Genomic DNA, 95,166 nt, shown 5'->3' with positions numbered 1-95,166 from the left:
TTAAGGAAAACGCCATGAAGACCACCACGACCCGCCAGCGCCTCGCCCTGGCCCTGACCGCCACTATCACCGCTGATGAGGGCTCCTTCGATGCAGTCGTCAAAGCAGGGACCAGCACCGCCTTCACCGCGCCCGCAAAACCCGGTTCTTACACCTACAACTACACCTACCACTCCAGCATGACCCTGAGGGTTAAATGAGCACGGACCCGCGCGCCCAGGGCGCGGGCATCCAGGGGGCACCAACTCACTGAACCGTCCGGGCCGAAGGGCTGTTCTGCAACCCGGCGCTGCAGCCAGGGGACCCGGGCCGCGCGGGCGCCGGGTCACCGGTGCACGGGAGTCAGAAGAGGATGAGCGAAGGAAGAGGAGCTTTGGAATGGCCGAATCGGACATCGACTACTACTTCGATCCGGTGTGTCCGTTCGCTTGGCTGACAAGCAAATGGGTCCGCAGCGTCGCCCTCCAGCGTGGCTACACCGTGAACTGGCGGTTCATCTCCCTACGGATGCTCAATGCCCATATCGACTACGAGCGCCATTTCCCGCCCGGGTACGAGGCCGGGCACACCTCCGGCTTGCGGCTGCTGCGGTTGGCCGCGCGGGCCCGAGCCGAGCACGGCCCGGCCGTGGTGGGGCCGCTGTACGAGGCCATTGGCGCCCAAGTGTTTGATGCGGAGGGCTCGGAGGACTTGGACCCGGCCGAACGGGGCAGCCGGGCTTTCGTGGAACCGCTGCTGGCCGAGGCCGGCCTGCCGGGGCACCTGGCCGAGGCGCTGGAAGACGACCGCTGGGACGCGCTACTGCGCGCGGAGACCGACCGGGCGCTCTCCCTTACCGGGAAGGACGTCGGCACGCCGATCGTCCATTTCCGGCCGCCCGAGGGCATGGCGTTCTTCGGGCCCGTGATCAGCCGCCTGCCCGCCGAGCCGGACGCGGTCAGCCTCTGGGACCACGTTGTCGGACTCGCATCGTTCCCGGGCTTTGCCGAGCTCAAGCGCAGCCTGCGGGAGCGGCCGCAGCTGCGCAGCTTCGGCGTGACGCACGGGGAAGCGGGCCAAGAGGAGGACTGGCACGGCGGAAGCCGACGGCACAAGCGCTGACAGGCCGGGGTTGAGGCCCGGTTTCGGTCCCCGCAGCGACCGCTCGCCGTCGACTTCCTCATCGACGGGCTGATCCTTGGGGCGCCGTTGCGAAGTACGGGGTCGTCGTCGCCGGCCCTCGGGCCGTAGGCCGCTGAACCCAGGTTCTGGCCTGGATTATCCGGCGGGCAAGCTTCGTCCGTCGGGACGCCCTAGCCCTTCGACTCTGGCGAAGGTGCTGCATGCTGGTCTGCATGGAGCAAACAGAGCAGCCCGAGGGGAGCGACCCACGCCCGCGAGACCCGCTGTCCGGTACCACGGTGGTCACGCTCGCCGTCAACCTCCCCGGCCCGCTCGCCGCGGCGAGGCTCGCTACGCTCGGCGCGGCAGTGGTCAAGGTCGAGCCGCCCCAGGGCGATCCGCTCAAGGCAGGTGCGCCAGCTTGGTACCGCGAGCTCGTCGCCGGGCAGGAGATCGTGACACTTGACCTCAAGGACCCTGCCGACCGCGCCCGTTTCGAGAAGCTCCTGGTCCGCGCCGACCTGCTGCTCACCGCGCACCGCCCCTCCGCGCTCGTCAGGCTCGGGATCCCAGAGGCCGTCCGCCTGCGCGGGCTCGCCCATGTCGAGATTGTCGGGCATGACGGCGACGGCGCCGAGCGCCCGGGCCACGATCTCACCTATCAGGCCGCCCACGGCACGCTCAGCCCGCCCGCGATGCCGCTCGTCCCCATCGCCGACCTGCTCGGCGCCGAGCGCGCCGTGGCCGCCGCGCTCCTCGCCCTGCGCGCGCGGGACCACGGCACCGAGGGCCGGCACGTACGCGTGGTCCTCGACGAGGCCGCGCACGACGCCGCAGCTGCCGCCCGCTTCGGCCTCACCTCCCGCGGGGGTCCCCTCGCCGGGGGCCTGCCCGGGTACGGCATCTACCCGACGGCCGACGGGTTCGTGGCCGTCGCCGCGCTCGAGCCCGTGTTCGCCGAGCGGCTGGCAGCCCATATCGGAAGGACGCAGGAGGAGCTCGAGCTGAGGTTCGCCTCGGAGCCCGCCGCCCACTGGGAGCGATTGGGGGAGGAGCTGGACCTCCCGATCGTCCGGGTTCGGCAGCCCGGCGGCGGGTAAGCATTCGGGCGGAAGGCGGCGCCGCGGCGTCATGCGTCCGGAAGGAGGAACCGGAAGTGAAGCTCAACAAGAAGGCTTACGAGAACGCGAAATCCCTCATTCGCGACGGCAAGGTGGTGCGGGACTCCCGCGACGACTGGAGCGAGCACGCGCCGTCCACCAAGGAGCTGAGCGCGTACCTCGACGAGCACGGCGAGGGCGAGTACTCGCGCTGGTTCCTCGGGGTGGACGACGACGAGTCGGGCACCAAGGGGCGGTACAAGTTCCCCTTCAGCGACTTGGAGAAGGTCCACCGCTGTGCGGTCATCTCGGGGGAGAGCCGCGCGTCCCAGTACGACCACGACGAGATCCGCGACGCGCTCGGGGACCTGCTCAAGCGGATCGACGAGGGGTAGGGAAACTCACAGGTTTCCGGGAGAGCCGGATTGTTGCAGAGTGTGTAAACTTGCAGAGTCTGCAAAGTAGTTTCGGCGAGCTAAGCGCACCCTAAACCCCCTCTGAGAGATTCGGACCCCTGATGTCTCAAGCAGCGTCCGGCCGGGCCGCGCGCAACGCGGCCCCCGCGCCGTCGGGCGAGGTGATGACCCAGCGTCAGATCATGCTGGTCATCTATGCCCTCATGTCGGGCATGTTCCTGTCCTCGCTAGACCAGACCGTGGTAGGCACCGCGATCCGGACCATCGGCGACGACCTCCACGGACTCGACCAGCAGGCGTGGGTCACCACCGCCTACCTCATCACGTCGACCATCGCCACGCCGATCTACGGCAAGCTCTCCGACATCTTCGGACGCCGCCCGCTGTACATCTTCGGCCTCGCGGTGTTCATCCTCGGCTCATTCCTGTCCTCGTTCTCGACGTCGATGATCATGCTCGCCGCGTTCCGCGCGTTCCAGGGCATCGGCGCAGGCGCGCTCATGTCGCTGCCGCTGGCGATCATGGGAGACATCCTCGCTCCACGCGAGCGTGCCAAGTACCAGGGCTTCTTCCTCGCGGTCTTCGGCGTCTCCTCGGTGGTGGGCCCGCTGATCGGCGGGATGTTCTCCGACGCCAACGAGATCCTGTGGGTGGCGGGCTGGCGCTGGGTGTTCCTCATCAACGTTCCGATCGGCATCCTCGCGCTCCTCATGGTGCTCGCGTTCCTGCACCTTCCGAGATTCCACAAGAACACCGCGCCGCGCATCGACTGGTGGGGCGCCACGGCCGTCATCGTGACCCTCGTCCCGCTCCTCCTCGTGGCCGAGCAGGGCCGCGAGTGGGGCTGGGGCTCCGCGCTGTCCATCACGTGCTTCGTGATCGGCGGCGTGGGACTCGTGGCGTTCATCCTCATTGAGCGGGCTATGGGGCCCAACGCGATCATCCCGCTGCGACTGTTCCACTCCCACACGTTCTCGATGGCCACAGTCATCGGATTCTTCGTGGGCTTCGCGATGTTCGGCGCGATGCTGACGCTTCCGCTCTACCTCCAGCTCGTCACGGGCCTGAGCCCCACCGAGTCCGGCTTCGCGACGTTGCCGATGATTGGCGGTCTCATGGTTGCCTCCATTGCCTCGGGGCAGATCGTCTCGCGCACCGGCAGATACCGCATCTTCCCGGTGCTCGGCACACTGTTCATGGCGGTCGGCTACTTCGTCCTCACGTCAATGACAGTCGACAAGCCGCTGTGGTTCCTCATGGGCGCCATGTTCCTGCTCGGGCTCGGCCTCGGCCAGCTCATGCAGTCCCTCGTGCTCGCGTCGCAGAACTCAGTTGAGCCCAAGGACATGGGCGTTGCCACGAGCTCCGCTACCTTCTTCCGCCAGATCGGCGGCACCATGGGCACCGCCGTCCTGCTCTCCGTGCTGTTCTCGACGATGCCCACCAACATCAGCACCGCGATGCAGAACAAGGACGATCTCACGACGGCGCTCGACGCCGCCCTCACGCCGTCGATCGCCTCGAACTCGTCGAATCAGGGCGTCATGAACCAGGTCTGGAACCCGATTGTCACCCCGGTCAAGGAGCAGGTGCAGTCGGGCCTCAACCAGGGCTCCGCGGCCGCCAAGCAGGCCGCGGACCAGACGGTGACCCAGCAGGTGACAGCCGCCGTCCAGAAGCAGGTCGCCGCCGGTGCGGTCCCGGCGTCGGCCGCCCAGGGCATCATCGATGCCCAGGTCGCGGCAGCGAAGCCCGCGGCCGAACAGACGGCCCTCCAGGCCGCGGCGCAGAAGGCGGGCGCCGGCGTCGTCAACGGTCGACTCGAAGTGGACTACGCCGACGACGCCCAGCGCAAGGCGATCGTGGACAAGCTCGCGCCGACCATGCTCGACAAGCTCAAGGACGGGCAGTCCAGTTCCAGTGGGTCGTCCACCACGTCGGATACCTCCTTCCTGAAGGGCGCCGACCAGCGGCTCTCGCGGCCGTTCCTCGTCGGGTTCAACAGCTCGGCGGTGACCATCTACTGGGTAGGCCTCGGAGTCACGATCCTCGCATTCATCCTCTCCTGGTTCTTCCGCGTGCCGCCGCTGCGGCAGCGCTCGGCGCTCCAGGAGCAGGCCGACGCGCAGGGGACGGCCGACGATCTGGAGTCCGACGCCGCGATGGCGGCCGCCGAGACCGGGGCGATGACCGGCCCGGACACGGGCGCGATCAAAGTCAACCGGGGGTGAGTGCCATGGAGGGCAGTCCTGTGTCCGACGACGCACCAGGGACCCTGCGCGAGCGCAAGAAGGAGCGGACGCGGCGTGCGATTCACAACGCCGCGTTCGCCCTCGCGGCCGATCGCGGGCTCGGCCAGGTGACGATCGCGGACATCTGCGCTGCTGCGGGCATCTCCGAGCGGACGTTCTTCAACTACTTCCCGTCCAAGGCCGCGGCTACGCTCGGGGTCCCCGAGCAGCCGCTGTCCCCTGAGCAGGAGCGGCGGTTCCTCGAGGGCGAGGGCACCCTCGTGGGCGACCTCTGCGAGCTCGTGTCCGGGATCGCTGAGGGTCCTGAAGGCGACATTCCGAGGATCAAGCGGCTCATGGGCTACGAACCGGATCTCCTGGCCGCGCTCCACCAGTGGTCTTCGGGGGCGCGCCGGGACGTGATCCGTCTTGCTGAGGAGCGGGCGACGCCGGAACGCGCGCGCCTCGCCGTGGGGCTCGTCTTCGCCGCACTCATGCTGCACGCAGACACCACGTTCTCGTCGGGCCCGGGCCGGGCGACGCCGGAGGAGCTTCGGGGGATCGTGGCGAGACTCTGCGCCGTCGCCCAGACGTAGGCGCGTTGTGTGCGGGGAAGCTGGGCTCCTCCTTGCCCGACCACCTCCGCCTGGCGACCGCGCGGGCCCGGCCCCGCGCCGTCGTGCGTCTGAGACTGGTCCTGTCAGGACCTCCCACGGGTCTGGGGGGCGCCGGTAGCGTGGGACGAACAGCTCTTCGAGCATTCACTCAACGGAAGGAAAACCATGGAGTACCGCACTCTCGGACGCAGCGGGGCAATCGTCTCGGCATTCGCCCTCGGAACCATGACGTTCGGCCACGAAGCCGACGAGGCAACGTCCCACGCCATCCTCGATGACTACGCCGCGGCCGGCGGCACGTTCATCGACACCGCAGACGTCTACACGCACGGCACGTCCGAGGAGATCGTGGGGCGGTGGCTCGCCGCGAATCCCGAGCGGGCGGAGCAGATGGTCATCGCGACCAAGGGCCGGTTCCCGATGGGGGACGGGCCCAACGACCACGGCACCTCGCGCCGCCACCTCCGCACGGCACTCGACGCGTCGCTGCGGAGGCTCGGGGTGGAGCACATCGACCTGTACCAGATGCATGCGTGGGATCCGCACACCCCCATCGAGGAGACGCTCCGCTTCCTCGACGACGCCGTGGCCGTCGGGAAGATCGGCTACTACGGCTTCTCCAACTTCCTCGGCTGGCAGCTCACCAAGGCCGTCTACGAGGCCAAGGCCCACGGCTGGGCCGCTCCCGTGACCCTCCAGCCGCAGTACAACCTGCTCGTGCGCGGGATCGAGTCGGAGGTCGTGCCCGCCGCGCTCGACGCCGGCATGGGCCTGCTGCCGTGGGGCCCCCTCGCCGGGGGCTGGCTGAGCGGCAAGTACCACCGCGACACGCAGCCGACCGGCGCGACGCGGCTCGGCGAGGATCCCCAACGCGGCATGGAGGCGTGGGGCCCGCGCAACGCCCGCGCCAAGACCTGGGACATCATCGATGCCGTGGGCTCGGTCGCGGAGACGCATGGCGTCTCGCACGCGCAGGTGGCCCTGCGCTGGGTCGCCGATCGGCCCGCCGTGACGTCCGTGATCCTTGGCGCCCGAACCCGCGAGCAGCTCGCGGACAACCTCAAGGCGGCCGACCTGGCCTTGGGCGAGGAGGAGATGGCCAAGCTCACGAAAGTCAGCGAGCCCGAGCTCGAGGCCTATCCCTATGGAACCAAGGCCATCGAGCAGCGCAGCCGCAAGATCGAGGGCGGCCGGTAGGGCCTTCGGCGGGCGAGATCTGGCCACTCGAGATTCCTTCATCGAGTGGCCAGATCTGGCCGCGGCGCTCCCCCTCCAAGCTCGAGCCGGCGCTTCACCGCCCAAGGTGTCACCACCGTCGCGCCGTGACACGCTCCGGACTAGGGCTGCTGTGGGACTGTGGCTTCGGGCTGGCGGGCGACCGGCCGTCGAACAACGGGGCCGGGGCGGCCGCACCGGGTCAGTTGCCTCGGCTAGGGTCTGTAGAGGGCGGTCCAGGGTGCCGCCGGGATTGGGGGATTCCGATGGAGGCGAAGGCTTCAGCTCGATATGCCGCGCTGATCCGGTGGGCCGAGGCAGCTAGTGAAGCTGGGCACGTAGTGCCGACCCATCAAGTGTTGGAAGTGCTGGCCGTGACGAGGTCTTTGGAGGCGCCCGAGGCGGAGCACCCCGCGGTGGGGCCGTGGGTGGAGACGATCCACTGGATCATGACCCAGGCCTCGATGGGGGTGGTCGACCCGTACTCGCAGCTTCCGCCTGAGCTGGCGGGGCCCGGGAGGACACCGTCGGCACCTGCACAGGACGAAGAGGATCGGCCAGGAACTCCCGGGGCGGAGCTGCCTGCCGAGGGGGCGATTGGTTCTGCCATTCTGGCGGATGACGGACTGCCCGACGAGGGCATCGTGCCCTCAGGCCCTGCCGAGGGCGGTGTGTCTGACGGCCAACCCGAGATGTTGGCTGGGTCCGGGGAGGATGATCCGGCCGGAAAGGTCACCCCAGCTAGGCCTCGGCTGAAGGTCCCCCGTTGGGAGGAAGCCGCGCGGGAGCAGACCCTGGCGGCTGTGCGGAAGTTCGGGGACCCCCTGCGCGCTCTGCTGGAACGCGACGCGAACGAAGGCGATACCCGCCTCCTGATCACCGATCTGCTGTGTGAAGGGTTGGGGTACGACAAGTACGCGGACCTGACTACTGAGTACATGGTCCGTCAGGATTTCGCTGACTACGGCGTGCGCATCGACCGCCAGCTCGTCGCATTCATCGAGGTCAAGCGTGTCAGTCAGAAGCTCAACGAGCGTCATCTGCGGCAGGTCCAGATGTATGCCGTGAACGAGGGCATCGAATGGATGGTCCTGACGAATGGGCAGATCTGGCAGGTTTACCACCTCACCGGCGGGCTGCCTGTCGTCGTGGATCTCGCCCTCGAAGTGGACCTGCTCGGACCTGAGCCGGCTGAGAGCAAGGCTTCCCGGCTGTTCTACCTGCATCACGAGTCCCTCAAGCGTCGGCAGATCGAGGAGGTCTGGCGACACAGTGCCGCCACGGCTCCTGAGCTCCTGCTCGATGTCATACTTTCGGACTCCGTGCTGGACCTCATCCGGCGAGAGGTGAAGAAGAGGACGGGCACGGCGACAAGTCCAGACGTTCTCCGAAAAGTCATCCGGAGCGACGTCGCCCAGCCAAAGCTGCTGGACAGGATCTCTCGATAGCCTAGGCATCTGGAGGCGGCCGGGTATCGACCCGACGGGCGCACGCGGAGATGCGGGCCACCCCAACTGTGCAACGCAGGTCGCGAGCCCGAGCTCGAGGCCTATCCCTATGGCACCAGGGCTATCGAGCAGCGCAGCCGCAAGATCGAGGGCGGCCGCTAGGGCCCTGCCCGATTGACCTCCCCTCTGCGGGGTAAGTGCCGAGGCGTCCAGCGGAAGCATGAGAACCAGCACTGAACGGAGAGGTACATGGCCAACGAGCAGCCGGAGGGCGTCCGCCCCGAGGACGTCCGGTCCGACGAAATGCAGTCCGACCAGGAGCGGCTGGACGGGTTCCAACGGGACACGGGCATCGGCTCCGACACGGGCGACACGAAGGCGGAGGACCTGGAGGAGAAGGCCTACGGCGACGACGAGGAGCCGCCCAACGTGCCGCTTCCCGGCTAGGCCCTGCGTCGAGGGCCGCTGTGGTGCCGCACGACGACGACCTGACCAGGCGTCGTCGTGCGTCCCATGCCGGCGCGGCAGGCTGCCGGGTGGGCAGGCGGCAGCGTCACTCGGCCACGACGCGGATGGTCTGGAAGGTCGGGTCGGCGGGGTCGGGCAGGTTCATGCCTGCTTTCACGCCGGTACGGAGGTATTCCAGGATTGCGGCGTTGATCCGCTCACCCGGCAGCAGGGCGGGGATGCCGGGCGGGTAGGGCGTGACCTGTTCCGCCGCAATCCGGCCGACAGCCTCGGCTATCGGGACGGAATCCACCGGCCCGAAGAACGCGTCGCGGGGCTGCAGGGCCATGTCGGGTTCGAAGTCACTCCCCTCGGGGAAGCTGATCGGCGGGGGAGTGGGGAAGTCCTTGGCGGCACGGGTGAGCTTCTCGAGAGCCTCGAGGAGCCTCCGGGCGGTCTCGTCGTCGTCGGCGGTGCTCAGGGTGGCCTCGACGCGCCGGTGGTCCACGAGGCCCATGTCGATCCGCTGCTCCGCTCGCAGCCAGTCCGAGGCCTGGTACCCGCTGATCCCCAGCCCCGAGACGTCGATGAGGACGTGCAGGGGGTCAAGGTCGTGCGACGCCTCGACGCCGAGAAGCTCCTCCCGGGGGACATGGAGGCCGGGGAGTGCCCCGATGTCGCCCCGCAGCCGGTCCGCCAGACTGAGAGCGGAGTCGAGTAGCGCGTGTCCCTCGGCGACCATCTGGCGCCGCCAGCCATCGATCCCGGCGTAGAGGACCACGCTCGAGCTCGTGCTCGCCAGGAGGTCTGCGCAGTGCTGGAGCCGCACCGGGTCCACGAGCGGGCCCTGCAGCTGGTACACCGATCCCTGCTCGAAGCCCAGCCCCATCTTGTGGATGCTCACCACACAGATGTCCGCCCCGGCATCCATGGCCCACGTCGGCAGGGCATCGTGGAACGGCAGGTGCGCTCCCCAGGCCTCGTCGACGATGAGCGGCTTGCCGCGTGAGTGGCAGATCTCCGCGATGGCCTCGAGATCCGCACACGTACCGTACGGGGTCGGGCTGACGACGAGGGCGGCCGCCGCGTCGGGATGCCGCTGCCACATCATCTCGACGCTCTCCGGCGACGGCGGATGCGCGATGTGGAGCTCGTTGTCGTAACGGACGGGGATCCAGCGCGGCTGGAGGCCGGAGAACAGGAGCCCCGCCGTGACGGACTTATGGGCGTCCCGGGAGATGAGGATCTCCCCGCGCCCGCGGGTCACCGCGAGAATCGCCGACTTCACGGAGAGCGAGCTGCCGCACGTGGAGAAGAACGCCTTGTCCGCGCCCACGGCATCGGCCATGAGATCCTCCGCACGGCTGAGGATGGCGCCCCGGGACAGTCGGTCGTCGAGCCCGGCCGTGGCGAGGAGATCCGAGCGGAAAGTGTCCAGCCCGAGGGCGTCGAGGGTCCGCTGGTCCACCCCGCGGCCCTGACGGTGCCCGGGTGGGGTGAAGCCGTAGCGGTCGAGCCGGTGGTACTCCTCGATGGCCTCGAGGATGGGGGCGCTGCTCTGGTCCAAGGTCTTCTCCTCCATCGGTCTCTGCTCCGTGTGGGTGGTGCATTGCCCGAGGGCTGGAATGCCGGTCCCCCGTTCGGAGGTGTCCCGAGGAGGCACTACCCTGACACCGCTCGGTTCAAAAGGAGGGCCCTGGAGGCACCCGGGGGGGGGCGGTGCTACTCGGAGAACACCTTGCCCGGGTTGAGGATCCCACGGGGGTCGAAGACCCTCTTGATCTCGCGCTGGAGGGCGTACTGCTGCGCGCCCAGCTCGTCGCCGAGCCAACGCCGCTTGAGGAGGCCGATCCCATGCTCGCCCGTGAGCGTCCCGCCGAGCTCGAGGGCGGTGGCGAAGATCTCGCCGGCGGCGTCCCAGATCTCCTGCGGCACGTCGCGGCCCGTGAAGACGAAGGTGGGGTGGAGGTTGCCGTCCCCGGCGTGACACGAGGTGGGGATCATGACCCCGTACTTCTCCTCGATGCGGCGCACAGCCGCGAAGGCGGCCCCCATCTTGTCGCGGGGGACCGCGATGTCCTCGACCAGCAGGGTGCCCATCGCCTCGAGCGCGGGGAATGCGCCGCGCCGCACCCCGACGAGGCGCTTGGATTCCTCCGGTTCGGTCGTGACCTCGGCCCGGGCGCCTGCCGCGCGGAGGATCTCCGCGACCTGTCCCGCCGTGGCACCCGCGCCGGGGCCGTCGCACTGGACGAGCAGGTACGCCGCGCCGTCGGCCGTGTGGCCTGTGAACCGGGCCACGCAATCGAGCGTGGGGCGGTCCATCAGCTCCATGATCGCGGGGACATGGCCCTGTCTGGTCACCTCGGCGACTGCGCCGAGTGCGGCCTCGAGCGTCCCGAAGTACGCGCCGATTGTTGTGATCTCCCCGGCGACGAGCGGCTGGAGCTTGAGCGTGCACTCGACGATGATCCCGAGGGTCCCCTCCGAGCCGATCATGAGGGCGCACAGGTCATAGCCCGTCACGCCCTTGACCGTGCGGTGGCCCACCTCCAGGAGCGTTCCGTCCGCGAGAACCACCTTGAGGGCGAGCACCGCCTCGCGTGTCACGCCGTACTTCGCACACAGCAGGCCCCCGGCGTTCATGGCGATGTTGCCGCCCACCGTGGAGATGTCCTTGCTCGCCGGGTCCGGTGCCCACCACAGCCCGTGTTCCGCGAGCACAGCGTTGAGCGCCCCGTTCAGGATGCCCGGTTGCACCACCGCGAGGCGGTTCTCGCCGGAGATCTCGAGGACTCGGTCCATGTCGCGGACGGATAGGACGATCTCGCCCGGCCCGCCGATAGCCCCGCCCGCCAGACCCGTCCCGGCGCCGCGGGTCACGATGGGTACTCCTGCCTCGGACGCGATCCGGCAGACCGCCTGCACGTCCTCGACGGCGCGCGGGTACACCGCGGCGAGCGGCGCCCCGGCCGAGCGGTGGCCCGAACGGTCCGTGGTGAAGGGACGAAGCAGCTCCGGGTCCGTCTCCACCTGACCGGGAAGGGCGGACTCGAGGGACTCGACGACGGTGGCGAGTTCGGCACGGGGCATGGAGGTCCTTCGGTCGGGTGTGGTGCGGGTGTGGCGACGATATCAAGCCCGGAGGCGTCCGTTCCTGCTCACACTGGGCTCGGGAACAGGCGGCAGCGCGGCGTGTCGTCCCCCCGACACGCCGCGCTGACCCCTCCCACCGAGCACGAAGGCACACGGCAGGGTCGTGTTGCCTGCGGCGGCCGCGGCCAGGGTGCGCCGGTTTCAGGGATTGGTGCGCCACTTGGCGCGGGTGTACTGCGGCGGCCAGTAGTCGATCTCCACGCCGAGCTCGTGGGCCGCGCGGAGGGCGAAGTGCGGGTCGCGGAGGAACTCGCGGGCCACCATGACGGCGTCCGCCGCGCCGTCGTCCACGATCTGGGCTGCCTCCTGCGGGGTGGTGATGAGGCCGACGGCGTTCACCGGCATCCCGGTCCCGTTGCGGACTGCGGTGGCGAACCCCACTTGGTACAGGGGCTCGACCGGGATGCTAGCCCGAGCCACGAGGCCGCCCGAGGACAGGTCGAACCAGTCCGCGCCGGCCTGAGCCGCCCAGCCCGCGACCGTGATCGTGTCGTCGATGTTCCAGCCGCCCTCGACCCAGTCGGTGGCGGAGAGGCGAACGAGGAGGGGCACGCCGTCGCCCGCCTCGTCCCGCACGGCCCGTACGATCTCGAGGAGCAGCCGCGCGCGGTTCTCCAGGCTGCCGCCGTACTCGTCCGTGCGCAGGTTGGAGAGCGGGGAGAGGAACTGGTGGACCAGGTACCCGTGCGCGCCGTGGATCTCCACGGCGTCGAAGCCGGCGTCGAGAGCGCGGCGGGCGGCTGCCGCGAAGTCCGCCACGACGCCCTCGATCTCCTCGGGGCCGAGCTCCCGGGGCACCGCGTAGCCGTCGAAGGCGACGGCGGACGGCGCCACGGCCTCCCAGCCTCCCTCCTCGACCGGCTGCGTCCCGTGGCCGCTCCACTCTCGGAACGTCGAGGCCTTCCTGCCGGCATGGGCGAGTTGCATCGCGGTCGGCGCACCCTGCGCATGGATGAACGCGGCTATCCCGCGCCACGCCTCCGCCTGGGCATCGTTCCAGATCCCCGTGTCCCAATTGGTGATGCGGCCCTCCGGGCTCACCGCCGTCGCCTCCGTCATGACGAGGCCCGCGCCGCCGCGGGCGAACGAGCCGAGGTGGGCCGAGTGCCACTCGGTGGGCACACCGTCCCACTTCTCGACGGAGTACTGGCACATGGGGGAGACCCACAGTCGGTTCCGGGCCTGGATTCCCCGGAGGTCTACGGGAGTGAAGAGCTTGTCAGCGCACATGCGCCCAACGTTTCCGCGGCAGGTCGCCGCAAGTCAACTACGGCGGGTCACGAAACGATTGGTTCCGCTGATCCGGGGCAATACCCCAGCAGGCGCCTGCAACAGGGGCGCGTGACGACTGTTGCCGCTACATCACATCAGCCATCAAAGGAGGGCGGACCAAGTGAGCCACCCAGAACACGGCCGGGACAATCACTACGAGGATCGCGAGCGGTACGACGGGGACACTGAGCGCTCCGCCGCGGACGCGGAACGTGACAGGGACCGAGGGCGGTTAGACGCGGACGCCACCCGCCGCGAGGGGGACACTGAGCGCTTCCCAACGGACGCCACGCGTCGCGAGGGGGACACTGAGCGCTCCGCCGCGCACGCCGTGCGTCACGACGGGGACCGCGAGCGCTACGACGGGGACCGCGAGCGCTACGACGGGGACCGCGAGCGGCGCGAGGGGGACCGCGAGCGCTACAGGGAGCGCGAGCAGTACCCCGCGGACGCTGAGCACGACAGGGACCGTGGGCGGTACGACGCGGCCTCCGAGCGTCATGTGGGTGACCGCGAGCGCTCCAGGGAGCGTGGACGGTACGACGCGGACGCCGAGGAGCGTTACGAGGACACCGAGCGCTACGCGGTGGACAGCAGGGCCACCGTGGCCGAGCAGAGGAGGCGCTTCGGGGGTGTGAAGCCCGGCTCCGCCTTCTTCGGATGGCTGACCGCTATGGGCATGTCTGTGCTCCTGACCGCATTGATCAGCGCCGCCGGCGCCGGCGTCGCGATCGGCACCCAGACCGACACCAGCAAGTTGGCCAATCAGGGGTCGACGGTCGGGATCGCTGGTGCCATCGCCGTGGCCGTGATCCTCTTCGTAGCCTACTACTGCGGTGGTTACGTTGCCGGACGGATGGCACGCTTCGACGGGGCCCGGCAGGGCGTCGCGGTGTGGCTGTGGGCGGTCATCATGGCGATCATCCTCGCGGTCGTCGTTGCGGTGGCCGGAAGCCAGTTCAATGTGCTCTCCAGCCTCAACAGCTTCCCGCGAATCCCGGTCGATGAAGGCACGCTGACCACTGGCGGGATCGTCGTCCTGATCGTTGCAGCGCTCATCGCGCTCGCCGGTGCCGTGCTCGGCGGCGTGGCCGGGATGCACTTCCACCGGAAGGTCGACCGCGCCGCCGAGTCGCCCGTCGCGTAGCTGTTCAGTCGCCCTTTGCGAAGCTGGCGGCGCTGAGGAACTCGAGGCCTACGAACTTCTCGTCGCCGACCACGTGGGCGTCGTGCCCGGGCGGGATCGTGTACGAGTCGCCCGCCGTGATGGTCGCGGTCTCGCCGGAGTTCAGGCGCACCTCGAGCGTGCCCGCCACGCAGTAGCCCACGTGGTTGTTCTGGCAGCTCTCGGTCCCGGCCACGGGCTTGATGCACTCGGACCAGCGCCAGCCTGGCTCGAACGTGAGGCGGCCGATGGTGTAGTCGCCGACCGTGACGAGGTCGATCTCGGACTTGTCCGGGCGGCGCTTCTCATCCGGGGTGTTGTGGGATTTCACGGCAAGGGTCGTGACGATGTTGAGTGACGCGTTGCTTGTCATGGCGTGCTCCTTTGAACTCGAAGCCGCCTCACCGAGCCCCAGCATCCCAGCGGGACGATTCATGGTGGTGGACGTTTCAAGGGTAGGCCTCGCGTCCAAGATTCACCACAGGGCGTGCAGGCTTCATCTGACCAGGGCCCGCACTGACGCGACGCGGCGTCAGACCTTCAGCGCGTCCGACGCCGCTCCCACGCCCGGTGCCCCATGGTGACCACTGCGATGAGCACCACGGTCGCCGCAAGGCCCAGCAGGAAGATGGCGCCGTAGCGGCCCGCGTCCGCGAGACCGGCGGTGAGGAAGGTCCCGACCGAGCTGCCCAAGAACAGCGCACATGCGAACAGCGAGACGGCTGTGGCCCGGGCTGTGGGTGCGACGTCCGTGGCCCAGCCCTGCACCGATGAGTGCAGGACCCCGTTCGAGGCGCCGACGAGCACCGCCGTGGCCGTGATTGCGGTGGGGTTCTGCGCAATGGACGACGCCGCGTACCCGACGAGCAGGACCACCCCTCCGATCCCCATGAGCTGAGTCCGCGAGAAACGCTGGACGAGGCGGCGCATGATGCGCGCGCCCACGATCACGCCGACTCCATACCCGGCGGCGAGGAGGCCCGCGAGGGCGATGGGCACGTCTTCATGCTGCAGGGCCGGGACAAAGTAGGTCAGGATGCCCATGAGCACCGCTCCCTCGAGCACCGCCACGCCGTAGACGACGAGTGCTGCGCCCGAGAACGCCGCGCGGAGCTCTACGTGCCCGCCGCGGTGCGTGCCGGCGTCGTGCGCTCTGCGCAGGAAGAGGAGCAGGGCGACGCTGCCCACCGCAGGGAGGCCAAACACCACGCGCCAGTCGGTGAACGCCGCGATCGCACCAGCGGCGAGGGTCGCCCCCGTGGTGCCGAGCGCCGAGTAGATCTGCAGGTCGGAGAGGCCGCGGGCGCGTTCGACCCCGGCCCGGGTGTCGCCGAGGATCGTCAGGAGGGTCGGATAGAGGCAGCCGGCCATGAGCCCGGCGGCCGAGCGTGCGATGAGCAGTGGCACATGGGTGCTGACCAGCGTGCTCGCGACGGCGGCCAGCAGTAGGCCGGCGAGGGCCGCGCGGAGCACAGTGACCCGGCCGAACCGGTCGCTGATGAACCCCCACAGTGGCTGGCCGAGCGCGTAGAAGAGGGCGTAGGAGGCCACCAGCCCCACGGCCTCGGCGAGCGAGAGGCCTGTCCTGCTGGCGAGCACCACGAGCATCGGGGGCGTGGCGAACCGGTCGAAGAAGGAGAGGAAGCCGATCGAGAACAGGACGGGGTCGGGGATCTCGCCCCGTCCTGTCCTCTGTTCGGAATCCTTGGTCACGGCCACGGCGTCCACCCTATCCGGCTCTGTGGACCACCCGCTCGCGCGTGGAGCCGCCCTCATTCTGGGGGATCATTGCTGCACGTACAGCCTTGGTACACGCCCGATTGGTACGATCCGGCCGTGAGCCTGACACTCTTGGCGCCCTTGTACATCCCGTCCCCCACCGTGAGCGGGTTCCCGATCGGGCCCCTAACGATCCGCTTCTACGCCCTCTGCATCCTCGCCGGCATCGCTGTGGCACTGTGGATTGCGGCGCGCCGGTGGACCGATCGGGGCGGGCTCCCGGGCCAGGCCACCGACATCAGCCTCTGGGCCATCCCGTTCGGGATCATCGGCGGGCGCATCTACCACGTCATCACAGACCCCGAGCTCTACTTCCTGCCCGGGAGGAACCCGTGGAACGCGTTCGCCATCTGGGACGGCGGGCTGGGAATCTGGGGAGCCGTTGCGCTGGGCGCGCTGGGTGCCTGGATCGGATGCCGCCGTGCCGGGGTCTCCTTCATCGCGTTCGCGGATGCGATCTCACCCGCAGTCCTCGCCGCGCAGGGCATCGGTCGGTGGGGCAACTGGTTCAACAACGAGCTCTACGGCGACCCGACCGACCTGCCGTGGGGTCTGGAGATCCACCAGATGGACCCGGCCGCCGCCCGCGCTGTCACCGACGCCTCGGGCAACCCCGCGGTGCTCGGATACTTCCAGCCAACCTTCCTGTACGAGTCGGTGTGGTGCCTCGTGACCGCCGGGGTGATCATCTGGCTTGACCGGCGGTTCAAGCTCGGCGCCGGGAGCGTCTTGGCCCTGTACGTCGCCGTGTACACGGCCGGGCGGTTCGCGTTCGAGCTCATGCGCTCCGACTACGCCAACCTCATCCTCGGGCTGCGGGTGAACACGTGGGTCTCGGGTCTCCTGTTCGTCGCTGGCCTGGTCGCGTTCCTGCTCACCTTCCGCAGGCCGCGTTCGACGGCGCGCCCCGCCTCGGCCGAGGTTCCAGCCGAGGGCTGAGCTCGCCTTTTCTTCGGGCTTGGATTACGCGTTTGCACGTGGCCGTGCGGCGAGATGAAGAGCCCGTCGCCCGGGTGGGCGTAAGCCGCTTGGAGCGTCCAGGGGCCAACGGCCCCTTCCCTGCGCGCGGAGCGCCACGGACACTGAACCCGTGAAGTCCCTGCGCCTGACCATCATCCTTGGGGCGGTCGCTGTGCTCGTGCTGACGGGGGCGTCGCTCGCCGCAGTGGCATTGGTCGGTGGCCCGCGTCCTCGTCCCGTGGTCACCGGGTGCTCGTCGCCCAGCTTCGCGGGCACGGTCGTGGACGTGACGCTCGCCGACATGGGCCGGGGCATGATGACGGGCGGGCGCATGCGCCTCGTGCCGGAGGTGCGGAGCGTGCCCCACGGCCGGGTCTCCTTCGTGGCGGCGAACCGCGGCTCGGTGCCTCACGAGCTCGTCGTCCTCCCGCTGGGCGAGGGCCAGCGCGTAGGTGCCCGAATCGTCGGAGCAGATGGGCGCATCGGGGAGGACGGAGCGGCTGGCGAGGCCTCCGCGTCGTGCGGGGAGGGCGCGGGCGACGGCGTGCTGCCGGGCGCCGAGTCGTGGGTGACCCTCACGCTGGCCCCAGGCCGGTACGAGCTCGTCTGCAACCTGCCCGGGCACTACGCTGCGGGCATGTATGCGGAGCTCACCGTCAGCTGAGAACGGTGGGACGACGGGACGGCGCCTGGACGCGAAGAGGTGCAGGGGAGCGAGCAAGGGGAATTCCCGGACAGGCCTCCTGAGGAAGGCCGCGTAACTCTGACCGGATCGGGTATTGAGTGCTCAGGAAGCGAGCACTGCCGTTCCAGAAGAAAGGGAGGATGCCATGCCGAAGACAGACAAGAGCGGAAAGGCGAGGAAGGACGAGCTCCCCTCGACCATCCAGCGCTCCGACAAGAAGGCCCAGCAGACCTTCGCGAAGGCCCACGACTCGGCGGAGAAGACCTACCACGATGAGGAGAGGGCCCATCGTGTCGCGTATTCGGCCCTGAAGCACTCGCACGAGAAAGTCGGCGACCACTGGGAGGCCAAGGACGAGAAGGGCCCGTCCGACGAGCAGGCCAAAGGCGGCAAGACGACCCGGCGCGAGACCCATGGGGGCGTCGATGCCAATGCCTCGAAGCAGCACCTCTACGACCTCGCCAAGAAGCTCGACGTCCCGGGCCGTTCGCATATGACGAAGGGCCAGCTGGTCGACGCCTTGGAGAAGGCCAACAACAGGAAGACGGCCCAGAGCCGCAAGAAATAGGGCCAGCGGCGGGATCCCCCTGCCGCTTCGCCTGAATTGCGGCGTACATTCGGTTCCGGAACCTCGCACTCGGAAGAACGCTCATGCTCGGTCTGGAACTCATCGTCGCGCTCGGCGCGGCGGTTGTCGTGGGGAGTCTTGCCGCGCCCAAGCTGCGGATCACCCCGCCGGTGGTGCTCTTGGCCCTCGGCGTCTTTCTGACCGCCATCCCCGTGTTCCGCGGGGTGGGGCTGCCGCCGGAGATGGTCCTGCTCCTGTTCCTGCCGGCGCTGCTCTACTGGGAGAGCCTCACGACGTCCTTGCGGGAGATCCGCAGGTTCATCCGGGGCATCCTGCTCTCGTCCACCCTCCTCGTGGTGGCCACGGCCGGGGCCGTCGCCGCTGTGGCGAACGCGTTCGGGCTGGACTGGGGGTCCGCGTGGATCCTCGGCGCGGCGGTCGCTCCGACGGACGCGACAGCGCTCGCGTCCTTGGGCAAGGCGCTGCCCCGGCGGCAGCTGACGGTGCTAAGGGCCGAGAGCCTTCTCAACGACGGCACCGCCCTCGTGGTCTACGGAGTGGCACTGGGCTTCGCCGCGAGCGGAGGCGAAATCAGCCTGCCGCTCGTGGCGGGCGAGTTCGTGTACTCGTTTGTCGGCGGTGCCGCGGTGGGCCTTGCGGTCGGATGGGCGATGGTCGGGGTCCGCCGCACGATCGAGAACGCGATGATCGGCAACGCGACGGCCCTCCTGACGCCTTTCGTTGCGTTCCTCGGTGCCGAGCTGATCGGCGCCTCGGCGGTTCTCGCCGTTGTCGCGTGCGGCCTCTACCTCTCCCGGACGGCGCCGTTGTCCGTCTCGGCCCACACGCGCCAGCAGACCATCGCCGTCTGGTCGCTCGCAAGCTTCATGCTCAATGGTGCTCTCTTCGTACTCGTGGGCCTCGAGCTCCCGGCCGCGATCGCCGGCCTGTGGACCACCGTGGGCCGCACCAACGGCCAGGCGCTGGGCCAGGTCGTGCTCATCGGCATCGCCGTCTACCTGGCGATCCTCGTCACGCGTCTTGTGGTGCTGATCGTCTCCGCCTACCTGATCCGCGCCGTCGACCGCCGCCCCTACCAGCGCGAGCTGCGCACTACGAACCGCGTGCGCGTGATGAACACGATGGCGGGCTTCCGCGGCGCCGTCTCACTCGCCGTCGCCCTCGCGATTCCCAGTACCGCCCAGTTTCCCGAGCGCGATGCGATCGTGTTCATCACCGCGTTCGTGGTGGTGGCCTCGCTGGTCCTGCAGGGCTTGGCACTGCCCAAGGTGATCCGGTGGGCGCGCATTCCCCACGACACGACGGTCGCCGAGGAGCTGGTGGTCGCCAAGCGCGCTTCCATTGAGGATGCGCTCGAGGCCCTGCCCTCCCTTGCCCGGGAGATCGACGCCGACGATGACGTCGTGGACCGCATCCGCGGCGAGTACGGAGAGCGCCTCGAGGCGCTCAACGTTGGATTCGACGAGCACGAGCACCCCGCGGTGGTGCGAACACGCCAGTACACGCGCCTCCGGCTGGCCATGATTGCCCGGAAGCGCGCAGCGGTGGTGCGGCTCCGAGACGAGAAGACCATCGACGACACCGTTCTGCGCACCATCCAGGGCGAGCTCGACGCAGAGGAAGTCCGGCTCAGCCATCAGCGGGAGACCGAGTAGCCTCGAGTGCACCCGGGGTGACGCAGGCGTTCCTGCCTGCCGCATCAAGCAAACGCCCTCCCAGATCCAGTCCACACCTCCCGGCGTCCGGTCCAGGTTCAGGTCGTCTGTCCGGCGGGCCTGCCCTCGCTCAGGGAATCGCCGGTGAGGAATCCGCTGCGCAGCGCGTCGACGCTCGACGGCGGGTGGCCGGCGGTATTCGCCACGACGGCCCAGGTGCTGGTCGCCTTCCTCGTTGTCGCGCTGCTCCTCCATCTCGCCGGCAACCTTCGCGTGGCACTGACCACGGCACGCCGCCAAGAATGACGGCGTGCCGGGTCCGAGGGGCTATCAGCGCGGCGAGGGGTTGCGACGGGCGCGGCGGGCGGCGGAGCGGAGCTGGAAGATCCGCACCGCCCCGGCGATGGCCACGAGCACTCCGCCCGCCACGGCGGCGATGAAGAGTGCTAGGCCGAGCGGCACCGGGCCGACCAGCCCCAGGAAGTGCACCTGCACCATGTCCTGGTTCTGGATGAAGAAGACCACGAGCAGGATGAAGACGACGAGCCCTGCAACGACCGCCGTCCACGTAGCCCCGGCCCGGGTCACGCGGCCTTGGCCCCCCGGTGCGGGCGCGGACGGCGGTCGCTCGGTCCGGCCCCCTGATGGGGCGCTCAGACGTGGAGCGTCCCGGGATCCCTCGGATCCCGCTTGGCGGCCTCTGGGTACGCTCGAATCGGGGTTCGGCGCACCCAGCCCCTCCGGCTCATTGGCGGAGCGCCGGCCCTCGACTTCCCGTCCGTCAGCGGGGCCCGTCGTCATCAAGGCCCCTATCCGTCTCGACGACCTCGTGCTCCACCGGGATTGGCTGGTTCACGCTTGCAGCCGAAGGACGCCTGCGGAGGCGTCCCGGGAGCCGACTTCTGTCGATAGCGTCGCCCCCTGCCCCTGCCTCTGCCTCGCTCTGGATCCGGGCTTCGCCCTGGGGGCGCTGAGCGTCTGCGAGCCCCTGAGGCGCTGACCGTCCATAGTGGCGGTAGAGCCTGTCCTCTTCGCCGGGCTCGAGGTGCTCGTCCGCGTCCACCCGGGGAGCATCCTTGACCTGATCCTTCGAATAGGGGACCACGAGGTTCTCCTCGGCGATCCTCGCGCCCTCGAGGGGCGCCAAGGACTCCTTGGTGCCGAATAGACCCGTCTTCACCGTGACCCACGTGGGGGTGTCGGTGTCGTCGTCGAGGTAGAAGCCGCCGATTCCGCCGATCTTCTCCCCGTCCTGCGAGACCACGTCGCCATTGCCCTGAACGAGGTCCTCAAGATCCGCGTTGGTGAGCATCGCGCTCCTCCTTGCCTAGTTTCACTGTGCCATGCCGGGCACTCAGGATGCGCAGTAGCTCAGGAGCGGTGCGAGCCGCCTTCGGGCTTCTCGGGCATGTGCTGACGAGCCGCCTCCTTGATCTGCTCGGTGGCCGGCGGCGCGGACTCAGCGTGCGCCTTGACCCGCGGGGCCTCCTCTTCCGCTCGGGAGAGGTAGCTCTCCCAGCGCTGGGACATCGGCTTGATGAGTCCGCCGCCCACCCCCACGATGACGACGCCGACGATCGCCGCGAGCACTGCGATGAGGATCGGGGTCGTGACGGTCACCGCGATGTCCACCTGGTTCAGGGCCGCGATGATGCCGATGCCGATGATGAAGATGCTCGCGATGTTGGCCAGCGTCCGGCCGTAGGAGAGTCCGCCGAGCGACCCCTGGATGAGGGTCTTGACGGCGGCCGCGATCGCTGCGCTCACGATGACGATGATGATCGCCACAATGATCTTCGGCAGGAATCCGATGATCGCTGCGAGCAACGTGCTGACGGGATTCGGGCCGAAGACCCCGAATGCGAATTGGAGCACGAAGAGGACGAGGGTGTAGTAGATGATCTTCGAGACGATCTCGCTCGCGTCGAGATTGGATCCAGCGAGGGCACGCTTCACACCCCCACGCTCGACCCACCGGTCGAAGCCGACCTTGGTCAGGAGACGTGAGAGGGCCTTTGCGATAACCCTGGCCACCAGCAGTCCCACGATGAGGATGACAAGGAACAACAGGAACTGCGGGATGAACCGCGCCACTTCGGCGAGCCCCGCGGTGAGTGAGTCCATGGTCAGGCCTTCCGTTCTGGTGTTTCACGTGGTGCTTCTGATGGTGCGCATTTTCCCACTTTTGGCATGGGACAAACATTCGCGCAGCACTGGAGCACGCTCCCCTGAGGAAATGGCCATTGAATCCCGGCAGAAGTACGACGGCGCGGGGTCGCCTCCCGTACGGAAGGCGACCCCGCGCCGTCGTGCGCGCCACCCGAAGGGCGGCTGCGTCGCATCAGACCTCGGCGGTGGTGCGGCCCTTCATGACGCCCGCGAAGAACGCGCCGAGCTCCTCGGTGGCTGCGAGCGGGACGATGTTCGCGACGTACTGGTCCGGGCGGACCACCACGACCACGCCATCGCGGTTGAGGCCACGCTCCTGAAAGATGTCCTCGTCCTTCAGGGTGCCGAAGACATTCTCGAGGTCGTTGAGCTGGAACGGGCCCACGTGCGGCTTGAACGCGGCCGGGACGTCGTTGAGGTCGAAGGTGCGGTGGTCCTGCTGGTAGACCACCTTGACGTCGAACCACGCGTTGCGGTCGAGGTTCTCGGGCGTTGTGACGACCGGGGAGGCCGGGTCGTTGGCGAGCCAGTCGGCGAACTTCTCGAGGGTGGAGTCCGCGGTGCCCGGGGCTGCCTGGTCGGCGAAGACGTAGATGCGCCAGCGGCCGTCCGCCTCGGCGAGGTGGCCGATGTGCAGCGGGTTCGTGTCCGAGATGCGCACCGCCTTGGCGGACTTGAAGCGCTTGCCCATCGGGAAGCCCGTGGCCAGGTCTTGGTGCTTGGCCTCGCCCACGATCATCGAGGGCTTGTACTCGGTCATGAAGCCCGCGGGGAACTCCGCGGTGCGCACGTAGAAGTCGGCGAGCTCCGAGGGGCTCTCGAACTCCTCCGGGTTCTTGGCCATCATCGAGGACCAAGTCCGGTCGAAGTCGATGAGGTTCTGCGCGATGACCTGCCGCTCGGCGGTGTAGGTGTACAGGAGGCTCTCGGGGCTGCGGCCCTCGAGGACGTGGCCGAGCTTCCAGCCGATGTTGAACCCGTCCTGCATCGAGACGTTCATGCCCTGGCCGGCCTTGGCGCTGTGGGTGTGGCAGGCGTCGCCCGTGATGAAGACGCGCGGCGTGCGGGTGCCTGCCTGCTCGGTGGGGACGTCGTCGAAGCGGTGGGTGACCCGGTGGCCCACCTCGTAGACGCTGTTCCACGCAACGCTCTTCACGTCCACCGAGTACGGGTGGAGGATCTTGTTCGCGCGCTCGATGATCTCCTCGAGGGGGGTCTCGCGGATCTTGCCGTTGTCGTCGTCCGGCACCACGCCGAGGTCCACGTACATGCGGAACAGGTAGCCGCCCTCGCGCGGGATGTGGAGGATGCTGCCGCCGTCGTGGGACTGGATGGCGCACTTGGTGCGGATGTCCGGGAAGTCCGTGTTGGCTAGGACGTCCATGACGCCCCACGCGTGGTTCGCGCGGTCGCCGGTCATGGTGGTGCCGATCTGGTCGCGGACCTTGCTGCGGGCACCGTCGGAGCCCACCACGTACTTGGCCTTGACGGTGCGCTCCTGGCCCTCGTGCTGGGAGGTGCCGGAGAGCTTGACGGTCACCGGGTACTCGCCCTCGCCGATCTCGAGGCTGACGAACCCCCAGCCGTAGTCCGGGACCATCCGGGTGGGGGAGTGCTTCATGAAGTCGGCGAAGTAGTCGAGCACGCGGGCCTGGTTGACGATCAGGTGGGGGAACTCGCTGATGCCCATCTCGTCATCGACCGCGCGGGCGGTGCGGATGATGTCCTGCGGGTTCTCGGGGTCCGGCTGCCAGAAGTTCATCTCGGTGATGTGGTACGCCTCGGCGATGATCTCCGGGGCGAAGCGGAATGCCTGGAAGGTCTCGACGCTGCGGGCCTGTATGCCGTCCGCCTGGCCGATCTCGAGGCGGCCGCCGCGGCGCTCGATGATGCGGGTGGTCACGTCCGGGAACTGGGAGAGCTGCGCGGCGGTGATCATGCCCGCGGGGCCGGTGCCGACAATCAGGACGTCGACCTGGTCCGGGAGCTCCTCGGGGCGGTTGAGGCCAACCCCCGCGGCTGGCTGGACCTTGGGGTTCGTGGAGACGTAGCCGTGATGGTGGAACTGCACGGGGGTTTCCTCACTTCTCTGTGGGGTGGCGACCACTCGCCATCGGATGATTGTTCGATATTAGAACACCGTGTTCTAATATCGCTCTCATCGATGGTAAGCGAGGAGTGGGGCAGCACACAAGAGAGCGTGGCGCGTACCGCTCTCGGGTTCGCGCCGCGCTCCTTCGCCTCAGTGCAGCCCGTGTCCGCCGCCCCGCCCCGTAGGCCGCGCCGTCCACCGGCTCGACCCAGATGGTCTGGCCGAGGGCGTGGACGGGCCAGTTCGTGTGCGCACCGGGTGCACGACGGCGGCGGAGAGCCAGCCCGAACTGCCGCGTCACGCCCTGTGCAGCACCCCCGCCTTTGCGTTGGGCGCGAGGGTGGTTTCCGTGACGGGGATGTCGCCGAGGGCGTTGTCGATCGCCGAGATGACATCGTCCGAGAGCTCTACCCCGGAGGCCGCCGCGTTGGAGTGCACCTGTTCGGGCCGGGACGCGCCCGTGATGGCGGAGGCGAGTTCACTCCGGCGGAGGACCCACGCGAGGGCCATGGTCGGCAGGTCCAGCCCAGCGCCCTCGGCAACCGGAATGAGACGCTGCACCGCCTGCAGGATCGGCTCGCGCATGAGCTGCTCCTTCGAGACGTTCATGGTGTCGCTCGCGAAGCGGCTGCCCTCAGGGATGGGCTCACCCGGCTTGTACTTGCCGGTCAGGACGCCCTGGGCGAGCGGGGACCAGACGATCTGCGAGATCCCGTTGGCCGCGCAGAGCGGGAACACCTCGCTCTCGGGCGAGCGCCAGATCATGGAGTACTGCGGCTGGGAGGAGACGAACAGATCCGGGCCGGCGACGTCGATCGCCGCCTGGATCTGCTCGGGCGTCCATTCACTGAAGCCCAGATAGCGGGCCTTGCCCTGCTCCACGACCTTGGCGAGCGCCTCGACCGTGTCCTCGATCGGCACCTTCACGTCGAAGCGGTGGGCCTGGTAGAGGTCCACGAAGTCGGTCTGGAGGCGGGCCAGCGAGGCGTCGATCTGCTTGGCGACCTGCTCGGGGGAGAGGCCCTGATCGGCTGGATCGTCGGACATCTGGCCGAACACCTTGGTGGCGAGCACGTACGAGCTGCGGGGATGCTTCGAGAGGATCTCGCCCCAGGCCGTCTCCGAGGCGCCCCGGCCGTAGACGTTCGCGGTGTCGAACAGGGTGATGCCGGCGTCGAATGCGGCCTCCGTGCAGGCGCGGGTCTGCTCCGCCTCGATGCCCCCGGAGAACGTGAGCCACGAGCCGAGGGAGATCTCCGAGACCTCGAGGTCGGAACTGCCGAGCTTGCGATAGCGCATGGTGATGCTCCTCTGCGGTCGGGCGGATGGGGCCGTTGATGGCTGCCCTCCATGCCTACGCCGATTCAGCCGCCGTGTGAAGTGGCCGTTGCTCGCTTACCTCAGCCCAGGCGACCCAGGCGGTGAGCACGAAGCCGACGGCATAGGCGGCCATCCCCGTCCACTGAGGACCCGGCACAGCTGCCAGAGCGGCGAAGAGGACCCCGAGAGCGATGGCGGCCGCGGGTACGAGCCGGGCACGCCAGGCTGCGAGGGCGACAAGGAGGAAGATCACCGGGCCGAGCATGAACAGGATCGGCAGGGGCCCCCCGGCGGCGTGGAACCCGTCGAGGGCGGCCGCGGCATCAGTTGCAGGGATCCCTGACCTCGTGAGGCCCAAGGCGACGAAGTGGTTGAGCGAGATAGCAGCCATGCCCACCCCGAACGGGACGGCGAGGATCCCGAGGACGTTGGCCAGCCAGGCGCCGCGGGCGCGGATCGCCCCGACCAATGTCAGGAGGCCGCCGATGCAGATCGCGGCACCCAACAGCTCCATCCAGGCCAGGGCGGACAGGGCCGCGGGGTGATCGGCGGCGAACGCGAGGGTCTGGGGCGAGGTGGCCGATTCCGCGAGCGGAACGACGAGGCTCCCGACGATCATCTCGAGAAAGAGCAGGGGCAGGCATGCGGCACCTGCTATCCGCCGGACCCTGAATGCCTGGCGCGGATGGGCTGCCACCCCGTCGGACGGGGCATGGAACCAGCTGATGGTGTGGGTTGAGGCTGACATGGGAGGGCTCCTTGGAGATCGAATCCGAGTGGACGCTGCAACAGTAGGAGTCCGAGGCAGGGCACCGCGTCGTCGGGCGTGAGGATCTCCGCCCCGCCCGGTGGCCCATCTCTCGAGATCCCTGTACATCCGAAGGAGGATGCGCACACCTTCCTTCGGGGGATCCGCGCCGGCGGCGCTGCTCCTATTCTTGGGACCATGGGCGCTCTAGCGCGTGGTCCAGGACAGCTCGGCTGGTTGCTCGCGGCTGTGGTTCTCGCCGTTGGGCTTGGACAGGCCTTCGCGGAGGACTCGGGTCCGCAGCTGTGGGGAACCGCCGCGGTGGCCGTCGCCTTCGCCGTCTCGATGCTGCTCTTCCGTGGGGCGCTGTGGGTGTCGGTGGGCTTGGTGGTAGGGACGGTCCTCGTGTCCGCTGCTGTGGGGCTCCGGCATGGCAACTTCCTGGCCGAGGTCATTGCGTGCCTTGTCGTGGTCTACGCCGTGGGGTTCACGCTGGAGTGGCGGCGGGCCGCCGTGGGCCTCGGCGGCGTCGTCCTCCCCCTGGCCGTAGTGAGCGCGCCTGACCTGCGGCAGTACGCCTGGCTTGTGATCGTCGTCGGCGGGACGTGGGGCATGTCCCGCGTCCTCAGGAGCCGCCGTCAGCTCATCCTCGACCTGCGCGCGGCAACAGTCGAGCTCGAGCGCAACCGTGAAGAGCTCGCGGATCGGGCCGTGACCCAGGAGCGCCTTCGGATCGCCCGGGACATCCACGACGTCGTCGCGCATTCCGTGACCGTCATGCTGGTCCAGGCCACCGCAGCCGAGCGGACTATGCATCGCGGGGGGCCGGATGCCGTCGAGGCTGTCCACGCTGTGCAGGAGACCGCACGGGATGCGCTCGCCGAGCTCCGGCGGATGCTCGGCGTGCTGAGGTCCGATCAGGGCAGCGGCGACCCCGCGCCGTCGGACGCCCTCGAACCCCAGCCGGGGCTCGCCGAGCTGGAGCGACTCGTCACGCATTTCCGCGACGCTGGGCTCGAGATCGAGTACGCGATGTCGCCGCCGCACGATGACCCGCCCCCGAGCGTCCAGCTCACCGCGTACCGCGTGGTGCAGGAGGCCCTGACTAACGTTCTCAAGCACTCCGCAGCGTCCCACGCGCTCGTCCAGGTCCACGAGGACGACGGCGCGCTGGTCGCCGAGGTGCGCGACGTCGGGCCCGCCCGGGGCCCCGGCGGGCCTACTGGAGGCCACGGCATCGCCGGCATGCGGGAGCGCGTCGCCGGGCACGGCGGCAGCATCTCGGCGGGCACGACGGCGGGCGGCGGGTTCTGCGTCACGGCCCGGCTTCCGCTCGGGGCCGGATCATGACCGGTGGGAAGATCAGGATCGTCGTCGTCGACGACCAGGCGCTCGTCCGGCGTGGATTCGCCCTGATCCTCGGCGAGGAGCCGGACATCGTCGTCGTGGGCGAGGCCGGGGACGGCAAGGAGGCGCTGTCCGTGTGCCGCGAGCAGGACCCAGACGTGGTGCTCATGGACGTGCGCATGCCCGTTCTGGATGGGGTGGAGGCCACACGCCGCCTCGTGGCCGGGTCCCGTGCGAGGGTGCTCATGCTCACCACGTTCGACCTCGACGCCTACGTGTACCAGGCCATCCGGGCCGGAGCGAGCGGCTTCATGCTCAAGGACGTGCGCCCCGACGACCTCGCGCACGCGGTGCGCACCGTCGCCGTGGGCGACACCATGCTCGCGCCCGCCATCACCCGCAGGCTCGTCGAGGAATTCGTGAGCCGGCCCGCCCCCGGCACAGTGCCCGACGCAACCTCTGCCCTGACAGAACGCGAGCGCGAGGTCCTGATGCAGATAGCCCGCGGACGCTCCAACGCCGAGATTGCGAAGGATCTTGTCCTCTCGGAGACAACGGTCAAGACGCACGTGACGCGCATCCTCACCAAGCTCGGAGTGAGGGATCGGGTTCAGGCCGTGGTCCTCGCGTACGAGTGCGGGCTCGTGAGGCCGGGGGCGCTGTAGGCCAGACCCGGGGGTCGGCTGGGAGCGGGCCCGGGTGCTGAGAGCCGAAAGACTCTACAGGTGCCTCCCAGCGCCTCCGTAGGGTGGACTCACCGACCGGTTGGAGAACGAGGGCGATTCTCGGAAGCGGCCTGGCCCATCACGCAGGGAGCGGGAGATGCATTCACGCCAGAGGTTGTCGCACGGGGCCGCTGCGTTGACGGTGGCGTTCGTCCTGGTGCTGAGCGGGTGCGCACAAGGCGGTTCGGCGGCGTCGTCCTCCTCGTCGTCCGGGTCGTCCTCGTCCTCGTCCTCATCGTCCTCCTCATCGTCCGGATCCGCCTCCAGCACCGGCAATCCCGCCTGCGACCTCATCACGCCGGCGATCGCGGCGAAGGTGGACCCGGGCCAGACGCCGATGGCGAACTCCCCGGCGAGGCCGGGCGGGAGCAGGGCCTACCTCTGCGGCTACTACAGCAGGTCCGCCAAGGGCAATGGCCTCTCCGTGGCCCTGACCTCCCCCGCGTCTGCCACGGAGATCGCCGAGGCGAAGAAGACCCCCGACTGCTCGCCCGCGGCCGGGATCGGCGACTTCGCGTGCTTCCAGTGGAGCGGGTGGTTCCACCGTGAGGCCAACGCGTCGGCCAACACAATCCTCACGGCGGTCCGCGGCAACGAATCCCTCGACTTCCGCTACCTCGCCATGCCGCCCGTCGCTGCGGGAACCCCGGTTCCGGACGGCAACGCCTCGGCCCGTGCTTTGGCCCAGGCTCTCGTCGACGCGGGCTGGGGCAACGGAACCGCGCTCAGCGTCCCGTCCGCGCCAGCGGCTGGTCCCCAGGCCAGCACGAACAACCCCGTGTGCGCCTTCGTCAGCGCCGGAGCCATCAAGCAGGCCTTTGCCGCGACAACCGAAGCGCAGGTCCTCCCGGGTGATGGCAGCTGCAGGTACACCTTCGGGAACCTCGCAACGCCGGGGCCCGACTCGCTCACCTTCTCGATCGAGTCCCATCCCGGCGGAGCGTCCTTGGTCTCCGGGCAGCTGCCGCCGGACGGCCAGAAGATCGAGGGAGTTGGGGATCAGGCGGTCCTCATCGTCCGTTCGGAGCCGAACATCGGTAAGTCCCTCCGCCCAGCGGGCGACGTGCCGATCACCGTCATGTCGCTGATGGTGGCCCGCGGGCAGAACATGGCCATCTTCGTGGCGCAGCTCCTGATCTCCCCCACGGGTCCGACCATTGACCAGACGAGGGAGCAGTTCATCACCCTCGTGAGGGGAATCGACTTCTGACCCTCCGCGCCGCGGCTAGGATCGGTGATGGCCCTCACAAGGGGCCCGTCCACCGAATCAGGCAAGGAGACCCCCGTGGCCGAAGGCGTCCGCGACATCGAAGCGTCCATCCGCACCGACTTCCACGGTGCGATGACGTACGGCAGGTACCTCGACCTGGACCGGCTCCTGCACGCCCAGCACCCCGTGAGCCAGCCAGAGCATCACGACGAGATGCTGTTCATCATCCAGCACCAGACCTCCGAGCTGTGGCTCAAGCTCGCGCTCCACGAGCTGCGGGAGGCCCGCGCCCGCTTTGCCCGCGATGATCTGGGCATGGCGCTGAAGTGCCTCGCCCGGGTCAAGGCGATCCAGAAGCAGCTCACCGACCAGTGGACGGTCCTCGCGACCCTGACCCCGCGTGAGTATGCACAGTTCCGCGGCTCCTTGGGCAGTGCGTCGGGCTTCCAGTCCTACCAGTACCGCGCCGTCGAGTTCATCCTCGGGAACAAGCACCGAAGCATGCTCAAGGTCTTCTCGTCAGAGCCCGAGGCGCAGGCGTTGCTCGAGGGGATCCTGAAGGAGCCGACGGTCTACGACGAGTTCCTGCGCGCCGTCGCCCGCGTCGGGTATGCGATCCCGGCCGAGGTCCTCGAGCGGGATGTGAGCGAGCACTGGACGTTCCGCGAGGAGCTCGTGCCGGTGTTCCGCGAGATCTACGAGTCGGACAGCACGCCCTGGGGGCTCTACGAGGCCTGCGAGGCGCTCGTGGACGTCGAGGACAACTTCCAGTTCTGGCGCTTCCGCCACCTGCGCACGGTGCAGCGCACCATCGGCTTCAAGACGGGCACGGGGGGCTCCTCCGGCGTCGGCTTCCTCAAGCGCGCCCTGGACCTCACGTTCTTCCCCGAGCTGTACGCCGTCCGCACTGAGATCGGAGCCTGAGCCGTGACTGGCCCCCTTGATTCCGGTTGGGCGCACGACGCCGTTGCTGCCGCGGCTCCCGCCGTCACCGCGTCAGCGCTCGACGCCGCGGACCCCCTCGCGCGGCTCCGCGACCGTTTCCTGCGGCCCACCGGGCCGAACGGCGAGTCCGTCCTGGCGTACCTCGACGGGAACTCGCTCGGGAGGCCACTCGCCGAGACGCCCGTCCGGCTCGCCGAGTTCGTCGCCGGGCCGTGGGGCGAGCGGCTCATCCGCGCGTGGGACGAGGAATGGATGGACGAGCCCACCGCCGTGGGCGACCGCCTCGGCGAGCTGGTGCTCGGCGCGGCGCCGGGTCAGACGATCGTCGCGGACTCGACGTCCGTCCTGCTGTACAAGCTGCTCCGGGCGGCCCTGGACGCGCAGGCCGCCGCCGGGGAGGGCCGGAACGAGATCGTCGTGGACCGCGACAATTTCCCCACGGACCGCTTCATCGTGGAGGGCATCGCGGCCGAGCGGGGCGCTCGGCTCGTGTGGATCGAGTCCGACCCGGCCGCCGGGGTGAGGCCCAGCGACGTCGCGGCGGCCGCAGGGCCGCGTACCGCCGTCGTGCTCCTCTCCCACGTGGCCTACCGTTCGGGGTTCTTGGCAGAGGCCGCCGCGATCACCCAGACGGCGCAGGATGCCGGGGCGCTGATGCTGTGGGACCTGTGCCATTCGGCGGGAGCGGTCCCGGTGGAGCTGGACGCGTGGGGCGCGGACCTCGCCGTCGGCTGCACGTACAAGTACCTCAACGGCGGCCCGGGGGCGCCAGCGTTCGCGTACGTGCGCTCGGACCTCCAGGCCCGGCTCCAGCAGCCCATCTGGGGGTGGATGGGCGCGGCAGACCCGTTCGGCATGACCCACGCCTACGAGCCGTCAGCCAACGTGCGCCGGTTCATCACGGGCACCCCGCCGATCCTTGCTATGCAGCCGCTCAAGCACATGCTGGAATTGATCGCTGAGGCCGGGATGGATGCGGTGCGGGCCAAGTCGGTGCAGCTGACTGAGCGGGCGATCGCCCTGCATGACGAGCTGCTCGCCCCGCTCGGGGTCGAGCTCGCCTCGCCCCGGGATCCGGCCGAGCGCGGCTCGCACATCACGGTGAACCATCCGCGGTTCCGAGAGGTCACGGCCCTGCTGTGGGAGCGCGGCGTCATCCCGGACTTCCGGCCGCCGCACGGGCTGCGGATCGGGCTCTCGCCGCTGAGCACGTCCTTCGCCGAGCTGCAGGAGGGCATCGAGGCGATCCGCGACGCCCTCCGAGAGCTCGCCTGACCCCTCACGGTTGAGGGGTCATGTCCCAAGGGTGAGGGGTCATGTCCCACGGTTGAGGGGTCATGTCCCAAGGCTGAGGGGTCACTGCCCCGACCCGCGCGGGGCGAACATGATCACCGCCACCCCCGCGAGGCACACGAGTGCCCCGATCACATCCCAGCGGTCGGGGCGGAAGCCGTCCACGAGGATGCCCCACGCAAGCGACCCCGCCACGAACACCCCACCGTACGCCGCGAGCACGCGCCCGAAGTTCGCATCGGGCTGGAACGTGGCGATGAACCCGTAGATCCCAAGGGTGATGACGCCGAGCCCGGCCCACCACCACGGCTTCCCCTCGCGCACGGACTGCCACACGAGCCATGCGCCGCCGATCTCTGCCGCAGCGGCAAGGGCAAAGAGGACCACGGACCTGAGGATGCTCACCCGCCCATGATGCCAACAAGGGAGAGGGCAGTCAGTCCAGAAGCTCCCCGACGAGCCGCCTGCACAGACGGTACGCCTCGTGCGCCGGGTCGATCACGGCGAAGTGATCGCCGGTGGTGTGGTGCAGGACGGCGGGATCCCCGGCCGCCTGCGCGGCCGCGACATAGTCGGCGGAGAGCGCGAAGGGGACGGCGTCGTCGGCGCGCGAGTGCACGGCGTGCACCGGAACACCGATCGGCAGCGCCCGCATCGGATCCGCGAGCGTGAAGGCGCGCGCAAGCTCGGGCGAGTCGCTCGACGCCCCTCCCATGAGGTTCCGCGCCGCCCCTCGGCTCAGGTTGAGCTCCTCCGCCGCGGCGAGGCTCAGCACCCCGGCCTGGCTCACGACGCCGCGCAGCGCCACCGGGGTTGCCTCTCCTGCCGCGGGCACACCTGGGGCTCCGGCTGGGAGCGTGTGCCTGCCGGCCGCCCACACCGCGAGGTGGCCGCCCGCTGAATGCCCCAGGCCGACCACGCGCCCGGCTGCGATGGTCTGCGCAAGCCGCTCGGCGTCGTCGTCCGCGAGCAGGCCTAGCCCGGGAACCGCGGCGAGGCAGTCGATCCCGGCGGCGACGTCGAGGAAGGTGGCCGGCCATCCGCCGTCGCCCGCCGCATGCGTCCCGTCTGACGCGTCGGAGCCCGCCCGGCGGTACTCGAGGTTCCACGCCGCGAAGCCGTGCGCGGCGAGGTCGCGGGCAACGGGAGCGCCAAGCTCCGCGGTGTACTTGTCCCGCCAATAGCCGCCGTGGATCACGACGACGACGCCGCGCCAGCCGCCGTCGGCCACTACGGCAGTGCCGAGCCCGTGCAGATACAGGTCGCCCCACTGGTCTGGGTGTGCGCCGTAGGGGATGCGGACAGGCTCGCTCACGCCGCGACTCTACCGTTTCGAAGGGCCGGCATGGGTAGACGATCCCAGGGCGGCTCTCATCCCCGGCTCCCGTGCGGGCCGTCCGGCTGGGCCCGGTCCGGCGACCCATGCCCCTTCCTCCCGGCTCGCTGCTCCGGTCCCCGCGACGTCGCCATGAACCACACGCCGGCGACGGCGGCGGCCCCCGCGGCGACGAAACCCGCCCACGCTTGCGGCGGGGCGGCGTCGGCCTCGCCCAGGACGACGATGCCGAGGGTCACTGCGGTCAGAGGATCCACCACCGTGAGGCCTGCGACGACGAGCTCGTCGCTGCCGCCGGCATGCGCCTTCTGCACGAGCCGCGCGCCCATCACGACTGCCACGCCCATCCCCACCAGCCCCGCCAGGGAGAGCCACGAAAAGTTGCCCTGGGCCATGCGCCCCAGGACCGTCTTGACCAGTGTTGCCACGAACCCATAAAGGATCCCCGCGGCCGCGGTGGAGAGGGCTGCGCTCGGATGGGTGCGATTGCGGGCCGAGGCCACCACCGCGCCAACCACGGCGAAGGCCAGAACGATGAGGATCGTGCGGAGGTGGCTGTCGCTAATGTCGACGTCTTGGGCAGTCAGCGACGCGATGCCCACGAAAGCAGCGATCCCGGCAACGCACAGGATGATGGCGAGGGTCTGGCGCCTGCTCGGAAGCTGCCGCGACAGGCGGACATTGGCGAGGACCGTGACGATGAGCGCTGACGCTCCGATCGGCTGTACCACCATGAGCGGGGAGAATCTCAGGGCGGCGAGCTGCAGGAGGATCGCGCCGCCGATCAGCGAGGTCCCCACGGCCCACACGGGTCTGCGGACGAGCCGCCTGAATCTCGTCTCCTGTGCCCCGCGCGCCGCGACCCCCCGTCCTTGGAAGATGGTGCCGACGGCCAAGAGCACCGCCCCGAGCAGTGCAATGGGAATGCCGAGCCAGTGGGTCGACGAGAAGACCCCGTGCCCGGCGCTGAGCCCCACCGTGATCGCGGGCACCGCTCCGACAGCCATTCGCGGCCAATACCCGCGCCTCTGCGGTAGGAAACGCCGAGTGACTCCGTCCGACCATCCCCCTCCTCACTTGTTCGCATTGCGAACAGTTGTGCAGGATACGAACACCCGCTAGTCTCGAAGGGAAGGACGACTACTTGGCAGGAGGGTCTCAAGAGGCGCGCGTGCCGTGCGAGGCGCTTCGCGGCGTCGTGCGCGAGGACCAGGTGACCGACGCGGAACTGGACGACCTGCTCAACCCAGCCACCTTTCAGGGCGACGCCGCGGGGATCGTGGAACGCATCCTTGCCCGCTACGACGCCTGACTGCCATGACGAGGAAAAACGAGGATGAACGAGGAAAGGACGGAGCACGTGGGTGTGCCGAAGATCAATGCTGCGCAGCTGAGCCCGCGGGAGCATCTCGGGGAGAGGGAACTCGTAGTTCTCGGGCCGTCGCTCGGGACCTCGAGGGTCATGTGGGACGACACCGCGCGGCTCATCGGCGACGACTACGACGTCCTCGCCTGGGACCTCCCCGGCCACGGCATCTCCCCGGCGGTCGATCCGGCCGACGCCGCCGCCCCCGGGGCTTTCACCATGGCGGAGCTCGCTGAGGCCGTGCTGGGCCTCATCGACTCGATCGAGCCGGCCGTCCGCTTCCACTATGCGGGCGATTCCGTGGGCGGGGCGGTCGGAGCCGAACTCGTCCTCGCCCATCCGGAACGCCTCCTGAGCCTGTCGATGCTGTGCTCCTCGCCGAAGTTCGCAACCCCGGAGTCGTGGAACGATCGCGCGGACGCCGTGGCGGCCCAGGGCACCGCGATCCGCATCCAGGCCTCGGCTGAGGCCTGGTACGGACCGGGCTTCCTCGCCGCCCACCCGCACGAGGCCTCGCGCCTGCTCCACGCCCTCCGCGATGCCGACCGCTTCGGCTACGCCGCGGTGTGCCGCGCGCTCGCCGGCTATGACGTCCGTGACCGCTTCAGTGAGATCGCCCTGCCGTTCCTTGCGGTCGCGGGCGAGTTCGACACGGTGAGCCCGTTCTCCGACGCCGAGTGGATGGCCGTGCACGCGCAGAACGGCACGGCCGTGGAGGTCCCGGGCGTCGCGCACATCGCGCCCACGGAGAATCCGGCCGCGATTGCCGACCTGCTGCGCAAGCACTTCCTCGGGGCGCGGCAAGAGAGCGGAGCCGAAGCTGCCGGCGAAACGCAGGAGGCCACTAAGTGACTGTGCCGGCGGGCGGCCATTTCCGGCAGGCCGGCGACACCTGGGTCTCCGACGAGCGTGCGGGCACCGTCCAGCCGGACGCGACCCAGCGCGACGAGATCAAACCCTCGACCAGATCGACAAGGACAACCACTGATGACTGAAGCATTCCTCTATGACGCGATCCGCACCCCGTTCGGCAAGTTCGGCAGCGGGCTCGCCGGGGTCCGCCCCGACGACCTCGCCGCGCACGTGGTCCGCACCATCGTGGACCGCGCTCCCGGCCTGACCCCCGAGGCGCTCGAGGGGAACGGCAGCGAGCCCGGCGCGATCGACGAGGTCATCTTCGGCAACGCCAACGGCGCAGGCGAGGAGAATCGCAATGTGGCCCGCATGGCAACGCTCCTCGCAGGCCTGCCCGTCTCGATCCCGGCCACCACGGTGAACCGACTGTGCGGGTCATCGCTCGACGCCGCGATCATCGCCTCCCGCCAGATCGAGGTGGGCGACGCCGACGCGATGCTCGTAGGCGGCGTCGAGTCCATGTCCCGCGCGCCCTGGGTCCTGCCCAAGACCGAGAAGCCGTACCCTGCCGGCGACATGACCCTCGCCTCCACGACCCTCGGCTGGCGCCTCGTGAACAAGAACATGCCCGCCGAGTGGACCGTGTCCCTCGGCGAGGCCACCGAGCAGCTGCGCGAGCGCTTCTCGATCGGCCGCGACCGTCAGGACGAGTTTGCGGCCCGCTCGCACAACCTCTCTGAGGCCGCGTGGAACGAGGGGTTCTACGACGACCTCGTCGTCCCGGTCCCCGGCACCGACCTCACGCGCGACGAGGGCATCCGCCCCGGCTCCTCGGCAGAGAAGCTCGCCGGGCTCAAGACCGTGTTCCGCAAGGACAACGGCGACCGCTCGGGCTCGACCGCGGGCGGCACGGTCACCGCGGGCAATGCCTCCCCGCTCTCCGATGGCGCCTCCGCAGTCCTGCTCGGATCCGAAGCCGCCGCAGGGAAGACCGGCCTCGAGCCGATCGCCCGCATCGCCGGCCGCGGCGCCGCGGCGAACGAGCCGCAGTTCTTCGGGTTCGCGCCCGTCGAGGCCGCGAACCGGGCCCTCACCAAGGCCGGGATCGGCTGGGACCAGGTGGGCGCCGTCGAGCTCAATGAGGCGTTCGCCGCGCAGTCCCTCGCATGCGTGGACGCGTGGAAGATCGATCCCGAGATCGTCAACCAGCACGGTGGCGCGATCGCGATGGGCCACCCGCTCGGCGCGTCGGGCGGCCGCATCCTGGGCACGCTCGCCCGCTCCCTGCAGCGCAGCGGCGAGCGGTGGGGCGTCGCGGCGATCTGCATCGGCGTGGGCCAGGGCCTCGCGGTGGTGCTCGAAAACGTGACGGTTACGAAGTAAGCGCTTAGCGCGGAACAAAGGACAGGATTCAACGGATGCTGGAATTCAAGGACACCGTCACGGAGGCTGTGGCGGGCATCGAGGACGGCTCGACAGTCATGATCGGCGGCTTCGGAAACGCCGGCCAGCCGTTCGAGCTCATCGACGCGCTGCTCGAGTGCGGGGCGAAGGAGCTCACGGTCGTCAACAACAATGCCGGCCAGGCGGATGAGGGCCTCGCACTCCTCATCAAGGAGGGCCGCGTGAAGAAGATGATCTGCTCGTTCCCCCGGCAGAGCGATTCGTGGCACTTCGACGCGAAGTACCGTGCCGGGGAGATCGAGCTCGAGCTCGTCCCGCAGGGTAACCTCGCCGAGCGCATCCGCGCGGCGGGCGCCGGGATCGGCGGATTCTTCACGCCGACCGGCTACGGCACGATGCTCGCCGAGGGCAAGGAGACGCGCTTCCTCGACGGCACGTGGCAGGTCTTCGAGACCCCGATCCACGCAGACGTGGCCCTCATCAAGGCGCTCAAGGCGGACGGCAAGGGCAACCTCGTTTACCGCAAGACCGCCCGCAACTTCGGCCCGATCATGGCCGCTGCGGCGAAGCAGACCATCGCCCAGGTCGCGGAGGTGGTGCCGATCGGCGGCCTCGATCCCGAGAATGTTGTCACGCCGGGAATCTACGTCAACACGATCGTGAAGGTGGGCTGAGAGCATGAGTGAGCAGACGACGTCGAACGCGGTGCCCCAGACGAGCGGGACGACCCTGAACCGTGACGACATGGCCAAGCTTGTCGCGAGGGACATTGCCCCCGGATCATTCGTGAACCTCGGCATCGGGCAGCCGACCAACGTGTCCAACTACCTCACCGCGGAGCAGGACATCACGCTCCACACCGAGAACGGCATGCTCGGCATGGGCCCCGTCGCGGTGGGCGAGGAGATCGACCCGGATCTCATCAACGCGGGCAAGATCCCGGTCACCGAGCTCCCGGGCGCGAGCTACTTCCACCACGCGGACTCCTTCGCGATCATGCGCGGCGGCCATCTCGACGTGTGCGTGCTCGGCGCATTCCAGGTCTCCGCCACAGGCGACCTCGCCAACTGGCACACGGGCGCGCCGGACGCCATCCCCGCCGTGGGCGGCGCGATGGACCTCGCCACCGGCGCCAAGGACGTCTACGTCATGATGAACCTGCAGGCCAAGGACGGCACGTCCAAGCTCGTCCCCGAGCTGTCCTACCCTGTGACTGGCGTGGGCTGCGTGACCCGTGTGTACACGGAAAAGGCGGTCTTCCTCATCACCCCCGAGGGCGTCCGGGTCCGCGAGACGTTCGGCATCGCGTTCGAGGACCTGCAGGACCTCGTCGAGGTACCGCTGCTCCAGGACGCTGGCTGACGCACCCTAAGGAGGAACCATGGCCGAGGCCGTGACGCAGGCCCCCGGCGACCAGTTCGTGCAGTCGCTCGCGCGCGGCCTCGCCGTGATCCGCGCATTCGACGCCGAGCACCAGGAGATGACGCTCTCCGAGGTTGCCGCGCGCACAGGGCTCACCCGCGCAACGGCCCGGCGGTTCCTCCACACCCTGGTCGAGCTGGGGTACGTACGCACGGACGGGCGCGTGTTCGCCCTGGCCCCGCTCGTGCTCCAGCTCGGCTACGCGTACCTTTCGGGGCAGCAGCTGCCGGAGCTCGCCCAGCCGATCCTCGAGGAGCTCTCTCACCGCAACGGCGAGTCCACGTCGCTGGCGATCCTGGACGGCACGGACATCGTGTACCTCGCGCGCATCCATACTCGCCGCATCATCTCCATCGGCATCTCGCCCGGCACCCGCTTCCCCGCGCACGCGACGTCGATGGGCCGCGTCCTGCTCTCCGGCCTCACCCGCGCCCAGCTGGACGACTACTTCTCCGAGGCCCCGCTCGAGCCGCTCACGCCCCGCACCCTAGTCACCCGGCTCGCGATCGAGGACGAGCTGGCCCGGATCCGCGCCCGCGGGTACGCGGTGGTCGACCAGGAGCTCGAGGTGGGCCTGCAGTCGGTGGCCGTCCCGGTGCTCGGCGCCGACGGCCGGACCGTGGCGGCCATCAACATGGCGCTGTCCGCACGCCTCGGCGAGCACCGGGCCGATCGCGACTCCGAGGTGCGCCGGCTCGTCCCCGAGCTGCAGGCCGCGGCCGCCTCGATCGCGGAGGCCGCCCGCGCGGTGGGCGCCACCTGAAGACCTGGGCCCGGACTGACCGGGAAGAGTGAGAGGGAGGAAACGCAATGGCACTTCTCGACGCCGCCCTGTGGGGCGGCAAGGTCAACATCGGCGGCTGGACCAAGGCGGCTGGGGGCGAGTACGACGTCGTAGAGCCGGCTACGGGGGCAACGCTCGGTTCCCTCGGGGCCGCCTCGCGCGACGACGTGTACCGCGCTGCGCAGCTCGCCGCGAAAGCCCAGCCCGAGTGGGCAGCCAGGAAGCCCGAGGAACGAGCCGCTGTCCTGCGCCGAGCGGGCCAGCTGTGGGAGGAGCACGCCGACGAGATTCAGGACTGGATTGTGCGCGAGGCTGGCGGCATCCCCGCCAAGGCGCAGCTCGAGATCCACACCGCGGCGAACGAGTGCTACGAGGCCGCCGCGCTCCCGTCCCACCCGCACGGGGAGGTCCTGACCTCGGACGAGGAGAGGTGGTCGTTCGCGCGGAGGCGACCAGCCGGCGTCGTGAGCGTGATCGCGCCGTTCAACTTCCCGCTCATCCTCTCGATCCGCTCGGTGGCGCCCGCCCTCGCGCTGGGCAACGCGGTGCTGCTCAAGCCGGACCCCCGCACCGCCGTGTGCGGAGGCGTCACGCTCATGCGCGTCTTCGAGGAAGCAGGACTGCCCGAGGGTGTGCTCTCGCTCGTGCCCGGCGGCGCCGCGACCGGCGCGGCAGTGGTCGACGCGCCCGAGGTGCGGGTGATCTCGTTCACGGGCTCCACGGCGGCCGGCCGCAAGGTGGGCGAATCCGCGGCGAGGCTGCTCAAGCGCGCGCACCTCGAGCTCGGCGGGAACAGCGCCCTCATCGTGCTGCCCGGTGCGGATCTCCCCAAGGCCGCTTCGGCCGGCGCATTCGGCTCGTTCATGCACCAGGGGCAGATCTGCATGGCCACCGGGCGGCACTTCGTGCACGAATCCGTGTATGACGACTACGTCGCGGAGCTATCCGCCAAGGCGGAGCACCTGCCGATCGGCGATCCCGCGACGGCTCAAGTGGCTCTCGGCCCGGTCATCGACCAGCATCAGCGGGACCATATCCACGGGATCGTCGAGGCCTCCGTGGCCAAGGGCGGGCGGCTCGCGGCCGGAGGGACCTTTGAGGGCCTCTTCTACCGGCCCACAGTCCTCGCGGACCTTGACCTCGGGAATCCGGCTTTCGCCGAGGAGATCTTCGGCCCGGTAGCGCCCGTGACGAAGTTCTCACGTGTCGAGGAGGTCGTGGACCTCGTCAACGCGAACGAGTACGGGCTCTCCGTGGGCATCCTCGGCGACGTCGGCACGGCCATGAAGATCGCAGACCGCGTCCACTCCGGCAAGGTGCACATCAACGAGCAGACCGTCTCCGACGAGGCCAACGCGCCGTTCGGCGGAGTGGGGGTCTCGGGGACCGGATCGCGATTTGGCGGCCCCACCGCCAACATGGAGGCGTTCACCGAGGTCCAGTGGCTCACGGTCCGTCCGGAGATCGCACCGTACCCCTTCTGAGGCCGGGATCAGGTGTCACTGGGGGTTCCCCGAGGCGTGGTAGAAAGCTAGGGTGAACCCCCAGAATCCGCACCCCGCGCAGGCGTACAAGCCGATCTCAAAGCCGATTGTTGCGACAGGCATCGCCTCGACCGTCGTCATCGGCTCGGGAGCCTTTGTCCTCAGCTTCTCCGCACTGACCGACCTCGCCGTCCGTGCAGGCATCAACCCCAACATCGGGTGGATGTGGCCGCTCATCGTCGACGGCATGATCGTCGCCGCCACCGTGGCCATCGTCGCCCTCGCGGGACGCCAGGGGAGGGAACAGTTCTACCCGTGGGTCCTGCTGTTCTTCGGTGCCATCGTCTCGACGGCTGCGAACTCGATCCACGCGATTCTCGCGGTCAGGGCGGAGAACGGCAACGTTCCCGTGATCGTCTCCGCGCTGGTCGCCGCGATGCCGCCGGTGGTCCTGCTCGCGATCACGCACCTGACCGTGCTGCTCGTCCAGTACGCGCGGAACTCCGCTGATGTCCTCGCGGCTCAGGAGGCCGCGACGCAGCGGCCCGGGGTCGCCTCGGGTGTCGAGGGGGCCGATGGGGTCAGGACCCTCCCGGCCATCCTGGACGAGTCCACTACTGACCCAAGGCCGACAGCCGGGACCCCGTCTGCGGAGACCAAGGGGGCTGCCCGCCCCGCCCACAAGGCGGATGGGGCGACACCAAGCGAAGCGGCCGCGCACACCACGGGCGCGGTGGCGGCCAAGCCGAAGACCGCGCCGAAGCGCAAGCCCCGCAAGGTGCCGGCCACTGCCGCCCAGCCCGTGGCGGCGCCCCCAGCGGAGGGCGAGGCAGCGCCGTCGTCCGCTTCAACTGCGGCGAGGGCCACGCCCGGACGCACCGCCGCCAAGTCCGGAAGCGCCTCGGTGCGCCCCCTCGTTCCCGGCCTCTCGGCGATATCCGCAAAGGGCAGCGCGCCGCACCTGCCCCAGATCACGGGCACGGGCGCGTCGGGCGGCACGGGCACCACGGCCGCCGCGGGAACGACGCCGAGCGCCGCAACCGCCAGCACGGCTTCGGCCGCGGCGGCCCGTAACGCAGAAGCTGCCGGGGACCTGGATGGCGAGAAGGAACTCGCCTCCGCCCAGGCCTGATCACCGCCCGAGCGGGGCACTGGTCTAGTGCTCTGCGAGGGTGGGGGGAGGAGATCTTCGGCATCAGACCATTATCGGGCGCGCCTGAACGCGTTCGCGTTGGAGATCGCCACGCCGCCGAGCACGATCACCCCGCCCACGATCTGTGCGACGCTGATCGGCTGCCCGAGGATCATCGTCAGCACAGCCGTGAACACGGTGATGAGGTTGAGGAAGACCCCGGCCCGGGCGGGCCGGATCACGGTGAGCGCCCGGTTCCACAGCAGGTACGAGAGCACCGAGGGGCACGCGGCGATGAACACGAGGGCCCACAGCGGCCCGGGTTGGGTGGGCCATGCCGGCCCGCCGAGCGCGAGGCTCACCGGAGCGAGGAGCACGACGGCGACCACGGCCTGGGCGGCGGTCGAGGTCACCGGCGGCAGCGGTGGAGCCAGGCGACCGAGGATCGTGTACGCCGTCCACACGAAGATCGCGGCGACCATGAGCAGCTCGCCCGGGCCGAACCCACCGGCCATCAGTGCTGAGAAGTCCCCTTTCGAGAGCACCACCAGCACGCCGACGAGCGCGAGCAGCACGCCGAGGACGCTCGTGGGCGTGAGCCGCTCCCGCAGGAACGCGGCTGCCGCCAGGGCGATGAGCGCGGGGTTGAACGCGTTGATGAGGGAGGCGTTGAACGGGCTCGTGTGCTCTAGCGAGCCGTACAGCAGGAGCGTGTACGCGAGCATGCCGGTGGCCCCGAGGCCGAGGAGCCACGGCCACGCACGCAGCACAGGGCGCCATGAGGGCCGCTCCGTCACGAGTGCGATGAGGATGAGCGGGCCGGCCGCGAGCAGCCATCGCAGCAGCACGAGGCTAACCGGATCGATTGTGGCGACTGCGGCCGCGCCGACCACGTAGTTGCCCGCCCAGAACAGCGTCGCCCCCAGGAGGGAGGCGACTCCGACCGCCGTCGACGGATGGTGCTGCCCGTGCGGAGGGACTACGGACGGCTGGTTCTGCGCGGGCATGCTACGGAGCGTACGCCCCTGGCTACGCGACCGGCTGGACGGCCTGCGGGGAGGTCAGGCGCGTGAGGGCGTCGACGTCGCGCACGGCGCCCTTGTCCGCGGAGGTGGCCATGGCGGCGTAGGCGCGTAGGGCCGCCGAGACAGGGCGCTCGCGGTTCACGGGGTGGTAGCCGGTGGCGGCCTCGAGGCGCTCGCGGCGGGCGTCGAGCTCGGCGGCATCGACCACGAGCTCCATCGAGCGGTTGGGGATGTCGATGCGGATCAGATCGCCGTCCTCAACCAGGGCGATGGTCCCGCCAGAGGCCGCCTCGGGCGAGATGTGCCCGATCGAGAGACCCGAGGTCCCGCCGGAGAAGCGGCCGTCGGTGATGAGCGCGCACTTCTTGCCCAGGCCGCGACCCTTGAGGAACGAGGTCGGGTACAGCATCTCCTGCATGCCCGGGCCGCCCTTGGGGCCCTCGTAGCGGATCACGACGACGTCGCCCTCCTTCACGACCTTGTTCAGGATCTTCTCGACCGCCTCGTCCTGCGACTCGCAGACCACGGCCGGGCCCTCGAACGTCCAGATCGACTCGTCCACGCCGGCGGTCTTGACCACGGCGCCGTCGAGGGCAATGTTGCCGCGTAGCACGGCGAGGCCGCCGTCCTTCGAGTAGGCGTGCGGGACGGAGCGGATGCAGCCGCCCTCGGCATCGAGGTCCAGGGAGGTCCACTCGTTCGACTGCGAGAAGGCGGTCGAGGAGCGCTGGCCGCCCGGGGCCGCGTGCCACAGCTCCATCGCCTCCGCGGTGGCCTTGCCGCTGCGGATGTCCCACGCGTCGAGCCAGGAGGTGAGGTCGGGTGAGTGGACCGAGTGCACGTCCGTGTGCAGGAGGCCGCCGCGGTTGAGCTCGCCCAGGAGCGCGGGGATGCCGCCGGCCCGGTGCACGTCCTCCATGTAGTAGGTCTTGTTCCCGGCCACGTTCGGAGCGACCTTTGCGAGGCACGGGACCTTGCGGGACTTCGCGTCGATCTCGGCCAGACCGTACTCGACGCCGGCCTCCTGGGCCGCCGCGAGCAGGTGCAGGATGGTGTTGGTCGAGCCGCCCATGGCGATGTCGAGCGCCATGGCATTGTCGAACGCCTCGGCGGTGGCGATCGAGCGCGGGAGGACGGACGCGTCGTCGTCCTCGTAGTAGCGCTTGGCGAGGTCGACGACGGTGGCCCCCGCCCGCTCGTAGAGCGCCTTGCGCGCGGTGTGGGTCGCGAGCACGGAGCCGTTGCCGGGGAGGGAGAGGCCGATGGCCTCGGTGAGGCAGTTCATCGAGTTGGCCGTGAACATGCCCGAGCACGAGCCGCACGTGGGGCAGGCGTTCTGCTCGATGAGGTCGATGTCCGCGTCGGAGATGGACTCGTCCACGGCGTCGGCGATCGCGTTGACCAGGTCCAGGGAGCGGACCGATCCGTCCGTGAGGGTCACCCGGCCCGCCTCCATAGGGCCGCCGGAGACGAAGACGGCGGGGATGTTCAGCCGCAGGGCGGCCATGAGCATGCCTGGGGTGATCTTGTCGCAGTTGGAGATGCACACGAGGGCGTCGGCGCAGTGCGCGTTGACCATGTACTCGACAGAGTCAGCGATGAGGTCGCGGGACGGGAGCGAGTAGAGCATGCCGCCGTGGCCCATCGCGATGCCGTCGTCCACCGCGATCGTGTTGAACTCGCGCGGCACGGCGCCGGCGGCGAGGATCGCGTCGGAGACGATGCGTCCCACCGGCGCCAGATGGGTGTGGCCGGGGACGAACTCGGTGAAGGAGTTGGCGACGGCGATGATCGGCTTGCCGATGTCCGAGTTGGCGACGCCGGAGGCGCGCATCAGTGCGCGGGCGCCCGCCATGTTGCGGCCATGGGTCACAGTGCGAGAGCGAAGAGCTGGCATTGGACCAGCGTTTCACGCGCGCGCGGGCCCATGACAGACGCCGCTGGTACTAGTAGTGGGAGTGCTAGCGTTGAAGGGTGGCAATGAACGCGGCCGAGGTCCGGCGCAAGGAGCTCGGGGCGTTCCTGCGGACCAAGCGTGAGCGGGCTGTGCGCTCCGACTACGACCTCCCACCCGTGGGGCGCGGGCGTACCGTGGGCCTCCGCCGCGAGGAGATCGCGTTCCTCTCCGGCGTGTCCGTCACCTGGTACACGTGGCTGGAGCAGGGCCGCGACATCAATCCCTCACGCCAGGTGCTCGATGCGGTGGCCGTCAACCTGCGCCTGAGCGCCCCGGAGCACGACTACGTCCTCGGCCTGAGCGGCTTCGCACCCGCTCCACGAGAGGCGCCGACCGAGCCCGAGCCCGTTCCGGAGCACATCCAGCACCTGCTCGACGCCCTCGACCCCGCTCCGGCGTTCGCCGTGACATCCACGTGGGACATCGGGGCGTGGAACCGGGGGTACGAGGCGCTGTTCCCCGGCATCACCGAGGTTCCGCCGCGTGACCGCAACCTCCTGCGCCTCACCTTCACCGACCCCTACGTGCGCGGGATGCTGCCGGACTGGGAGGTCACCGTGCGCAGCTTCCTGGCCGACTACCGCTCCGAGGCCGGCTCGCATGCCGACCGGGCCGCCCATGTGGAGCTCATCACGCGCCTGCGGCAGGATTCTGACGACTTCGCGCGTGCTTGGGACGACCACGAGGTCCGTCGCTTCGCCTCACGGGCGCGGACCTTCCTGCACCCTGCCGCAGGGAGGCTGGACTTCGAGCAGCACCAGCTTGTGCCGTCGGACGCCCCCACCCTGCACATCGTTGCCTATCTGCCCGCTCCGGGCTCGGACACGGGACAGCGGATGGCGGAACTTGTAGCCAGCCGTCCCAAGCGCTAGGCCGCGAGGCGCCGGCGCATACGGTCGAGGAGACGCCGCAGGAGCCGTGAGACCTGCATCTGGCTGACGCCGAGCTCCGCGGCGATCTCGCTCTGGCTCATCTCGTGCACGAACCGCATCTTGACGAGCCGGAGGTCGTCTCCGTTCAGCCCCTTGAGTGCGATGTTCACGAGCTCGCGCTGCTCAACCTGCTCGAATCCAGGGTCGACATCGGAGAGCACATATGTGCGGTTCTCCTCGTCCGGCGTGGCGTCCAGGGGCTCGATGGCGACGCCGGACATGGCCGCGTTGACGGACTTGGCCTCGACGACCTTCTCGGCAGTGGCACCGGTGGCCTCGCACAGCTCCTCGACGCTCGGCTCGCGGCCGAGGTCCTGTTCCAGGCGGCCGTGTGCAGCCCTGACACCGAGCCGCAGTTCCTGCACGGCGCGGGGCGGGCGGACCACCCACGACTGGTCCCGAAGGTAGTGCTTGATGGTCCCCGTGATGGTCGGCGCGGCGTACTGGACGAACCCGTGGCCAGCCCCCTCGCGGTACTGCCGAGCCGCCTTGACGAGGCCCAGGCGCGCGACCTGACGGATGTCGTCGAGATCGTGGCCCGGAACGCGGTTGCGGCGAGCAAGCGCGTCTGCGAGCTCCAGATGTTCGAGCACCAGCTCCGCCACGGTTGCGGCGCATGCCTCATTCTTCTCGGGATCGACTCCCAGACCTCCGTCGAGAACCTTAAGCCGTGCCTTCGACTCACTCACAGCGACCTCCTCCTCCTCGCCGCGGGCGCGGCGCCTGGTGTGGTGGCCCGCGGTACAGGGGCTTTCGAAACCGTCTCCATACCGCTGGCCGTCCTGTGCGACAACTAGACAGGCCTGTCTGGCCCGCTGAGACGTTTATACAAGTAGACAGACCAGTCTGTCTATAGTGCTATGCTCATTCGCATGAACGGTCGAGAAGACGGCCGGGCCCTATCGGCAGCGCGTCCCCCGGCCCGGGAGAGGATCCTTAAAACCTCGTATGAGCTCTTTTCCAGACGAGGCGTCAGGGATGTGGGGATTGATGAGATCATCGCGCGGTCCGGCGTGGCGAAGGCCACGTTCTACCGGCATTTCCCGTCGAAGGAAGCGCTCGTCCTCGCCTATATGGACCGCTGGTACGAGACCCGTTCCGATGCCATCGAGGACGCCATCGCCCACAGCCACTCGCCCGACGATGCGCTCCTGGCCGCCTTCACTGTGCTCGACGAATGGTTCCGGCGCGGGGCCGCGGAGGTGAATACTTTCCTCCACGTGATGATCGAGTTCGGTCCCGACCATCCGCTGGGCCAAGCGGCCATGGGACACCTCTTCGCCATCCGCAACAGGCTCGCGGCCCTCGCCGAGGCCGCAGGCCTCGATGACCCCGAGGGCTTCGCGTGGTCATTCCATATTCTCACGAAGGGCGCGATGGTGGCCTCGATCGAGGGCGACATGCGGGCCGCGGCGCGCGCGCGCAACCTCGCACGCACCCTCATCGACCTCCATCGGCCCGACCGGCCAGAGTCTCCCCTGTCGCGGGTCGGCCTGCCCGCGATGCACTGACACCGGCCCCCGGGTCCACGGCGGCCGGCTTCTGCGCGGGCCAAGTCAGCCGAAGTACGTCGCCGGATCAGCCTCGCCGTACCGCGTCAGGACCGTGGCCGCAACGTCGCGCAGCTTCTCGTTCCGGTTCATGGACGCCTTCTTGAGCAGCTGCATGGCCTCTTCGGAAGAGCAGTTGGACTGGGCCATGATCACGCCCGCTGCCAAATTGATGGTCGTGCGGGATTCGAGGGCCGCCGCCAGATCAGCGGAGCGGTCGTTCTCCCGGGCCATGCGGACGGCCAGTTGGAGCGCGCGGGAGGCGAGCGCGGCCAGCTTCTCGGCCTCGCTGCGCAGCTCCTCGGAGAACCCGTCCGGTTCAGTGCTGTAGGAATTCAGGGCCGCGTCGGCCTCTATGGAGACGGGCAGCGGGATGGGCGTGGCGAAGACCGAGCGCAGGGGGGACCCGGAGACCGCCTTGCGGTAGCGCGGGTAGAGTGTGGTGGTCCTCAAGTCCGGGACGTACACCGTCAGCCCCGTGGTCACCGAGTCCTGGCACGGGCCCTCGCCGCTCGCATACTGGATCTCGTCCATGGCCTCGGCGGTCGGATCACTGCTCCCCACCGTGGCCCGCCTGCCTCGCCGTCCGAGGGTCACGCTGCACGAGATCTGGGCGGTGGTGGAGAGGTCGCGTGCCGAGAGCTCAGACAGCCTCTTGAGGAACGCCGCCAGATCCGGGCTCACGAGGAACTCGTCGAGGAGCTCCTCCTCGCGCGGCCACGATGTGGCGGGAGGAAGGGCAGCCGCCAGCCCTTCGGTGGTGTCCTGCTCGGACTCTCCGTAGGTCCTCTCCATGTCCTCTCAACCGCCTCTCCCAGAGCAAGCCGGCCGAACAGCTCCTCGGCCACGTCGTCCCGCAGATGATACTCCCGCTCCTGGACTGGCCAGAGCGAACTATGGACCATATAGTAGCCCGGCCCTCGCCCGGCTTGACGCTTCGGCTTAACGACCACAGGGGCTGTGACGACTAGTTTAGGGGCCCGCTGCCCCTGCCGAGAAGGGGCGTGGGGCGCGCCCGCGGGAGTATCGTGGCGAGCCACGGAGGGAGCCGCTCATGCCCGAATTCACCCACATCGCGCACCTCGACCTGACCGTCTCCGACGTTGAGGCCAGCGCCGCCTGGTATGCCGAGACGCTCGGCCTCACCCGCCTGCGGCGAACTGATCTGGACAACCGCATCATGATCGTTCTGGTCCACAGGCCCACAGGGCTGATCATCGGCCTCAACCAGCACTACGAGCCGGCCGCGCCTCGCTTCAACGAGCGCATCCCCGGGCTCGACCACGTGGGGTTCGCGGTGGCGGAGCGCGAGGAGCTCGAGGCCTGGGAGGAGCGGCTCACGGAGCTCGGTGTGGAGCATTCTCCGGTGACCGACTCCCCCTCGGGATCCGGTACGGCACTCGTGTTCCGCGACCCGGACAACATCCAGCTCGAGTTCTGGTGGACGCGTCCGCGCTAGTCGCGCTCCAGACTGGCGGAGTCGATCCTCTCGGCGAGGGCGACGATGATCCCGTCCGGGCCGCGCACGTAGGCCATGCGCCACACGTTCTCATACTCGCCCACGCCTCCGACCAGCCCATAGCCGTCCGCGGCGAGCTTCTCGACCACTGCGTGAAGGTCATCGACCTCGAAGGCCACGCTGCGGAGCCCCAGCTCGTTGGCCATCGCCGCCTGATTGCCGGCCTCGTGGTCCGGGTGGGTGAAGCTCGAGAGCTCGAGGCGAGTGCCGTCGTCGGGCGGTCGAAGCATCACGATCTCGGTCCGGGAGCCCGGGATGCCGATGACCGTGTCGATGAACTCCCCCTCGATCGACGTAGGGCCGCCCTCGACCTCGAATCCCAGCCCCACGAAGAACCTCGTGGCCGCCTTGAGGTCAGAGACCGTGACGCCGACGTGGTCGAAGCGCTGGATTGATGGCATGCGGTTCCTCTCTGGGCGCGGCGCTCTTCACTCGTGGGGGAAGCCGCCCTCGGTCCACTGCTGCAGCAGCCAGGAGTTGCCGTCAGGGTCCTCGAACCGACAGTAGAGGACTCCGCCGAGGTCTTGGACCTCGCCCAGCTCCACGCCGCGGCCGCTGAGGTCCCTCACGGCCTGCTCCATGTCCGCGACGACCAGGTGCAGCCCCTTCTGGACGCCCGCGGGCATGTCGCTGATCTCGGGGATGTTGCGCCCCAGCAGGATTGCGCAGCCGGACCCGGGCGGGCAGATCTGCACGATCCGCATGTCGTTCATCTGGACGTGGTCGGTGATCAGCCGCCAGCCGCACTTCTCGACGTAGAAGTCGCGGGCGCGGTCTACGTCGCTGACGGGGATGTGGACGAGTTCGAGTCGCATCTCGACGCTGGTAGCCATGGCGCTCAACCTATCCCGCGGGTCGGGCGGGCCGGAACCCTTCGTCCGCTATCCCGCAGCCGCGGGCAGCGCGGATGAGGCGCTCGGCACGGCAGCCCTCGTATCTTGAGATGCGCCGAAGTAGCATCGCGCCATGGCGGAAACCTACTCGGCTGAGACGTCAGTCACGATCAACGCGCCGATCGAGCGCGTGTGGGAAGCGCTCGTCAACCCCGAGATCGTGTCGCTGTACCTCCACGGGACCACCCTTGAAGCCGATTGGCGGCCCGGCGGTGTGGTGACCTGGACCGGCGAGTGGAAGTGGCAGACCTACACCGATAAGGGCACGGTCCTGCGGTACGAGCCGCCGAGGCTCGTGAGCACGACCCATTGGAGCCCCATGGCGGGCACCGAGGACGCCCCGGAGAACTACCACCATGTCACCTACGCGCTGACGGAGCAGGACGGCGGCACCCTGCTGACGCTTACCCACGGCAACAGCCCGAGCCAAGCGGAGGCCGACAACATGGCCGCCGATGCCTGGGCGCCCATTCTGGCGGACATCAAGCGTGTGGTCGAGGACCGGTCGTAGCGGCCCCATCGTGCAGGGACATGACCCCTCAGCGGGCCTTGCGGTGGATTGACTTGTACATCAGGTACGCGCCCAGGCCCTCGATCCCGTACTCGGTCCCGAGCCCGGAATCGTGCCGCCCGCCGAAGGGGGCGGAGTGGTTCGAGGCGAAGAAGTTGATCCCGATCGAGCCCGTGTCCACACGGTCCGCTACCGCCAGCGCGGCCTCCGGATCCGCGGAGAACACGAGGCCGCCGAGCTCGAACTCCGTGTTGTTGGCGAGCCCGACGGCCTCGTCGACTCCGCGGCCCGGCCGCCCGTCGTCGTACTTCAGGATCGTCAGCACCGGCCCGAAGATCTCCTCGCGCGCAACGCGCATGGACGGCGTCACGTCCGCGAACACGGTGGGCTCCACGAAGAACCCGCCCTCGAGGCCGCTTTCCGGCGCGAACGACGCCGCCCTTCCGCCCGCCGCTGCCCGCGCGCCTTCCGCGAGGCCCGACTCGACGTACTCCATGACCGTCTCGAACTGGGCACTGGTGGCGCTCGGGCCGAACACGGTCGCGGGGTCGAGCGGGTCGCCCTGCGGCGACCCCGAGATGACCGATGCGGCCATGTCCACGACCTCGTCATAGCGGGACGCCGGCGCGAGGATGCGCGTGGAGATGTAGCAGGTCTGCCCGGTGTTGCGCATCGAGGAGCGGATGAGCACCTTGGACATCGCGTCCAGGTCCGCGTCCGGCAGGACGATCGCACTGGACTTCCCGCCCAGCTCGAGCGTGACGGGCCGCAGCAGCTCGCCACACGCAGCGGCGATCTTCCGGCCCACCGGCGTCGAACCGGTGAATGCGACCTTGTCCACGCCGGGGTGCTTGACGAGCACGTCGCCCATGCGCCCGGACCCGGTCACGAGGTTCACCACGCCGGCAGGGACCCCCGCCGCGGCAATCGCGTCGACGATGAACCGGATCGACAGCGGCGTGGGCGACGCCGGCTTGATCACCACAGTGCACCCCGCCAGCAGCGCCGGGGCGAGCTTGATGACCACAAGGTTGATCGGGAAGTTCCACGGCGCGATGAGCGCGCACACGCCCACCGGGTCGCGCCGCACCACCGATTCCTGCCCCGGTGCGAACGGGAACGGCCGGACGTCCTCTCGCTCGAGGTACTCCGCGAGCGTGGCGAAGTACCGGAAGATCCCTGCCGCGTTCGCCGCTGCGCCACGCGTCTCGGTGATGGGCGAGCCGTTCTCACGGGTGTTCGTCTCCGCGAGGTCCTCGGCGCGGGCCTCGATCTCGTCCGCGATCCGCGTCAGGTACGCCGCGCGCTCGGAGGGGGAGAGGCGCGGCCAGGGCCCGGCGTCGAACGCCCGGCGCGCCGAGGCCACGGCGGCGTCGACATCGTCGGCGGACCCGTCCGGCACCTCGCCCCACACCTCGCCGGTGGACGGATCGGTCACGGGATTCCGGGCAGTGGCCTGCGCGGGGACGTACTCGCCGTCGATGAACACATCGTCCACACGGGTGTACGGGAGGCTGAGGGCGCTGCGGCGCTCACGTGCGTCGCGGGCCGCGTCCGTCGCGGCGGTGGCGGACGACGGCGTGGGCGCGCCTGGCGCTGTCGGCTGGACTGGCGTGGTGGTCATCGGAGCACTCCCGTCTTGAGCAGCGCGTTGGAGCGCGCGAGGTCCGTGGTGGCCATCTCGACGGCCGCGGCGGTGATGAGCTCGGGCACGATCTCGGCCGCGAGCCGGTCCGTATACGTGGCAGGGTCCATGCTGAACCACGAGGAGGCGAGCGCGATCCCGGCGCGGTCGAACCGCCACGCGCGGTCGGCGTCTCGGACGAGCGCGTCCTCGAGGGAGTAGGCGACATGGCGCGTGTCGTGCCCCTCGATGATCGCGGTGACCCGCTCGACGAACTCCGGCGCGTACCCGAGCCCGGGCAGCACGCGGCGGGCCACGACGCAGCCCTGGTGCTCGTGCTCGTACCGGATCGTGGCCTTGCGCCAGTCCCCGGTGAAGCCCTCGGAGATGATGCGGGACTCGTCCACGTGCGCCCAGCCGGTGTCGTGCAGGATGGTGGCGACGAGCACGAGCTCGCGGTCCGCGGAGGGGTACGCGTCGCACAGCCGCTCGGCGTACGCGACGGAGATCGGCAGGTGGATGTCGTTGCCGCGCGTGCGGGTTTCCGTGACCACGGCCTTCCAGATAGGGTCCAGGAACTCGGAGGTGCTGGGCGTCTCGCAGATGGCCCGCGTGTCCACGGGGCCCTCGGCGGGGATCGGGCGCGTCGGGTAGGCGGCGGCGAACGCGCCGGCGCGGGCGGAATCGACGGCCAGGGTGTTCTCGGTCATGAGGTTCCTCCCGCGGCGGCCGTGGTGAGCGGAACGGCCAGGGTCTTGAGCTGGACGCCCGGATCGGCGGACTGGACGGCGTCGGCCGGGACGTTCTGCCCCTTGGCGAGCGCGTTCTTGACGGCCATGAAGTCGAGTGGGGCGTTGACGCAGTCGGCGGCGATGATCCGCCCTGAGCGGTAGTAGAGGACGGAGAACTTGCCGCGCTCGTCGTCCCGGCGTACCACCGTCGCATCGAAGCCCATGGACAGGCCGGCGATCTGGAGCTTGAGGTCGGCCTGGTTGGACCAGAACCACGGGATGCCGGCGTAGTCCTCGCGCCGGCCCATCAGCGAGTAGGCGGCGACCTTCGCGTGCTCAATCGCGTTGTTGACGCTCTCGAGGCGGATACGCTCGCCGGCGGGGGAGCCGGGCACGGGGTTGGGCATGTTGGCGCAGTCGCCCACCGCCACGGTGGTGCCGTCCGAGGCGAGCGCGTGGGAGTCCACGACGATCCCGTTGTCCACGGCGAGGCCCATCTGCTCGGCCAGCTCGGTGTTCGGGACGACCCCGATGCCCACGAGCACGATCTGCGCGGGCACCACCGAGCCGTCCTCGAATTCGACGCCGGCCACGGCGCCGGCCTCGCCGGTGAACCGCGTGATGCGCGCATTAAGGCGGATGTCGAGCCCACGGGCGCGGTGCGCCTCGAGGAAGTACTCCGCGGTCTCCTCGCCCACGGCACGGCCCACGAGCCGCGGACCGTACTCGAGCACGGTGACGTTCTTGCCCATCTTCTTCAGGCTGGACGCCGCCTCGAGGCCGATGAACCCGCCGCCCACGACGGCGACGTCCGTCGCGTCGCCCACGATGGCCTTGAGGGCCAGGGCGTCGTCCGCGTTGCGGAGGTAGACGACGCCGACCAGGTCCGCGCCGTCGACCGCCATCTTCCGCGCGCGGGCACCCACGGTGAGCGCGAGCCTCTTGAAGGGGAACTCGGCGCCGGACTCGGCGACCGCGACGCCGGAACCGTCAGGATTCTTCTCCACGCGCACGATCCGCTGGTCCTTGACGAGCGTCACGTTGTGCTCGTCCCAGTACTCGGCCGAGCGGAAGATGAGCGACTCGTTGCCCACCTCGCCCTGGAGCCACTCCTTCGAGAGGGCCGGGCGCTGGTACGGACGGTGGTTCTCCTCGCCGAGGAGCGTGATGGGTTCCTCGAAGCCGAGCGCGCGGAGCGAGATGGCCAGCTGGACGCCGGACTGGCTCGCACCGATGATCAGCAGGCCGGTCTGGTCACTCATCTCACACCTGCGTTTCCGGGGTGGTCACGTACAGGTCCATCCCGTCAGCGAGCTTGAGCTGGCAGGAGAGGCGGGAGTTCTCCTCCCGGTCCACGGCGGTGCCGTAGAGCATCTCGTCCTCCATGGGCTCCATGGCGGGGAGCTCGGAGAGGCAGTCGTCGCGGACAAAGACGTGGCACGTGGCGCAGGAGAGCGAGCCGCCGCACTCGGCGACGATCCCCGGCACGCCGTTGCGCACGGCGGTCTCCATGACGGAGTCGCCGGGGCGTCCCTCGATGTCCCGGACGGTGCCCTCCGCGTCGGTGTAGTGGACGGTGGTGGTCATTGGGATGCTCTCCTGAAAATTGGTGTCAGGGTGGTCTAGATGAACTGCCGGCCGCCGTCGACCACGAGGGTCTGGCCGGTCATGTACGAGGAATCGGCACTCGCGAGGAAGAGCGCGGCGCCCACGATGTCCTCGGGCTGGCTGGCCCGCTTGATCGAGCCCCGGTCCACGCCATAGGTCTCGGCATTCTCCATGAGCCCGTAGCTGGCCTCGGTGAGCGTGAAGCCGGGGGCGATCGCGTTGACCGTGATGCCGCGTTTGCCGAGCTCCTTGGCCATCACCCGCGTCAGGGCCACGACGCCGCCCTTGGACGCCACGTAGTGGGCCCACTGCTCGGACCCCGAGTAGATCGTGGCGCTCGAGAGGTTGATGACGCGCCCGCCGTCGCCCGGGTATGGGCTCGCCGCGCGGGTCACAAGCCACGGCCCCTTGAGGTTCACGCCCATCACGAGGTCCCACTCGGCCGGATCGATCTCCTCGAACGGGCTGCGGGTCACCGTCGCGTAGATCGCGGCGTTATTCACGACGACGTCGATCCGGCCGCCGCCGAACTCGGCGGCTTCCGCGGCCATCGCCTCGGTGGACGCGACGTCGGTGACGTCGACCTTGAGAGCGAGCGACTCAGTCCCCTTGCTGCGCAGGATCTCGGCGGTCTCCTCGGCGCCTGCAGCGTTCACGTCCGCGACGGCCACCTTGTAGCCGCGGGAGGCGAAGCCGAGCGCGAAGGCCCGGCCCAGGCCCCCGGCCGCCCCCGTGATGAGGGCGAGCCGGACGCCGGAGGGGGAGGGCTGGTTCTGCTCAGGCATGTGCCGGCTCGTGTCCGTGCTCACCGTGGGCGTGCGAGTGCGCGCCGGGGCCCGCGACCGCCTGGGACCCGGGCCCGTCGAGGATCTCCACGATGCCCTTGGTCCCGTTGACCCGGAGGCGCTGGCCCGTGACGATCGTCGTGGACGCGGAGCCCGTGCCGGTCACGGCCGGGAGGCCGTACTCGCGGCATACGATCGCGGCGTGGCTCATCATGCCGCCGATGTCCGTGACGGTCGCGGCGATCTTGCCGAAGATCGGGCCCCAGGACGGCGCGGTGACGGTCGCGACGAGGATCTCGCCCTGCTGGACCTGGGAGAGCTGGTCCGCGTCGGTGACCACGCGGGCCGGGCCCTCCACGACGCCCGGGGAGGCCGCCATGCCGCGCAGGCCGCCGCCCTCGACTGCTTCTCCCTGGCCGAGCCACTGCTGCACCTGCTCGGTGGTGATGCCCCAGAGCATGCGGGTGAACGGCTCGGTGATGGACTCTGGCGGGGTGTTGAGCACCGGTGCCGGGCGGGCGGTCTTGAGCGCGTCCACGATGCCGCGGCGGCGCTCGATCTCCTCGGGCCAGTAGCTCGGGCCGATCGGCTCGGTGGCGCCGACGCCCCACCAGGTCACAAGGTCGAAGATCGCGTCGCGGACCTCGTTGCGGCCCAGGTAGAGGAGGTCGTCCGGCTCGGTCCAGAATCCCTCGGCGTGGAACAGGCGGGAGAGCTCGCGGACCTTGCGCCAGAACACGCCCATGGTCCAGTGCTCGATGTAAAAGTTGTGGTTCTCCACGTACGGGTAGCACTGGGCGGCGAGGCCGCGCTTGCCGTCGAAGGCGGCGAGGTTGTCGCCCTCGAGCAGCTCGCGGTACTCCTCGACGATCCGCTCCTTCTCGGCCACGAGGGCCTCGACCGGGCGCAGGATCTCCTGACCGGCATCGAGCCGGGAGATGTAGTCCTTGATGTAGTTCAGCGGGATCTCGGGGTGCTCGTTCCAGTACTTGTCGTGCCCGTAGAAGCCGTTGCCCACCGTGAAGTTGAACCACGGGTCGTGGGCCTCGTCCCATCGGGTCATCCAGTGGTGACCACCGGCGGTGGCGCGGATCGCGCCCAAGGTTGCGTCGGCGTCGTCCGCGTTCTCGAAGGCGGACTGGATCCCGAGCTCCACGGCGAGGGCGGCGAGCCCCTTGAGCTCGTCGTCGGGCCGGAACAGCTCCATGTCCACGCCCTGGACCATCGTCGCGATCGACTGGTCCGGGATGTTCGGGAAGACCTGCTTGCAGAAGTTGAAGAAGTCCAGGTAGGCGATGTGGCCGAGGTTGAGGAACTCGAAGTGGTACTGCCAGTTCTGGTACGCGAGCTGGATGAGGCGGTCATAGTTGTCCAGGAGGACCTCGGAGCCGTCCATGGCCTTGCCCGAGTGTATGTCCTCGATCGGGACCACGGCCGGGGGCTTGGCGAAGGTGATCTGCTCCATCTCGTCGATGGTGCCCTTGACCTTGGTGTGCCACTGCTCGAGCAGGCGCGGCCAGTTCTGGAAGTAGTAGCCCACGCGCTCCTCGAAGAGCGGCACGCGCGCGGCGATCTGGTCCTCCGGCACCGGGATGGGGCTCATGTAGAGGTAGCCGAGGTGGATGCGGAACTCGATCCCGTTCGCGTTGGGGATCATGAGGTGGCGGGCGTTGTACTGGCCCAGACACTTGACCGCGAACTCGCCGCCGATCGTCTCGAACGGCTTGAAGACCGTGGGCCAGTGCTGGCTGTCGCAGAACCAGAACTTGGCGTCCTCCTGCTCCTTGAGCTTGTCCTGGAACACGAGGTAGTAGGGGTACAGCTTCTCCCAGCCCTCGGCTCCGGCGGGGACTGGGAGCTCGGAGGGCTTCGGGAAGGACTTCATCGACATTGGTGTGTCCTGTCTTCGTGTTTCTTCGGGGGTGGGGGCGGGGTGGGGTTAGGCGAAGAGCTTGACCGAGTTCCAGCTGAAGCCGGACGACGCCGCGGGGCCGGCCGGGACGGTGGCGGTCGGCTCGGTGTCCTTTCGCTGATGCGGTGGGGGGTGATCTCCGTCACCGCGCCTTCTCCACAGACCATAGGTCCGCACCATGCGTCGGATCACGCTGTCTTTACCACTGGATGGAAAAGCCGCTGGCGGCCCTCGGATACCTGCCCTGCGCGCCTTCAGCTAGGGGCGCCCAGAGCCCTCCCGATCGCCTTCGCCGCGACCTGGAGGGCAGGCAGGGTGCGCTGGACGGGCGGCGGTGTGGTCCCGACGCCGACGGCTCCGAGGGCCGCGATGACGCGGCCGCCGGCGCCGAAGACGGGCACCGCGAGGCCGGAGGTGCCGAGCGCGTGCTCCTCGATGGTCGTGGCGTAGCCCTGCTCGCGGACCTTGACGATCTCGCGCTGGAGCCTCGAGGGATCGGTGATGCTGTGCCGCGTCTCCCTCGTCAGCTCAGAGAAGGCCTGCTCGAGGACTGACGCCGGCGCGTACGCGAGGAACACCTTCCCTGCCGCGCTCGTGTGCAGGGGGAGCCGCTCCCCGACGCGCGCGACAGGATGCCCGACGGCGGTGCCCGCGATGCGCTCAAGGAGCAGCGCGCGGGCGTCTTCGAGGACGAAGAGGTTCACCACGTGTCGGGTCGCGAAGAGCACGTCGTGCATGTAGGGCGCGGCGACCTCGCGCAGGCCCTTCTGGACGGGGGCGAGCATTCCGAGCGCCCACAGGCGATGGCCGATCTGGTACCGGCCATCGGTCGTCTTGGCCAGGGCCCCCCACTCGGTGAGCTCGCCGAGGAGACGGTGGCACGTGGCCACGGGCGTGCCGGAGCGCCGCGCGATGTCGGAGAGCCCGAGGACCGGGTGCTCCTGGTCGAACGCGGCCAAGACGTTCAGAGCCCGGGATGTCACGGACCTTCCGGCGGCCTTCGACTGCCCTGCCACAGACCACCTCACCGATGAGGCGCCCGGCACCGTGCCGGACGCCTCTTTCACGATAGCCGCACGGGCCGTCCCGGGCGCCTGGCGGCGGTCAGCTCCTGGCCGGGACTCGACCCGGGACGAAGTGCTGGCCCGGCTGGGCGACGGTGATGGGGCCGGAGAACTCCTCGGCCACCCCGGCGGTCCACTCCTCGTCGGTGGCGACCCCCGCGAGGTGGGACAGGACCACGTGGCCCACCCCGGCGGCCTGGGCGATGCGCCCGACCCCTGCCGGGGTGGTGTGGGAGATCTGCTGGTGGTTGAGGAACTCCGGCGAGAAGTCGCGGGCCGCGAAGTAGGCGAGGTTGACGGCCTCATGGATGAGCAGGTCCGCGCCGGCGGCGAGGGTCGCGACGTTCTCGCATTCGGTGGTGTCGCCCGAGATGACGACCGAGCCGTAGCGGGTGTCGAACCTGAACGCGAAGGCCGGGAACACCGGCGGGTGTTCGACCAGGATCGCGCTGACCCTCACGTTCTCGTCCGCGTACACCTCGAACGGCCGCATGGCGGGGGTCGAGTCGGGGCCGGCCGCGGCGGCGTCGGCCGGCAGCTCGATGTCCACGGGACGGACGATCCGGCGCAGGTCCGGCCGGCCCTCGTCGGTGATACGGATCGTGATGTCGTAGTCGAAGGCCGCGATGAGATGGGTGAGCATCGCGCTCGTCTGCGGCCCGGGCCCGTACACGGGGACATCCCGGGTGAATCCGTCCACGGGCCTGCCCCAGTTCCACAGCAGGTATGCGGGGAGTTCGCCGACGTGGTCCGAGTGGAGGTGCGTGATGAAGGCGGCCCGGAGGTCCTTGCCGCGCAGGCCGGCTGCGTTGGCCTGGCGCGTGCACCCGAGGCCGAAGTCGACGAGATAGTGAGCGCCGTCCACCACGATCGCGGTCGCGATGCCCGGGGCGCCGCTGCGGATCGCGGGACCGGCCGCCGTGCCCAGGGTGATGACATCGAGGCCGGTCGCAGCCGGAGTGTTTGCGGGATGCATGCTGGGTCCTTCGGTCATCGGGCCGTGCTGGCGGCGCGGGCAGGGCTGGTCCCGCGTGCAGAGGCGGGGGAGGGGACATGGGCGCGGGCATTGACAGTACGGAGCTCGAGGTAGTGTTCGAGCCCGTGGGTCCCCCGCTCGCGGCCCACGCCCGAGGCCTTCCAGCCGCCGAACGGGGCATCCAGCTCCACCTGCGTGTGCTGGTTGATCCACACCGTGCCGGCCTCGATCCGGGAGGCTAGCTCGTCGGCGCGGTCCAGATCAGGGGTCCACACCGAGGCGCCGAGGCCGAACTCCTGTCCGTTGAGGCCGTCGAGGAGACCGTCGAGGTCTGTGTACGCGACGACGGGCAGGGCCGCGCCGAATTGCTCCGTCGCCACCAACGACTGGCCGAACGAGGCACCGGCTACGACGGTCGGCTCAAGGAAGTACCCCGGCAAGGGGGTGCCGCGGCCGCCGCCCGAGGCGAGCGTCGCCCCGCCGTCGAGCGCATCCCGGACCAGCGCCTGGACGAGCTCGAGCTGGGACATGTTGTGCATCGGGCCCATCGTCGTCCCCTCCGCGACGCCATGCCCGACGACGAGCTTGGCCGCCTCGGCGGCGATCGCCTCGACGAACTCGGCCTCACGCTCCGCCGGAACGAACACACGCTTGACGGCCATGCAGACCTGGCCGGCGTTGCGGAAGGCGGAGCCGACGATTCCGGCCGCAGTGAACGCCGCGTCGGCATCGGGGAGGATGATCGCCGGATCGTTCCCGCCCAGCTCGAGCGTGACACGCTTGACCGTGGGCGCGGCCTGCGCGGCGATCGCCGCGCCGACCTCCGTGGACCCGGTGAAGGAGATCTTGCGGACCTTGGGATGCTCGCTGAGCGCCCGGTTCACGGCACGGCGGCCCGTGAGCCACTGGACCACCCCGTCCGGGACGAACTCCGCGACGGCGTCGACGAGAGCGATGGTGGACAGCGGAGTCGTGGGTGACGGCTTGGCGATGACGGTGCAGCCGGCCGCGAGGGCGGGAGCGAGTTTGACGCTGAGCAGGGAGATCGGGAAGTTCCACGGGGTGATGGCGGCGACGACGCCGACCGGCCGCCGCTGGACGGTGAGCCTGCGTCCACCGCGTTCGGGCAGGGCCTCCTGTTCGTCCCATTCCAGGCCCGCGTAGTAGTCGAACACGTCCGCGGTGACGAGGACCTCGCCGACCGCCTCCCGGAGCACCTTGCCCTGCTCGAGCGAGAGCAGGCGGCCGATCTCGGGTGCCTTCACCCGCAGCGACGCCGCCGCACCGCTCAGGGCCGCGCGGCGGGCACTTCGGTCGGCGGCCCAGCCGCGTCCGGCTGCCACCGCGCGCTGGACGGCGCGGTCGACGTCCGCCTCGGCGTGCAGGGGGGCGAGGCCCACCGGCTCAAGGGTGGCGGGGTCGAACACCTCGTAGGTCGTTGTCATGCGAAGTCCCTTTCGGCAGGCTGCTGCGGGAGCGCCGGGTCTCGGTTCTGGGTCCCAGCGTCGCCCGGGACGCCGGGGCGCGACAATGCGCGCTCTCCATCCAGTGGAAAAGCTGCGTTGCCCGTCACACCCCGGAGGCCAAGAGTGGATGGAGACGCATCAGCCGACGTACCAGCAGGAGGACCCATGGAGCCCAACCTCACCGGACGAACCATCATCGTGACCGGTGCCGCCTCGGGCATCGGGGCAGCGACCGCAGCAGCCTTCACCCGGCTCGGAGCCCGGGTGATCGGCGTCGACCGCAACGTGCCCGATGGTTCCAGCGACTTTGTCCGCGCGGACCTCTCGACGGCTGAGGGCGCAGCGGCGGCAGCCGAGGAGGTGCGGGCCTTGGCGCCAACGGTGGACGGGATCGCCAACATCGCCGGCGTGCCGGGCACGGCACCCTGGAGGACGGTCCTGGGCGTGAATGTGCTGGGCCTGCGCGCGTTCACCGAAGCCCTGCTGCCGTCCATCTCCGAAGGCGGTTGGGTGGTCAATCTCGCCTCCAACGTTGCCGACGGCTGGGCTGCCCGCGAGACGCAGATCCACGCCTTCCTCGGCCGGGCGGACGATGCCGACGCCCTCACTTCCGTCGAGGACGACGCCGAGATCACCGGCAACTCGTACCGGTTCTCCAAGGAGTGCGTGCGCGCGCTCACCCTGGCGCAGGCGGCCGGCACCCTCGGGCGGGTGCGGGTGAACTCGGTGAGCCCGGGCCCCGTGAGCACCCCCATCCTCGACGACTTCAAGCGGGACCACGGCACGGCCAAGGTCGAGGGCGCCATCAGCCTGACCGGCGGTGCCGCCTCCCCCGAGGCGATTGCCGACGTCGTCGTCTTCCTCGCCTCCCCGGCGGCACGCTGGGTCAACGGCAGCGACATCCGGGTGGACGGCGGGCTGGCAGCCCACCGATACACCGAGGCGGTCCAGCAGCACGCCTGACTTCCTGGACGGGCACCCTCGGGCGCCGGTGCCCCGGCGCGGTGTCAGTTGCGTGCGAACGTCATGTGCACGACGCCGCTCTCGGCGACCTCGCTGCTGACCGTGTAGTCGGCCTCGAGCCCGCGCAGGTCTTGCCACAGGCTCTGCCCGCGGCCGAGCAGGATGGGCGAGATCGCCACGTGCAGCCGGTCGACGAGTCCGGCCTGCAGGAACGCGCGCACAGTGTCCACGCCGCCGCCGATCCGCACGTCGGCCTCGCCGGCGGCCTCGGTCGCCTTGGCGAGCGCCTCCTCGGGGGTGGCCGAGAGGAAGTGGAACACCGTGCCGTTGTCGAACTCGATCGGCGCACGGTCGGCACCATGGGTGAGGACGAAGACCGGCGCGTGGAACGGCGGCTCGTCGCCCCACCACCCGCGCCAGTCCGGATCGTCGGGGAAGGTGTGCAGGCCGAACATGCCCGCGCCCATGATCTCCGCGCCGATGCCCTCGAAGTAGGCCGCCCCGTAGCGGTCGTCGACCCCGGTGGTCCCCTCACCGGAGCGGTCGCCGAGCACCCTCTCGCGGAACGTCCTGGTGCCCGTGTAGGCCGCGACGAGACGCTGCCAGTCCTCGCCCATCGGGTTCTCCGGCGTCTGGTCCGTGGTCGAGGCGTAGCCGTCGAGGGAGATGTTCAGGTCGGCGCGAACGGCCATGTGCGGCTCCTTGGCAGTGGCAGAGTGACGAAGCATTGTGGCGACGACGCCCTACCGCAGTTGGTGCTTCGTCATCCAGAGCCATTGTGCCGCTCAGTCCACTGCCGAGCGAGAGCGCGCCGGGGCCGCTTCGGCGACGGCGCCGCTGGCCTCGCCCGGCGGCCGTCCGGTAGAGGCGCGGGGGATGAGCGTGGGCGCCAGGACCCGTTGCCGGTGCGGGGAGGCGGGCTGGCCGTTGATCGAGGTCAGAAGTTCGTCCACAGCGGCCGATGCGATTTCCCGGAAGGGGACGCGCACACTCGTCAGGGGGACCGCGAGGCGCGCGACGAGGGGGATGTCGTTGTAGCCGACCACTGAGAGGTCCTGCGGGATGCGCAGCCCCGCGCGCTGGATCACCGAGGTGAAGCCGATGGCCGTGTTGTCGTTGACAGCGAACACGGCAGTCGGCCGCCGCTGGCCCGCCAAGAATGCCTCGGCGGCGGCCTCCCCGCTCTCCATGGAGAACGTCGAGGCATAGGCGAACTCGGCCCGCTCCTGAAGCCCCGCCTCGGCCAGTGCCCGGCGGTACCCCTCGCGGCGCGCCAACGCCGTCGGCGCCTCGTCCGGCCCGGCCACGATCCCGATCTCCCGGTGCCCCAGATCAATGAGGTGACGCGTCGCGAGGTAGCCGCCCAACGCGTCGTCGCCCGTCACGCTGGGGCTGGCGCCGTACGCGCGCAGGGCGAGCACATGCGCGATGCCCCGATCCAGGAGCTCGGCGCACAGCCCACCCTCCGTCGTCGCCGTCGTGAGGATGAGCCCGTCCACGCGTGAGGCGAGCATCGCGTGGCCGTTCTCGCGCTCAAGCCCCGCGTCGCCGTACGTCGTCGCGACGAGGGCGTGGTACCCGCGCGCCGCGCAGGCCGCGGCGATCTCCTCGTACAGCGTGGCCATCACCGTGTCGGTGAGGCGCGAGACCAGGACGCCGATTGTGTTGGTCTGCCGGCGCCGCAGGTTCGCCGCGGACGGGTTCGGCTCGTACCCCAGCGACTCGGCCACCGCACGGATCCGCGCCGCGGAGTCGCTGCGGTAGAAGGTGTGCTCGCGGTTCATGGCCCGGGACACGGTGGACCTCGCGACCCCCGCTGCTTCAGCGACGTCGGCAATGGTGGGCCGCGACCCAGCCGCGGCGTCCTTGCCCCCCATCGATGCCTCCTCAGAACTCGACCCTTGACGTGCTCCTGTGACCCAGCTTACCGTTGAAGCAATCGATAACGGAATCGATTCCCTCAGCCGAAGGAAACCTTCCGGACGGCATGAACAAAACTCGAAGAGGAGAACCCATGAGCAGCATCGACCTCCGCGGCCTCGTCCCCGCACCGGTCACCCCCTTCACCCGCGACGGCGACGTGGACGTCGACGCGATCCACCGCCTCGGCGGCTGGCTCGGCAGCGTCGAGGGCGTCAAGGGCCTCGTGGTCCTCGGCCACGCCGGCGAGGGCACGTTCCTGACCCAGGCCGAGCAGGCCCTCGTCATCTCCTCGTTCCGCGACGCCGTGGACGGCCGGCTGCCGATCATCGCCGGCATCACGGCCGAGGGCAACAAGGTCGCCGCCGAGGAGGCCCAGCGCGCCGTCGACGCCGGTGCTTCCGCCGGCCTGGTCTACCCGTCCCACGGCTGGCTGCGGTTCGGCTACCAGGAGGGCGCGCCCCAGAGCCGCTACAAGGAGATCTACGAGACGAGCGGCCTGCCGCTCATCCTCTTCCAGTACCCGGACGCCACCAAGGCCACCTACAACCTCGACACCCAGCTCGAGATCGCCGGCCAGGACGGCGTGTTCGCCACCAAGAACGGCGTGCGCAACATGCGCCGCTGGGACACGGAGATCCCCGTGCTCCGCGCGGCCTTCCCCGAACTGCAGATCCTCACGTGCCACGATGAGTACCTGCTGCACACCATGTTCGACGTGGACGGCGCCCTCGTCGGCTACGGCGGCCTCGCCCCCGAGCCGCTCGTGGAGCTCATCGCCGCCGGCAAGGCCAAGGACTACGCCAAGGCCCGCGAGGTCCACGACCGCCTCCTGCCCGTGACCAAGAACGTCTACCACCGCGGCTCGCACATGGAGGGGACGGTTGCGCTCAAGGAGGGCCTCGTGGCCCGCGGCATCCTCGAGCACGCCACCGTCCGCACCCCGCTGCTGCCGCTCGCCCCAGGCGCCCACGAGGAGATCGCCCTGGCCCTCGCCTCGGCGAACCTCGGCCTCGCCACCGTCCCGGCCCGCGCCTGAGCCGAGCCCCATCCCGGTAGAGCGCACGACGGCGGGTGCCCGCCCGCCGTCGTGCGCCGCCGCGGCGACAATGACGTCCCGATAGCTCCGCCCGTGCGCGGAGGGGAGGAATCCCACCACAATGACTGCTATGGCCAGCGGACAGACCTCCGCGACGCAGACCGAGATCGTCGCGCGGCTCGAGAGGCTGCCGATCACCCGGCGCCTCACGATGATCCGCGTCGTGATCGGCTCCGCCACCTTCTTCGACGCCTATACGGTGCTGGCGATCGCGTTCGCGATGCCCCAACTCGTCACCGAATGGCACCTCACGGCCGGCGAGATCGGCATGATCCTCTCCGCCGGCTACCTCGGGCAGCTCTTCGGCTCCCTCTTCTTCGGCGCCCTCGCCGAGAGGATCGGCCGCATGCCCACCCTGCTCATCACGATCATCCTGTTCGTCAGCATGGACCTCGCATGCCTCTTCGCGTGGGGCGCCTGGTCGATGATCATGTTCCGCTTCCTCCAGGGCATCGGTACCGGGGGAGAGGTGCCCGTGGCGAGCGCCTACATCAACGAGTTCGTTGGCGCGCGGCGCCGCGGCCGCTTCTTCCTCCTCTACGAGGTCATCTTCCCCGTGGGCCTCATGTTCGCCGGCCTCGCCGGGTTCTTCCTCGTCCCAGCGTTCGGCTGGAAGGCGATGTTCATCGTCGGGCTCGTCCCGGCGATCCTCACCATCCCGCTGCGGCGGCTTATGCCCGAATCGCCACGTTGGCTCGCCTCCGTGGGCCGGGGGCAGAAGGCCGAGGCGGTCGTGGCGATGCTCGAACGCGAGGCCGTCAAGGCAGGGCACACCCTCGCCGACCCCGTGGAGCGGCCGCTCCCCGCGGTGGAGGCCAAGTCCGACTGGCGCGAGCTGTTCCGCGGCATCTACCGCAAGCGCACCCTCATGATCTGGGGCCTCTGGATCAGCGTCTATGTGGTCAACAACGGCCTGATCACCTGGCTGCCCACCCTCTACAAGGAGGTCTTCCATGTCCCGCTGCAGACCAGCCTCGCCTACGGGTGGGTGACCTCCGGGGTCGGCGTGGTGGCGTCCGTGCTGTGCGCGTTCCTGATTGACCGGGTGGGGCGCAAGCGCTGGTACTCGGTGGCGTTCCTCGCCTCGACGGTCCCGCTCGTGGTGCTCGGCGCGCTGGGCGCAGTGTCTGCCGTGCAGGTGGTCCTCTTCGCGAGCGTCGCGTACGCGGTCCTGCAGACTATCTCGTTCTCCCTCTACCTCTACTCCGCCGAGCTGTACCCGACGCGCCTGCGGGCCATCGGCACGGGCTTCGGCAGCGCGTGGCTCCGGGCCGGCTCGAGCCTGGGGCCCCTGCTGGTCGCGTGGATCATGGACGGGTTCGGGATCTCGTGGGTGTTCATCGCCTTCGCCGGGATTGCCCTGCTCGGCGGCCTCGTCACGATCTTCTTCGCCATCGAGACGAAGGGTCGGGTCCTCGAGGAGCTCGCGCCGTAGCGCTGCTCCTAGTGTTTCGGGCCCCAGACGCAAGGAGAGCCGCCGGGTCTCTCGGGACTCGGCGGCTCAGCGGATGTCCGGCCGGCAGCAGCGGCTGCGGTCAGAACTTGTCGGGCGAATCAACCGACTGCCCGACAGTGATCTCCGGACGCGCGTTGGTATTGGCACCGACGGCGCCCATGAACGTCATCAGCTCGGGATCGCTGAAGAAGCTCTGGAAATCGTCCGCGGATTCCCATTCGTCGTCGATGAGCACGAAGCCGTCCCCGACGCCGAACCGATGGTGCAGGGCACCGTGCTTCTTGGCCCGGTCGGCGATCATGCGGTAGTCATCGGCCCGTTCTTTCAGCGACTTCGTGAAGACGTCGGTGTCGCCGGGAACCTTGACCGTGACGATGACAGACATGGCAATTGACCTCCTGCTTTCGTGAGACCAATTTCATTGTAGGAACGGCCGCCGAGGTCTTCAATGCCCGAGGGGACGACCTGATGCGGAGCACCTTGCCGCTCCGCGCCCCATGGCGGACGATGGTTCTGCAGACCTCTGCAAAGCACCGGAGCGGAACGGCTGGGGAACCCCGCATCATCCCACCACGCCAGCCGGAAGAATTGAGCGTCCCATGCCCACCACCGACGAGAGCATCGTCATCCCCCTGCCCCCCGAGAAGGTCTTCGACTACATCAATGACCCTGCGAACATCCCCGAATACCAAGGCAGCATCGTCCGCGCCGAACTAGAGGGAGACGGGCCCCTCGGGGTCGGCTCCCGGATCAAGGGTGCAAGCAAGATCCTCGGCCGGACGTTCGACTGGACGACCGAGATCACCGAGTACGAGCGTCCCACGAGGTCCGCCCTGAAGTCGGTCGAGGGAAAGATCAGCTTTAGCTCGGCCTGGACCCTCGCGCCCGAAGGCGACGGCACCCGCCTGAACTTCCACCTCGATGCCGATTCGGGCCTGGGCGGGGTCTTCGGCCGCCTCGCGGACCCGCTCGTCAACAAGGCCTACACGCGTCAGATCCGCGCCGACCTCGAGACCCTGTCCCAGATCCTTACCGAGCACGAGGAGGAATGACTTCCTAGCGTCGCGCGCTCCCTACCGCGACCCCGCGCTGTTGGTGGCATCCTCCTCGAGCTCGTTGCGTTGCCGCTCGAGCTCCTTTTCGCCCTCCTCCTCGGCCTCATAGAGCTTCGAGTTGGTGATCCGCAGCTCGCGCATCACCGCGTCGAGCTTGAGGTGCAGGGCCGCGGAGTCCCGATTCTGGGTGTTCTGGATGATGAACACCATCAGGAACGTCACGATCGTCGTGCCGGTGTTGATCACCAGCTGCCACGTGTCGGAGAAACCCAGAAGCGGCCCCGTGGCCGCCCACACGATGAGGACGGCCACCGCCGCGGAGAAGACCCATGGGTGCCCGAGGACCTTCGACGTCCTGGTCGCGAACCGGGTGAAGAAGTCCTGGCGGTCCCTGGTTTTCTTGGTGTCCATGACTCGGATATTTCCCACTCTGCGCCGCGTCACACCGGCCGTGAGGGGTTCGGCAGCCCTGAACACATGCCGCGGACGACGGCGGCGGGGCGCCGGGCGCCGTCGTCCGCGGTCTGTGGGGGAGCCACAGTGGTTCCCCGGCGTCGGCCGTCATGGCGCCACTCGCACGGGTGGGCCAGCCGCGGAAGGGGGCGGCGTCAGGCCAGGGCGCCGGCGCGGCGGCCGAAGACGATGCCGGCCGCCAGCCCTGCACCGCCGGGGTAGTTGTCCGAGAACAGGCCCCCGAGCATCTCGCCGCAAACATACAGGCCCTCGATGTGGTCCCCTTGCTTATCCAGAACTCGCCCGTGGGTATCCGCCTTGAGGCCGCCGAAGGTGAAGGTGATGCCGCAGGTCACCGCGAAGGCGTAGTACGGCGCGGTGGCGATCGGATTGGCCCAGTTGCTCTTGGGCGGAACCATGGCGGACCGGCGGCCGTCCTTGACATTCGGGTCGAACGGAACGGCCGTGTCGATTGAGGTGTTGTACTCGTTGATCGTCTTCGCCAGGCGCTCCGGGTCCACCCCGATCTTCGCCGCGAGGTCGTCGACGCTAGCGGCGGTCTCGACGGAGACGCCCGGCATATCGTATTCCTCCGCGCGCAGCATGGGGCGCTGGCCCGCATCGAAGATCTGCCATGCGACGGAACCGGGCTGCTGCAGGATGACCTTGCCGTACTTGGCGTACGTGTAGTTGCGGTAGTCCTCGCCCTCGTCCAGGAATCGCTCGCCGTTGCTGTTGATGATGACGCCGAGCGGGTAGCCGCCGCGTGTCAGTCGGTTGGTCAGTTCCCGGTTCGACTCGTTCTGCGGGGTGAAGGCGTCCCACTGCACCGAGTGGCAGCTTGCCCAGTCCCCGCCCTTGGCGGCACCGGCCTCGAGGGCCGCCGCGAGCATCTCGCCCCGGTTGAACGGCGTGCCGCGAACCTTGGCGTGCTCCCACCCCTCGCCGAGGTGCTCCCGGCGCCACTGCGGGTTCGCCTCGAAGCCCCCAGCACCGAGGACCACCGACTCGGCCCTCAGCTCCTGCACCGTGCCGTCGCTCGAACGGACCTTGACCCCGCGCACCTTGCCATCCTCGACGAGCAGCGCGAACACGTCCTGGCCGAACCGGACCCCGGTGTGGAGCTTCTGTGCGATCTCGAGGTGGTCCAGCATCAGCCCCTCGCCGCCGCCGACGTTCCCCACATGCAGGCCGCCCCAGAACAGGAAGGTGCCGTCCTCGCGGGCGTACGCCTGCCGCTCGTACATGAGCCGGTACTTCAGGCCCAGCGAGTTCAGCCACCGCACGCCGGGGCCGGCCTCGTGGACGAGTACCTCGGTCAGGGCCGGGTCGTTCCGGCCGCCGGTGACCTTCGCCAGGTCCGCCGCGTACTCCTGGGGCGAGTAGGCCGGGACTTCGGTCACCGCGTGGCGCTCGTCGAACTCGATGACGTCGCGGAGGTCGTCCAGGCCTCCGTGGGCGATCCGGGTGGCGCCAGCGGTGTAGAAGCTGTTGCCTCCGAACTGCTCCCGGGGAGCCTTCTCGAGCAGGAGGACGCGCCTGCCGCGCTCCGCCGCTGCATGCGCGGCGGAGAAGGCGGCATTGCCGCCGCCGACCACGATCACGTCCGCCGCGTTCTGCTCCGGGGCGGGTTCAGGGGCTGTGCTCATGGGGTTTCCTTCCATGGGAGGGGACTATGTGCACGAGTGTATACATAAATATCCATAAATGTACACAACTCGAATGAGGTCCGATGGGATCTGATCGATGCGTTAAGATTCGAGGGAAGTGGAGGAGGGCGCAGTGCCGACCAAGGCGACCAAGCACGACGGCCGGTCCATCTACGCAGCCTTGCGCGCAGAGATCCTCAACGGCGTGCTCCCGGCTGCGGCACCTGTGCGTGAGGTCGAGGTCGCCGAGCGCTTCGGGGTCTCCCGGACGCCCGTGCGCGAAGCGCTGGGCCGTCTGCAGCATGAGCGGCTCCTCGAGCGTGGTACGCGTGGACTCGTGGTGCACCAGCCCGATCCGCAGGAGGTGATCCAGGTCTACGACCTGCGCATCATGCTCGAGGAGGAGGCCGCCGGCCAGGCCGCCCGCTTCCATGTCATGGCAGACATTGCGAGGCTTGAAGGGCTCCTTGGCCGCGACAGGGCCATGGAGGACCACGGCGATCTGGCCCTCGCCACTGCCAACATGGAGTTCCACGAGGCTGTCTGGGCCGCGGCGCACAACCGCATCCTGGTCGATCTGCTGGAACAGCTCTCGCTGCACCTGATCCGGGCCCCGCGATCCACGCTCTCCGTCGGTTCCCGGTGGCAGCAGTCCCTCGAGGAGCACGGCCGGCTGATCGCAGCCATTGCCGCCCGGGACGAGGCCGGCGCCCGGGCGCTCGCCCGCGCCCACCTGGAGGAAGCACGCCGCATCCGGCTGGAACTCATCCGCGAAACGATCTCCCAAGGGCTGTAGGGTCCGCTCGCCGAGGTGGTGTTCTCCATGCCGGTGCCCCTCGCATGAGGGACACCGGCACAGGACCTCCGGCTACTTCGTGTAGCCGAAGACCTTGTTCCACTTGGCGAGGTCATCCTTGCCGAACGCGATGGCGTCAGCGTTCTGCATGCGGTAGACCTTGCCGGAGTCCACGGGCGGCAGCTGGACGCCCATGATGGTCGGCGGTGCAACGTCGGTGCGCGCCGGGTACTCGCCGATCTGGGCGAAGACCTGCTGGCCCGGCTTCGAGAGGTTGTAGTCCATGAAGACCTTCGCGGCCTCGGCGTTCTTGGCCGAGGCGGTGATCCCGAGGTAGTAGTCGTAGGAGACAACGCCCTCTTCCGGGACCACGAACTTCACGGGTGCCTTGTCCTGCACCGCGGAGATGTTGGTGCCGCTGATGGTCACGGTGCCGACGGCGACCTCGCCGCGCGCCAGCGCGGTTGCCTCGGCGCCGAGGGAGTCGTAGATCTTCGGCTTCTGGGCGGCGTACTTGGCGAAGTAGTCCGGGCCCATCTTCGTTTCCATGAACCTGTTCAGCGCGGCGGTGCTCCCGCCGGAGCCGCCCTGGACAATGCCGATCTTGCCCTGCCACTTGCCGCTGACCGCATCGGCCCAGGACTTGGGCGCATCGGCGTCCTTCACCAGCTGGGTGTTGTAGCCGAGGGTGTAGACGGAGTTGAACATGCGGGTGAACTTCCCGCCGTCCATCGAGACGTCCTTGAACTGGGACGCTCCGGGGACGTCGTAGGCCTGCCACACGCCGGCGTCCTCGATGGACTTGGCGATGCGGTAGTCGGAGGTGCGGATCACGTCGGCGTCCAGCTTGCCTGCCCCCTGCTCGGAGAGCACACGCTCCGAGAGCTTGTTCGGCGTCAGGCGGACCACGTTCACCTTGATCCCCGTGTCCTTGGTGAAGGCGTTCACGAGGGCGGTCTCCGAAGATTCGGTGTACCCGGAGTACAGGGAGAGGGTCTGCGTCTTGGCCTTGTCGTAGGTGGCCTTGTCCGCGATGACCTCGCCGTTGATCACGAGCCCCTCATCCGTCTTGATGGTCGGGGTGGCGGTGACAACGCTGCTGCTCTGGGTTGCGCTCCCGCAGCCGCTGAGCACTGCGGCGACGAGGAGGCCGGCCGCAGTCAGTGCCGGGAGCTTGGACGCTAACTTCATGGTGGGGTCCCTTTCGGACGTTTGTGACGATGGAGAAGCTCAGCTTCTGGTCTTGCGTTCCCCGCCGACCTTCTGGGCGATGACAGCGAGGATTCCGATCACCAGGCAGTAGAGGACACTGACTGCTGCGGCGGCTTGGCTCTGCCCGTTGTCGAAGTTGTCGAAGACGAGGATGGACAGAATGCGGGTGTTGGAGGTGAACAGGAAGATCGAGGCGCTCAGCTCCCGCATGGAGAGCATGAGGAAGAGGAGGAAGGAAGACATGATGCCCACGCGCATGAGCGGCAGCGTGACGTCCAGGACCGAACGGGTGCGGCCCGCGCCCAGCATGACGGCGCTGTCCTCGAGGTCCTGGTCCATCTGAAGCATGGAGGCGGAGACGCCACGGTAGCCCTGGGGCAGGAAGACGGCCACGCAGGCGACGGCGAGGATGGCCAGCGTCCCGTAGATCGGAATCGGCAGCAGCAGCCAGGTCCACAGCAGGCCGATGCCCATCACGATGGCGGGAACCGCGAGCGGAGTCATGGCGACCAGCTCGATCAGGCGTCCTGTGCGGGACTTGGTGCGGTACCGGACGTAGGAGGCGATGAAGCTCAGGGCCGTGCCGGAGAACGCTGCGATCAGGGCGACCAGGATGCTGTTCTTCAGTGCCAGCTGGAAGTCGTTGGACGAGAGGACCTCGAGCAGCTTTGCGAAGCTGAGCGAGTTCGCCTCCAGCAGCTGGGCGGTGGAGGAGACAAAGGGGGTTGCCTGCATGGAAGCGGTGAGCAATGCCAGCATGGGCAGCACCACGGACACTGCGAAGTAGGCGAGCGCGAGGACGGTGAAGGGCCAGCGCAGCTTGTGCAGCGGCACCCGACGGGGGCGGTTGCCCTTGCCCGTCATGGTCGTGAACTTGCGCTTGTTGAGGATGCGCTGCTGGATGACCGTCACCGCCATGAGCGCGAGCGTCAGGATGACGGCGACACTGGCCGCCTGGTTGCTCTTGGCCGGCGTGGCGCTCATCAGGCGGTAGATGTACGTGGGGAGCGTGTCCACCCCGGCTGGATTTCCGATGACCTGCGCCACGGGGAAGTTCTCCATGGTCAGGGCGAACACGAGCACAGCGGATCCCAGGAGGGCCGGGAGGGCCAGCGGCAGGGTGACGGTACGGAGCATGGTGCTCAGCGGTGCGCCGTGCACGGTCGCCGCCTCTTCGAGGTCGGCATTCATCATCGACAGCGAGCTGTGCAGCAGCAGGAATGCGTAGGGCGCATAGAAGATGCCGAGGACGAAGACCAGGCCCGGCAGGCTGTAGATGTTCAGGACGGCGTCGATCCCGAGATCCCGCAGCAGGATATTGATGTAGCCGGCGCTGGGCGAGGAGAGCAGCGACCAGGCGAGCGCTCCCACGAGAGCGGGGATGAACATGGGGGCCATCCCGATGAAGAAGATGAACCGCCGCCAGGGTGCATCGGAGCGGGCGCAGACGAAGGCGAGGAACGCGCCGATCACGAGCGCAATGAGGGCGGACCCGGCCCCGACCATGAGGGAGTTGACGAGGGCGCCGAGGGCTTCGGGCGTGGCCAGGAGGGCCATGTTGGAGAAGGTGAGGCCGCCCAGGGAGATGTTGCCCGGGCGGGGGACGCTGTCGGAGAAGGCGGCCAAGAGGACGAGGCCGAGGGGGAAGACGACGAGGACAGCCAGGATGGCCAGGACGACGAGACCGGTCGTGTTCTTCCTCAGGGCCGCGAGGCCGCGGGCGGAGCGGTGCCCCTGGCCCGAGGGACGCGGCGCGGTGCGGGGGCTCGCTTGGCTGGTCCGCTCAGCTGTCCGGAGGCTCATGCGAAGACCTCCGCCGGCAGGATCTGGACTTCACGGGCGTCGACGGCGACCCAGACGCGGTCGCCGACGTTGTGCTGCTCTCCGCGCCTGAGGGTCCCCAGGGCGTCCAGTTCAGGGCCGGCTTCGAGCTCGATCGCGTACCGGACGTCGTTGCCCTGGAAGCCGGCCACCCGGACCGTCCCGGGCCATGAGTTCGGGTTATCGGTGGGGGCCGAGGTGACCTGCAGGTGTTCTGCGCGGATGCACACCTTGGGGGAGTGAGCCGCGACGGTCTCGCCGTGCGAGGCCTCGATGAGGAGATCGCCGTCCGCGACGCGCGCTGTGGTGCTCCCGTCCGCCGTCGTGATGCCGGCGCATTCCATGATGTTCGAGACGCCGAGGAAGTGGGCGATCGAGGCGCTGGCGGGGGCCTCGTACATGTCCCTCGGTTCCCCCAGCTGCACGATCCGGCCGCCCTGGAGAAGGGCGATCCGGTCGGCCAGTGCGAAGGCCTCGTGCTGGTCGTGGGTCACGTACACAGTAGTGAGCCCGAGCTTCAGCTGGATCTCGCGGAGCTCGACCCGGAGTCTGTCCCGCAGCCTGGCGTCGAGGTTGGAGAGCGGCTCGTCGAGCATCAGCACGCTGGGGCGCATCACAAGGCTCCGCGCGAGCGCCACGCGCTGCATCTGTCCGCCGCTGAGAAGGCTCGCACCCCGGTCGGCGAACTGCTCCAGGCCGACGAGCGTGAGGGCTTCGATGACGCGCTCGTCGATCTCGGCCTTGCTGAGCCGCTTGCGCTTGAGCGAATAGGCGACGTTCTGGGCCACCGTCATGTGGGGCCAGACGGCGTAGGACTGGAAGACCATCCCGACGTTGCGCTTGTTTGGAGGAAGGTTGATTCCCCGCTCTGAATCGAAGACCACGACGTCGTCGATGATGATCCGACCCGAGGTCGGTTCCTCCAGCCCGGCAATGCAGCGCATGGTGCTGGTCTTGCCGCAGCCCGACTGGCCCAGCAGGACCAGGGATTCACCGTCTTCGATGTCGAGGTTGAGGTTGTCGATGGCAGTGAAGCTCCCGTACTTCAGCTGCAGATTCTGGATGCTGATTTTCATGGCTGGTCCTCAGAGGGTGGTTTGCAGGTTCGGGTTCAGTCGCGCGGCACGAGGATGGTGCCCTCGCTGATCACGCGCGCAGAGCGTTTGAAGGAGACTTCGCTCGGCGCCAGGGCATCGAGGGCAACTGCGGCGGTGCCTTTGAGCAGGTGGATCATGAGGCTGGGGTCACCTCCGTTGCCGATGGCGCGCTGGCTCACCACGCTTCCCGCCGCGCCGGAGGCCGCGGCGATGGCCACGGCGCTGGTGAGTCCGATGGCCGGATGCAGGGCACTCATGGAGATCATCCGGGCAGCAACGCCGGTCGACCCGTGGGGAGGTGCGCCGACGATGCCGACCTTGGGGACAGAGCTGAGGCCGGCCGGAAGGTTCATCTTGCGCGCGGCGGCTGCCCGCAGCCTGGGTGCTAGCTGGACCAGCGACCCCAGCTCCGCGGCGTCCTCGTTCGCGGTCAGGCCCAGGCTGCGGGCGTCGAAGAGCGCGGCCGGAGCTCCGGCATCGATCAGGGTTGCCGGGTACCGATGCCCGTCGAGCTCGATCTCGTCGATGGCACTGCCCGTCGGATATTCCTGGCCGTAGCTGGACCAGGAGCCCTTCTGGAAGATGACGTCCACGGGGACGCCGGGGTAGTGCTGTCCGTCCAGCCGGCGCCCGCCGTACAGCGGAACCCGGGCATCCGGCGTCGGGATCTCGCAGACCAGCCGCAGTCCTGTCACCGTGTTGAGGATCGGAACCCGGGTGACCTCGGCGGACGCCTGGACGAGGCCGCTGTGGATGGCATAGAGACCGAGGGCGGTGGCGCAGTTGCCGCAGTTGCTGGCCCACTCAACCGCAGCCTCCTCGATGCCTATCTGCGCGAACCTGTAGTGGACCGTTCCGCTCGCGTCGGTCCCGTCGACCACGATTGCCTTGCTCGTGGTGGACGAGGCTCCCCCCACTCCGTCGATCTGGCGCAGGTCCGGTGAACCGAACGTCCGGATCAGCAGTCGTTCTGCCTCGCCGGCGTCTGCGGGAAGGTCCTCGGCCCGGAAGATCCAGCATTTGCTCGTGCCGCCGCGCACAAGGGTCGCAGGAACGGACAGGACGGCCGAAGGCCCGACCTGGGTCTCTGCTGGGGATAGAAGCGCCATTGTTTCTCCTGGTCGGCCGAGGCAGGGATGCCGTCAGCGGTCAAGTAAGCCGATCTGCGAGGCACCGAGTACCAAAAAACGGTTCCCGTATGTCGCCGATCACAGACAGTATACTGTTTGAAAGAACGGTGCAACAGATTGAGATTTTGGAATACAGAGCGGATTGCGGGGGTGCCGCCGCGATCCGCTCGACAGGCGAAGGCGCCCGGCGATCGAGCGATCTGATTAGGCGGCGTATACGCTGTGTCCACTTAGGGGCGAACGGTATGCACTCGGCTAGAATCGGGTGAGGAGGGCCTAGCGCCAGCCATCCCCTCCACTTACATGAGACCGGAGGAAATCCGTGGCGTCACAACCAGTGATGAGTCCGTACCTGATGATCCGGAACGCGATCATCTCGCAGGAGTTCCCTCCGCGCGCTCAGCTCGTGGAGAGCGCCTTGGCCAAGAAGTACAACGTGTCCCGGACCCCCATCAGGGAAGCCCTCAGGCGTCTGGAGACCGAGGGCCTCGTTGAGCGCTATGGCTCGCGCATGCAGGTCCGCGAGTACAGGCCGGAAGAGATGCTCGACCTCTACGAAGTGCGGACGTTCCTCGAGGAAGCTGCTGCCAAGACTGCGGCCCTGAGGCACACGGACATGGACATGATGCTCATCGAGCGTGCGCACCAGGCAATGCGCGACCTTGATTTCGACGCCGCGACACCGGCCGAGCTGGCGGCAGCCAACCGCACCTTCCACGAGCGGGTCTGGACGGCCAGCCACAGCGCGGCGCTCCTTGACCTCCTGGATCGCATCCTGGTCCACTTCATCCGCTATCCCGGCACCACGCTCTCGACCCGAGACCGGTGGAACCAGGTGCTGAAGGAACACGAGGAACTCGTCGCGGCGATTCGTGAGCGCGATGCCGAGGCGGCGGGCAAGATCGCGAGCGCGCACATGGACGAGGCCAAGAACATCCGCATCCAGATGTACATCGACGCCCAGGAGATCAACTCTCCTGGTCTTCGCTAGACCACCGGCCGGCTGACTGAGCGCCAGAGGAGCGCACGACGGCGGGTGCCCACCCGCCGTCGTGCGCTCGGCTGGGCTACCAACCGAGGTCCGCAGCGTACAGCAGCGACCGGCAAAGCACCCGCGCCGTGCCCAGGACGGCCCGCTCGTCCACCCTGAATGCGGGGTGGTGGTGCGGCGGATAGCCCGGGCCACCGCTTCCGATGCCGAGGAAGAGCCCCGGAACGCGCTGGGAGAACTCGGCGAAGTCGTCGCTCGCGGTCAGCGGTGGCATCTCGATGACGGCGGCCAGCCCGTCTGCCTCGATCGATTCCCTCGCGGCGGATGCCAGCCGGGGGCTGTTGGCCAGGACGGGGGCATGCCCGGTCCACTCGACGAGGGCGCTGCACCCGAGTGCCCCGGCCACTCCGGAGAAGACCTCCTCGACGCGGTGCATGGCGCGGCGTTCCACCTCGGTCTCGAGCCACCGGAGATTGCCGAGGAGAGCCACCTCCTCGGGAGCGGCGTTGGCGGCGTTCCCGCCGCGCACCGAGCCGATCCCGGCCACGAGGAGCTCCCCCGGGGAGGTCTCCCGCGCGACGAGGGCCTGGAGTGCGGTGCACGCATGGGCCGCGGCCACAATGGCGTCCGCGAACTGCCCCGGTGTGCCCGCGTGGCCCGCTCCTCCGGCCACGGTTGCCCGGAAGAAGTCGGCCCCGGAGAGCACCGGGCCGGAGTTGACGGCGACCGTCCCGTACGGGAGTGCGGCGAGCACGTGTGCGCCGAGGGCGGCGTCGACGCCCTCGAGCACACCGTCCGAGATCATCCCGGCAGCGCCCGCGAGGAGCTCCTCGGCAGGCTGGAAGCAGAACCGCACCGATCCCCGGAGCTCCTCCCGGTGATGCGCCAAGACCTCCGCGATGCCTATGAGCGCGGCGAGGTGTGCGTCGTGGCCGCAGGCGTGCGCCGTCCCGCTGGTCGCAGCGAACTCCTCGCCAGCTGCCTCACGTACCGGGAGGGCATCGAGCTCGGCCCGGACCAGGATCCGGGGCCCCGGAGAGCCTCCCTCGAGATCCGCGACGACTCCCGTGCGGCCCACGCCGTTCCGCACCACGAGCCCGAGCCGGCCGAGCAGCCGCGCCACGGTAGCCGCCGTCCAGCGCTCCTCGAACCCCAGCTCGGGGTGTCCGTGGAACTGCCGCCGCAGGCGCACGAGCGCCGCTTCGCGTTCTGCCAGCTCGCGGTCCACCCGTGAGGCAACGGCGGGGAGGGCCTCCGCCACCCCAGTCATGATCCGGCTGGCTCTGGCGCCGGGATCAGGCCGAGCTGCATGAGCATCGCCAGTTGGTCCACCACGTGCCAGTGCTCGGTGAGCCGGTCCCCGGCCACGCGGTAGATGTCGATACCGGCAATGTCGAAGGCCTTTCCCGTGGCCGGGAGGCCGAGGAACTCCCCGACGTGCGTGCCGCGGTTGCGCCAGCGCACCACGACGCGGTCCCCCTCCGCGATGACGTCCTCTACCGTGAAATGAGGCTCAAGCGCATCCGCGAGCGCCGAGACCCGGTCTCGAAGTCCTTGCCGGCCCTCGCCCTGGCCGGGGAGTGGATCGTTCTCGGCATAGTCCTCGGCGGCGATCTCATCGATCACCTCGAACTGGCGGCGGTTGAGAACGTCCTCGTAGAAGCGGGCGACGAGCGTGCGTGACATCTCGGTAGACATGGTGTCCTCCTATGGTGTGTTGTTCCGATGCGACAAGGGTCCCGCGCAGCACCGGCCGCCTCCATGACGGGAACCCACCGACTAGCCCACCGAGTCCGGTCCGCGCCTGCTGCCGCCCGCGCGGGCGCCGCCCTACTCTTGATGCAGAGAGAAGGTGGCCATGGGAGCAGGCACCGAGCTCTCCGGCACACTCCGGCGCCTCCGGTTGGCGGCCGGGCTGACGCAGGAGGGCCTCGCCGAGCGCGCGGGCATCAGCGTCCGCGCGGTGAGCGACACCGAGCGCGGTCTAAGAACCCGGCTCTACCCGGGCACCGCCGCACGGGTGGCGGACGCGGTGGGCCTTGTCGGCACGGAACGGGACGGCTTCACTGCACTCGCGCGGGGGCTCGCCGGAACCGCGCGGATCCGGCCCGCTCCGCTGCCGCCCTCCCGGACGCCCCTGCTGGGCCGGGGCGACGCCTTGGCCAGCGTGACCGGCCTCCTCCGAGACCCCGCCACCAGGCTCGTGACCCTCACCGGTCCGGGCGGGGTGGGCAAGACGCGACTCGCCCTCGCGGCGGCGGGCGAGTGCGCGGCGTCGTTCGACGACGGTGCGGCCTTTGTCCAGCTGGCGAGCTGCCACGACGCGAGCTCCGCTGGCCTCGCGATCGCGACGGCGATCGGCGCCAACGCAGCGCAGGGCTCGGTGCCGGACCTGGTGTGCGAGGCGATCGGCACCCGCCGGATCCTCCTGGTGTGCGACACGTTCGAGCACGTCCTCGACGCTGCGCCTCTCGTGGGCAGCCTGGTGAGCCGGTGCCCGAACGCGCTGGTGCTGGTGACGAGCCGGGCCGCGCTGAGGCTGGGGGCCGAGCAGATTGTCCCCGTCGAGCCGTTGACTTCCGCGGCCGCGGCCGAGCTGTTCGCCGAGCGCGCGGCCGCCGTGCGGCCCGGCATCGATCTGGGCAGTGGCCGGCAGGTCGTGGAGGAGATCTGCGACCGCGTCCAGCGCCTCCCCCTTGCCGTCGAGCTCGCCGCGGCGCGGGTGGCCCACCTCGGCCTCGCCGACCTGCGGGACCGGCTCGAGGGCCAGCTCGGCATCCTGACCGTTTCCCCGGTGGACGACGACGAGCGGCACCGCACCATCGAGGCCACCGTCGCGTGGAGCTACCGGCTCCTCGAGGAGCCCGCCCGGGAGGCGCTTGCCCGGCTCGCGGTGTTCGAGGGCTGGACGCTGGCCGCCGCGGAGAAGGTGCTTGGCCGGGATCCGCTGCCCGGCGTCAGCCTGCTCGTGGACCAGAATCTGGCGGCCGCTCCGGCCCCGGGCGCGGAGCACGGACGCTACCGGATGCTGGACGTGGTGCGTGAATTCGGCAGGGCCAGGCTCCTTGATTCGAGCGCCGAGGCCAGCGTGCGGGACCGGCACGCGCTGTGGTTCCTCAAGGAAGCGCAGCTGGCCGCCACCGCCATGCGCCAGACCGGCCAGCGCAGCGCGCACCGCGCGACCGCCGCCGACCTCGGCAACCTCCGGCTCGCGTTCCAGTGGCTCCAGAGCACGGGACGAGGGGCAGACGCGCTGCGGCTGGCGAGCTCGCTGTGGATGTTCTGGCTCTGGGAGGGCGGGTTCTCGGAGGGCCGGGCCTGGCTGCGCTCGGCACTGGAGGCCGCGAACGACGTCGAGCCCTCCCTCGCGGCGACGGCTCGGTGGGGTGCGGGCTGGCTCGCCTATCTGCAGGGCGATATCGATGAGGCGCGGGTCCATGCAGCCGCACTCGCGGTCCAGGCCGAGGCGAGCAGCGGCGTCGTGCATCGTCGGAACGCCCTGACGCTTGCGGGAATGATCGCCCTCTCCGACCGCCGCCTCGAGGACGCGGCACGGCTGCTCACGCAGGCACTCGACTCCCTGCGCTCGCAGGCGGGCGGCGCGGAGGACCCGTGGATCCTCGCGGTGTCCAACCTCAACGACGGCGCGGGACTCGCCCACACGGGCCGGCTCGAGGATGCCGCGCATCGGTTTGCCGAGGCACGCGACCGCTTTGCCGAGCTCGGCGATGAGACCTACCGTGCGCGTGCGCTCCGGCACCTCGCGGCGATCAGCCTCCTCACCGGCGATGTGGACGCCGCCCGGGAGGGCCTGGACGAGAGCCTCGCCACCGCGGAGGGCGCGGACGACCGGTTTGGCCTCGCCGAAACCCACGAAGGGCTCGCGCATGTTGCGGCCGTCACCGGGGACCCACGATCTGCGGGCGCGCTCGCAGCGAGGGCGGCGGCCATCCGCCGGGCGCTCGGCATCGCGCCGCATCCCTTCGACGCCATCCTCGCGGACCGGCACCTCGGGCCGTTGCACGGCACAGAGGCGTTCGAGGCCGGGTGGCGGGAGGAGGCATCGTCAGGTGCTGTCTGAAAGGTGCGGTGCCACCTCGGAGTGACGTCGCGTCCCTGTGGGCCTACGCCTCGCGGTCTGTCACCACGGGCTCGGAGCGGTGCGTCCCGGCGGGCCCGGTCGCGGTAGCCTCTGTGGTCTCTCCGCGGCCGGTGAAGGTCTTGATGATGGACCATGCCACCGCCGTGGTGGGAACGGCCAGCAGGGCCCCGATGATGCCCGCGAGCACGGTACCCGACGCGAGGGCGAGGATGATCCCGAGCCCGTGGATCGAGAGGACCCTGCCCATGAGGAGCGGCTGGAGGAGGTGGTGCTCGATCTGGTTCGCGGCAAGGACCACGATGAGCACGATGAGGGCCACGCCAGGGCCATTGGAGATGAGCGCGATCCCGACGGCGAGGAAGCCTGCCAGTGTTGCGCCCAAGATCGGGATGAAGCCGCCGATGAAGATGAACACGGCCAGCGGCACCGCCAGCGGCACCTGCAGGATCAGCAGTCCAATGCCGACGATGATCGCATCCGCGGCCGCGACTAGGGCGGTTCCCCGCACATAGCCGCCAAGCACGTGAGTGCTCCGTTCCGCGGCCAGGTACGCCTTCTGGCGGTGCGATGGCGGCATGAACCACAGCACGAACTCGAGAATCTGGCGCCCGTCCTTGAGGAAGAAGAAGAGGATGACGGCCATGAGGATCAGGGAGGTGATGATCTCGCCGGCCGTCCGGGCGCCCGTGAGCGCCTCCGCCCCGATGCTGCCGGAGGTGAAGAAGTGCTGGATAGAGTCCTTCGCTTGGGTGATCTGCTCGTCGCTGACGCGTGCCGGCCCGTTGTTGAGGAAGGTGTGGAGCTGTTCGAGGCCTGTTGTGAAGCGCTCCGCGAGCTCGTGCGCCTGAGCCCGGATCAGGAACACGATCCCTGTGATGATCCCGCCGAATACCACCAGGATGGCCACGAAGGAGGCCAGCACCGCCAACGCCCGCGGCCATCCGCGGCGGTGCAGCCAGCGGACGAGGGGGAGGATCGCGCAGGCCAGGATCCCGGCAATGACCACGGGGATCACCACGAGCGGGATCCTGAGCAGGATCCACACGACGGCCCAGAGGAGGGCGCCGACGGCGAGGGCCTGGACCGAACGGATGCCGGCCCGGCCGAGGGGGTCAGTGAAGAGGCCGGCGAGCTGGCGCCGGTCGGGGCTGTCAGGCGTATCGGACATGGAGTCCTCGTTCCGGGTCGGTTGCCGTCGAGACTGTTCAGGGTATCGCGGTCTGGGAAAAGTTCTGGGAGGAGGGCCGATGCGCTGTCCCAAGTCCTGCCGGCCGCCGCAGATGCGCGGACAACGCACGTCGAGACGACTCGGGTGGACTGCGCCCGAAGTACCTCAGCCTACGTGCACCCACGGCCGCTGGGTGACATCCGGTACCGCCTGGCGCAGCACCTCGCGGGTCACCGGCGCGATCTCCCCCTCGCCGAAGAACATGAAGCGCAGGAGATTCCGAACCGGGTTGCCCTCGGTCCAGCGGAAGTAGATGTGGGGCATGAGGCCCGTGACGTCCCGGATGTGCAGGAGCACCGAGGCGATCGTGTTGGGGATGACGGGGCCGTGGACCTCGAGCACCCGGTACCCGTGGCGCATGGTCCCGTGGACCTCGAGCTCGGTCTCGAAGTCCGAGGAGTCATCCACCATCACCTCGAGGAAGACGACGTTGTCGTCGAGGGGGAGGTGGCTCACCTCGCTCACGGAGCGGAGCTTGTCGCGGTAGGCCTGGCTCGTGAGCCTGAGTGGCTCGTGGGCGATGATCTGCACGGGCCCCGAATCCGTTGCTGCGACGAATTCGACGGCCTTCTCGTCGAAATGGATGCCGGTGGCGTGCAGTTCGAAGGAGCGCCGGGCGCGGGAAATGAAGGAGATGACGATGATCGCGGCGATGAAGATCGCGGCGATCTGGATTCCCTCGGGCCGTTCGAACATGTTCGCCGCGGTGGTGTAGACGAAGACGGCGGCGATGACCCCGAACCCGATCGAGGCCCTGCGCTGGCCGCGATCGCGGGCAGAGAGGGTCACGGCAACAGCGGCGGACGTCATCAGCACCAGCACCCCTGTGGCGTAGGCACCGCCCTGGGCCTCGACGCTCGCCTTGAAGATCAGCGTGACGAGGATCGCCACGAACGTGAACACTAGGACGAGCGGGCGGCTCGCCCTCGTCCACTGCGGCGCCATGCCGTAGCGGGGCAGGTAGCGGGGCACGAGGTTGAGCAGGCCCGCCATGGCCGAGGCGCCGGCGAACCAGAGGATCGCGATGGTGCTGATGTCGTACACGCTGCCGAAGGCAACGCCCAGGTACTCGTGCGCGAGCAGCGCCAGGGCACGGCCGTCCGCCGCGCCGCCGGGCTCGAACTCGTTCTGCGGGATTAGGACGACGCTGGTAAAGCTGCTCGTGAGGAGGAACGTGCTCATGATGAGCGCCGCGACGGTCAGGAGCCGCTTGGTGCCGCGGATGCGGCCTGCCGGGTTCTCCTCCGTGTCGGCGGCATCCCCTCGGATCTGAGGCATGACGGCGACGCCGGTCTCGAACCCGGACATGCCGAGCGCGAGTTTGGGGAAGACGAGGAGAGCAACGGCGACCATCAGGAGCGGGTTGCCGTGCGAGGTGGTGAGGGCCTGCCACCAGTCGCCGACGAGGACGGGATGGGTGAGCGCGTGGCCGAGCGTGACGAGCACCAGGACGGCGTTGAGGAGGAGGTAAACGCCGACGAGGACGACGGCGACGCCGATGGCCTCCTTGAAGCCGCGCAGGAACACGGCGGCGAGGAGTGCGAGGAGCACCAGGGTGACCACGAGGTTCTGGTCCTGCAGCCATCCCGGCACAAGCGGGTTGGCAATCAGGTGGGCGGCGGCGTCGGCCGCGGAGAGCGTCATGGTGATCATGAAGTCCGTGGCGGCGAACCCGAGGAGGGCCAGTACGAAGAACTTCCCGCCCCACCGTGGCAGGAGCCGCTCGAGCATCGCGATCGACCCGGAGCCGCTGTGGCTCTCTACCGAGACCCGCCGGTAGACGGGGAGGGCGCCGAAGAGGGTCACGACGACGAGCACCAGCGTCGCCAGCGGGGAGAGCACCCCGGCCGCAACGACGGCGATGGCCGGCGCGTAGCCGAGGGACGAGAAGTAGTCGACCCCCGTCAGGCACATGACCTGCCACCATCTGTGCTTCTTCTCGTGCCCAGCTGCAATCGCATGCGGCCCGGGATGGACTGCCTGCCCCTGATGGAGGTCTTGCAGCAGCCAAGCCTTGAGGGAGCCGCTCCGCCCTCTCCTGCTCGCCCGCGGCTCCGCCGGGGGCCGGCTCAGAGTTGTCACAGCAACACCCTTCTATGGTCCAGTTCGTCTGCGGTCCAGTCCGTGTCGGACTGTGGAAGCGTACCCGTAGGTGCCAGCTCCCAGACTGGCCTTTACGCAATCCTTGCAGTGGCTGTGCCTCAGTGGCGGGGCTTCTGGAGCCGCTGCCGTTGGTCCCCGGCCCCACGCGCCGTCGTGCTCCTGCCACGCCGGGGAGCGCCCCAGACCCTCGCCGGTCCGTCCTCCGAGCGGCGTGGGTACCCTTGACCCATGGCTTCTTCCGCGCCCGCTCCCGAGACACGCTGGGACCCTCTCACAGCGCAGGCCGCGGCAGATCTGCTCGCGTCGTCGCCCGTCCGGTGGTGGCTCTCGGGGGGTGTCGCGCTCGACCAATGGCTGGGCGAGCCTGTTCGCGAGCGCCCCAACACGGACGTGAGCGTGGTGTTCGGCGACCTGCCGCAGCTCGTGGCGAGCCTGCCGGCGGGTTACGACGCGTGGGCGGTGCGCGATGAAGAGGACCTGGTGCCGTTCGCTGACGTCCAGCAGGGCGACGAGGTGCAGCCTGTGCTCGTCCGCGATGTCGACAAGAACGCGTGGGTGCTGAAGGTCAACGTGGAGGACGGCGCTCCGCGCGTCTGGGTGTACAAGCGTGATCCACGGCTGCAGCTGCCCTGGGACCGCGCGGTGCTCGACATCGGCGGCATCCCGACGGGGGCACCCGAGGTGCAGCTGGTCTGGAAGGCACTGCGGCCCCGCCCGGAAGACGACGTCGACAAGGACGCCGTGCTGCCGAAGCTCTCCGAGGAGGCGCGCGCCTGGTACGAGCGCTGCATCCTCTCGATCCACCCGCACTCCTCGTGGTCGATCCACGTCCGGAGTCCCTTCGCGCCGGCGAAGGCCAGCTGGAACCGCAAGCGCAGCTGACCCGCTGCGGCTCCTGAACTCGCGTCTATTCGCGGACGGCGGCCAGGACCAGCGAGCGGAACCACCGTTGTGCTGGCGTCAGGCTCGGATCGCGCCGCGTGTACAGCGACACGGGGGTGCTGTGGCCCGGCCATGGAAGGTCGGCGATGAGCAGGCCGGGGAACCACCCGCAGAACACCTCGGCGACGTGCCGCGGCAGCAGGACAACGAGGTCCGTTGCCTCCAGCACAGCGGGCACGGTCGCATACTCCTCCACGGTCAGCACGACCTCCTGCATCAGCCCGTGCTCGGTGAGCGTCTGCAGCGGGAAGATGTGCCCCCCGCGTGCCGAGACCCGGAGGAAGTGGCGTCCCGCGAACATCTCAGGCCCGGTCGGCGGCAGGGGGTGTGCTCCGGAGACAAGTGCCACATACTCGACGGCGCGCACATGCGAGCGCCACAGGCCCGGGCTGCCGATCATCGACACGGTCATCGCCAGATCGATCGTTCCCCGGGTGAGCCCGTCCTCGACCTGATCCGAATCGAGCCTCTCCACCTGCAGGTGCGGCCGGGCGTCCTCGCGTGCCAGCCCCGTCATGATGGGCGGAAGGAACGTCTGCTCGCCGATGGAGGTGAGCCCGAGGATCAACTCACCGCTGAACCCGGCTGGCTCGAACGTGTCCGGCTCGTCCACGGTCGCGTCGATCTGCGCGAGCGCTTCGTGGATCGGGCCGAAGAGCTGGGTGGCCCTCGACGTCGGCACCATGTCGTGCCCCTCGCGCCGGAACAGTTCGTCGCCGAAGCGCGCTCGAAGCCGTCGCAGCGTATAGCTGACGGTCGGCTGCGTCACGTGCAGTCGCTCGGCGACGGCGGTCACGCTGCGCAGCTCGTAGAGCACTACGAAGGTGCGAAGCTGGTTGAGGTCGGTCAACGCCATGTATTGATTGTATCTATGCGGGGTGCGCCCTAAATCTATTCGACTGTATGCGTGGACGTCCCTAGCATGGAGACATACCCCGCTCCAAGTGACAAGGACGACACTCGTTGATCATCGACATCCATGGCCACTACACGACAGCCCCAGCTCAGCTGGGCGCCTGGCGCGATAAGCAGATCGCCTTCTCCGAAGGGCGGGGTGAAGCCCCCGATCCGGCGGCGCTGCACATCTCCGACGATGACATCCGCGAGACAATCGAAGCCAACCAGCTCAAGCTCATGAATGAGCGCGGCAGCGATATCACGGTCTTCAGCCCCCGCGCCTCGTTCATGGCCCATCACATCGGCGACCTCGAGGTCAGCAAGACCTGGGCACGGATCTGCAACGACCTGTGCGCCCGGGTGGGCGAGCTCTTCCCCGACCGGTTCCTCATGGGGGCCATGCTGCCGCAGTCGCCGGGCGAGGATCCGGCCACCACGGTCGCCGAACTGACGCGCGCCGTCGAAGACCTCGGCGCGGTCACTGTCAATCTCAACCCTGACCCCTCCGGTGGCAAGTGGACGGCGCCGGCGTTGACGGATCGATCCTGGTACCCGGTCTACGAGAAGCTCGTCGAGTACGGGATCCCGGCCATGGTGCACGTCAGCACGTCCTCCAAGCCGGTGTTCCACACCACCGGGGACCACTACCTGAACGCCGACACGACCGCCTTCATGCAGCTGCTCAAGGGCGACCTGTTCCGCGACTTCCCCGAGCTCAAGCTCGTCATCCCGCACGGCGGCGGCGCTGTTCCCTACCACTGGGGCCGATTCCGCGGCCTCGCCATGGCGCTGGGCAAGCCCGAGCTCGAAGAGCACCTGCTGAACAACGTCTTCTTCGACACCTGCGTCTACCACCAGCCCGGAATCGACTTGCTCACCAAGGTCATCCCGACGGACAACATCCTCTTCGCCAGCGAGATGATCGGCGCCGTCCGCGACATCGACCCGCGCACCGGCCACTACTTCGACGACACGAAGCGGTACGTCGATGCCACCGAGAACCTGACCGACGCGCAGCGCGCGCAGGTCTTCGAAGCCAATGCCCGCCGCGTGTACCCGCGCCTGGACCGTGCCCTGACGGCGCGCGGGCTGTAAAGAGGAGGAACCTCATGCGACTGAACAACCTCGGACTCATCCACACGAACATCGAGCGCCCCGACCCGGACGATGTCGCACGCCTCTCGAAGTTCGGCGTCGCGACGATCCATGAGGCGATGGGGCGTGTCGGCCTCCTGCGCCCCTACATCCGCCCGGTGTACACCGGCGCGAAGCTCTGCGGGCCGGCGGTCACCGTGCTGCTGCAGCCCGGCGACAACTGGATGTTCCACGCCGCCGCCGAGCAGGTGCAGGAGGGGGACGTCATCGTCGCCGGATGCACCACCGAGAGCGAGGACGGCTTCTTCGGCGAGCTGCTCGCCACCTCGCTGACCGCGCGCGGCTGCAAGGGCCTCGTGATCGACGGCGGCGTCCGCGACGTGGCGGACCTCGAGAAGATGGACTTCCCGGTGTTCTCCCGGGCCATCAATGCCAAGGGCACGGTCAAGGCGACGCTCGGTTCGGTGAACGTCCCGGTCGTCGTGGCGAACGCGCTCGTCAACCCCGGTGACGTCGTCGTTGCGGACGTCGACGGCGTCGTCGTCGTCCCGCGCCAGCTCGTCGGCGCGGTCGCCGAGGCCAGCCAGAAGCGCGAGGACAACGAGGAGTCGAAGCGCCAGAAGTTCCGCGAGGGCGTGCTCGGCCTCGACCTCTACGGCATGCGGGAACCGCTCGCCGCCGCCGGCCTCGAGTACGTGGAGAACTGACCATGGCGCACGGAAAGACGACGGGCGGCTTCGAGAAGACCGCCGGCTGGCTGGACTGGTACGAGGGCCCCTCCAAGCCCACCTTCCGGCTGCCTGCCGGCGCGGTCGACGCCCACTGCCACGTGTTCGGCCCCGGCGCCGAGTTCCCCTACGCGCCCGAGCGGAAGTACACGCCCTGCGATGCCTCGGCGGAGGAGCTCTTCGCCCTGCGCGACCACCTCGGATTCGAGCGCAACGTGATCGTCCAGGCGACCTGCCACGGTGCCGACAACCGCGCGCTGGTCGACGCGCTGCGCCGCAGCGAAGGGCGGGCGCGCGGCGTCGCGACCGTCCGGCGCGACGTGACCGACGAGCAGCTCGCCGAGCTGCACGAGGCTGGTGTCCGCGGCGTGCGCTTCAACTTCGTCAAGCGCCTCGTCGACCGGGTCCCCACGGACTCGCTCGAGGAGATCGTCGCGAAGATCGCGCCCCTCGGCTGGCACGTGGTCATCTACTTCGAGGCCGCGGACCTGCCCGACCTCTTCGACTTCTTCTCCAGCATCCCGACCGACGTCGTCGTCGACCACATGGGCCGCCCCGACGTGACCAAGGACCCGAATGGCCCGGAGTTCGAGCTGTTCCTGCGCTTCATGCGCGAGAATGCGAACGTCTGGACCAAGGTCTCCTGCCCCGAGCGCCTCTCCGTCACTGGCCCGCGCGCTCTCGACGGCGAACAGCACGCCTACACCGACGTGGTGCCGTTCGCCCGACGCGTGGTCGAGGAGTTCCCCGACCGCGTGCTGTGGGGCACCGACTGGCCCCACCCCAACCTCAAGGACCACATGCCGGACGACGGACTGCTGGTCGACTACATTCCCCAGATCGCGACGACGGCTGAGCTCCAGCAGCGGCTGCTCGTGGACAATCCCCGTCGCCTGTACTGGCCCGAAGGAGCATGACATGGCACTCGACAAGCCCTACAAGCAGGTTCCCGGCACGATCATCTTCGACGCGGAAATGGCCCGCAAGGGATACCACCTGAACCAGTTCTCGATGTCGCTGATGAAGCCCGAGAACCGCGAACGGTACCTCGCCGACCGCGAGGCCTACCTCGATGAGTGGCCTCTCTCGCCTAAGCAGCGTCAGGCCGTGCTCGACATGGACCTCAACGCCATGATGGCCGAGGGCGGTAACATCTACTTCCTGAGCAAGATCGGCGCCACCCACGGCCTGAGCTTCCAGCAGATGGCCGGCTCGATGACGGGTATGTCGGAGGCTGCCTACCGCGACATGATGGTCGGCGGCGGGCGCAGCCCTCAGGGCAACCGTGCCAAGGACCTCGACGGCTGGACGCCCCCGCAACCGCACGAGAAGTCCGAGACGATGCGCGAGGACGCCCCGGCGAAGTACACGTCGGCGTTGTTCACCTCGCACGTCCCGGCGATCGGTGCCGCGATGGACCTCGGCAAGACCGAGGAGCCGTACTGGAAGAAGGTCTTCGACGGGTACGAGTGGACCCGCAAGTGGGCCAAGGAGAACACGCCCGACGTCGTCATCCTCGTCTACAACGACCACGCGACCGCATTCGACTCCTCCATCATCCCGACCTTCGTGCTCGGCACAGGCGTCGAGTACCCCGTCGCCGACGAGGGCTACGGCCCCCGCCCCGTTCCGGACGTGAAGGGCTACCCGGAGTTCGCCGCCCACATCGCGCAGTCGGTCATCCAGGACGACTTCGACCTCACCCTCGTCAACGAGATGGTCGTGGACCACGGGCTCACCGTGCCGCTCTCGCTCGTCTTCGGCGACGTCAAGGAGTGGCCGTGCAAGGTCATCCCGCTGGCCGTCAACGTGGTGCAATACCCGGTACCTTCCGGCCGCCGCTGCTACGAGCTCGGCAAGGCGCTGCGCCGCGCCCTCGACAAGTGGGACGGCCCGGAACTCAACGTGCAGATCTGGGGCACCGGCGGCATGAGCCACCAGCTGCAGGGTCCCCGCGCTGGCCTCATCAACGAGGAGTGGGACAACGCCTTCCTCGACCACCTCATCGCCGACCCGCTGGGCCTGACCGAGTGGGATCACATGGAGTACGTCGACGAGGCGGGTTCTGAGGGCATCGAGCTCGTGGACTGGCTCATTGCCCGCGGCGCGATGGACGACCAGTTCGGCGGCCAGGCTCCGTCGGTGGACCACCGCTTCTACCACGTGCCCGCCTCGAACACCGCCGTCGGGCACCTCGTCATCTCGAACCCCGTCGCACCGCGCGCAGACTCCGCCGACGACGCGGTTGTGACCGAGCCCACGGATCAGGTGCCGGCGCCCGAGCCCGCGGAGACCGCGGCGGTTCCGAACGCCTGACACTCTCACCTCGATCCGCGAAAAGGAGTAACGAATGACCGACAAGATCCGCGTCGCCGTCGTCGGCGCCAACGGCGCCTTCGGCATGAAGCACCTCGACGGCCTGAAGAACATCGAGGACGCCGAGGTGACCGTCGTCAGCGCCACCTCGCAGGAGAAGGCGGACGGCGTGGCCGCGAAGTACGGCGTGGCGAACGCCGTCGTCGGGCTTGACGCCGTTCTCGAACGCGACGACGTCGACGCCGTGATCCTCGCGACCCCGACCGGCCTGCACGCGTCGCAGACGCAGGCCGTGCTCAAGGCCGGCAAGCACGTGCAGGTGGAGATCCCGCTCGCCGACTCACTCGCCGAGGCGGAGGCGACCCTCGCCGCCGCGGAGGCAGCAGCGGCCTCGGGCCGTGTCGCGATGGTCGGCCACACGCGCCGCTTCAACCCCTCGCACCAGCTCGTGCACAATCGGATCACCGCGGGTGAGTTCAACGTGCAGCAGATGGACGTCCAGACGTACTTCTTCCGCCGCACGAACACGAATGCCAAGGGCGAGCCGCGTTCCTGGACCGACCACCTGCTGTGGCACCACGCCGCCCACACGGTGGACCTGTTCGCCTACCAGGCGGGCAAGATCGTGCAGGCCAACGCCATCCAGGGCCCGATCCACCCCGAGCTTGGCATCGCCATGGACATGTCGATCCAGCTCAAGAGCGAGACCGGCGCGATCTGCACGCTGTCGCTGTCCTTCAACAACGACGGCCCGTTCGGCACCTTCTTCCGCTACATCGGTGACACTGCGACGTACATCGCACGCTACGACGACCTGTTCAACGGCAAGGACGAGCAGATCGACGTGTCGAAGGTGGCGGTGAGCATGAACGGCATCGAGCTGCAGGACCGCGAGTTCGTCAGCGCGATCCGCGAGGGTCGTGAGCCGAACTCGTCCGTCCGCCAGGTCATCGACTGCTACCGCGTGCTCGGCATGCTCGAGGAGCAGCTCGCGTGAACCTTCCCCGGATCGGCCTCGGCTGCATGTCCCTGAGCCACGCGTACGGCGTGCCGCCGAGCCCCGAGGAGGGGCTGGCGCTGCTGCGCGCGGCGCTCGACGACGGCGTGCAGCATCTCGACACGGCCACACTGTACGGCGGGGGCCGCAACGAAGAGCTGGTCGGCAGGGCGATCGCGGGCCGCCGCGACGAGATCGTGCTGGCGAGCAAGGGCGGCATGGCGCCCGTCGATGGGGTCAAGACCATCGACGGGCGTCCCGAGACGCTCCGCGCGCAGGTGCATGCCTCGCTGGGGCGGCTGGGCGTGGACCACATCGACCTGTACTACCTGCACCGCTGGGACCGGAACGTGCCCATCGGCGAGAGCGTCGGTGCGCTCGCGGAGATGGTGTCCGCGGGCAAGATCGGTGCCATCGGCCTGTCCGAGGTCTCGGTGCAGCGGCTGCGTGAGGCCCAGGCTGTGGCCCCGATTGCGGCGGTGCAGAACGAGTACTCGCTGTGGAGCCGCAACCCCGAGCTCGGGATGCTTGAGGCCACCCGGGACACCGGCGTGGCGCTCGTCGCGTTCTCGCCCGTTGCCCGCGGCTTCCTCGGCGACTCGATCGGTGATCCTGCGGGCCTTGCCCCGAAGGACATCCGCCGCGCCATGCCGCGGTTCCAGCCCGAGCACTGGCCGGCGAACGCCGCGCTGCTGCCGGCTTGGCGTGCGCTAGCCGCCAAGGCCGGATGCACCCCTGCGCAGCTCGCGCTCGCCTGGGTGATGTCCCGCGGCGACCACGTCGTCCCGATCCCGGGGACCACCCGGATCGACCACCTGCGGGAGAATCAGGCCGCGGTGGGGCTCGCTGTCGACCCCTCACTCCTGGAGCGGGCAGGCGAGCTCATCGACACGGCGACTGTCTCGGGCCCTCGCTATGCACCCGGTCCGGCCGCCGAGGTCGACGCCGAGGCCTTCGAGGACGCCGCATGAGGGCGATCTCCTCGATGGCCACGCGGCACGTCCTCGCCGACTTGAACTCGGCCGCGGTGACGGCGGGCCTCCCGGCCGTCGAGGTTGAATCCGTCGGCGGCGTGGATGCCGCGAAGCGCGTGGCCGCCGGCGAGCCGTTCGACCTTGTCTTCCTCGCCGACGGCGCCCTCAACCGCCTCGCCGACGGCGGGCACGTGGACGCGGATTCGGTGACGCCTCTTGTCCTCTCGCAGGTCGCCGCCGCCGTCGCGTCCCACACGGACGAGCCGGCGGCACGGCCCGAGGGCACCGCCTTCCCGGACGCCGAGGGCCTCCGCGCCGCCCTGAAGGCCGCCAGCCGCGTTGGGTACTCGACCGGCCCCAGCGGCACCGCGCTCGTGCGCATGATCGAGGGCTGGGGCCTCACCTCAGAGCTCGGCGACCGCCTTGTGCAGGCCCGCCCAGGCGTGCCGGTGGCCAAGCTGCTCGCCGACGGCGAGGTGGACCTTGGGTTCCAGCAGCTCAGCGAGCTCGTGGGGCAGCCGGGCGTTCGCATCCTCGGGGTACTGCCTCCTGACTGTGCGATCGACACGGTCTTTGCCGGTGCGGTGGCGGCGGTGGCGGACGATCGTGCGGCGGCACTCGAGGTACTGCGGTTCTTCGCCTCCGAGACGGCGGCTCCGATCGTCACGGCGCACAGCTTCGCGCGGGTGCAGCCCTAGGGCGAGCGCAACCACGGGGGCTGCGGGCCCCGGGCAGCGATGGGAATTACGCCGGGCAGCCGTTTCCGTGCTAACGCCAGGACCAGGACCCGGCCGCGGACACCCCCGGACTCGAGCGCCTCGTGGGCCTTGGCCGCCTCGGTAAGGCGGAACGTCGCGCCGATCCGGGAGGTCAGCCTGCCGGTGGCCAGGAGCGAGCGGCACCACTCGGCGTCGTCCGCCGACGCCGAGGTGAGAATGCGCGCACCCATGGACTTCGCGAGCTGGATGACCGCGCCCCCGACCGCACCGCCGCCGCCAGCCACGAACACGGTCTCGCCCGGCTGCAGGTGCGCCTCGCGGACGAGTCCCAGGTACGCGGTCGCGGCGGCGTGCAGGACGGGCGCAGCGGCGCAGGGGTCGACGCCGTCGGGCAGCGGGTAGAGGCGGTCCTCGGCCACCACCGCGTACTCCGAGAACGCGCCCTGCCGGCCGGCATGGCCGAGGCTGTTGGTCCAGACACGGTCGCCCGGGACGAAGGCGACCACCCCGGGACCCACCCGCTCGACGGTGCCTACGAGGTCCCGGCCGATCACGAAGGGGAATGGAGTCCCGGTCTTGTAGGAGCCGGAGCGGACAAAGAGGTCCACATGGTTGACCGCGCTGGCCTCCATGCGCACGAGTACGTCCGTGGGCCCGGCCTCGGGGATGGGCAGCTGCCCGACCTCGATCTTCTCCGTCCCGCCGAGCTCGCGGACGAACGCCGCCTGCATCATCTGGGCTGCGTTCACCATCAATTCCTCCTGCTTGCCGTGCCTGGGCCTTCGGGGCGATCGCGGCTCCTGTGACCGCACATCTCGGGCAACCACTCTAGAGGCGTCTGTCCTTCCACGGGTTGAAGAACACTCGGCTCGCCCCGCCGGTGCGGCTCTGCTCGAAGGCGCACAGACGGCCGAGGCTGAAGATGTCCGCGCCTCTTCCTGGGGCCTCACTGACAGCGGCCCCGGCAGCGCGTAGCGTGGGGATTGTCCGATCATCGGCGAGGGAGGAGACGGCCATGGGCATCGAGGACAAGATGGACGCCGCGGGTGACAAGCTCAAGGGCAAGGCCGAGGAAGCCGTCGGCAGGGCCACGGATGACAACTCGAAGATCCTCAAGGGCAAGGCACACCAGGCCGAGGGGGCGTTCAAAAACGCCGCCGCGGATATCAAGGCTCACCTGAGGGATTCCGCCGACGAAGCCAAGGCCCGCCGGGAGGCGCGCCGCGACGAGGAAATCGACACGACGCGGGATACCGAGCGCTGAAGCGCGCCAACCGACGGCGGGCACATCATCCCCGGCGTTCCCGCTGGGCTGGAATCTAGCCAGGGCCGCCGCCTCGCCGTGCCCCGGTGACGGCGAGGCGACGGCCGGCCACGACGAGCCCGATCGCTAGCACCAGCCCCACAGCGCCGCTCACGAGCAGCGGGACCTGCCCGCCGTCGCCCCACGCGAGACCCGCCCACAGCCCGGCGACCAGGATGGCGCCGCCGGTGAGCCCCTGGAACAGCCCCTGCGCGCGGCCCTGCAGCGCGGCCGGCGCGAGGCTCGAGACCCACGCCTTGCCCACGCCATCGGTCGCCGCCGTGAACCCGCCGTACACGATCAGCACCGGGAAGACCCACAGCGGGTCGGAGATGAGCCCGAGCCCCAGGTACCCGATCGCGAAGCACACGAGCCCCATCGCGTACACGTGGTACCGCGGAATCCGGTCAGACAGGGCCCCGGCGGGGTAGGACAGTGCCGCGTAGGCGACGTTGTACAGGATGTAGGCCCCAATCACGCCCTCGGTGGAGAGCCCGAGGCCATGCGCGCGCAGCAGCAGCAGCGCGTCCGGGAAGTTCACGAGCGAGAACACCGTCAGCCCCGCGATGAGCAGTCGCAGCCTCCCGGGCAGCGGCGACCCCACGTCGGGGCGAGCGGACGACGCCGCGCGGCCACCCGCCGTCGTGCGCTCACCGAGGGTGGGCGAGGCGGCCGCGGGCCGGCGCTCGCGGACGGCGGCGACGAGCAGGACCGAGAGGACGGCCGGGACCACGGCCACCCAGAGCAGCGGCGGGATCTGCCGCTCGAACAGTTCGTACAGGATCAGGCCGAGGGCCGGGCCTACGACGGCGCCGAGGGTGTCGGCCGTGCGGTGGAAGCCGAAGATCCGGCCGCGGTTGCCGGACTCCACGCCGTCCATGAGGAGCGCGTCGCGGGGCGCGCCGCGGATGCCTTTGCCGAGGCGGTCAGTGCAGCGGGCCGCGAGGACCATGGGCCACGTGCTCGCAAGCGCGATGATGAGCTTGCCCACGGCGGCGAGTCCGTACCCGAGGCCTATGAGCCTCCGCTTCGATGAGCGGTCCGCAATCCGGCCCGCCGCGATCTTGGTCAGTGAGGCCACGCCCTCCGCCGCGCCCTCGATAGCGCCGACCACAGCGGCCGGGGCGCCGAGCACCGCGGTGAGGAAGATCGGCATGATCGGGTACAGGAGCTCGCTCGCGGCATCCTGCAGGAAGCTCACGCCGGAAAGTGTCGCGACGTTGCGCGTGAGCCACCGTGGGCGGCGGGGACCATCCGTCATGTCTTCCTCCTCGGCCCCCAGCCTTCCCGCATTCCTGCCTGACGCCAAGGGCTGGTGCGGGCCCTCTGACGCTGCTGACGGGCAGCGGGCTGTGGAATGCGGCCGGTACGGCTGCGTCGGCTCAGCCCCCCAGGCCCGCGCTGGCCCGAAGGGTCTCCAGAGGGATGTGCGCCGTTGCGCGTTCGATCTGGGCAGAGATCCCGCGCAGTGTGGGCAGGTGCCGGAGCATGGTTCCTGCCTGGGACGAGAGCACCACGAGCCCCAGCCCGGCCCCGATCCTGCCGGTGTGGAACACCGGCACCGCGATGGACGCCGAGCCGAGCCGCACCTCCTCGGCCGTCGTGGCGTAGCCCTGCGCGCGGATCTGTGCGAGCTCGTCGGCGAGCCGGGCCGGATTGACATGGGTGAATGCGGTGGGCTGTTCGAGGTGCCGGTTGAAGTAGGCGTCGCGGACCCAGTCCTCCTCGAACGCGAGGATCACCTTGCCCACGGCGGTCGCGTGCATCGGAAGGCGGCCGCCCACCCGCGACGCCCGCGGCACGCGCTTGGTCCCGTACACCCGGTCGATGTACAGCACCTCGTGGCCCTCGCGGATGGCCAGATGCGCGGTCTCGCCGGTGAGGGAGAACAGGTCCTGGACGAACGGGTGCGCCGTGTCCCGCAGCGCCCGCCCCGCGTTCTGCCCGAGTTCCCACAGCCGGATGCCCAGCTGGATGCGCCCCTGGGCGTCCCGGGCCAGGGCCCCCGACTCGACGAGCTCCGCCACGAGCCGGTGCGTGGTGCTCAGCGGCAGCCCCCCTGTCTCCGCGAGCTCGGACAGGCTCAGCGAGCGCCGCCC

At 69.2% G+C, this 95,166-nt stretch carries 95 protein-coding genes (1 of these 95 running past the window's edge); 49 read left to right on the top strand and 46 right to left on the bottom strand.

Annotated elements, in window-relative coordinates; translation table 11 throughout:
- The 9 genes from LF262_RS08795 to LF262_RS08755 form a co-directional block, all read left to right on the top strand.
- Positions 1–200 (top strand): cupredoxin domain-containing protein (locus LF262_RS08795; protein ID WP_235779926.1); only part of this gene is annotated, 200 nt, incomplete at its 5' end.
- 178 nt (positions 201–378) lie between these two features.
- Entirely contained in the window at positions 379–1,101 is a 723-nt protein-coding gene (locus LF262_RS08790) for a mycothiol-dependent nitroreductase Rv2466c family protein (RefSeq protein WP_235779925.1), read from the top strand.
- 233 nt (positions 1,102–1,334) lie between these two features.
- The gene (locus LF262_RS08785) at positions 1,335–2,201 is read left to right on the top strand and encodes a CoA transferase (protein ID WP_235779924.1); all 867 of its coding nucleotides are present in this window, start codon (positions 1,335–1,337) and stop codon (positions 2,199–2,201) included.
- Between the two features lie 56 nt (positions 2,202–2,257).
- Positions 2,258–2,596, top strand: a complete 339-nt coding sequence (locus LF262_RS08780; protein WP_235779923.1) for a hypothetical protein — start codon at positions 2,258–2,260, stop codon at positions 2,594–2,596.
- A 122-nt stretch (positions 2,597–2,718) separates the two neighbouring features.
- Positions 2,719–4,848, top strand: coding sequence for a DHA2 family efflux MFS transporter permease subunit (locus LF262_RS08775; RefSeq protein WP_235779922.1), 2,130 nt, complete (start codon positions 2,719–2,721; stop codon positions 4,846–4,848).
- 5 nt (positions 4,849–4,853) lie between these two features.
- Positions 4,854–5,444: a TetR/AcrR family transcriptional regulator gene (locus LF262_RS08770; protein WP_235779921.1), complete on the top strand. Its 591-nt coding sequence runs from the start codon at positions 4,854–4,856 to the stop codon at positions 5,442–5,444.
- 186 nt (positions 5,445–5,630) lie between these two features.
- Positions 5,631–6,662: an aldo/keto reductase gene (locus LF262_RS08765; RefSeq protein ID WP_235779920.1), complete on the top strand. Its 1,032-nt coding sequence runs from the start codon at positions 5,631–5,633 to the stop codon at positions 6,660–6,662.
- A gap of 392 nt (positions 6,663–7,054) precedes the next feature.
- Positions 7,055–8,128 carry a type I restriction enzyme HsdR N-terminal domain-containing protein gene (locus LF262_RS08760; protein WP_235779919.1) on the top strand — a complete coding sequence of 358 codons (1,074 nt, stop codon included), beginning with the start codon at positions 7,055–7,057 and terminating at the stop codon, positions 8,126–8,128.
- A 249-nt stretch (positions 8,129–8,377) separates the two neighbouring features.
- Positions 8,378–8,575 carry a hypothetical protein gene (locus LF262_RS08755; protein WP_235779918.1) on the top strand — a complete coding sequence of 66 codons (198 nt, stop codon included), beginning with the start codon at positions 8,378–8,380 and terminating at the stop codon, positions 8,573–8,575.
- Positions 8,576–8,681: 106 nt separating this feature from the next.
- On the opposite strand, the gene LF262_RS08750 is transcribed toward LF262_RS08755, so the two are convergent.
- From LF262_RS08750 to LF262_RS08740, 3 genes are all read right to left on the bottom strand, one after another.
- Complete coding sequence (locus tag LF262_RS08750; protein ID WP_235779917.1) at positions 8,682–10,142, bottom strand: aminotransferase class I/II-fold pyridoxal phosphate-dependent enzyme; 1,461 nt, start codon at positions 10,140–10,142, stop codon at positions 8,682–8,684.
- Positions 10,143–10,297: 155 nt separating this feature from the next.
- Positions 10,298–11,668 (bottom strand): FAD-binding oxidoreductase, encoded by a 1,371-nt coding sequence (locus tag LF262_RS08745; RefSeq protein ID WP_235779916.1) that lies wholly within the window; start codon positions 11,666–11,668, stop codon positions 10,298–10,300.
- 204 nt (positions 11,669–11,872) lie between these two features.
- Positions 11,873–12,961 (bottom strand): NADH:flavin oxidoreductase/NADH oxidase, encoded by a 1,089-nt coding sequence (locus LF262_RS08740; protein WP_235779915.1) that lies wholly within the window; start codon positions 12,959–12,961, stop codon positions 11,873–11,875.
- Between the two features lie 163 nt (positions 12,962–13,124).
- On the opposite strand from LF262_RS08740, the gene LF262_RS17095 reads away from it, so the two are divergent.
- Entirely contained in the window at positions 13,125–14,150 is a 1,026-nt protein-coding gene (locus LF262_RS17095; RefSeq protein ID WP_235779914.1) for a hypothetical protein, read from the top strand.
- Positions 14,151–14,154: 4 nt separating this feature from the next.
- Here LF262_RS17095 and LF262_RS08730 read toward each other — a convergent pair whose 3' ends face one another.
- A complete protein-coding gene (locus LF262_RS08730; RefSeq protein WP_235779913.1) occupies positions 14,155–14,541 on the bottom strand; it encodes a cupin domain-containing protein in 387 nt (128 codons plus the stop codon).
- Between the two features lie 167 nt (positions 14,542–14,708).
- Positions 14,709–15,887 (bottom strand): MFS transporter, encoded by a 1,179-nt coding sequence (locus tag LF262_RS08725; protein ID WP_235779912.1) that lies wholly within the window; start codon positions 15,885–15,887, stop codon positions 14,709–14,711.
- Positions 15,888–16,004: 117 nt separating this feature from the next.
- Between LF262_RS08725 and lgt the strand changes: the two genes are divergently transcribed.
- The 5 genes from lgt (at position 16,005) to LF262_RS08700 (ending at position 20,142) form a co-directional block, all read left to right on the top strand.
- Entirely contained in the window at positions 16,005–16,886 is an 882-nt protein-coding gene (gene lgt / locus LF262_RS08720) for a prolipoprotein diacylglyceryl transferase (RefSeq protein WP_235779911.1), read from the top strand.
- A 151-nt stretch (positions 16,887–17,037) separates the two neighbouring features.
- On the top strand, positions 17,038–17,571 hold the full coding sequence (locus LF262_RS08715; RefSeq protein WP_235779910.1) for a sulfocyanin-like copper-binding protein: 534 nt from the start codon (positions 17,038–17,040) through the stop codon (positions 17,569–17,571).
- A gap of 166 nt (positions 17,572–17,737) precedes the next feature.
- Entirely contained in the window at positions 17,738–18,160 is a 423-nt protein-coding gene (locus tag LF262_RS08710) for a ChaB family protein (RefSeq protein WP_235779909.1), read from the top strand.
- 83 nt (positions 18,161–18,243) lie between these two features.
- Positions 18,244–19,836, top strand: a complete 1,593-nt coding sequence (locus LF262_RS08705) for a Na+/H+ antiporter (protein WP_235779908.1) — start codon at positions 18,244–18,246, stop codon at positions 19,834–19,836.
- Between the two features lie 144 nt (positions 19,837–19,980).
- The gene (locus LF262_RS08700; RefSeq protein WP_235779907.1) at positions 19,981–20,142 is read left to right on the top strand and encodes a hypothetical protein; all 162 of its coding nucleotides are present in this window, start codon (positions 19,981–19,983) and stop codon (positions 20,140–20,142) included.
- 24 nt (positions 20,143–20,166) lie between these two features.
- Here LF262_RS08700 and LF262_RS08695 read toward each other — a convergent pair whose 3' ends face one another.
- From LF262_RS08695 to LF262_RS08670, 6 genes are all read right to left on the bottom strand, one after another.
- Positions 20,167–20,424 (bottom strand): LapA family protein, encoded by a 258-nt coding sequence (locus tag LF262_RS08695; protein WP_235779906.1) that lies wholly within the window; start codon positions 20,422–20,424, stop codon positions 20,167–20,169.
- Positions 20,425–20,617: 193 nt separating this feature from the next.
- On the bottom strand, positions 20,618–21,148 hold the full coding sequence (locus LF262_RS08690) for a PRC-barrel domain-containing protein (protein ID WP_235779905.1): 531 nt from the start codon (positions 21,146–21,148) through the stop codon (positions 20,618–20,620).
- A 59-nt stretch (positions 21,149–21,207) separates the two neighbouring features.
- Complete coding sequence (locus tag LF262_RS08685) at positions 21,208–21,960, bottom strand: mechanosensitive ion channel family protein (protein ID WP_235779904.1); 753 nt, start codon at positions 21,958–21,960, stop codon at positions 21,208–21,210.
- 217 nt (positions 21,961–22,177) lie between these two features.
- On the bottom strand, positions 22,178–24,076 hold the full coding sequence (locus tag LF262_RS08680) for an FAD-binding monooxygenase (protein ID WP_235779903.1): 1,899 nt from the start codon (positions 24,074–24,076) through the stop codon (positions 22,178–22,180).
- Between the two features lie 318 nt (positions 24,077–24,394).
- Entirely contained in the window at positions 24,395–25,396 is a 1,002-nt protein-coding gene (locus LF262_RS08675) for an aldo/keto reductase family protein (RefSeq protein ID WP_235779902.1), read from the bottom strand.
- Between the two features lie 55 nt (positions 25,397–25,451).
- Entirely contained in the window at positions 25,452–26,165 is a 714-nt protein-coding gene (locus LF262_RS08670; RefSeq protein WP_235779901.1) for a hypothetical protein, read from the bottom strand.
- A gap of 198 nt (positions 26,166–26,363) precedes the next feature.
- Here LF262_RS08670 and LF262_RS08665 point away from each other — a divergent pair, with 198 nt between their 5' ends.
- From LF262_RS08665 to LF262_RS08645, 5 genes are all read left to right on the top strand, one after another.
- Positions 26,364–27,515, top strand: a complete 1,152-nt coding sequence (locus LF262_RS08665) for a sensor histidine kinase (protein WP_235779900.1) — start codon at positions 26,364–26,366, stop codon at positions 27,513–27,515.
- Entirely contained in the window at positions 27,512–28,177 is a 666-nt protein-coding gene (locus LF262_RS08660) for a response regulator (RefSeq protein ID WP_235779899.1), read from the top strand. The genes LF262_RS08665 and LF262_RS08660 overlap by 4 nt, the downstream gene beginning before the upstream one ends.
- A 157-nt stretch (positions 28,178–28,334) precedes the next feature.
- On the top strand, positions 28,335–29,447 hold the full coding sequence (locus LF262_RS08655) for a hypothetical protein (RefSeq protein WP_235779898.1): 1,113 nt from the start codon (positions 28,335–28,337) through the stop codon (positions 29,445–29,447).
- 27 nt (positions 29,448–29,474) lie between these two features.
- Complete coding sequence (kynA, locus tag LF262_RS08650; protein ID WP_235779897.1) at positions 29,475–30,371, top strand: tryptophan 2,3-dioxygenase; 897 nt, start codon at positions 29,475–29,477, stop codon at positions 30,369–30,371.
- A gap of 3 nt (positions 30,372–30,374) precedes the next feature.
- The gene (locus LF262_RS08645; RefSeq protein WP_235779896.1) at positions 30,375–31,667 is read left to right on the top strand and encodes a kynureninase; all 1,293 of its coding nucleotides are present in this window, start codon (positions 30,375–30,377) and stop codon (positions 31,665–31,667) included.
- 81 nt (positions 31,668–31,748) lie between these two features.
- Here the strand turns inward: LF262_RS08645 and LF262_RS08640 are convergent, their stop codons facing one another.
- The 3 genes from LF262_RS08640 to LF262_RS08630 are packed head-to-tail and all read right to left on the bottom strand — an operon-like array spanning position 31,749 to position 34,028.
- On the bottom strand, positions 31,749–32,090 hold the full coding sequence (locus tag LF262_RS08640) for a YnfA family protein (protein WP_235779895.1): 342 nt from the start codon (positions 32,088–32,090) through the stop codon (positions 31,749–31,751).
- A gap of 31 nt (positions 32,091–32,121) precedes the next feature.
- The gene (locus tag LF262_RS08635) at positions 32,122–33,000 is read right to left on the bottom strand and encodes an alpha/beta hydrolase (RefSeq protein ID WP_308190511.1); all 879 of its coding nucleotides are present in this window, start codon (positions 32,998–33,000) and stop codon (positions 32,122–32,124) included.
- A gap of 56 nt (positions 33,001–33,056) precedes the next feature.
- Complete coding sequence (locus LF262_RS08630; RefSeq protein WP_235779894.1) at positions 33,057–34,028, bottom strand: DMT family transporter; 972 nt, start codon at positions 34,026–34,028, stop codon at positions 33,057–33,059.
- Positions 34,029–34,165: 137 nt separating this feature from the next.
- On the opposite strand from LF262_RS08630, the gene LF262_RS08625 reads away from it, so the two are divergent.
- Genes LF262_RS08625 through LF262_RS08585 form a run of 9 tightly spaced genes read left to right on the top strand, consistent with a single transcriptional unit; the run spans position 34,166 to position 41,468 of the window.
- A complete protein-coding gene (locus tag LF262_RS08625) occupies positions 34,166–34,333 on the top strand; it encodes a lyase family protein (protein WP_235779893.1) in 168 nt (55 codons plus the stop codon).
- Positions 34,334–34,357: 24 nt separating this feature from the next.
- A complete protein-coding gene (locus tag LF262_RS08620; RefSeq protein ID WP_235779892.1) occupies positions 34,358–35,239 on the top strand; it encodes an alpha/beta fold hydrolase in 882 nt (293 codons plus the stop codon).
- Positions 35,236–35,382, top strand: a complete 147-nt coding sequence (locus LF262_RS08615) for a hypothetical protein (RefSeq protein WP_235779891.1) — start codon at positions 35,236–35,238, stop codon at positions 35,380–35,382. The genes LF262_RS08620 and LF262_RS08615 overlap by 4 nt, the downstream gene beginning before the upstream one ends.
- Positions 35,375–36,625 carry a thiolase family protein gene (locus tag LF262_RS08610; protein WP_235779890.1) on the top strand — a complete coding sequence of 417 codons (1,251 nt, stop codon included), beginning with the start codon at positions 35,375–35,377 and terminating at the stop codon, positions 36,623–36,625. Before LF262_RS08615 ends, LF262_RS08610 begins: the two co-directional genes overlap by 8 nt.
- A 35-nt stretch (positions 36,626–36,660) precedes the next feature.
- Complete coding sequence (locus LF262_RS08605) at positions 36,661–37,320, top strand: 3-oxoacid CoA-transferase subunit A (RefSeq protein ID WP_235779889.1); 660 nt, start codon at positions 36,661–36,663, stop codon at positions 37,318–37,320.
- Positions 37,321–37,324: 4 nt separating this feature from the next.
- The gene (locus LF262_RS08600) at positions 37,325–38,008 is read left to right on the top strand and encodes a 3-oxoacid CoA-transferase subunit B (protein ID WP_235779888.1); all 684 of its coding nucleotides are present in this window, start codon (positions 37,325–37,327) and stop codon (positions 38,006–38,008) included.
- A 19-nt stretch (positions 38,009–38,027) separates the two neighbouring features.
- Positions 38,028–38,831: an IclR family transcriptional regulator domain-containing protein gene (locus LF262_RS08595; RefSeq protein ID WP_235779887.1), complete on the top strand. Its 804-nt coding sequence runs from the start codon at positions 38,028–38,030 to the stop codon at positions 38,829–38,831.
- A gap of 47 nt (positions 38,832–38,878) precedes the next feature.
- Positions 38,879–40,336 (top strand): benzaldehyde dehydrogenase, encoded by a 1,458-nt coding sequence (locus LF262_RS08590; RefSeq protein ID WP_235779886.1) that lies wholly within the window; start codon positions 38,879–38,881, stop codon positions 40,334–40,336.
- A gap of 52 nt (positions 40,337–40,388) precedes the next feature.
- On the top strand, positions 40,389–41,468 hold the full coding sequence (locus tag LF262_RS08585) for a DUF2637 domain-containing protein (protein ID WP_235779885.1): 1,080 nt from the start codon (positions 40,389–40,391) through the stop codon (positions 41,466–41,468).
- Between the two features lie 71 nt (positions 41,469–41,539).
- Here the strand turns inward: LF262_RS08585 and LF262_RS08580 are convergent, their stop codons facing one another.
- Both LF262_RS08580 and ilvD read right to left on the bottom strand, forming a co-directional pair.
- On the bottom strand, positions 41,540–42,475 hold the full coding sequence (locus LF262_RS08580) for a DMT family transporter (protein ID WP_235779884.1): 936 nt from the start codon (positions 42,473–42,475) through the stop codon (positions 41,540–41,542).
- A gap of 22 nt (positions 42,476–42,497) precedes the next feature.
- Entirely contained in the window at positions 42,498–44,390 is a 1,893-nt protein-coding gene (gene ilvD / locus LF262_RS08575; RefSeq protein ID WP_235779883.1) for a dihydroxy-acid dehydratase, read from the bottom strand.
- A gap of 83 nt (positions 44,391–44,473) precedes the next feature.
- Here ilvD and LF262_RS08570 point away from each other — a divergent pair, with 83 nt between their 5' ends.
- Positions 44,474–45,322 carry a helix-turn-helix transcriptional regulator gene (locus LF262_RS08570; RefSeq protein ID WP_235779934.1) on the top strand — a complete coding sequence of 283 codons (849 nt, stop codon included), beginning with the start codon at positions 44,474–44,476 and terminating at the stop codon, positions 45,320–45,322.
- Here the strand turns inward: LF262_RS08570 and LF262_RS08565 are convergent.
- Complete coding sequence (locus tag LF262_RS08565; protein WP_235779882.1) at positions 45,319–46,071, bottom strand: sigma-70 family RNA polymerase sigma factor; 753 nt, start codon at positions 46,069–46,071, stop codon at positions 45,319–45,321. The two genes, LF262_RS08570 and LF262_RS08565, sit on opposite strands and share 4 nt — an antisense overlap.
- A gap of 171 nt (positions 46,072–46,242) precedes the next feature.
- Between LF262_RS08565 and LF262_RS08560 the strand changes: the two genes are divergently transcribed.
- The gene (locus LF262_RS08560; protein WP_308190510.1) at positions 46,243–46,893 is read left to right on the top strand and encodes a TetR/AcrR family transcriptional regulator; all 651 of its coding nucleotides are present in this window, start codon (positions 46,243–46,245) and stop codon (positions 46,891–46,893) included.
- A 45-nt stretch (positions 46,894–46,938) separates the two neighbouring features.
- On the opposite strand, the gene LF262_RS08555 is transcribed toward LF262_RS08560, so the two are convergent.
- Complete coding sequence (locus LF262_RS08555) at positions 46,939–47,727, bottom strand: GAF and ANTAR domain-containing protein (RefSeq protein ID WP_235779880.1); 789 nt, start codon at positions 47,725–47,727, stop codon at positions 46,939–46,941.
- Between the two features lie 259 nt (positions 47,728–47,986).
- On the opposite strand from LF262_RS08555, the gene LF262_RS08550 reads away from it, so the two are divergent.
- Positions 47,987–48,391: a VOC family protein gene (locus LF262_RS08550; protein WP_235779879.1), complete on the top strand. Its 405-nt coding sequence runs from the start codon at positions 47,987–47,989 to the stop codon at positions 48,389–48,391.
- Here LF262_RS08550 and LF262_RS08545 read toward each other — a convergent pair.
- Together LF262_RS08545 and LF262_RS08540 are read right to left on the bottom strand one after the other, a co-directional pair.
- Complete coding sequence (locus LF262_RS08545; protein ID WP_235779878.1) at positions 48,388–48,852, bottom strand: VOC family protein; 465 nt, start codon at positions 48,850–48,852, stop codon at positions 48,388–48,390. The two genes, LF262_RS08550 and LF262_RS08545, sit on opposite strands and share 4 nt — an antisense overlap.
- Positions 48,853–48,879: 27 nt before the next feature.
- Positions 48,880–49,284, bottom strand: a complete 405-nt coding sequence (locus tag LF262_RS08540; RefSeq protein ID WP_235779877.1) for a VOC family protein — start codon at positions 49,282–49,284, stop codon at positions 48,880–48,882.
- 133 nt (positions 49,285–49,417) lie between these two features.
- Between LF262_RS08540 and LF262_RS08535 the strand changes: the two genes are divergently transcribed.
- Complete coding sequence (locus tag LF262_RS08535) at positions 49,418–49,855, top strand: SRPBCC family protein (protein ID WP_235779876.1); 438 nt, start codon at positions 49,418–49,420, stop codon at positions 49,853–49,855.
- Between the two features lie 28 nt (positions 49,856–49,883).
- On the opposite strand, the gene LF262_RS08530 is transcribed toward LF262_RS08535, so the two are convergent.
- The 9 genes from LF262_RS08530 to LF262_RS08490 form a co-directional block, all read right to left on the bottom strand.
- Positions 49,884–51,479: an aldehyde dehydrogenase family protein gene (locus tag LF262_RS08530; RefSeq protein ID WP_235779875.1), complete on the bottom strand. Its 1,596-nt coding sequence runs from the start codon at positions 51,477–51,479 to the stop codon at positions 49,884–49,886.
- Positions 51,476–52,189 (bottom strand): HD domain-containing protein, encoded by a 714-nt coding sequence (locus tag LF262_RS08525; protein ID WP_235779874.1) that lies wholly within the window; start codon positions 52,187–52,189, stop codon positions 51,476–51,478. The genes LF262_RS08530 and LF262_RS08525 overlap by 4 nt, the downstream gene beginning before the upstream one ends.
- Complete coding sequence (locus LF262_RS08520; RefSeq protein ID WP_235779873.1) at positions 52,186–53,472, bottom strand: NAD(P)/FAD-dependent oxidoreductase; 1,287 nt, start codon at positions 53,470–53,472, stop codon at positions 52,186–52,188. Before LF262_RS08520 ends, LF262_RS08525 begins: the two co-directional genes overlap by 4 nt.
- A gap of 1 nt (position 53,473) precedes the next feature.
- Positions 53,474–53,797: a 2Fe-2S iron-sulfur cluster-binding protein gene (locus LF262_RS08515; protein ID WP_235779872.1), complete on the bottom strand. Its 324-nt coding sequence runs from the start codon at positions 53,795–53,797 to the stop codon at positions 53,474–53,476.
- A gap of 35 nt (positions 53,798–53,832) precedes the next feature.
- On the bottom strand, positions 53,833–54,603 hold the full coding sequence (locus LF262_RS08510) for an SDR family NAD(P)-dependent oxidoreductase (protein ID WP_235779871.1): 771 nt from the start codon (positions 54,601–54,603) through the stop codon (positions 53,833–53,835).
- On the bottom strand, positions 54,596–56,494 hold the full coding sequence (locus LF262_RS08505; RefSeq protein WP_235779870.1) for a PEP-utilizing enzyme: 1,899 nt from the start codon (positions 56,492–56,494) through the stop codon (positions 54,596–54,598). Before LF262_RS08505 ends, LF262_RS08510 begins: the two co-directional genes overlap by 8 nt.
- Positions 56,495–56,769: 275 nt before the next feature.
- A complete protein-coding gene (locus LF262_RS08500) occupies positions 56,770–57,498 on the bottom strand; it encodes an IclR family transcriptional regulator (protein WP_235779869.1) in 729 nt (242 codons plus the stop codon).
- A 121-nt stretch (positions 57,499–57,619) separates the two neighbouring features.
- A complete protein-coding gene (locus LF262_RS08495; protein ID WP_235779868.1) occupies positions 57,620–58,555 on the bottom strand; it encodes an MBL fold metallo-hydrolase in 936 nt (311 codons plus the stop codon).
- Positions 58,556–58,569: 14 nt separating this feature from the next.
- Positions 58,570–60,000, bottom strand: coding sequence for an aldehyde dehydrogenase family protein (locus LF262_RS08490; protein ID WP_235779867.1), 1,431 nt, complete (start codon positions 59,998–60,000; stop codon positions 58,570–58,572).
- 186 nt (positions 60,001–60,186) lie between these two features.
- On the opposite strand from LF262_RS08490, the gene LF262_RS08485 reads away from it, so the two are divergent.
- Entirely contained in the window at positions 60,187–60,984 is a 798-nt protein-coding gene (locus LF262_RS08485) for a coniferyl-alcohol dehydrogenase (RefSeq protein WP_235779866.1), read from the top strand.
- Between the two features lie 44 nt (positions 60,985–61,028).
- Here LF262_RS08485 and LF262_RS08480 read toward each other — a convergent pair whose 3' ends face one another.
- Entirely contained in the window at positions 61,029–61,676 is a 648-nt protein-coding gene (locus LF262_RS08480; RefSeq protein ID WP_235779865.1) for a dihydrofolate reductase family protein, read from the bottom strand.
- Positions 61,677–61,769: 93 nt separating this feature from the next.
- Positions 61,770–62,861, bottom strand: a complete 1,092-nt coding sequence (locus tag LF262_RS08475) for a LacI family DNA-binding transcriptional regulator (protein WP_235779864.1) — start codon at positions 62,859–62,861, stop codon at positions 61,770–61,772.
- A 137-nt stretch (positions 62,862–62,998) separates the two neighbouring features.
- On the opposite strand from LF262_RS08475, the gene LF262_RS08470 reads away from it, so the two are divergent.
- Positions 62,999–63,943, top strand: a complete 945-nt coding sequence (locus LF262_RS08470; protein ID WP_235779863.1) for a dihydrodipicolinate synthase family protein — start codon at positions 62,999–63,001, stop codon at positions 63,941–63,943.
- 130 nt (positions 63,944–64,073) lie between these two features.
- The gene (locus LF262_RS08465; protein ID WP_235779862.1) at positions 64,074–65,438 is read left to right on the top strand and encodes an MFS transporter; all 1,365 of its coding nucleotides are present in this window, start codon (positions 64,074–64,076) and stop codon (positions 65,436–65,438) included.
- Between the two features lie 100 nt (positions 65,439–65,538).
- Here the strand turns inward: LF262_RS08465 and LF262_RS08460 are convergent, their stop codons facing one another.
- A complete protein-coding gene (locus tag LF262_RS08460) occupies positions 65,539–65,844 on the bottom strand; it encodes a hypothetical protein (RefSeq protein ID WP_235779861.1) in 306 nt (101 codons plus the stop codon).
- A gap of 214 nt (positions 65,845–66,058) precedes the next feature.
- On the opposite strand from LF262_RS08460, the gene LF262_RS08455 reads away from it, so the two are divergent.
- Positions 66,059–66,511 (top strand): SRPBCC family protein, encoded by a 453-nt coding sequence (locus LF262_RS08455; protein ID WP_235779860.1) that lies wholly within the window; start codon positions 66,059–66,061, stop codon positions 66,509–66,511.
- A 21-nt stretch (positions 66,512–66,532) separates the two neighbouring features.
- Here LF262_RS08455 and LF262_RS08450 read toward each other — a convergent pair whose 3' ends face one another.
- Together LF262_RS08450 and tcuA are read right to left on the bottom strand one after the other, a co-directional pair.
- A complete protein-coding gene (locus LF262_RS08450) occupies positions 66,533–66,925 on the bottom strand; it encodes a low affinity iron permease family protein (RefSeq protein ID WP_235779859.1) in 393 nt (130 codons plus the stop codon).
- A 197-nt stretch (positions 66,926–67,122) separates the two neighbouring features.
- On the bottom strand, positions 67,123–68,616 hold the full coding sequence (tcuA, locus tag LF262_RS08445; RefSeq protein WP_235779858.1) for an FAD-dependent tricarballylate dehydrogenase TcuA: 1,494 nt from the start codon (positions 68,614–68,616) through the stop codon (positions 67,123–67,125).
- A gap of 133 nt (positions 68,617–68,749) precedes the next feature.
- On the opposite strand from tcuA, the gene LF262_RS08440 reads away from it, so the two are divergent.
- Positions 68,750–69,412, top strand: a complete 663-nt coding sequence (locus tag LF262_RS08440) for a GntR family transcriptional regulator (RefSeq protein WP_235779857.1) — start codon at positions 68,750–68,752, stop codon at positions 69,410–69,412.
- 72 nt (positions 69,413–69,484) lie between these two features.
- On the opposite strand, the gene LF262_RS08435 is transcribed toward LF262_RS08440, so the two are convergent.
- The 4 genes from LF262_RS08435 to LF262_RS08420 are packed head-to-tail and all read right to left on the bottom strand — an operon-like array spanning position 69,485 to position 74,651.
- A complete protein-coding gene (locus LF262_RS08435) occupies positions 69,485–70,603 on the bottom strand; it encodes an ABC transporter substrate-binding protein (protein WP_235779856.1) in 1,119 nt (372 codons plus the stop codon).
- Positions 70,604–70,642: 39 nt separating this feature from the next.
- Positions 70,643–72,427: an ABC transporter permease gene (locus LF262_RS08430; protein ID WP_235779855.1), complete on the bottom strand. Its 1,785-nt coding sequence runs from the start codon at positions 72,425–72,427 to the stop codon at positions 70,643–70,645.
- Entirely contained in the window at positions 72,424–73,521 is a 1,098-nt protein-coding gene (locus LF262_RS08425; protein ID WP_235779854.1) for an ABC transporter ATP-binding protein, read from the bottom strand. Before LF262_RS08425 ends, LF262_RS08430 begins: the two co-directional genes overlap by 4 nt.
- A gap of 35 nt (positions 73,522–73,556) precedes the next feature.
- Positions 73,557–74,651, bottom strand: a complete 1,095-nt coding sequence (locus tag LF262_RS08420; RefSeq protein WP_235779853.1) for a PrpF domain-containing protein — start codon at positions 74,649–74,651, stop codon at positions 73,557–73,559.
- Between the two features lie 343 nt (positions 74,652–74,994).
- Between LF262_RS08420 and LF262_RS08415 the strand changes: the two genes are divergently transcribed.
- The gene (locus LF262_RS08415; RefSeq protein WP_235779852.1) at positions 74,995–75,663 is read left to right on the top strand and encodes a GntR family transcriptional regulator; all 669 of its coding nucleotides are present in this window, start codon (positions 74,995–74,997) and stop codon (positions 75,661–75,663) included.
- Positions 75,664–75,739: 76 nt separating this feature from the next.
- Here the strand turns inward: LF262_RS08415 and LF262_RS08410 are convergent, their stop codons facing one another.
- Together LF262_RS08410 and LF262_RS08405 are read right to left on the bottom strand one after the other, a co-directional pair.
- A complete protein-coding gene (locus tag LF262_RS08410; RefSeq protein ID WP_235779851.1) occupies positions 75,740–76,924 on the bottom strand; it encodes a M20 metallopeptidase family protein in 1,185 nt (394 codons plus the stop codon).
- A gap of 5 nt (positions 76,925–76,929) precedes the next feature.
- On the bottom strand, positions 76,930–77,361 hold the full coding sequence (locus LF262_RS08405; protein ID WP_235779850.1) for an ester cyclase: 432 nt from the start codon (positions 77,359–77,361) through the stop codon (positions 76,930–76,932).
- 160 nt (positions 77,362–77,521) lie between these two features.
- Between LF262_RS08405 and LF262_RS08400 the strand changes: the two genes are divergently transcribed.
- Entirely contained in the window at positions 77,522–79,744 is a 2,223-nt protein-coding gene (locus tag LF262_RS08400) for an ATP-binding protein (RefSeq protein ID WP_235779849.1), read from the top strand.
- A 43-nt stretch (positions 79,745–79,787) separates the two neighbouring features.
- On the opposite strand, the gene LF262_RS08395 is transcribed toward LF262_RS08400, so the two are convergent.
- Both LF262_RS08395 and LF262_RS08390 read right to left on the bottom strand, forming a co-directional pair.
- Positions 79,788–80,933, bottom strand: a complete 1,146-nt coding sequence (locus tag LF262_RS08395; protein ID WP_235779848.1) for an AI-2E family transporter — start codon at positions 80,931–80,933, stop codon at positions 79,788–79,790.
- Between the two features lie 165 nt (positions 80,934–81,098).
- Positions 81,099–83,075: an APC family permease gene (locus LF262_RS08390; protein WP_235779847.1), complete on the bottom strand. Its 1,977-nt coding sequence runs from the start codon at positions 83,073–83,075 to the stop codon at positions 81,099–81,101.
- Between the two features lie 249 nt (positions 83,076–83,324).
- On the opposite strand from LF262_RS08390, the gene LF262_RS08385 reads away from it, so the two are divergent.
- Positions 83,325–83,978 (top strand): hypothetical protein, encoded by a 654-nt coding sequence (locus LF262_RS08385; protein WP_235779846.1) that lies wholly within the window; start codon positions 83,325–83,327, stop codon positions 83,976–83,978.
- 25 nt (positions 83,979–84,003) lie between these two features.
- On the opposite strand, the gene LF262_RS08380 is transcribed toward LF262_RS08385, so the two are convergent.
- Positions 84,004–84,894, bottom strand: a complete 891-nt coding sequence (locus tag LF262_RS08380) for a LysR family transcriptional regulator (protein WP_235779845.1) — start codon at positions 84,892–84,894, stop codon at positions 84,004–84,006.
- Positions 84,895–85,001: 107 nt separating this feature from the next.
- Here LF262_RS08380 and LF262_RS08375 point away from each other — a divergent pair, with 107 nt between their 5' ends.
- Genes LF262_RS08375 through LF262_RS08345 form a run of 7 tightly spaced genes read left to right on the top strand, consistent with a single transcriptional unit; the run spans position 85,002 to position 91,743 of the window.
- Positions 85,002–86,030 carry an amidohydrolase family protein gene (locus tag LF262_RS08375; protein WP_235779844.1) on the top strand — a complete coding sequence of 343 codons (1,029 nt, stop codon included), beginning with the start codon at positions 85,002–85,004 and terminating at the stop codon, positions 86,028–86,030.
- A gap of 14 nt (positions 86,031–86,044) precedes the next feature.
- Positions 86,045–86,737, top strand: a complete 693-nt coding sequence (gene ligK, locus LF262_RS08370; RefSeq protein ID WP_235779843.1) for a 4-carboxy-4-hydroxy-2-oxoadipate aldolase/oxaloacetate decarboxylase — start codon at positions 86,045–86,047, stop codon at positions 86,735–86,737.
- A 2-nt stretch (positions 86,738–86,739) separates the two neighbouring features.
- Complete coding sequence (locus LF262_RS08365; protein ID WP_235779842.1) at positions 86,740–87,675, top strand: amidohydrolase family protein; 936 nt, start codon at positions 86,740–86,742, stop codon at positions 87,673–87,675.
- 1 nt (position 87,676) lies between these two features.
- Positions 87,677–89,074 carry a protocatechuate 4,5-dioxygenase subunit alpha/beta gene (locus LF262_RS08360; RefSeq protein ID WP_235779841.1) on the top strand — a complete coding sequence of 466 codons (1,398 nt, stop codon included), beginning with the start codon at positions 87,677–87,679 and terminating at the stop codon, positions 89,072–89,074.
- 34 nt (positions 89,075–89,108) lie between these two features.
- On the top strand, positions 89,109–90,071 hold the full coding sequence (locus tag LF262_RS08355; RefSeq protein ID WP_235779840.1) for a Gfo/Idh/MocA family oxidoreductase: 963 nt from the start codon (positions 89,109–89,111) through the stop codon (positions 90,069–90,071).
- The gene (locus tag LF262_RS08350; protein WP_235779839.1) at positions 90,068–91,042 is read left to right on the top strand and encodes an aldo/keto reductase; all 975 of its coding nucleotides are present in this window, start codon (positions 90,068–90,070) and stop codon (positions 91,040–91,042) included. Before LF262_RS08355 ends, LF262_RS08350 begins: the two co-directional genes overlap by 4 nt.
- Complete coding sequence (locus LF262_RS08345; RefSeq protein WP_235779838.1) at positions 91,039–91,743, top strand: substrate-binding domain-containing protein; 705 nt, start codon at positions 91,039–91,041, stop codon at positions 91,741–91,743. Before LF262_RS08350 ends, LF262_RS08345 begins: the two co-directional genes overlap by 4 nt.
- Here LF262_RS08345 and LF262_RS08340 read toward each other — a convergent pair.
- The gene (locus LF262_RS08340; protein ID WP_235779837.1) at positions 91,740–92,516 is read right to left on the bottom strand and encodes an alcohol dehydrogenase catalytic domain-containing protein; all 777 of its coding nucleotides are present in this window, start codon (positions 92,514–92,516) and stop codon (positions 91,740–91,742) included. The two genes, LF262_RS08345 and LF262_RS08340, sit on opposite strands and share 4 nt — an antisense overlap.
- Before the next feature lie 263 nt (positions 92,517–92,779).
- Here LF262_RS08340 and LF262_RS08335 point away from each other — a divergent pair, with 263 nt between their 5' ends.
- Entirely contained in the window at positions 92,780–93,028 is a 249-nt protein-coding gene (locus tag LF262_RS08335) for a CsbD family protein (RefSeq protein ID WP_235779836.1), read from the top strand.
- Positions 93,029–93,083: 55 nt separating this feature from the next.
- On the opposite strand, the gene LF262_RS08330 is transcribed toward LF262_RS08335, so the two are convergent.
- On the bottom strand, positions 93,084–94,328 hold the full coding sequence (locus LF262_RS08330; RefSeq protein WP_235779835.1) for an MFS transporter: 1,245 nt from the start codon (positions 94,326–94,328) through the stop codon (positions 93,084–93,086).
- Between the two features lie 121 nt (positions 94,329–94,449).
- On the bottom strand, positions 94,450–95,166 hold the 3' portion of the coding sequence (locus LF262_RS08325; protein ID WP_235779834.1) for an IclR family transcriptional regulator. It continues 75 nt past the right edge of the window; 717 of the gene's 792 nt are visible here — the last part of the coding sequence; its start codon lies off the right edge, out of view; it ends in the stop codon at positions 94,450–94,452.

This window comes from Sinomonas notoginsengisoli, assembly GCF_021554725.1.
Lineage (GTDB): Bacteria > Actinomycetota > Actinomycetes > Actinomycetales > Micrococcaceae > Sinomonas > Sinomonas notoginsengisoli.
The sequence above is the reverse complement of the archived record's forward strand: the minus strand, read 5'-3'. Positions and strand labels throughout refer to the sequence as shown.

Excerpts from the sequence above, each read along its gene's own strand:
- LF262_RS08535 (WP_235779876.1), top strand. The coding sequence starts at position 49,418 with ATGGCGGAAACCTACTCGGCTGAGACGTCAGTCACGATCAACGCGCCG.
- LF262_RS08580 (WP_235779884.1), bottom strand. The coding sequence starts at position 42,475 with ATGCCCGCGCAGAACCAGCCGTCCGTAGTCCCTCCGCACGGGCAGCAC.
- LF262_RS08775 (WP_235779922.1), top strand. The coding sequence starts at position 2,719 with ATGTCTCAAGCAGCGTCCGGCCGGGCCGCGCGCAACGCGGCCCCCGCG.
- LF262_RS08710 (WP_235779909.1), top strand. The coding sequence starts at position 17,738 with ATGCCGAAGACAGACAAGAGCGGAAAGGCGAGGAAGGACGAGCTCCCC.
- LF262_RS08770 (WP_235779921.1), top strand. The coding sequence starts at position 4,854 with ATGGAGGGCAGTCCTGTGTCCGACGACGCACCAGGGACCCTGCGCGAG.
- LF262_RS08605 (WP_235779889.1), top strand. The coding sequence starts at position 36,661 with ATGCTGGAATTCAAGGACACCGTCACGGAGGCTGTGGCGGGCATCGAG.
- LF262_RS08755 (WP_235779918.1), top strand. The coding sequence starts at position 8,378 with ATGGCCAACGAGCAGCCGGAGGGCGTCCGCCCCGAGGACGTCCGGTCC.
- LF262_RS08705 (WP_235779908.1), top strand. The coding sequence starts at position 18,244 with ATGCTCGGTCTGGAACTCATCGTCGCGCTCGGCGCGGCGGTTGTCGTG.
- LF262_RS08480 (WP_235779865.1), bottom strand. The coding sequence starts at position 61,676 with ATGGCCGTTCGCGCCGACCTGAACATCTCCCTCGACGGCTACGCCTCG.
- LF262_RS08400 (WP_235779849.1), top strand. The coding sequence starts at position 77,522 with ATGGGAGCAGGCACCGAGCTCTCCGGCACACTCCGGCGCCTCCGGTTG.
- LF262_RS08435 (WP_235779856.1), bottom strand. The coding sequence starts at position 70,603 with ATGAAGTTAGCGTCCAAGCTCCCGGCACTGACTGCGGCCGGCCTCCTC.
- LF262_RS08740 (WP_235779915.1), bottom strand. The coding sequence starts at position 12,961 with ATGTGCGCTGACAAGCTCTTCACTCCCGTAGACCTCCGGGGAATCCAG.
- LF262_RS08660 (WP_235779899.1), top strand. The coding sequence starts at position 27,512 with ATGACCGGTGGGAAGATCAGGATCGTCGTCGTCGACGACCAGGCGCTC.
- LF262_RS08425 (WP_235779854.1), bottom strand. The coding sequence starts at position 73,521 with ATGAAAATCAGCATCCAGAATCTGCAGCTGAAGTACGGGAGCTTCACT.
- LF262_RS08685 (WP_235779904.1), bottom strand. The coding sequence starts at position 21,960 with ATGGACTCACTCACCGCGGGGCTCGCCGAAGTGGCGCGGTTCATCCCG.
- LF262_RS08470 (WP_235779863.1), top strand. The coding sequence starts at position 62,999 with ATGAGCAGCATCGACCTCCGCGGCCTCGTCCCCGCACCGGTCACCCCC.
- LF262_RS08600 (WP_235779888.1), top strand. The coding sequence starts at position 37,325 with ATGAGTGAGCAGACGACGTCGAACGCGGTGCCCCAGACGAGCGGGACG.
- LF262_RS08345 (WP_235779838.1), top strand. The coding sequence starts at position 91,039 with ATGAGGGCGATCTCCTCGATGGCCACGCGGCACGTCCTCGCCGACTTG.
- LF262_RS08465 (WP_235779862.1), top strand. The coding sequence starts at position 64,074 with ATGGCCAGCGGACAGACCTCCGCGACGCAGACCGAGATCGTCGCGCGG.
- LF262_RS08590 (WP_235779886.1), top strand. The coding sequence starts at position 38,879 with ATGGCACTTCTCGACGCCGCCCTGTGGGGCGGCAAGGTCAACATCGGC.
- LF262_RS08420 (WP_235779853.1), bottom strand. The coding sequence starts at position 74,651 with ATGGCGCTTCTATCCCCAGCAGAGACCCAGGTCGGGCCTTCGGCCGTC.
- LF262_RS08540 (WP_235779877.1), bottom strand. The coding sequence starts at position 49,284 with ATGGCTACCAGCGTCGAGATGCGACTCGAACTCGTCCACATCCCCGTC.
- LF262_RS08790 (WP_235779925.1), top strand. The coding sequence starts at position 379 with ATGGCCGAATCGGACATCGACTACTACTTCGATCCGGTGTGTCCGTTC.
- LF262_RS08785 (WP_235779924.1), top strand. The coding sequence starts at position 1,335 with ATGGAGCAAACAGAGCAGCCCGAGGGGAGCGACCCACGCCCGCGAGAC.
- LF262_RS08405 (WP_235779850.1), bottom strand. The coding sequence starts at position 77,361 with ATGTCTACCGAGATGTCACGCACGCTCGTCGCCCGCTTCTACGAGGAC.
- LF262_RS08675 (WP_235779902.1), bottom strand. The coding sequence starts at position 25,396 with ATGCGCTATCGCAAGCTCGGCAGTTCCGACCTCGAGGTCTCGGAGATC.
- LF262_RS08335 (WP_235779836.1), top strand. The coding sequence starts at position 92,780 with ATGGGCATCGAGGACAAGATGGACGCCGCGGGTGACAAGCTCAAGGGC.
- LF262_RS08450 (WP_235779859.1), bottom strand. The coding sequence starts at position 66,925 with ATGGACACCAAGAAAACCAGGGACCGCCAGGACTTCTTCACCCGGTTC.
- LF262_RS08630 (WP_235779894.1), bottom strand. The coding sequence starts at position 34,028 with ATGGCTGTCGGAGCGGTGCCCGCGATCACGGTGGGGCTCAGCGCCGGG.
- tcuA (WP_235779858.1), bottom strand. The coding sequence starts at position 68,616 with ATGAGCACAGCCCCTGAACCCGCCCCGGAGCAGAACGCGGCGGACGTG.
- LF262_RS08550 (WP_235779879.1), top strand. The coding sequence starts at position 47,987 with ATGCCCGAATTCACCCACATCGCGCACCTCGACCTGACCGTCTCCGAC.
- LF262_RS08395 (WP_235779848.1), bottom strand. The coding sequence starts at position 80,933 with ATGTCCGATACGCCTGACAGCCCCGACCGGCGCCAGCTCGCCGGCCTC.
- LF262_RS08385 (WP_235779846.1), top strand. The coding sequence starts at position 83,325 with ATGGCTTCTTCCGCGCCCGCTCCCGAGACACGCTGGGACCCTCTCACA.
- LF262_RS08595 (WP_235779887.1), top strand. The coding sequence starts at position 38,028 with ATGGCCGAGGCCGTGACGCAGGCCCCCGGCGACCAGTTCGTGCAGTCG.
- LF262_RS08460 (WP_235779861.1), bottom strand. The coding sequence starts at position 65,844 with ATGTCTGTCATCGTCACGGTCAAGGTTCCCGGCGACACCGACGTCTTC.
- LF262_RS08505 (WP_235779870.1), bottom strand. The coding sequence starts at position 56,494 with ATGTCGATGAAGTCCTTCCCGAAGCCCTCCGAGCTCCCAGTCCCCGCC.
- LF262_RS08620 (WP_235779892.1), top strand. The coding sequence starts at position 34,358 with ATGAACGAGGAAAGGACGGAGCACGTGGGTGTGCCGAAGATCAATGCT.
- LF262_RS08555 (WP_235779880.1), bottom strand. The coding sequence starts at position 47,727 with ATGGAGAGGACCTACGGAGAGTCCGAGCAGGACACCACCGAAGGGCTG.
- LF262_RS08520 (WP_235779873.1), bottom strand. The coding sequence starts at position 53,472 with ATGAGTGACCAGACCGGCCTGCTGATCATCGGTGCGAGCCAGTCCGGC.
- LF262_RS08360 (WP_235779841.1), top strand. The coding sequence starts at position 87,677 with ATGGCACTCGACAAGCCCTACAAGCAGGTTCCCGGCACGATCATCTTC.
- LF262_RS08380 (WP_235779845.1), bottom strand. The coding sequence starts at position 84,894 with ATGGCGTTGACCGACCTCAACCAGCTTCGCACCTTCGTAGTGCTCTAC.
- LF262_RS08510 (WP_235779871.1), bottom strand. The coding sequence starts at position 54,603 with ATGCCTGAGCAGAACCAGCCCTCCCCCTCCGGCGTCCGGCTCGCCCTC.
- LF262_RS08730 (WP_235779913.1), bottom strand. The coding sequence starts at position 14,541 with ATGACAAGCAACGCGTCACTCAACATCGTCACGACCCTTGCCGTGAAA.
- LF262_RS08570 (WP_235779934.1), top strand. The coding sequence starts at position 44,474 with ATGAACGCGGCCGAGGTCCGGCGCAAGGAGCTCGGGGCGTTCCTGCGG.
- LF262_RS08455 (WP_235779860.1), top strand. The coding sequence starts at position 66,059 with ATGCCCACCACCGACGAGAGCATCGTCATCCCCCTGCCCCCCGAGAAG.
- LF262_RS08495 (WP_235779868.1), bottom strand. The coding sequence starts at position 58,555 with ATGCATCCCGCAAACACTCCGGCTGCGACCGGCCTCGATGTCATCACC.
- LF262_RS08340 (WP_235779837.1), bottom strand. The coding sequence starts at position 92,516 with ATGGTGAACGCAGCCCAGATGATGCAGGCGGCGTTCGTCCGCGAGCTC.
- LF262_RS08475 (WP_235779864.1), bottom strand. The coding sequence starts at position 62,861 with ATGGGGGGCAAGGACGCCGCGGCTGGGTCGCGGCCCACCATTGCCGAC.
- LF262_RS08515 (WP_235779872.1), bottom strand. The coding sequence starts at position 53,797 with ATGACCACCACCGTCCACTACACCGACGCGGAGGGCACCGTCCGGGAC.
- LF262_RS08690 (WP_235779905.1), bottom strand. The coding sequence starts at position 21,148 with ATGCTCACCAACGCGGATCTTGAGGACCTCGTTCAGGGCAATGGCGAC.
- LF262_RS08655 (WP_235779898.1), top strand. The coding sequence starts at position 28,335 with ATGCATTCACGCCAGAGGTTGTCGCACGGGGCCGCTGCGTTGACGGTG.
- LF262_RS08560 (WP_308190510.1), top strand. The coding sequence starts at position 46,243 with ATGCTCATTCGCATGAACGGTCGAGAAGACGGCCGGGCCCTATCGGCA.
- ilvD (WP_235779883.1), bottom strand. The coding sequence starts at position 44,390 with ATGCCAGCTCTTCGCTCTCGCACTGTGACCCATGGCCGCAACATGGCG.
- LF262_RS08665 (WP_235779900.1), top strand. The coding sequence starts at position 26,364 with ATGGGCGCTCTAGCGCGTGGTCCAGGACAGCTCGGCTGGTTGCTCGCG.
- ligK (WP_235779843.1), top strand. The coding sequence starts at position 86,045 with ATGCGACTGAACAACCTCGGACTCATCCACACGAACATCGAGCGCCCC.
- LF262_RS08765 (WP_235779920.1), top strand. The coding sequence starts at position 5,631 with ATGGAGTACCGCACTCTCGGACGCAGCGGGGCAATCGTCTCGGCATTC.
- LF262_RS08530 (WP_235779875.1), bottom strand. The coding sequence starts at position 51,479 with ATGACCACCACGCCAGTCCAGCCGACAGCGCCAGGCGCGCCCACGCCG.
- LF262_RS08490 (WP_235779867.1), bottom strand. The coding sequence starts at position 60,000 with ATGACAACGACCTACGAGGTGTTCGACCCCGCCACCCTTGAGCCGGTG.
- LF262_RS08355 (WP_235779840.1), top strand. The coding sequence starts at position 89,109 with ATGACCGACAAGATCCGCGTCGCCGTCGTCGGCGCCAACGGCGCCTTC.
- LF262_RS08330 (WP_235779835.1), bottom strand. The coding sequence starts at position 94,328 with ATGACGGATGGTCCCCGCCGCCCACGGTGGCTCACGCGCAACGTCGCG.
- LF262_RS08670 (WP_235779901.1), bottom strand. The coding sequence starts at position 26,165 with ATGTCAGCCTCAACCCACACCATCAGCTGGTTCCATGCCCCGTCCGAC.
- LF262_RS08745 (WP_235779916.1), bottom strand. The coding sequence starts at position 11,668 with ATGCCCCGTGCCGAACTCGCCACCGTCGTCGAGTCCCTCGAGTCCGCC.
- LF262_RS08430 (WP_235779855.1), bottom strand. The coding sequence starts at position 72,427 with ATGAGCCTCCGGACAGCTGAGCGGACCAGCCAAGCGAGCCCCCGCACC.
- LF262_RS08545 (WP_235779878.1), bottom strand. The coding sequence starts at position 48,852 with ATGCCATCAATCCAGCGCTTCGACCACGTCGGCGTCACGGTCTCTGAC.
- kynA (WP_235779897.1), top strand. The coding sequence starts at position 29,475 with ATGGCCCTCACAAGGGGCCCGTCCACCGAATCAGGCAAGGAGACCCCC.
- LF262_RS08525 (WP_235779874.1), bottom strand. The coding sequence starts at position 52,189 with ATGACCGAGAACACCCTGGCCGTCGATTCCGCCCGCGCCGGCGCGTTC.
- LF262_RS08610 (WP_235779890.1), top strand. The coding sequence starts at position 35,375 with ATGACTGAAGCATTCCTCTATGACGCGATCCGCACCCCGTTCGGCAAG.
- LF262_RS08365 (WP_235779842.1), top strand. The coding sequence starts at position 86,740 with ATGGCGCACGGAAAGACGACGGGCGGCTTCGAGAAGACCGCCGGCTGG.
- LF262_RS08485 (WP_235779866.1), top strand. The coding sequence starts at position 60,187 with ATGGAGCCCAACCTCACCGGACGAACCATCATCGTGACCGGTGCCGCC.